Origin of the sequence: Fulvivirga ulvae (assembly GCF_021389975.1) — a bacterium.
Taxonomy (GTDB): Bacteria; Bacteroidota; Bacteroidia; order Cytophagales; family Cyclobacteriaceae; genus Fulvivirga; species Fulvivirga ulvae.
In genome coordinates this window covers 3,367,648-3,482,990 of sequence record NZ_CP089981.1, presented here as the reverse complement: position 1 = coordinate 3,482,990, position 115,343 = coordinate 3,367,648, and the positions used below count along the sequence as shown (strand labels likewise).

Sequence of the window (115,343 nt, the reverse complement as noted above, 5' to 3'; positions counted from 1 at the left end):
GGCGATTGTTACTCTCTCGCTTTTAGGCTGTTCATCAGGAAGTTCTTCACATACTGAAGCTACCGATTCCCTGAATAAGGAAGGTCAAAAAGCTGATACGCTCTCCATTAGCGAAGAAGCAAATGATGACACAAAAACTGAACCCACATCAGAAACTTTAAATTTAGAAATGAATGATTTCGAAAAATCAATGATTGAAGCGGTTGAAGAAGGCTTATATCTTGTACAAACAGAGCAGGGGTTTGATTACATAAAAGAAGACATCAACAAAGATGGATTTGATGATGCTGTGGCTTTATTAACTTTTGAATCAGATCCTGAGAATTATGATTTCGAAACTACTGTAATGATTTTAGTATTTCAAACCCTTCCTAAGGGAACACTTATACAATCAGGTGGAAGTTCTGAAAATTTAGGAGGAGAAAGCATCAAATATAAAGACTATAAAAAATTAGCCTGGAAAAACGAGACCATAACCTATACACACCAGTCTATGAGGAATCATATGGAGGTAGACATCAAAATAAAGGATGACTTTAGAGGGGCAACAGTTGATAAAGTTTCCATCTGCTATTATAACACCTCTGGTTGCAAAGATCTCTTTGTAGCATCAGAGCAGGATGCAGTTGACCTTCTTGAACTGAACAAAGAATTCTTAATTAACATTATTCGTGAATAAATTTGACCGGTTCAATCCGGATCTATTAAAGCATTCATGCATTCAATACACAGGACGAGCAATTTATCAACCGCACTAGCTTTTGTTGCTTTTATTTTAGGATGTTCATCAGGAAGCTCTTCCAATACCGAAGCAACTGATTCCTTAGAAAATGATACGCTAAATAAGGATACACTATCTGTTGCTGAAGAAGCAAATGATGACACAAAAACTGAACCCACATCAGAAACTTTGATTTTAGAAATGAATGATTTCGAAAAATCAATGATTGAAGCGGTTGAAGAAGGCTTATATCTTGTACAAACAGAGCAGGGGTTTGATTATATAAAAGCTGATATTGACAACGATAATATTGATGATGCTGTAGCTCTAATGACTTTTGAGTCAAACCCCAATAATTATGACTTTGAAACTACTGTAATGCTGATGATACTTACTGGTTTTGAAAGTGGCTCTCTGGCTCAATTTGGTTACTCTGGAAACCTCGGAGGCGAAAGTATCCGCTATAAAGAATTCAAAAAAATATCCTGGGAGAATGGGACTATAAACTACACGCACCAGTTCATGAGAAATTATATGGAGGTTGATATTAAAGTCGTAGGCTTTGAAAGAGCAATTGCTGATAAAGTTTCAGTATGTTACAATAACTCTCCTTGCAAAGACACTTTTGTAGCTTCTGAAAGTGACACATTGGAATTAATTGACCTAAACAAGGAACTTCTTAGTAATCACATGTAAAATGCTTATGAAGCAATAGGTGTCAATGGATCGATCATTCTAAAACTTAATGTTATACAGAAAATTCCGAAGCTACAGAAACAATTTTAGGGAAGATCGGAAAAAATGAACTATGTGTGCTGGTTTAGCCACAGGAAGCTAAATTGATGAAAGAACATATAATTTACGTGTTAGAGTACAATAAGGGTACTGATGAATATAACACAAGCTGGCAAACCTGGTAATGTATTTATATTTATGCCCTTCGACTTAACGAATGGTTTCCCCTTTGAAAAGAACTCTACCACCATAAGATCGATTAGTACGGACATATATGGCGTCTCCTACTTCATCAAGCGGCGCAATACCTCATAAGCCATGGTCATACCAAACATGGCCGGTATATAGGCAATGGTACCGTAAAATGATTTTTTGTAATTGGATCCATCTGTAAGCTTAAGTGAATGTGCAAGCTGGATTTCTTCAGAGTAGACTGTGAGCACACCTTTGCGTACCCCTTTTGACTTAAGGATCTTACGCAGTTGTTGAGCAAACTTGCATTCACGTGTTTTACTGATATCGGCAATTCTGATTTTAGTTGGATCCAGCTTACCACCCGCTCCCATGGAAGATATAAATGCGCATTTCAATCGCTTTAAGGTAAGTATAAAACTCAGCTTGGGACCAAAACTATCGATACAGTCCAAAGCGAAGTCGAACTGGCTGTCAGTGAGCAGTTTTGTCATGGCATCAGGCTGCATAAATTTATCATAGACCGTGATCTGAAGCTCGGGGTTAATATCCAAAAACCTATCCTTGAGCACATTTGCCTTTAGCATCCCTGCGGTAGAATCCAGCGCCTGTAACTGGCGGTTTTTGTTGGTAGGGTCAACAACGTCACCATCTATAATGGTAATTTTCCCTATCCCTGACCGTACGAGGGTTTCTGCAGCATAACTGCCCACGCCACCAAGCCCCACCACAAGAACATGTGCGCTTTGCAGTTTTTGCAGTGATTCTTCACCTATTAATAATTCGGTCCGTTCCAGCCAACTCATGATCAAAAAAATTATTTGCGTTGTTTACCAGTTGTTCTCTTAGTTTTTCCTCAGAAATCCCTAATGACTTCGAAGCCTGCAAATATATGTTTTCTATAGAAACATCAGGCATGCTATCTGTTTCAAGAAACAGCCTGTTGGCGGGTATTGCACGGAGTAGCTGGCTGAATTTTTCCGCGTTATGCAGTTGAGGCATGAGTGACAAAAAAAAACCGGCATCAGTCAGTTGCTTCGCCAGCGTGGCATTTCGACCGAAGCCATGGATGCACCACTTCCTGATTTCAGAGAACTCATTTTTAATTTGTAATAATTGATGATAAGCCCTCACGCAATGAATGATCACCGGGGCATTTAGATCATTGGCAACACGTAATTGACTACGGAGAATCTCCATCTGCAATTCCATTGGAGGACCCTTCAAGTTATCCAGCCCCATTTCACCCAATGCTATGCAATTGGCCTGATGATAATGTGCCTTTATTTCCTCAACTTCATCGATTGTGAGAGCGTTTTCTGTCCACCATGGATGTTTCCCAATAGTGTAAGGGCCAGACGGCGGCTCTTGCCCCATATGTATTGAAATGATTTCAACAATAGCCGGATTATCATAATTTCTTACTTTGTGGGTATGAAAATCCAGTATTATTGACTTACCTGCAGGTATTAGACCCATTACAATAAAGCAGCAATTGTTATAATAACATAACGCCGGGTACAGGGCGCATGTTCTAAAATAGTGGATTACACATACTTATTCCAAACCCGAAAGCTGAAATATACGTCCAATTTATCAGACATACGGAAGCCATCTAACACATTACATCACCAGCAACAATTTATGCAATCGCAACTGATCAAAAATATCTCAAAACATGTAAAGTTAAATCCCGATGAGGAAAATTTGTTTGATACCTTCTGGAGTGAAAAGGTTTTGAATAAAGGAGATTACCTTCTGAGAAACGGAGAGATTTGCAAAACTGATAATTACATAATATCAGGCTCAATAAAGGCCTTTTACGTAAATCTGGATAGTGGCAAGGAGGAAATCTTATACTTTGCCATAGACGATTGGTGGGCAACTGATATCAACAGCTTTCAAAAACAAACACCATCTATCTATAGCATCCAGACACTGGAAAAAACAAAACTTTTGCAGATACACTACCAGTCATTTCAAAAAATGCTGGCTTCTATTCCGAAACTGGAACGATATTTCAGAATTATTTTGGAAAGTTATATTGGAAGTTTGCAGCGCAGAATAATTTTTAACAATGGTTATACAGCGGAGCAAAGGTATCTGGAGTTTCTGAACCGTTACCCTGAAATTGCAAAGCGTGTCCCCCAATACCTGCTAGCCTCCTATCTTGGCATGTCACCTGAATTTTTAAGCCGTATCAAAAAAAATTAGAATCGCATTGAACCATGTCAATTTTTTTAACTATTGCTTGCCCGAGCTTTGCTTTTCAAATCAAAAAGCAGAGACAATGAAAAAAGTACTTATCATCAACGCAAGTGTAAGAAATGAGAGATCGCATAGCAGAAAGCTGACTGACTTATTCATTAAAAACTGGAAAGTAAAATATCCCGAAGACTCTTTTACATTCAGAGAGGTTGGTTTAAGCATAATCCCTCCTGTAGACCAGCACTGGATAGCCAGCGCATTTATCAAGCCGGAGGACAGAACAGAGGAAAATCAAAAAGGTGTAGAGCTAAGCAACGTTCTGGTAAAGGAACTAAAGGAAAATGATATCTATGTTCTTGGTACTCCCATGTACAACTGGTCCATTCCCAGTGGTTTAAAGGCCTACCTAGACCAGATAATGCGTATTAATGAAACCTGGAAATTCCGCTCCGGAAAGCCTGACGGTGATTATGTAGGCCTGCTTAATAAAAAAAAGCTGTTCATCTTATCAAGTCGGGGCGATACAGGATACGGCGAAAACGAGCACAATGAGCATATGAATTATCAGACAACATACTTAAAATTCATTTTTGGAATTATGGGAGTCACTGACACAACGATAATTTCTTTGGACAATGAAGAATTTGGTGGCGAAATATTTGAAAGGTCAAAGCAAAGCATTTATGAAAAAATCAGCCTTATAGCATAAGTACTACAGACCAGGCATTTGTGCGGTTCTCCAGCCCAGGTGAGTGTCTGGTCTATAATGCCCAATATATAATGCCCTGAAACATTTTTCAAATTATTACTAGCTAAAGAAAACGTTAACGTAGCTGGTGATGAAGTTTTCCTGGTTACTGATGCGTTCGGTAATCCATGCCAGGGAGATGATTATAGTAAGCACGGCAAACATGACTCTTATACCGCGGTAGAACCTCCATCGGCTTAATAGTAATACAGGAAAGAACAATAGCATGATGATCAGTTGCATGGATTCTATCCCCAGATTAAACCCCAGTATACTGATCAACTTTGACTCCCAGCCTAGCGCCATATCTGCAATGGATAAGGAGAATGCCAGTCCATGAATTAACCCAAAACCTGCAGCTATCCATGTTTCCTTCTTTGAAAACAATGGTCGCATACAATGAATAGCAGAGATCAGAATTGAGAATGCTACCAGTACTTCTATGTATTGAACTTTAAAACTCAGCAGGTTGAAGCTGCCAATCAGCAGTGTAACTGAGTGGCCAATGGTAAAAGCCAGGCTAATTTTCAAAAACCGGAACAGCGTATACCGAAGCCCTTGAAAGTCAGACCACCTACCATTAGTTATGAGCAATGGGGCTATGAGCAGAAGTGTGAGAAGAAATAAAATATGATCCAGCCCCTCGCGGATATGCTGCATTCCATAGGCAAACATTGATTTGAACCCATTCCACCTGCTACCCTGATCAAGGTTAACTTCAAGCGTAGGTACGGTATTGGTGCGCACATTTGTTTTAATCACTCCTAATTCCTGCTGTTTGGTAGAATTAATCCCGTTCCTCCAATCCTCATCTATACTTACCAATACCTTGTGTGTCACCAGCTGATGGACTATTATATCGTAACGAAGAGAGAACTGCCGTACATCCGAATTGGCGGGAGGTGTTAAAGAAAGATGGGCAACCAACTCTCTGTATGCTGCCTGAGCCGAGCCGGATTCACCGTCTATCTTCAAATCAGTGATGGTAACACGCCATAATTGCCCATCTGGCGATTGAAGGGAAACATGATCCAGTATGTAATTTTGCAGAGACGGCCCCAGTTCTGACAGCAGCCGTTCAGAATCTATAGTAAGGTCGTAAGGAACGGCCAGTTGCAGCTCAGCAACAGGTAATTGCAGCATCGCCTGAATATCCGACTCCCCAACGCGGAGTAATACCATGGAGTTGGGCATAGGATGGGATTTTGCTGACAGTGTCTCTATCAGCAAAATCCCTAATAGGGCTATCCTGTAAAAGATGTTCTTCAAGATCCGGCAGTTCTTAATTAAAAATTACCACCATAATCACGGGTATGGTCTCTGTATATAGTGTGGTAATGTATTCCTGACAACACCACTCCGTTTTGACAAATGAACTCGATCCAAACACTGGGTCCGTCAATTCTGACATAATCAGCATGGTTGGTCAGTGAGGCATTGCCTGAGTAGCCGATGTAAGTTTCGTCCAGCTCAGATTCGTAGATAGCCATCATGGCTTCGGCAGCCTCGTCTTCAATATCACCTACCCAGGCTTCAATTGCATCCAGAACCAATGCCTTTTGTGCAGTGGTCAGTCCACTTACTGCAAGGCCTACTTTAGTTTCTGGAAATTCACCGTCGCTACCAGGGCCTAATACTACATCACTGTATGTACCACTGATTTTGGCAGAGCTTAATTCACTGGTTGACAAGCCTGCAAGCATGGCTGCCATTACTTCCTGTTCATCATTGAGCGGTGCATAGCTGGTTCCGTCAGCAGTCCATTCCAGTGGTTCCACCCCCTGGTGAGAAGGGCTTGGTCCGACAATCACACCATCTTCAAAAGTGATGTTTTGAGCATAATGGTGCCCGCCAAACTGCAGCATCCAGGTACCTGAAGTGCTTGGCGTACCCAGGAAAGCTATAATGTACTCTCCTGATGAGTAGGTACCTCCTCCACCTTGATCACCAAGGTAGTCATCTGCTGCATTAACGGCCAGAAACTCATCGTATCCCTGGTTATCTTCCGAACCGGAAGCAGCCTCTATCACCGCTTTAGCCAGCACCAGTTGCGCAGCGCTAAGCTCACTAAATTCCAGTCCATTTCTTATGCTTACACCACCCGGCAGATTAGACCACTTCGCAGCATTGGCTGCCGTGAAATCCAACTGTACTGTGCTGGCTTGTGTAGAAGAAAGTGATGCAATGAAATTATTAGCTAAACACACTACTTTTTCACCCGCTGTAGTAGCATCATCACATGCTGTTGAAGACTCGGTGGTTACAGTAAAATCATCGTCAGAGGTTGCCGCCTCTCCATTTACCGTTACGGTAATCGTACCCGTGGTAGCACCGGCAGGCACCGCTACTGTAAGTTGTGTAGAAGCAGCTGCATCTACCTGGGCAGCAGTTCCATTAAATGAAACTGTATTATCAGAAGCAGTAGAACTGAAGTTGGTTCCCGTAATGGTCACAACGGTACCAACTGCTCCGCTGGTTGGAGAAAAACCCGATATGGTTACGGAAGATGCTTCAGAGACATCATCATCATCTCCACAGCTCGTTAGTAAGCCTATTGCGAAACAGCATACTACCCCCACAACAAGCGTAAAAATTCTTATTAACTTTTTCATAAGTTGATTGGTTTCTAATTATTGAATTCAGCAATGGGGACATCTAAGGTACTCTGCCTGTAGAGATATCACTGAATTTTTGAGATGAAGGGCATAAAAAATGCGATGAATGTAAGTACTAAGTGGCAGTGTCATCATTTAACGTATTTCTATCTTTGTAGAGTCTTTTAACTGATTCTGCTGGAAGCCAGCTACATACTTCTATTCATAAAAAACTTCTTTATGCTTCCCCTGAAGCAATTAATGCATTCGCTGACTTTATGCAGTACCTGTGTAACAATCAAGATAATAGGGACACCAAGACCTTTATAAGAAAACTCACCTCTTATTTGGAGCAAGGCGTGAAGATCCAGGACTAAGCAATAGCGGATTAGAAACCGATCAACAAAACTTGCTTAGGGTTATGATTAATGATTTTGATAAATACCAATAAAAAGCCTCGCATTCCAGCAAGGCTTTCATCTTCTGTCATTTTTTATCTATTTTTATCTTAATTGGTGTCCCTTCTGGTAAATTATAAACTTGCTTTGCAATATTCGCATTTGATGACAGGTATGTTGGAAAATACTGTTTGTAAAAGTTATGAACATTGCACTCTCCTCCTGCTACAAAAGGTAATTTTGGGTGCAGTCTTTGTCCGTACTCTATACTCTCACCTATATTATTCCAATCCTGAATAAAACCACGCCCTGTCAAATATTCTAAATCAGCCTGTAGAACATTAAGCCACTGTGCAAAATCTCCCGCTAGTTTCCCTTTCTCTCCTGTTTCTATATTAAATAAAATCACACTGTCATTTGTAAATGCATACTGATTCCCAAAAACCTCTTCACCAAAGAAAAACATGTTTTTAACCATGCTCCCAAACTCATGATTCATAATTCTATTAACGTAAAGAATATTGTGAAAAGAAGGTTCATTTACAGCACCATACAAATGAAGCGAACCCATGTAAAAATAGCCTCCATTTTTTTAGCTAAAAAATCGAAATAAGCTTTATCATTTGTATTCAGTTTAATTTTCTCCAGTACCTCTTTATCAACTGACGGTTGTTCAAATCCTGTGTCAAGATTATCTAAAAGTTGTTTCATTTTAATTCTTTACTTTTATTTCCACTTTGATTCCATCAGGGTAGCCTGATTTATCAACTCTCTCTATTTGGCTGATAGTGGCCGCTGTTGTTATTAATGATTTCAATTTTCACATCGTCATTAATATGTACTTCTCCTGCACCTTTAATCAGCATCACCAGAGCAAACTTCCATGTTTCTCTAATATTTTTCAATTCTTTGCAATAAAGCTGTACATAAGCTACGACCAGAGCCAGTTCGAAAGCTTTTTCGTAAAACAATGAAAGGCACAAGTGGATGTGGTTGTTGCACCAGTTTCATTGTTTTATACGCATGGACCAGAGGGGAGCTGGTGCCGATCTCCAATCGTTCTGCTATTTTCCTGATTAGCTTTTCGGTCTGGTTGTCGTTATACAGGTCTAGGTTATGCCGTAAGCTAAGGTGTTCTGCCTGTATTTTGAGGGTTACCGCATTCTGTCCAGCCCTTCAAGGCGGATGCCACCTAATACTGCTATGTCTAAAGGTGGGTGCTCATAAGTGATGTGGTCGGGATTGGTGGGATCAAGTTTGCTCATAATTTTTCTTTTCTCATACACTTTGGTGTACAAATATAACTTTCAGTGTTTCTTTCAAAACGTTATGAGTTTTTTTCCACACAAAAAGGTTGTTATATTAGCATTTACAGTACATATCTATAGGATTTCACACATTATGAGTTTAGATAAGAGGTTAACAGAGCTGAGGAAGCAAAATAAACTTTCACAAGATGCATCGGCTAAAAAGATAGGTGTACACCCTAATGTTATTGGACGGTATGAGCGTGGAGAGGCTAAGCCAACCATTGATGTGGCTACTAAAATGGCTGATGTGTTTGAGGTGTCCGTGGATTATCTGGTGGGCAAAACTGACCTGCTCATCGATCAAAATATTTTGAACCAGCTTATTACTATTCAGAAGCTCCCTACCGAGGAAAAAGAGCGCATATTATTTACCCTTGAAGCATTGTTAAGGGATGCCAGAACCAGAGCAGCTTACTCATAAAAAAGCCTCGCATTGCAAGGCTCATTTATTTCAGTTTAACATGGAAGCAACTCCCGTACTACTGGGGTTAGAGTATTCACTCTCCTTTGCCCACTGATCAAAATGCCTAAAAAAATTAGTTAAAGCTGTTCCTTCATCTTGGGAATAAAAAAGTATAATATCACACCAAGATTGATTCCCTGATACATCATACTTTTTTTCAACCCAGCTTTGAAAATCGTTCATAATATCCGCATCAATTACATTATCTGGATCCCTTAGATACCATCCATCAAGAAACGATTTGAGACAGGAAATAGAGTTTCTGCCTAAGTACATAGCTGGTCTTTTCTCAATGAGCTTTATAAGACTAAAAATTGAATTCATATCAAAACGTAGTTTCTGTTATTACATAACCTGTTGGCGAATGCAAGTCTTTAACCCAATCATTATAGCTTATCCCACTTGGATTAATATTGTCATAAACTTTACCGTTTAGGAGCACTGCTTTATATGTACCATTGGTTTTCACTATATCATCAGAGCATTGTACACATTGAAACAGCTCATGGTTTTTAGCGACACTGGATACTATTTCATCAATTTTACCGACATCGTCTAAATTATCCAGCCCCTTAATGGCCTTAATTGCATCATCCAGATAACCTACTCCTTTGGCTGCTGCTATAGGGCTAGGCTCAAAAGGTATAGCGTTTAATTCTTGGTCTTGCATGAGTGACCATGCTCCTTCTAACGCCATGCCAGCTAACCAACCTATAGCACTGATTGGTTCTTTTAAAGGCTCAGGAGCGGTCGCCATTGTATACCTGTTACCAAATAGTCTGGTCTTTCTTGCTTGAGGCATACAACAAGGCGTATCCCCGAAAGGATCATTATAATTAATAGGGTTATTGTAGCTATAGTTATATGGAGATAAACTTACTAATGAATCTGCTAATGGGTCAACTTGCATGAACCTACCAGTAGTATAGTCATAAGTTCTATACTTAGTCATATCCAGACTAAGGTCAAGGTCGGTGATTCTTTCGGTATTGAATTTCTTATCGCCAGTACCCTGATTAAAAAGGAACTTGTTTTCCTTTCCTGTTATCCTTTTGTAGGAGTTAAATTGCAGCCCGAAGGGATAGTAATTATCGCATTTTTTTCAGCAACAACTTTTTTCTCCTAGTGCACCTCAAAAAACACAACGGATTTTCCTAATGCCCCTGCCGGTAAAGCCTAGATTTCAACAAGTCCCTTCCTTCTCGTTTGAAGGTAGTTTAAAGATAAGAATATAGTTTATCTATTATCTTTGCTCAATAAAAAAAGCCAAGCTTTGAAGCTGCAAGGCTTCTTATTTCAATCTGTTTCAGTATCAATCTGTAAATTGTGTAATGATTAAACAATCCGGTAATTCCTGTTTTATAAACTCAACATCTTCATCGTACATGTAATTAAAAGCTACATTGATTCTTTTCAGCTTTTTTAATTGAACAATTTCTGGAGGAAGGCCTTTTAGTTCATTTTTCATCATTTGCAACCATTCCAACTCCTTTAGTTTTCCAATTTCACTAGGTATTTCTTTAATATGGTTATCTGTGAGATTTAAAACCTTCAGATTCTTAAACTGTAATATTTCAGAAGGAAAAACCTTCAGGTCTTTCTTCGTCAAGTGAAGAATTTCAACATCATCTTTATTCTTTAAAGCTTTTTTTAAGGAAGTGAAAACTTTATAGTTTGAATATGCTTTTGGGTAAATTATGCGCTGACTTTTGCAGCTTAGTGTCACTAATATTAAACCTGTTAAAAAGATCCTTAAATTCATCGTCTTATTTCATAAAACAACATCAACTACAATATAGCAACTAGGGAGTTTTCTGCGCAGCATCTTTACATCGCTCTCTGATAGATTATTATAGGCTAAAAGCAAACGTTCCAAGCGGGTTAAGTCAGTCATACTTGATGGCAAATTCGATAACTGATTTTTCATCAGATTAATATTTCGAAGATTCCGTAATGTAGTTAGTTCATTTGGCAAATGTTCTATTTTATTCTTCATGATAAATAATACTTCAAGGTTATCAAGTTCACCTATTCGATCGGGTATAACGTGAATATTATTATAGTTTAGATTCAAAACCTTTAAACCTTTGAATTCAAATATTTCATTAGGAAACTCTGTAAGCTCTTGATCAGATAAATCTAAAATAGTAACGTCCGATTTATCTCTAAGAGCCTTTTTTAAACTTTTATACACTTTATCATTTGCTGAAACGACCCCATAATCATATCCCGACTTACATTTCGAACAGCAGAAAATTATTAATAGTGAAATAAAAAGTGGTCTCATTTTCTTATTGAGTTAGTTAACCTTATTAATAAGCTTGGATCAGCATTAGTTCTTCTACGAATCTGATACGCTGGTGAAAGACTTGGATTTGTATGCCACGTCTTCAGCGCAGCACCATAACCGGCGGTACTACCTGTCCTAAATGCATTTACCCCAAATGCATTTGCAGACTTATCTGCCGTTGAAGTGTATAATGACTTCTTACTTTCAGACTTAATTTGACCAACAATCGCTTTAGCTTCAAACTCAGTGTTGGCAGTACCTGGTAATGGGTTGGTTTCGTTGCTTCGATTCAAGTCATCGTATTGAGCGGCATGAACAACTTCTTCAACTGCAAAATCGCCTAAAAATTCTGCTTGTGTTTTTTTTGACTCCCCTTCCATAATACCCCCAAAATTGAGGTTTATCACACCACCTTTCTCACCCGTAGCAAAATCATCAGCAGTGGCTGGATTTTGAAAGTTTGTAGTCTCTCCATCAGGGCCATCTATAATTGAGCTGAAATTTCCTTCAAAAGATGCTCCGGTATTTGATTTTTCATTAGTTGCCTTTATAACATATCTGTTATCAGATTTTTTTAACTGCTTATATAAATTCTTATAAGTGCTAGAACTATTATGCCTTCTCAACGCTCGTTTCGCAACTCTCTTTTCCCTACCTGAAATTCCCCCCCAATCAATCTCCATTCCTGTAGGGTCAGTAAATATTATTGGGTTATTGGCTACCCAACTGTACGAGCTATATGGTGCTCGGTATGCCTGTATAGGTACCCACGGGTATTTCCCCATATTTTCCCAGGGCAGCAACATCAGGCGGCGGAGGTATATTAACCTGAAATTTCTCTGACTGCGTCAAACCATTGTGGCCAATTAATAAAAAGAGCAAACATATAATACTAAAGTAAGTGCATACTCGTGCTGTCATTCTTTGCTATGGTTAAATAGTTGAATTTATATCATTGTAGGCAAGCCCATTTCGACATTTTATGAAAATTGAGGGCAAAATTAATTTTTTTTAAAAAAATTATACGCTTAATAGCATGTAATAAATATAGAATAAGTGCTACAATATGTATCTAGCAGTTTTTTGATGACCTCTTTATAAATAATACTCCACTTACCTTTTTTTATGGCCTGCTAAAATCAAAGTCATGCGACCATTTGGTTTGTGATAAACGGATAGAAAAGGTAATGACTAACAAAACATGATCTTTTCAGGTTACACAGGCATTTTTACCTCCTTTACAGACGAGGCTACTGGGTTTGAAATCAAAGGTGCGCACTCAAATTTCACAAGTCCAGCCTTCTTTCCCCTGAGCTCTTACACAGAAGTTAGTTCAAATTTAAACGAACGTTATGTTTCTCTTTATTATGTTTTGGATATGTTAAAATTGTTATCCGCCCCAACACGTTTTTATCTCCTTTCTTTACGATGCCTTTAATATTGCTTCATGTGTAGTTTTCATTAGGTAAGTACCTTGGAGATAAATTCTTACGGGATGAAAAACCAGAGTAATAACTACCTTCTGACACAAACTGCTGTAATGTTAATGCTACTGCCGCTTATGGTATTCGAAAAAGGTGCCATTACTCTTGTAATTAATCAAAACCACAGTACTCTTCTGGACAATTTCTTCCGTATTGTCACCTATGCCGGTGACGGGGTGGTATTTGCTATCTCAACAGTGCTGTTGCTTTTTGTTAGCTTTCGCCAGGCCTTGCTTTCAGCAGGCATTGGTATTGTGCATGCCCTTTCTATTCTGATCTTAAAAAGAGGCTTTTTTTCTGACTTGTCCAGACCAAAAAATTTCTTTCCTGATGACGTAGCCCTTCACTTTGTACCAGGCGTACATGTACATGGCCAAATGTCATTTCCCTCGGGCCACACTACTACTGCTTTCGCTATGGCCGTATTGCTCATATTGCTTTGCCCGCGCCATAAATACCTGCAATTTATTTTTCTCGTCTACGCTATGCTGGTCGGTTACTCACGTATGTACCTGCTACAGCATTTCTACATAGACGTGGCTTTCGGTGCTATTTTAGGAGCCTTCTCATCTTACATGTGCTGGTTTGTACTGAACCATATCCATCTGCCCGCATGGACTAATGCCCGGATCAGGATCAATATTACGATCAGTAAAAGTAAAACGGGTATACCGGTAACATCTAGTTCCTGATACCAAAGATCAATGTGGTGTGGTTCTCGAAGAGATCCTTCTGCTCAAACACCAGCTCAAGTCTTATATCCTGAAACAGAGGCTCTGCTTTATCGCGACGGCTGATAATCATCAGGTCTTCCCTGTTCTCTATCAGTTCGTTTAGCATGTCGAGGGACTCGATTTTCGGTATTTCCTGATCGTGGTAAAAAACAAACGAGGCATTCATGCGCTCCAGGTAGTATACCGGGTGGCCTTTCAGCAGCTTATGGCTTTTATAGACCGGGTTGCTCTCATCCATACGCGGGTAGATTATATAAATGAATAGTAAGAAAGTCAGCATAAATGTACCCGCGAGGGTGTAATACATCATCTTGAATTTCGACCTCAAGACTAAAATAAGGGCTATGATGACACCTATAGGGACAACAATCAGGTAAAAAGCAAGAGGAGCCAGTTGTGAAATCGACCCGTCCTGATCTATACCAAAATAAGCTGCGACCGGCATTGCTATGGCTATCACCAGTAAAATATATATGCCCGGCAGCAATCTTTTATGGGCTGGTATTTTCCTGTCCGTAGCTAAAGACAAATAATAACCCAGTAATACAGCCATGAAGGGTAAAGCCGGAGAAATATAGCTGGGCAATATAGTGCGTGAAAATGAAAAGAATGATAGTACTGCAATGCTCATACCCAAAGAAAGTGTAAGAAAAAAGTTGTGCTCACGGCTGCGCCAGGCAAGAGCGACAGCCTGAAATATAAAGACGCTAAATGGCAAAAGTGCAGCTATGGCAATTACAGGGGCTGCCAAAGGGAAACCACCGTGCCCTTCCATAGTTGATGTATACCGGCCAATGTTATGTTTAAAGAAAAATTCTTCTACCCATACACCATCAGTTGCCTGGAATATGGCATAGTACCAGGGAAAAATAATCAGCAGTATCACCAATGCACCCTGAAATGGCTTCCAGCTTATAATGTTCCTCCATGTTAAACTCTTACCAAAGTAAAGTGCCAGCAGAATACCCAGTGCCGGCAAAACCAGTGCTACCGGCCCTTTGGCGAGAAAAGCCAGCCCAAAGCAGGCATAGCCAAGATAGAGCTGATAAGGCTTTTTACTCTCATGGTACTGATAAAATAAAAATGAACCCAGCACCGTAAAGAATATAAGATATGGGTCAGGTACGGCAAGGTGAAATTGAACTGCCACCTGCAAGGATGCCAGGAGAACCAAACCCGCATAGAAAGCTGCATTTTCGCTGAGTGCTTTGCGCGAGAAGAGAAATACGGTAATTACTGTGAGTACCCCCATTAGGGATGAAAAAAACCTGGCGCTAAATGGAGATGCCTCTCCCTGTATATAGTACGCCATGATCATGAAATAATAGTGCAACGGAGGTTTATCCGTGCGTAGTTTCCCATTGAAAGTTGGTACTACCAGATCACTACGCTCAAACATTTCGCGGGCACATCCTGCATTTTTTGCCTCATCAAGTATGTAGATGGAGGTACCCCATATATTGGCAAAAAATATAAAAGCAGCGAGGCCGAGGATAATAACAAACTTGTTTGTCATACGATTGCACACTTAGACCGTAATATTATGAATTAATGGGAGGCCTTATTTTTCCTCAGTATGAAGTTATTGTAAAAAGATAATTGTAAAGACCCTGCATAAATATGATGGCACAGTTGAAACAGATCTTAAAAGGATAAAATCCTGCCCGTGGCTCTCGCTCATTAAATATAAATTAAGCAACTGCATTTATATTAACGATAATATAACCGTTTACAATAGCTTCTGATTTCACTGAAAACGAAATTTATGTTGGAAATAAGCCCGATATGAAACTCTCGCTGGTTATAACCTTACTCAATGAAGAGCACAACGTAGCACCTCTGCTAAGGCAGATAACGGATGCACTCACGGGTATGGAATACGAGATTATTTTTGTAGACGACGGGTCGACGGATAACACTGTAAAGCATATTAAGGATTGCGCTGACGACCATGTGAAGCTGGTTATATTAAACAAAAATTACGGCCAGACTACTGCCATTGCGGCTGGCATTGATTGCTCCGCAGGAGACTATATCGTTACTTTAGATGGTGACCTTCAAAATGATCCTGAAGATATCCCGATGATGCTTAATGAGCTTATTACCGGAAAATGGGATGTAGTAGCAGGCAATAGAAAAAACAGGAAAGACGGGATGCTGCTGAGAAAAATCCCCAGTAAGATGGCCAACGCCCTGATCAGAAAGCTTAGCGGTGTCCATATCAGTGATTATGGATGCACTTTGAAGGTGTTTCGCAGAGAGGTAGCTAAAAACCTTGATCTATACGGTGAGCTGCATCGGTTTATCCCTATTCTTGCCAAACTGAAGGGTGCCCGGATAACACAAATGGATGTAAAGCACCATCCCAGAATTTACGGTGAATCAAAGTACGGCCTGGGCAGAACTTTCAAAGTCATCAGCGACCTCATTCTGATCTTGTTTTATCAAAAATATTTCAGAAGGCCTATTCATTTATTCGGACCGCTAGGCATCGTGGCGCTGATAGCCGGTGGCGTTATCAACTTATACCTTCTGTTCCTTAAAATTCTTGGAGAAGATATCTGGGGCCGGCCTTTATTAATACTCGGAGTGGTATTACTGCTGGCAGGTATTCAATTTATAACTTTTGGTCTTATTGCAGAATTGATGATGAGGATATACTATGAATCCCAAAGCAAAAAAACATACAACATCAAAGACATCTTTATCGTGGAAAGTAAAAATACCCGGATACCTCAGGCTGTTGGTTAAAATTGTAGTTAGCGCCACAGCTATAGCCATAGTTTTCAGCAAAATAGACACCCATGATACACTGGCACTTATCCTTAAGGCCAACCCATTATGGCTGGCAGGCGCCTTATTGGCTTATAATTTATCTCAAGGCATAAGCACTACCCGGTTAAAGTACCTTTTGGAACGGATCGGCGTTCAGGATACCTTCGGGTTCCATATCCGCTTATATTACAAAGGCATGTTTTATAATTTGATACTACCTGGCGGAATAGGTGGTGATGCTTACAAGATTGTGGTATTGAAAAGTAAATTCAACAGAAGAACCCGAAGACTCTTTGAAGCCATACTGCTGGACCGGCTTTGTGGCCTGGCTGCCATCCTTATGCTTACAGCCATCATCATTTTACAAATCTACGAGGCCGATTTTTTAACGAAATTCGGCCTTGGGATAAGCACGGGCTTTTTTTATCCGGTGTTTTACCTTGTTGTTGCCATGGGTTTCAGAAAGTATAAAAGACGCTTCCTGAAGGCTAACTTATTGTCATTGGGTGTACAATTAACCCAGGCTTTGAGTGTCTTCCTGCTGATGCTGAGCCTGGGTATAGACACTAACTATCTGCACTATATCGGCATCTTCTTTATTTCTTCCATAGCCACTATTATTCCTGTAACTATCGGAGGACTCGGCATGCGCGAAATGGTCTTTTTCTATGCATCCGGGTATTTCTTTTTTAATGAAGCCAATGCCATAGCCCTGTCTCTTTTGTTCTTCATAATCACCGCAGCTTCGGCCCTGCCCGGAATGTTTATTGACCCAGACCGAACAACCAAACCGGCACCTAACGTAATGCAATTAAACTAGATTTTAATTGATTTATTGGCAAACACGGGAGGCTATTCTATGTAGGCGCTGATGAAGCCTTTAAGGGGGTTTTGGTTCCGCTTACAACATTACCGGCTACTGTACGATCAGGCTTTAGGAAGCATGAAAAGCCTTGATTCAATTCACATGACTAAAAACCCGGGATAGTTTATTAAAATTTCTCCTGTAATTTCTTCATTCCAATTGTTTAATCGTAATATTGCAATATAAGGATAAATCAATGGGAATTACTAAAACAGAGCTTTTTACCTCAGAACAAAATGACATCGCCCTGGTTGCCAAAGCTTTCGCCCACCCGGCTCGTGTAGCCATTATTCAATATTTGCTTAAGGCAAACACATGTATAAACGGGAACCTCGTCTGGGAATTAGGGCTTGCCCAGCCCACTATCAGTCAGCACTTAAAAGAACTAAAGGCCATTGGTATTCTACAGGGTACTATTGAGGGTGTTTCAGTAAGTTACTGTATTAACCCTGCACGTTGGGAGGAGGTTAAGAGCCTGTTTAACAACCTGTTCTCTCAATACACTTTAGCAGCAGACCATAATTGTTGTTAAAAAAATTAGACTTATAATTGTAATATTTCAATAGGTAACCATGAAATCCCCATCAAAGAAAAGTCCAAGAGATCGTTCGTGGCGGTCAACCTTCAGAAAAAAGACAGTTAAACCTAAGAGCGACGGCATTTCGGGGATGCTTCCAAATGTGATATGAGAAAGCTGATCCCTGCAATATCTGAGTTTTTAGGTCAATTGGATATTTCATCCATAACAGAGCATAGGAAGAGCGAATTGCAACCGCTGATTAATACCATACAGGAAAAAGTGGATAAGCATCAGGCTGTTAACCTCAACTTTATTTGTACGCACAATTCCCGACGGAGCCAGCTTTGCCAGGTATGGGCTGAGACTATCGCTTGGATTAAAGGAGTACCTATGGTCAGGGCGTATTCCGGCGGCACGGAGCCATCGGAGTTTCACCAAAACGCAATTAAGGCATTGGAAGACTGCGGGTTTCTCATCACCCGGAAAGAAGACCGGGCTGTTCCTGTTTATTTTTTCTTTTACTCGTACGAGGCAGAGGCCATTCCCTGCTTTTCAAAGATCTACAACGACCCTATCAATTGCCGAGCAGCATTTACCGCAGTTATGACCTGCTCTGATGCAGAAGAGAAATGCCCTCACATTGCAGAGGCTGAGTCACGGGTTTCGGTGATTTATGAAGATCCAAAACATGCTGACGGCACCTCGGAAGAGGCAACGGTATATGCACACCGGAACAAACAGATTGCTACGGAAATGTTGTATGTGTTCTCTATGATCAAAGCCTGATCAGCCTGCTTCAGCTTCCTTAAATTGAGTCACGCCTTTACATTATAGGTTTGATTTTTATAACTTTACACGATGAAGCCAGTGGAGAGCATTGAAGACTTTTACAGGGAAAAACTCAATTGGGTACCCGACAGCATACATACCGAAATTGGTCATTTCAACGTATTTAAGCTGGCGCCTTTTATAGGAAAGGAAGCCAGGCCCGTTCCGTACAGCAGGCGGGATTATTTCAAAATAAGCCTCATTGTGGGAAATAATAAAGTCCATTATGCTGACAAGGTAATTGAAATAAAGAAAAAGGCATTGTTATTTGCCAGTCCTCAGGTACCATACAACTGGGAGGAGATCGATAAAATCCAAAGCGGATATTTCTGCGTATTTACCGAATCCTTTTTTCATCAATTTGGAAATTTACGTCAATACGAAATTTTCCAACCTACCGGAACACCAATATTCGAACTGACCGATAAGCAGGCTGATGAAATCAGCGCTATTTATGAGCGGATGTTTGATGAGATCAATTCCGGATACACACATAAATATGATATATTGCGTACACTCGTTTTCGAACTACTGCATATTGCCATGAAAATGCAGCCCTCATCAAACTTTGAGAAGCAAGAGGGCAACGCCTCGCAAAGGATCACCAGCATTTTCCTTGAACTGCTGGAACGACAGTTTCCTATTGATGACACCCGCCAACGGCTGAGCCTCCGCTCCCCATCTGCTTTCGCAGATCAACTGGCAATACATGTAAACCATTTGAACAGGGCATTAAAAAAGACTATTGAGAAATCCACCTCCGAGATTATCTCGGAGCGTATTCTTCAGGAATCAAAGATCTTGCTAAGGCACAGTACCTGGAATATCTCCGAAATTGCTTATGCCTTAGGCTTTAACGAAGTGACTCACTTCAATAAGTTTTTCAAGCAGCACACGGAGATAACCCCTACCCGTTTTAGAAATGTTTGATTTTGATAAGTCCGGGTTTGCTTATTATAATTAAGCTTTAAAGCAGCAAGCGGATCTTTGTATCATAATTAAAAACAAAAAATTATGAGCACAAAGAAAGTATGGTTTGTTACCGGGGCATCAAAAGGCCTGGGGCTGGCACTGGTAAAAAAGCTTTTGGCAAATGGTTATCGTGTGGCTGCAACCAGCCGGTCTGTTGAATCATTGATACATGAGGCAGGCCCCGTGTCAGAAGAGTTCCTTCCGCTTGCCATGGACGTCACGAGCGACAACAATGTGAAAGAGGCCGTTGCCAAAACCGTTGATCACTTCGGAAGTATTGATGTGGTCGTCAATAATGCAGGCTTTGGCCTGGTCGGCACCCTGGAGGAACTAAGTGATGAAGAAGTCAGGGATAATTTTAATGTAAATGTATTTGGCCCGCTCAACGTTATCCGTCATGTTGCACCGCACATGCGTCATCAGAAATCAGGTCACATTTTCAACATCTCTTCTATTGGAGGTTACTCAGGTGGTTTTCCTGGCTTTGGCATTTACTGTTCTACAAAATTCGCCATGGCAGGGTTCTCAGAAGCGCTGGCAGAAGAGATGAAGGGGTTCAATGTACATGCCACGGTGGTTTATCCAGGTTATTTCCGGACAAATTTTTTATCTAAGGGTTCGATCAAAACATCTGCCAGTCCCATTGATGATTACAAATCAGCCAGAGAATCGGAAAAGGCACATTTAAACCAGATCGATGGAAATCAGTCAAATGATCCTGAGAAGGCGGCTGAAGCGCTGATCACGGTGAGTGAACAGGCTGATCCGGCAGTCCACTTGTTTTTAGGTGCAGATGCCAGTGAAATTGCCCATCAGAAAATAAAACTCATTGAAGAAGCACTGAGCAGCAACGAACAGCTTAGTAAATCAACGTTAATAGTGGCTGACCAGAAACAGTAAAAGCTGCCAATAACTGACAGCTTTTACAAAAAGAAAAATCAAACACAAAAACTAGTTCATCAAACCCGGCCAGGTTGTTTTGAGGTTATCGGTTTCCGGTAACCACTACAACCGAGTCGGGATATTTATCATATTCCAGGCACATATTGTTATCAAGAAAACAAGTATATACGGGTTTTTTCATGATTTCTTAAGATTTAGGTGGATTTGGAATTAATACCGGGGTTATCTAAAAGTCCTTTAATGTCAGCCACCTTATCCAGAATATAGGTTGGGTTGGCCTTAAGTAACTGCTCTCTGGTTTGCGCTCCTGATGTAACCCCGACGGTAATGCCGCATTTTGCATTTATACCCTCCTCTATATCAATTGCAGAGTCTCCTGCTTTTAGTACCTTCTTAGGATCTCGAATGTCCAGAAGTTGCATAGCTTTAAAGATCATATCAGCATGAGGCCGTCCCCTTACTACGTCATCGGCGGTAATCAGGGCATCGTAGTGCTCATCTAACTGCCAGTTAAGTTTGTCTATCAAAAGCTGAGCAACCCTGCGGCTATAACCGGTATTAAGGGCTACTTTTATGTGATTGGCCTTCAGGAATTGTAAAAACTCATTGGTTCCTTCTGTAGGCTGTACATCTAATTTTTCATATTCCTCGTCCAGCCTTTCCTTAAATTCTTCAAAAATAACTTCATAAGCCTCCCCTTTATCGGAGGGAAAGGCCTGAGCGATATCCTTTATAGCCTGAAATTTCTCCTTTCCTGCCCCCAGCTCAAGTACATCTTTCAGACTTACAGAGTAACCGTGTTGGTTGATAACCTTATGCAAGGTTTTGTATACAATATTATTCTCGTTTAAGGTAGTGCCTGCCATATCCAGCACCACTAATTCGATATTTGTCATTTATTAAATATTTAACAGTCGTAGTAAATTTTCCTTTGAGAAGCCCGCGCTGCCGGTCATGCCTTTGCCTCCTATACCTGTCACTATATGTACATTGGGAGATACATTATGCTGAAAGATGTCTCCATTTTTACATTGGGAGTAAAAGCCCAACCAGCGGTTTTTAATTTCATAGGTCGGCAGATCAACTATTTTTTTTGCTTCCGAGATCATGAAATCATCAATAGCAGAATTGATATCGAAGCCAAGATCATCCACTTTTGCAGCGTCGGCATATTCATGTGAGTCGCCCAGGATTACGGATCCATCAATGGCCTGCTTGAAGAGAATATGGACACCAAATTTTTTTTGGAATGTATCAGGGTCTTCCTTTTGCTTGACCTCCGTGTAAGACGGACATTCCTCGAAAGCCTCATACCTTCTGATGGTCCACCCCGTAAGTACTGATCCATTCAGTTTATAATTTGCCGGCTGGGGCCTGGTTTGAAGCATTTGCAGTTTTGAAACCACCAGATCGCTGTCATTGTAAATCTGAGGGTACAAACTCTTAAAGTCGTTGCCGTTGCATATGATCACCTTTTGGGCCGAGAATTTATTACCAGAGGCATCTTGTACTTTTACAGTTCCTGAAGTCTCCTCGGTAGACATGATGGTGGTGTTCGGAAAAAAATGTAGCCCAAGCTGCTCCTCCATGTATTTCCTTAGCCTGTGGATCATGGTTCTCGGCTCTACTGTAACCTCTTCCGGAAAGAAAAGCCCGCCGATACAATAGTCAGATCGCAAGCCGGCATATTTATTTAAGCACTCGTCTTTAGTGAGCAGTACAGAGCCATAGCTATTATCCTTATTGATTTGATGCAGCTCTTCGATTAGCTGTAACTCCTCCTGGTCTGAAGCGATATACACCGTACCATTTTCACGGATACTTATATCAAACTTTGATTGTATCGACTTGTATATATTTAAGCTTTCACGGCCGTAATTCTGCCACTTCAGGTTCATGCCCGAAGGCACCACCTGGCCGAAGTTCCTCACAGTTGCACCCATTGGCAGTGTATTTTTTTCAATGACACCTACTTTCAACCCTTTGTTAAGGGCATGATATGCATGAAAAGTCCCTAATATACCTCCACCGATCACCAGCAGATCAAAGTTTTTAATGTTCATAAATCAGATTCTTAGTTTTTTCAGTAATTCTTTCCCGGCTGCGAAAGAATAAAAATGACATAAGGGTGAATACTATTCCTGAGACTCCTACCAGGTTAACTGCATGAATAAAAAAGTTAAGCCACGACAGGTGCTGATGCCCAAAGTTTTTGTACAGCAGTATCAACATACTTCCCAGATACCCAAATGCATCAACCATATAGATCAGGTAGCCTACATTTCCTTTGATTTTAAAAGTAGCGATCAGCCTGTCGAAATAAAGTCCGTTAAACGGTACATAGCAGATATACATCCCAAAGCCGGATAAAATCATCCAGCCTACGGCAGGCAGTATATGTAGTTGAAAAAGCACCGTAGACAGCACCATGCAGGAACATCCGGCGACTAGTATGTAATTGTAGTATTTAAAGGCCGTCTTATTGGCTTTAACTGTTCCTACTAACCCCAGTATAATCAAAACAATTATGGCAATGGGGATTTCGGAAATAGAGTAAACAGAAGCGCTATCTTCAAACCCCAAGGCATCCCATATCTCCCTGGCAAAATTATCCCTGAAATCTCTTATGGCTGTTAAGGCAGTGTAGAATATGATAATCAGCGTAATGGGCAAGAAAAGGTCTTTGAATAGGAGTGCTCTTTCTTTGTGGTTTAATGGTAGCCTTTCCGACTTTTCAAAAATGTCCTCAGTAGTAGGAGGTGGCAGCTTTTCCAGGGCAAATGCAAACAAGATCAGGGGAAGAATAAATATCAGGCCAGTAAGCGATGGCATCCAGAATTCACTGACCGTGAAATCATCAATGAGCCATTTCCCGACCGACTTCACCACCCCCGATGAAACAATAAAGCTGGTACATAAAATTACACCAAGGAGTTCCGTCGATTTTCTGCCCTCGATATAGGAGAACACAATACCCCAGACCATTCCCAAAGGAAGCCCGTTAAGCAAAAGAAAAATAATATTGTAAGGTGCCGGTACAGAGGCAAATCCCAGTAAGGAAAGTTCGGCTAGCAGAATAAAAGTCAACAAGTACTTCATTCGGCTTGTTCGCTTTAGCTCAGAGATGATCCTGATGCCCAGGAATTTTGAAATTGTATATCCAATGACCTGGGCTATCACCAACAGGATCTTATAGTCAATACCCAGATAAGTGATCCCATCAAACGAGGCTACGGTAAACGGCTTGCGGAAGGCATACATGCAGAAGTATGTTCCGAAAGCTGCTATGGAGGCCTGCAAGATGAATCTGGTATTTTTCCCCGGTAGTTTCATATCACTAAACAGCTACTATTCGTTTGCAAGCGTTAATGAATATAAACAGGGGCTCGTTGAGCATCATCATTATTTTACAAATAATAAACTTAAAAACTCAAAACAGTTAAATATTTTACTATTTGTAAAATTATGAGTGTTAAATTATTTTTATTAAAATCATAATAGAATATTATGCAGATAAGCGGCCTCCACTAACAAGAAAAGAATTAGAGAAAACTGAATTCGGGCTGCAAACAAGACCGTGGATGACGATGATGCGCAAACTATACCAGAAAGCCCATTAAAGCACCCGCAATTAAAAGGTTGTTTTTTTTGGTTTAAAGCTACTGGCAGTATTAGAAGTAATAGTGGCGAAAGGCAAGCCAGGTCTCTCAGGAATCAGAATTTTCAGAGAAGAAGTATAAAACCAGCATAATACAGTCTTCAGCCGATCGGTTGACTGGCACGTGAGGGTATCTTCCATTGAAATATAGCGAATCGCCCTCCTTCACCAATACTTCCTCATTATCTATTAGATACTCACATTCCCCTTTCAGCACATATTTAAACTCCCATGCATCTGTAGTTACTTTTTCTCTGTTAGAGCCAGGTGACATTGTGAGTATAACAGCCTCAAAACCAACAGCATTCAAACTTCTACCAAATATTTGATAGTAAGTAAAGCCTTTAGCATCAACTTCTTTTTCTATAAACTGCTGTTGCTCCTTCTTTATATGAATGAACTTGGCTCCTGTCTTGTGTTCCACTCCTTCAAAGAAAGCGCTGGCATTAATACCCAATGCTTTAATAATTTCTAGCAGAACAGGCAAAGACGGGATCGTCCTCCCGTTTTCAATTCGCGAGATAAGCCCATTGCTCACATTGGCATTAGAAGCCAGGGAACTAATGGTGATTTTTTGTTCTTTACGAATGTTACGAATGCGCTTTCCAATACCAATTAAAAAATCATCCATTTAAGAAATTACATTGTTCAGGTTTAAGCAAAAGTAAAATTTCCTGACTCAAAAAATTTCTTTACGGAAGAAATATTGAAAGAGCCGCATACAAGCTTTGACAAACTTTTGATAGTTAATATGCATTGATAACCTCCGTGGGAACTGAGGCTATCAATGCTTAGCATAAAATTCACCCCGAAAACACTTTCTAAAATGAAAGATCTTCATGAATTTTTGTTGGAACAATTTCTAAAATTTCCGCTGTTACTATATTTTCCCTCACAAATGGATCAGCGTCCACTATACCCTGTAGTTCTGCTAAAGTTATATTTCTTGCCAGTATACTTCCTCCACGGTTGGGCATGATGCTTCCTGACAAAAAGAAAATATTGCTGCTAAATCCTTTTTCTAACCATTCCATATGTCCTTCCATATATTGGGTAGCAAGGCTTTTATTTTCTGAAAATTCAAGAACTACTACAAATATATTTTTTGTATTCATGACTTAATCAAGTTTGGATTGTGCGCCAAAAACGGATAATCGGTATAGCCCTTTTCATTCCCTCCATAAAAAGTCTCCTGATCAGGCGAATTTAATTCGGCATCCAGCAGAAAACGTGTTGGCAGATCTGGGTTAGCTATAAACAGTCTGCCATATGCAACCATGTCTGCCTCTTTGCTTTCTATTATTTCGTTACCGGTATCTCTTGAGTATCCACCATTTGCCATCAGGTGACCTTTATAAAACTTACCATAGTATTGAGCCACGTTGGTTATCATTTCAGTATTGTGATCTATGGGCATCATCGGGTTCATCAGGTGCAGGTAACCCAGGTTATAATTATTGAGTTTTTCGATTATGAATTGATAGGTACTTTTTGAAGCTGAATCTCCCACATCGTTAAATACTCCTGAGGGTGATAACCTTACACCTATTTTTGTACTGTCCCATATTTGGGATACCGCTTCGAGAATCTCAAAAAGCAATCTGCTTCTGTTTTCTACAACTCCACCGTATATGTCTGTACGGGTGTTACTCACATCGTCTATAAACTGGTTAATCAAATAACCATTGGCTGCATGTATTTCGATTCCGTCAAAGCCCGCAGTTTGTGCATTTTTAGCTGCTATTTTGAAATCCTCAACAATTTGAGTTATTTCATCCAACTCCAGCATTTTCGGCCTCACATAATCCTTATATCCTTCATAGGTGTATACTTGCCCATTTGGCTTTATGGCTGAAGGTGCTACCGGTTGCTTTCCACCCAAAAAATCAGGGTGTGAGATCCTCCCTACATGAAATAACTGCACAAAAATCATCCCTCCTCTTTCATGCACTTTATCAGTCACTTTTCTCCAACCATCTATTTGCTCCTTTGTATAAATACCGGGAGCGTTAACATATCCCACGCCGGAAGGAGAGACAGCGGTCGATTCGGTAATGATCAATCCAGCTTCTGCTCTTTGTGTATAATATTTAATATTCAATGATGATGGAACCCGGTCGATTGTTGAACGATTCCTGGTTAAGGGTGCCATTATGACCCGGTTTTTAAGTGTCAGATCTCCAATTTTGATTTCAGATAATAATTTCATTGTTAGTTGTTTTTTCCAACAATTTTAGATTGTACCATTAAGATTATCAAGTACTTACTATTTTGAATGGTACATACCTTTTTGTATGTTTTGCTTAAATGCAATACCTTAGGCTAAAAGATCAAAAAAAATAATTTTAATTAATTTATAATGGATTGTTCAAAAGAAAACTGCCCCATGACGTTGGCGGTCAACATGATCAGTGGAAAATGGAAATTGTTCATTCTTTATGCATTGAAGGATGGAGCAAAACGCTACAGCGAACTTCGCAGAATATGTGGAGGAGTAACGGAAAAGATGTTGACTAACCAGCTGCGAGAGCTTGAAAACGATGGTCTGATAAAGCGAAAGGTATACCCTCAGGTACCACCCAAAGTGGAATATTCATTTACTGAGTTCGGAAAGCGACTCAGTTTCATTTTTGATCCTCTGTATGATTGGGGCCTGGAGTATATAAAAGAATTTAGACCAGAGCAATTTCATTTGGTGGAAGAATATAAAAAAGAGAGTGGCTGAACCAGATACTATTTAAACAACCCATCGAACTATTGCTTCACTCTTTCCGGAGTATATAAAAAGGAATCCCAGCTTTTCGGCCATTTCAATGGCCATCTGGTTTTTAATGGTTGTTTTGCCTACGACTATTTTGATACGAAGTTTTTCTTGTACCGATTTCATTGTCAGGTTTAGGGCCGAAAACAGGTGGTCCCGATATTCGGGTAATACGGCACCACCAATATCAACTCTTGAAATGTCTTCACTGTAACCATGTAATGCGCAACTACCAATTATCATCTGTGGTTCATCAGCCAGCCTGATAGTCCAAATATTGTTATGGGCCCGCATCATCCGCAAGGTAAACTGCTGAGGTGACGCTACCCGCTCATACGCTGTGTCGTGATACCGATAGACCACTTCAAATTTTTTGAAGCAGTTGTAAAATTCATCAGCATCTTCAATACTTAGCGCTTGTAAAAGTATATCTGTGTTCCATAGTTTTTCCGGCAGCTTGATATCAGACATAACCGCCAATACTAATTTGACACCATATCAAACACGTAACCGCCATTTAAACCGGCCTGTCTTCCACCTGAGGGCTCCTTTGCCAGCGTGAATGAGGCTACCAGGCCTCCCTCATCATAGGCTAATCTCACTTCCACACCCTGGCAAACCACCTTTTCATAATTGCTGTTTTCAACAAATTCAAACTCGCCTATTGGAAATATCAATTCAGAATCTCCGTGTGTCTGAAATATTTTGCCCTGTGTAATTACCAACCTGAAATTTTCAAATCCTGCCAATTCAAAATCATCTTTTGTTACTTTGGCCGCTCTCCATTCACCCGTCAGCTCCTCCATAGCCTTTTTATCAGGAGAGGCGGCAGTGTCATCGTCATCACTACAGGCAGTAGATATTACTGCCATGAAAAGCAAAAGGTATATTTTAAAATGTAATTTATTCATATATAATAAGGTTTATTGGTTTGATAAAAAACCGGAGAAATAGTACCCGGCATTTTGCTGGCTAAACAACCCTCCGACCAGGTTAAGCTCCCCTCCAATGAATTCCGCTTTGAAAGTATCTGTTTCAAAATGAAATAAGATAGGATACATGTCACCATAAATCGCCCACCCGTTTTGACTTGCCTGCTGAAATGTAAATTTGAAAATGCCCTGGTCATCAAGTGTGTAGTCGTAGAGATATTGTGCCAGAAAGAGGCTGCCTCCCTGGGAAATAACCACCCGAAACTCCATAATCTCTTCTTTAGTATCAAATAGCAGGATGATATCTCTCAAAGTGAGAGCATACTCTCCCTCAAGCATGGAATTGGCAGCAAAATTATACGCCTCCATAAACTCTTGTGATTGCCCCTGAATAGGGCTCATTCCGCTTCCGGAAGGTATGGTGATGCCGGGGTATTCCTCTCCAAGCCGGGTATGCAGAGGTGGATCTACAGGAAGTATAAAGGGTTCAGTATATCCCTCAACTGCTCTGACTCCATTCATTTCAACAGTAAAAAGTTGGTTCTCATCGTCCCAAAGAAGTTGTTCTATGGTACTTCCAGCTATATTCAGTGGCTTTTTCAGCACGATACCCTCCGCCGAGAAGGTAAAATACGAATGGAACATTTCAACCCTGGCGCCATTTTCAGTTAAATATTGCGCGCCAAAAATCCTGAGTTTATCGTCTAAAACCACTGGCAGAAGCTGACCATCAGGCAATTCGACCTGCAGACCCCGATGGTTGGTATTAAGCTGCTTAGTACCTGCAATAACATTTAATATTTGTTTACCCAATATTTGACTTGCCTCTTCCTCCGTAGCAGGTAGTAAATAGAGGCCGGAGCTTCGCTGTATTCCTTGCAGCTTAATGCTGTCACCGGCCAACTCATCAAAAGCAAATTCAAAATCCGAGATCAGCCCCTCCCCGTCAATTCCTCCATTGATATCTCCGTCCGGATCTGCCGGTAGATGTATATAGGAATATGTGTCGAAACTCAGGGTGGCTCTTTGTAATGCCTTTAGTGTCCAGGTTCCTGTTCCGGGGGTTCCTGCAGTAGTTTCATCGAAATCAGAAACCATTACAACCGTTCCGTCTAAATTAAAATTGAAATAATAAAAATAGCTGCGTCCAGTTCCTGTCTTTAACCCGGCAAGCCAGCCATGAGGGGCGTTGACAAGCAATTGCTGATATTCGTCCAGTCTGCTCTGAAGCCTTTCATCCGGACGCTCTTCAAAAACCGTATCATACTCCTCGTCACACGCGATAAACAGGAATACCATGGCCATGCCAACTATTATGTTACAATATGATCTGTGTCTGTATTTCATCTTACAATGTTTTAGTTCCCTAATGTTGCGATAGCATATTTCTGAGGAGAATCGACAGGAAAAAGTCCTACATAAAGCTCTCCGTCACATGACTCCACCCAGTCAGTATTGAAAGTCCTGTTGGCAAAAAATGACAAGATCCCGGTGGCCTTAAGCTCTTCCTGTAAATAAACTCCGTTATCATCGCTTCCGGCATAGTACAAAGTGAGTGTACCGTTATCATTTCGTACGGCGGAAAACCGAAAATTGGCGGTGTAATATTCCCTTTCCGCGGAATTGACAGTATAATAAAAGAGTCTAAGGGTCAGCTCACCTTCAAAAGAATAGAGCAATTTAAAATTGTAATCAAGTGCATAGTTATTGTTGTGCAATACCTGATTATCATAATTGTAGCGCGCTACAAAATCAGCGGGTTGCGGCAATGTGCTAAAGTCATAGTTGAGTGTCTGATAGGTTTTGTCAAAGCCCCACACATCTGCAACAGGCTCAGGGGTTTCGCCTCCGCCTCCACCATTGCCCGGAGCAATCGCTTTAATGGATTCCTGAACTTTGGCCTGTAATGTATAAAAGTCGATATCGTAATTCTCAATAAAGTATTTAACTACTAATTGCTCTTTTTCTTTCAATATTTGCCTGGAAGCGGCCGTGGTTTCACACTCTATGATAGCTTCATACCCTTCTTTACCCTCAATCAGCATTATGGAGATCATCTCTACAAAATCCTCGTCAGGAGACGACATAGCATAGCTGGTGATGAACCCCCGTGCCCGTGCCTCTGCCAGGGAAACCATGTTCCAGTTGGCTGTATACTCTCCTGGTGTCAGCTCTTTATATTCGGCCGGATACATAATACTCTGATGGAGAATATGTGCAAACTCATGCTCTATGGTATGGATAAGTTGTTTGACGGAAAACTGGTCTGTCTTCAGGAAATCATTCACAACGTACAGTACCACCTTGCGTCCTCCTTCGGCCGTACCTAATTTGATAGTACCATCAAAATTATACTCAGGGCTTCCTACTAACATAAACTGTTTGGGACAGTACTCTTTAATAAACCCTGCCCCGGCCAGCTCTACATAGGGCTTTATCCAAACCTGGCTTGCCACCTCCATCACTTCCTGTACTTTAGAGGGAACCGGAGGCACCAATGTTTTATAAAGGTTAAGTTCCGAAGCATCCCAGCGGTACTTGACTTCTATATTATAAGGAGAGGTAAAGTTGCTGTATAACCAGTTATCCAACTCTGTGGGTTGATAGTCTTTGTCTGGGTCCACATAGTCCCCCGGACCGGATGCATCATTATAGGGGTCTTCACATGCCAGCAATAATAGCAGACTAGCGAAGAATATATTATAGATGTATTTCATGTCTTTTTAATTAGTATTTAGAATTTTAACATGGGCACATGCACCTGAGATTAAGTACTCATCTCGGATTAGGCTCCAGGCCACCAATAGAAATAGCTTCCTGCGGTATCTGCAATACTCTCCGCGGATCGCCCGGTTTAAGCTCCAGAACTTCTCCTGCATTGGTAGCATGCACTACCGGAATATCATGCCTGAGTATGTCAAACCATCTGAGTCCTTCATGCAGAAATTCTACCTGCCGAAAATGCAAAACAGCATCCACAATGTTGCTCTGATTAATATCATGGCCATAGAAATTGAATATTTTATTGAAGGTAAGCGCATGCAAATCAGGATCGTAATCATCTATACGTTTTGCTACCCAGGTATTAAGGTCAGCCATAGCATCGTGAAACTGATTTTTAAATGCATATGCTTCGGCCCTGCTCAAAAGCACCTCTTCCATTGTAAAAAGCGGGAATACCACATAGGGAAAGCCGGTATTGGCATTGGTGCCTATGCGTACGAAGTGCTCTCTAAACTTATTGACAAAATACACGCCTGAAGAGGTATAAAACGTAGATATGGCAAACTGCCCTCCTGTAGGATTGGGGAATATATCCTGATACCTCAACGCTCCCGTAGAATACCTCAGCCCATTAAATAAGCGTGCCCATTCAGAAGCTCCTTCTGCAAGAAGTACATTTGATCTTTCCGATGATCTTGTATAGGCCACAGCCAACTCCTGGGCGGATAGTGACTGATAGTCTGTGTTCCAAGGTCGCAGGTATTCTGCTCCGTCCCCAAAACTGAATATCTCATTGGAATGCTCAATTACTTTGTCATAATCTTTTTTGAAGAGATAGAAGCGTACGGCAAAAGCATGAGCGGCCGTCTTGGTAAAGTGAAATTTAGCTACGCCTGTAGCACCGCTGCCCGTTTCATACGCCTGATCATCAATCAGTGGCAACCCTTCCAGCAGGTCCTTTTCTATCATGCTGTAAACATGGGCCACTGTAGTCCGCTTGTATGTTTTGAGCGATTGTTTTTCGGGCTCTGTCACATAAGGTATACCAGGATCATATGTGGCACTTCCCTGGTTATACATTTTAGCAAAGAGATTCACAAGCATAAAGTGAGCGTAAGCCCTCGCCACCAGCGCCTCCCCTTTTTCGGCATTGTATAGCTCGGGCTCACTCTCGGTTTCTATAAATTCCAGCGCATGATTGGCAGCGGCTATAGCTGCATATGAGGCATTCCAGTAGTATTCAGGTGAATCCTGATGTGTGGTACTGGCATCTTTCCAAAAGTAGGCATCTGCATTGCGGAGGTCCTGGCCTGCAGCGGGGTTATCCTCCACATTATCCGACATAGCTTCGCAAAACAATGCATAGCCCGCCTCAGGGTAAGCGGACACCAGCAATTCTCCGATTTTGTCTTTAGAATCAAGCTTTGCCCTGTTATCGGGTACTTTCGACAGGTAATCGTTACACCCGGCCAGTACAAAAAGCATGAAGCAAAAAATAGGTAAGTACTTATTCATAACTATGTTTTTAATGGTCATAAACTAACTTTTAATGATGCTGTCCACTGCCGGGCTACAGGCATGGCCACCCCACCAGCTCCAAAAAACTCAGGGTCCTGACCATACAAGCGTTTATCAGCATAGAGCAACAGCAGGTTTGTGCCCGTCAGACTGATGGAGGCATCCTTCAGCCTCACCTGGGAAAGCAAATGCCGCGGCAGGTTATAAGTCAGCGATACGGTACGGAGCCGTACAAAAGAACCGTCCACCACCCTCGCGGAAGAGTAATTGTAGCTGTTATAAGGGTAAATCGCCCCTAACTGGTAGAGCTGAGCAAGCGTGGTAACATCGGGGATGGATGGCACATCGGTATATCGTTCATCTCCAGGTAGCATCCATCGGTCCAGAAACTCCCTGGACATAGCATCCAGGTCGGTGTAGGAGCTTCTGAATGCCGGATCAAGTCGTACTTTGTTTCCAGCCTGATAGGTAAGAAAGACATTTAGTGACAGATTCTTATACCTGAAGGTATTGGAAAATCCGCCGGTAATAGTCGGGTCTACAGGGCCTTCGTATTTAAGGTATTTTGTAGTAAGGCTCTGCATATAGACATCGGAACTAAGCTCCCCTTCATGATTAATGAAGAGCGGAATACCGGTTTTAGGGTCCAGTCCCTGGTAGTCTATGGAAAACAGTCCACGCACGGGATAGCCTTCCAGGGCGCCTCCTTCAGGAAAAATCAGGTTTATAATACGGGGCTCGTTTCTAAGATTTGTGATTTCGTTTTTATTGTAACTGAAAACGAAGTTACTGTTCCACCCCCAATGCTTTCTTTCGAAGATTGATGCCCCCAGGGACAAGTCCACACCATGAGACTCCATATCTGCGTAGTTGATGGCTTTATAGGCCTCACCGCCTATTCCAGAGGTTTTAATTACACTTATCAGGTCGAAGTGATCCCTGATATAATAGTCAAACGACAGGTTAATGCGCTCAAATGCTCCTACATTTAAGCCAATATTGGTTTCATATTGTTTTTCCCAAGTGAGATCAGTATTCTCCAGACTCTCAATTATAATCTGCGATTCTGTTTCGTTGAGGTAAGGTCTTCTTGTAGTACCGCTTCTAAATATTGGTGATGAATTGGTTGCATTCCCTATATTGGCTGTTAATCCGTAACCTACCTTCAGGGTCAGAAAGTCTATGGTCCGTATGTCATTCATGAAGGGTTCCGAATCGATATTCCAGGCCCCGCTTACATTCCAGGTAGGCAGCCAGCGGGCAGTACCTGACTCTCCGAGGCGGTTAGACCCATCATACCTTACTGTACTGTTAAACACATATTTGGTGTTGTATGAATAGGTGAGCCCCGCATAAAAGCTGGCATACCTCTCGTAAGTATTGGACATCCCGTAATAATTAAAATTTCCTTCAAGTAGTTGTTTAATAATCAGGTAGTCAGTATAAGGCACCCCTCCCTTTTCAAACTGGTATCCATATCCATTGTTAAATGAATTCTGGCGGTCCACCTGGCGTATTTCCTGACCGATCACCAGGTTGGTATTATGAATACTGTTAAAAGTATGGTTCCAGGCAAGCTGATTTTTGAAATAGTAGCTCACCATCTGGTCATCTGTACGATTATAAAAACCGCCTTCTGGCAATACCACCACAGGGTCTAAGTTGGGGTATTCTGGATTTACGTATAAAAATCTGTTGCCCTGGCGAATAACCTGCGAGCCGTCGGCGCGGTAAGCTTCAGCCATATTTGACCCTTCCATCACTTTGTGCTCAGAAGTTGTTTTCACATATCTGACCGCCCCTATCAGGTCATATTTAAGGCCCTCGGTAATACTGTAATTGATCTCCCCCTGTAGTTTCAGGTCCTGGACATTCAGGTCTATATAGTTCTTATCCAGCTCATTGATAATATTGAAAGGGGCATAGTTTCTGGTGAAATACTCCAGGTCGCCGTTTTCTTCATAGGCAGTCAGCGCCCGACTGGTATTCAGTGCATAGCTGAAAGGGTTGATATCAAAGTCTCTGTCATAGCTGCCCGAAACGGCATCGGTCTGTCGTGAAATAGTGCCGGGCACCCGTTGTTCCCTTACAGAACCTGTAGTGATAAAACCTACGTTTATTTTATCAGAAAGTTTAAACCTCGCACGTGCGTTAGCTGTATATCGTTGCACATTGTCAGCTATGGTCCAGCCATTGTCATTGTAATAGCTGGTAGAAAAGTAAAACTGCGATGACTCTGTACCACTGGAAAGTCCGAGGGAATGCTCCTGAACAAAAGAATTTCTAAACAATTCGTCAAACCAGTCAGTATTGGCACTTGCATACCGGCTGAGGAAGGCCTGCCGTGCTTCTTTAGTATTAGGAAGTACAAACTCATCTGAGCCTCCGTCAAAGCCTCCGTTAATCATGTCGTACATTTTTTTGTAAATACCCCCGTCGGAGCTCCTGGATATGTCGGCATGGTTTAAAAATCCTTTGCGCTCCATCTCTGCATATACCGACATCTGGTCTGACGAGTTCATAATGTTGTAGTCGTCGTAAGACGGTTTCATGTATGATGAAAAGTTACCTGTATAGGTGATCACGGGTTTTCCCGTACTACCTTTCTTGGTTGTAATAATAACTACACCATCCTTGGCACGAGCACCGTAAAGAGCTGTTGCGGAGGCATCTTTAAGAATATTAATATTTTCAATATCATCAGCATTGATACCTGCTACGGAGGAACCAATAAGTGTATTCGGGTCCCCGGTTGTAAGTTGATCAGTAGAAATGTTGACGATATCTTCCAGCACCACCCCGTCTACAACCCAAAGAGGCTTGTTATCGCCGGTGATTGAAGTAGCACCCCGTACTCGTATTTTTGGTGCGGTACCAAAAGTGCCTGATACATTCTGTACTGAAACCCCGGCTGCCCGGCCTTGCAGCATCCGGCCCACATCAATAGTACCATCGGTTTCAATTTCCTCCACACCCAGCTTTACTACCGATCCGGTAAAAAGCCTTTTGTCTATTTCCTGATATCCCGTAGACACTACCATTACTTCTTCAAGAGTGGTTATGTCCTCCTCCAGCGCCACATCAATTACCATACGGCCGTTTACACTTATCTCCAGTGGACTGTAGCCTATGAAAGTAAATATTAAAACAGCATCCTCTTCTACCCGCAAGCTATACCTTCCTTCTATATCGGTAATGGTTCCTTTATTGGTTCCTTGAATGGTGATGTTTACTCCCGGCAGCGCCTCTCCTTCGGCTGATGAAGTAACCACGCCGGTAACGGTTATAGGTTCGTTAAAATTCCTAGGTGAAATAACGATTAAATTACCCTCAAGGAATTTATAAGTAAGTGATGTTGAAGCAAGTAACTTTTTCAAAACCTGCTCCAGTGCTTCATCTCTGGCTGAGACGGATACTTTCTTGTCGAGGTCAGAAAAAGAATCGTTATAGAAAAATGAATAATTGCTTTCTCTCTCCAGCATGCTGAAGGCTTTGCGGAGGGTTACATTCTTCAATTCAATGTCGAGGTTTTGAGAGTGGCCTGAACTGGCCAAGGTAACACCTGCACTGATCAAAACAAAGAGCCAAATTTTCATAATCATAGATAATACTGACCAAACCAACATTTGGTCATATTTTAATTTTTTCATAGTATTATGTGGGATTGGTGTATAACAATAGATCGTAGTCGGACATAATAAATCCGATTATATTGGCCAGTCCTGAAGGACCGGAAGATGTTGCCTCATCTTTTGGTCCTTGCTTTTTCAGTCACCAGCTTATCCGTTACTGTATAGTTGCTTCACATGGTATTAGTTTTTAGTGGTTCTCCAGGGTATTGTATTTAGACCTGGTACGCTCGTTTATCTTTACTGTCACCTGTTTTTCCTTTATGTCAAACTCAATCGGTGAAGTCAATGCCAAAGCTTTCAGCACCTGTTCGAGGCTAAGCTGCCTTATCTTGCCCGTGTACCTGTAATTCCTGAGTTCATCGTCTTCAAAATGAATGGTAATGTCATAGAGGCGCTCAAGTTTGGTGGCAAAAGCCTCCAGAGATTCACTTCTTACGGAAAGCCAGCCATCTTTCCACGCGGTTTCCGCAGCAACGTCAATGCCTCCTTCCATCTCTACCATTTGCCTGGAAAGGTCCTCGTGTTTAATCAATGTCAGTCGTTGTCCAGGCTTGAGGAGGGCAGCTTTTATACCGTTACCGGTCCGGATATTGCTAATCTTCAGAGATCCGTGGACCAGGGTCGTCACCTGTTTCTGGTCATCGTCATACGCCCTCACATTGAAAGTTGTACCCAGCACGGCAATATCGTAGTGAGGGGTGATAACATTAAACGGAACCTCACTTTTCTCCACGTCAAAAAAAGCTTCTCCATGTAGCATTATACTGCGGTTTGACAAGCCGAAATTATTGTTGAAAGATATTTTACTTCCGGCATTCAGCCATATTACAGAGCTATCAGGCAAGGTAACATAGGTTTGAGAACCTATGGGAGCCTCTATGACTGTGATAGTCTCTCTGAATTCAAAAGAAAACCAACCAGAACTCTGCATCAGCATAAAGGAGGCTACTGCCAAAAGTAACAGCACAGCTGCATACTTCCAGATGACTGCATAGTTCCTGCGCTTGTTGATCTTTTTTGCAACCTTTTGCCAGTCTTTGTCAGTATCAATATAACTATATGGAAGTTTATCAAATTGCTCCCAGTAGACCTTTACCTGTTCGAAGTCTGCCCGAAGATTGGTATCATTTCTGAGCAACTCCTTCCATTTCTCTTGCTCAGATGCACTCAGGTCTCCTTTTAAAGCTCTTACAGCTAAATACCACTGTCTGTTATTTTCGTCTTTTTCAAGCATAGCCAGCTTTTATCTGTTGTTTCTGTAGTTATTGGTTGGTTACTACAACTCTTCTCACCCCTTCAAGCATTGCCCCACTACGGACCTGCAACAGGTAAAGACCTGCCTCCAGCTCGGAGACGTCAAAATCCAGAGTGTGTTTCTCTCCGCCAGCCAGTCTTCCTTCAAATATTAGCCTTACCGGCCTGCCAAGCGCATCGGTTAGCTCTACCTGAACATTTTTGGTGTTTTGTAGCTCCACATCAAAATGAGTAAGTCCTGAAGCTGGGTTTGGATATGGAAGAGAGAGCTTTGCGCCTCCTGTCCAGTCATCGATGCCGTTAACCAGGCCACGGAATTCAAAATCCATATTTATGATACCGGCAGCAGCATTGGGGTCGCCAGGGAAACCCTGACCTGATACACGGATATAGATTTCCTGCCCTGCTTCCACCGGGAAATCTGTAATCCTGGATTGAAGCTCAAGCCCGGGGTCAATATCATTGTTACACGCCAGCTGGTCTGAATTCCCATCCAGAAAAAGCAGTATGGTATTGAAGTTAGTATCGGATAGGTCTGCTGAAATGTAGCCATCGGTTGGCGCCACGAAATGCCACCAAACGGAGTTAGAGCCATCCTGCTCACCACCAGGCGCACAGTAGGCCAGGTGTTCATGCTCTGGCTCAAATGTGGCCCGAAGGTTATAAGAACCATAGCGGCCAGATTCAGGGGTTAATTCTATGGCATCAGCGTAGTTATCATTCGGGATGCTGTCGGGAACAACATGTGGTGATACTACCACTGTGTCTTTAATACCGGAATGTACCATCCCGTCAACGACTACTTCCTCAAGTGAGGCATCTGCCCTTGGATATGGATACTGAGGCTCTTCGCTGGTATCAAACGTGTAGGCCAGCCAAAAATAATTATCACCTACTGCCAACTCCTGATTGCCCGGAACTTCAAAGGTTTGGAAAGGATCGACAACTGACCCGTAGACATCCGCAAATACGGTATCTTCTCCATTTGAAATGAAAGGAACGTCGTAAGTAGTATAAAGTGTGGCCCTGGTTAATTGCAGATTATCTGAAGTGCCACTGGTGGTCAGTGTTACCTTTTCCAGGTTTGTGGTACCACCATCGCCCGCTACACGTATGTTAAACCCGAGCATAGGCGTATTCGCCGCTTTTCCTATTCTGATAGGAATTGAAAATTGCCACGAAACTTCGGCACTATAAAATTCGGCATCCTGCACCGGACGTACCCAAACATTGTCAAGGTACCAATCGTCGGTTTCATTGCCATTGTTTGAAGATGTTTCATGTACAAAGGCAATATAAATGGGTACATTGGCATAAGTAGCCAGATCGTACCACGTAGTCTCCAGATATACCGGAAATTCCGTTTCATTAAAAGTAGCGAGCGTGTCGGTAAATGCCAAAGGATCATTGGTACCTGTGGATATAAGTACATGATAGCTGGTGCCGTAATCAATACCTGTGTATGTCTGGGCGGCATCAAATATCAAAAAATCTCCGGGTTGCGGTGTGATCTGGGGTGTAATCAGCCAGTCCTCGTCTATCTTGCCCTCGAGAGCCCCTTCAAGGCCACTGAATGCCACTTTTGGACCAAACCAGCCATAAGTATCTACCCTCCAATGCGCTAGAGGATCCTGTCCTCCCTTCTGGTACCATGTCCAGCCATTGGGGAGCTCTCCTATTTCAGTGTTATCAAACCCCTCAAAAAAGGTAGCTTCCTGGCAAAATACTGTCAGGGGTAAGATGTAGAACCCAATGAATAACACCTTTATAAAGTTTGAGTAAAATTTGTGCATATAAGTCCTGTTTTTAAGAGTTGCAAATTATTCGCATGCATCATAAAGACAGGGAATACATCACGCCCCCCTAAAAGGATCAGAAAAAAATATCAGAGAGACAGGTGTATATGAAAAAAAGCAGTGCTTCTTTTAGCCGGCGTAAAGCTATGGTCATTTGAGCTTCTACGGTTTTTACAGATATGTTCATCCTGTCGGCTATTTCTTTATGTGAAAGTTCTTCCATCCGGCTGAGGATAAATATTTGCCGACAGCGGGAAGGTAGCTTGTCAATAGTGGCCATTAATTCTTCTTCCTGCTCTGCCAGCAGCATGTTTCTGAGGGCATTATCAATAGTGAAGTCCGGCTCAGTATAATGACGCAAACGTTTCTCCGCTACTTTTGTAGCTTCGATGTGATTAAGACACGCATTACGTACTCCTCTGTATAAATAAGTTTTCAAAGAACCATTTTTAATGGAAGGATTATTTGTCCAGAGACGAACGAAGAATTCCTGGGTGATCTCCCTGGCCTGCTCAATATCTTCAACGTACTTAACAGCAAATAGTGTTAACGGCCGGTAGTAGTAGCGGAAAATGCTTTCAAAAGCCTTTTCATTACCACTACGCATCTTTCTCAGGAGATATTCTTCAGAAAATTCTCGCAATAACAATTAACTATGTTTAAGAGGTATGATATTTAATAACGAGTTACTTAAGTAATGCTGACCTGATTCTAATACCTCGGTACAGCCATTATACCTGTAGACAGGAAAACCAATCTGCCCCCCTAAAAAATCAGTAAAAAAATTATTGCTGTTGAGAAACGGGAGCCTTATCCATTTGTGACACTGGATTTTGTTAATAGGTTGGAAAAGAAAAGGATAGAGTCTGTCACGTTTTTTCTACGGGGTCAGCTAAGCAGAAGCATACAGCTAATCTTACTCCATTTATGAAATGGATAAAATGGATGGTGCAGGATTATTTTAGGTGAAGGTCACAAAACCTTTATGCAGAAAGTAATAACCAACCTAAATAAAAAATTAGTGGTGATTAAGGTATGTCTTGCCTTAAGAGAACAATGCCAACCGTCCTACTATGCTCTAACGACTCGGTTTAATAAAAATCAGTGCGTTGATCATAAGAGCTATCAAAATCAATGCACCTATTTCCAGATCAGAAATCAGGTCACTGGTAGAGATAGACCTTTTTGAAATTTTCATTTGGCGTTTCCCTTCTTTAAGTTGTATCTCTGATAATTCGTCCAACTCCCGATTGAGCAGGCTATATTGTTGGTAAATTTCCTGTTTACCGGCTACAGAAGGTGACTGATTGAAATCCTGCTCTAACCTTAGCAACTGGCCAAGGTTTAATCGAAATGACTCAAAACTCCTGGTTTCCTGGGATGTTAGCCTGGTTTCGGCGTATTCATTGGTCCAGTAGTTGATAGAGTCGTTTAAATCATAATTTACTTTATCTTTAATTGCCAAATCAAGCATTTTCAGCTGCAAATTTTTTGAAAGCTTGTATATGTAATCCTGAGCCACCAAACGATCTTTATATATCGTTGTTAAAGACCTCTTTACAATCTCAAAATGATTATTATCTATTTTGTTAGTAGCTAATAGTAATAGAAAAAATACGGCTAAGCCTATTATTACTTTTATCTTTTGTGTGAGTGTGAATTTCAGTTTCATAGTTAGATATCGGTTATGTGTTAGGCAAATTGATCATCTCTATTTTATTTGAAAAATATATTTTTATATGTATTTGACGATGCTAATGCTATCTGCATACCTCTGGAAACTGTTGATAATGGATCTGTATCCATATGCACCCGAAGCCTTATATTATTTTCGAGAGTTTCCTTAAGCCCTCTGAGCAAGGCTCCCCCGCCGGTAAGGTATACCCCCTGAGAATAGATATCTCCTGATAATTCAGGAGGACAGGTTTCCAGAGTGCTGATCACGGCATCCACAATTCTGGCCATTGACTGGTTAAAAACCGCAACAAGCTCTTTGTAGTGAATTTTTATGCGCTTCGGAATACCCGTTAGATGGTCTTTGCCAACTACGGTACAACTTTCGTGTAACGGAACCACAGAGTGAGACACAGTTCCCAGTCGTAATTTCAGTTCTTCTGCTGTTTTTTCACTTACAGTTACTAAATGGCGTTTTTCCATATAAAGCCTTATATCGGCATTAAATGAATCACCTCCTACCCTCAATGCGGAGTAAGAAACTATTCCTGATAAAGAAATTAAAGCTATTTCGGTCAGTCCACCGCCTATATCTATTATAAACTTCCCTTCTGGCTCTGATATATTAAGTTGCATCCCAATTGCAGCGGCAAGGGGTTCAAAAACAAGCCAGTTTTTGCGAGCCTTAAACTGGCCTATAGCTACTCTTAAAGCTCTTCGCTCTACCTCAGTGGTACCATAGGGTACGGACGCAAGAATTTCATTATAACTGGTTAAAAATGATTTATCAGGATAAAGTGTTTTTACCAAAGCCTGGAGCATCTTGCTCGCAGCATCTAAATCTGCGATCACGCCTGATTTTAGAGGTCTGATAACTCTGAGCTTACCATTTACTTTGCCTTCCATATCAAGTGCTATCCGACCTACACCTCTGCATCCCTGGGTTTTAGGTTCCAGAGCTACTACTGACGGTGCTGTGAGAGAGCTTGATACTCCCAAAGTAAGCATGGTATTATTATTTCCAATATCTATTGTTATGTTGTTTGTATCTTTCTTCATGCTATAAATAAGGAGAGAGAACATAGCTGTTCTCTCTCCAGGCAACTACTTATTTGTCACTCTCAAAATCTTGATTATACTTTTGCCTTTGGGCAGGTTCCAAACCACCTGGTCACCTTGAGCATATCCTATCAATGCTGATCCCATGGGAGATAAAACTGACACCTTATTATCATTAATATCTCTTTCTGCAGGCTTTACAAGTATGATATCATTTTTCACGCCGAAGTCAGTCTCCACATCTATAACGCTATTCATCCTTACTACATCGCCAGGCATCTCACTATTACTTTTTACTACTGCTTCGGATAATTCCTGATTAAGGTTGAGACACCAATCTTCATTTAAGCATGCCTCCGAGGTCAGGTACCGGTTAAGCAGTCCTGTTATTAAGATGTACTCATTTTCTTCAAGGATTATATTTTCATATTTCATTTTCAAATAATTTACCACACTTATTGATGTTATATTTTTAGTTAATAAACAAAACCATCACTTCAGGGGATGTACAACTGATAATTATGGAAAAATGCCCCATTGCTTATAGGCTTTTTCGATACGTAAGACAGACTCTATATAAGCAGCAGTTCTCCAGTCTGTATTGTATTCCAACATTCTGGATTTTACTCTTGAGTAGGCATCTGTCAGTTTTACTTCCAATCCTTTAAGTACTTCCGTTATGGTCCAGGCTTCACTATTTCTGTTTTGCAGCCATTCGAAATAGCTGGCAATAACACCACCTGAATTGCACAGAATATCCGGAATTATTTCAATACCTCTGTCAATCAGTATCTGGTCTCCGGCAATATCAACAGGCCCGTTGGCGCCTTCTGCAATAACTTTAGCCTGGATATTGCTGGCATTGGATTCGGTAATCTGGTTGCCCATGGCAGCCGGGATACAGATGTCGCATGGTAATCCGAAAAAGAGATTGCCATTGATCTCAGCTGCTGCGGGGTAGTCCTTAATACTGTTTTTATTGTATTTACTATATGACAGCAACCTGTCCGGGTCTATTCCGTCCGGGTTATGTATACAGGCGCTGGCATCTTGCACTGCCGTGAGGATAGCGCCATTGTGCCTCATAAAGTGAGCTGTCCAAAAGCCTACTTTACCAAAGCCTTGCAGTATATATTTCATTCCTTTAAGAGCAACTCCTTTATCTCTGGCCCATTGTTTAAGGCATTCGACCACTCCGTACCCGGTGGCCCTGTCCCTGCCCTCCAGACCTCCTGCCTCTACAGGTTTTCCTGTTACCACATGTTGGTATTTAGATCTTTCATTAGGTGATTTTGTAGACATATAGGTATCAGCCATCCATGCCATCATTTGAGCTGTAGTGTTTACATCAGGTGCAGGAATATCATACTCCGGGCCGATATTATCTCCCAGAGCAAATGTGAACCTCCTTGTAATTTTCTCCAGATCAGACATACTGTATTTTGCCGGGTCTAGTTTTATTCCTCCTTTTGCTCCCCCGTACGGTAGCCCGGCCAGTGAAGTCTTCCAGGTCATCCAGGTAGCAAGTGCTTTTGCCGCATCCAGATCTATGGTTTCATGGTACCTTAATCCTCCTTTATAAGCACCAAGAGCATTATTGTGTTGAACACGGTAGCCGGTAAACACCTGTATTTCTCCACTGTCAAGTTTGACAGGAAAATGGACTACTATCTCGTTGGTGGGTACAGATAAAATCTTTCTGACACCACTATCCAGATTGATCAGCTCTGCCGCCTTGTTAAATTGGTGTTGTACATTGTCATATAAGCTGGTACCCAGCTTCAGTTGATTGATCATGATGTATATGAGTTTTATTGATAATGTTCACAATGAAATATCACCGCGTCATGACGGTACCAGGAGCAGGTTTCCAGCAGGTCACAGTTTTGACAAAGGCCTTTACTATCAAAGCGACGGGATGTAGCTTTATGTTGCGGGTTTTTGGCAGAAGAACAGACAGGATCAGCTATGTCAATAATAAACTCTGAACAATCCCATATGGGGCGAAAGCTTCTATGTTTTAAGCTGCAATTTTTCCGGAAAGCACATGTATAGCAAATATCCATCTTTACCTCAGGTTTGAGGTTGCCATTTACAAGATGCGTGCCTTATACTTAATTACCTAGCAATCAACACATTAAGTATAAAATTCGATAATTAATCAAAAGAAATAGCGGGGTGTTTTGCCCCGGCATGATACATTTCTCCCCTAAGATCAGTCAGGTGAATTTAATTTCAATCGCAAAGTTTTACGGTCAATACCTAATATTTCCGCAGCTTTGGTTTTATTATTGTTTACAGCTGTAAGTACCTTCAATATGTAGGATCTTTCCAATTCTTTTAATGTCATAAAACCGGCTTTGTACTCATGCTCTTCATTTGATATAGGTTGTGGCATTTTCAGGTATTCTGAAAGTTGCGCAACACCAATTTCTGTTTCGGACATGATAACAGCTCTTTGAATGACATTCTCCAATTCTCTAATATTTCCAGGCCAGCTATGACGTATCAGCAGTTCTTTTGCTTTGGCGGTTATATTCAATTTACTCTTTTGATATTCTTCTGAATACTTCTTTATAAAATGTTCGGCAAGTAAGGGTATATCTTCTTTTCGCTCTTTTAACGATGGTGTATGAATAGAGATGACATTTAATCTATAATAGAGATCCTCTCTGAATGACCCGCTTTTTGTCATTTTGTAAAGGTCATTGTTGGTAGCTGCAATTATGCGTACATCTATTTTCTGGGGCTTGTTTGACCCTATCATCGATATCTCCTTTTCCTGAATGACTCGAAGCAGGCTATTTTGAACTGAGAGAGGTGCATTTCCTATTTCATCCAGAAAAATGGTGCCTCCATCTGCAGCCTGAAAAAAGCCTGCACGTGTTTCATGAGCTCCGGTAAAAGCCCCTTTTACAAACCCGAAAAGTTCACTTTCCAGCAGGTTTTCCGGTATGGCTCCGCAGTTGACTGGTATAAATGGGGCTTTTGCAAATTTGCCATTATAATGGACAGCACGAGCCACCAGCTCCTTCCCTGTTCCGCTTTCACCGGTGATAAGTACAGTCGCCCTGTTATTCTTTACTTTGTGAATAAGGCTGAGTACCTCGGCCAGCGCATCGGAATTACCTATCAGGCCAGAGTGAGTCAGCTCATTAAGAACCTTTGCGGGCGGTTCGGTGCGTAAATTTTTATTTTCCTTAAATGCCTTCTCTACAGCTACTTTCAACTCCTGAGTGGTAAATGGCTTGATGAGGTACTCCATGGCACCTGACTTTACGGCTTCTACCGCTCCTGAAACCGATGGGAAGCCGGTGATTACCAGTGTAGGGATATCAGGAAAATGCTCAGAAGCATATTTTACCAATTCCATGCCGTCGATCCCTGGCATTTTAAGATCCGTAATCAAAAGGTCAATTTCAGAATTTTGTAAGATATCTATTGCGTCGGTTACATCTGTTGCCTGAAATGTACGGTATTTTAATGTAGAAAGCTGCCTGTGCAGTACTTCCAGTATGTCATAAGAATCGTCTACGATCAGTATGGTTTTATCTTTCATTTATCTGCTTACTATTGGAAGGGAAACAAAAAAAGTGGTTCCTTCTCCTTCCTCTGATTCGAAATCTATTTTCCCATGATGGCTTTTGACAATACCATGAACAACACTTAATCCTAAACCTGATCCTTCGCCGACGATTTTTGTAGAAAAAAAGGGTTCGAATATCCGATCCTTAATTCCTGAGGGTATTCCACTTCCATTATCCTTAAAGCTTACTACTAAATATTTACCGTCTACATGTGTACTAATCTCAATATGGCCTTTCGGTGGGGTAGCCTGGATAGCATTAATGATAAGGTTAAAAATAACCTGAGTGATCTGTACAGGATCGAGTTCGATCATCACTTCCTTATCTTCAGGTGCCGGTATAAACTCCAGGGTAATGCCAGCTTTTTGCAATGATGGGTTCAATAATTTAATTGCGTCTTCAAGTAAAGGGGTAATGGTCACCTGCTGCATTTGTCTGGGCATTTCACAGGCAAAAAACATTAGCTTTTTAACTACTTCCCGGGCATGCAGAGCCGCGTTTATAATTTTCTCTGTATCGCCTTTAATATTTTCTTCATTTTCTTGTATAAGTTCTGAAAATCCCAGAATACTCGTCAGAGGTGTATTAATTTCATGGGCTATACCTGCGGCTATCTGTCCTAAAATCGCCAGCCTGTCGTTATGCCGCACTTTCCTTTCTAATATCTCTTCTTTCTTTCTATGTTCAAATCTTTCTATAATATTGCTTATTTCATTGGCCAGTTTTTGAAGTAGCTGAGCTTCTTCGACCAGAAAATCCTTCACACTAAACTCAGCAGCAGGGTAGTGTATGCTTAACGTACCACGGCTCTGGCCATCCACTTCTATTTCTGTTTCCTGGCTCACCACTACTTCCGGTGATGTACCCGAGCAAAAGCTACCGTCTAAAAGCTGAATCTCTGCAACCGCATGTTGCGGGTATTTCCAAGCTTTGGGAATGGCCCTGACCACCGCATTCATAGTATCTGTATAACAATCTGAATGCCGTGTAACAATATTGGATATTTCATACAGGCATGTAAGCTCCTTGATCCTTTCATTCAGTATCTCAATGATATTCTCAGATTCCATAAGTCAAAAATACATGATTTTAGCTTAAAACCCGGATTCAGAGGCCTATACAGAAGCTTGCACCCTGCTCCGCTTTAATCGTAATAACTTGCTTACTAATACTTTATCACTATCACTAATGGTTAAAATCGTACCAATACATGATTATATATTGAATCTTCCGCTTCCGAATTCTGGGTAGTTTTAAATGATCACAAAATCTTTTAAATATGAAATATATAACTCTTTTTTTAACCATCATTTTACAGTGCTGTGTGGTTTTCATCTCTACTTCACAGGTAAAGGTCATAAAAGCGGGAGGAGTACTAAATGTATCTACCGGGGAAATGACTAAAGATCAGACTATAGTCATAGATGGCAGTACAATAATTGCAATTGGTAAAAATATAGATACGCCTAAGCATGCTGAGATTATTGACATGTCAGATAAATATGTCATGCCGGGACTGATGGACTGTCATACACACTTGTGCTGGGACATTGAAGATGATGGTTATGCTATGAGCATCATGACCCACACTACAGGCTATAGAGCCATACAGGGCGTGGTTAACGCAAAGGATATGCTAATGGCCGGTTTTACAACAGTAAGGGATGTTGGCAATTCTGGTAACTACATATGCACCGATCTGCGAATCGGAATTGAAAAAGGAATGATACCCGGGCCAACTGTCATCAACGCAGGCAGGCTGATTGCTCCATTTGGCGGACAACGTGGGGTGACCCCGGAAAAACCTGATATTACCCAGCCCGAATATTTCTTTGCCGATACGAGAGATGAGATAAAGAAGGCTATCCGCGAAAACATTCATTTTGGAGCTAAAGTTATAAAAATTGTTGTTGACGATCAGAAATACATCTATTCTGCTGATGATATTAAATTTATAGTTGAAGAAGCCGCAGAAGCGGGGCTTAAGGTGGCAGCTCACTGTGCCACTAAAAAAGGTGCTCACAATGCCATAGAAGCAGGCGTGGCCTCTATTGAGCATGGTTTTGAAATGGATCGTGAAACATTTATCAAAGCAAAAGAAAAGGGAATATATTTTGTAAGCACTACCTTTTCACTACCTGCTTTTCAGTCTATGTGGTATGATGATCCTGAAAAAATGTATGAAAAAGCTGTAAAAACTCTGAGAGAAGCCCGGGAAGCTGGGGTAAAAGTTGCTTTTGGCAGTGATGTGATAAGTACTTTGCCAGGCCATAACAGAGGCACCGCCACACTGACATTTATAGATAGCCATCTTGATGCAGGATATACTCCGCTGGAAATTATACAATCTATGACCATCCATGCAGCGAACCTGATAGGTATAGGCGAGCATTGTGGTTCTATATCCAAAGGTATGGTAGCAGATATTATTGTTGTCAGAGAAAATCCGCTTAAGAATATTCATACGCTGAAAGAGGTTGAGATGGTAATGAAAAATGGGATAGTATACAGGTAATTAAATACAAACCATAGTTATCTGTAGGTTTACACCTCAATGGTATTAATGAGAAGGGCGGGAAGGTGTATAAGGGTTATGGGTAAACAGACTGCGTCCACACCTGATTAAAACCATTCTTTTTTTAAAAATAAAAAGGATGTGCTTGAAAGTAAGCACATCCTTTTTCTATTTCAGGTACTAATTACTTAAAATTCACCTTTCTGGTAACAGAAAATTCGTTACCAGATACATTTAGCAAATACATACCATGCAACTGCTTGTCTAAAGTAATTTGGATTAATTTACTATAAGTCTCTTTTTCAACTGGCTTTTGATAAACCAATGTACCATCTATGCTGTAAATATTAACTACCAGATCACCGTCATAATCAGGAACCCTAATATTAATTTCTGTTCCTTCAACAGGGTTAGGGTAAACAGTAAAGTCATCTATGTACGCGGATTGACGTCCTAAAGAAGTGAACCCTATATTTAGAGTATAATCTTCCGTTTCAGAAAAATGTATTGCTCCACATGGAGTTGGCGCTTGTCCATGTGCCGCTCTGACCCGTAGTACCACACTACCCGCTGAAACCCCGGAAGGAACTGATATAGTGCGCTCATAGTTACCTGTACCACTTACGCTATACACTTCTTCTCCGCTATCTGTAAAATCTCCGTCACGGTTCCAGTCTACCCATCCTTTAACTCGTGTGCCTGCCCACTTTGTATGAGGGGTTACCGTTAAAGTGAGAGACGTCCCTACAGAAGTACTCAGCGTGGTATAATCAGTATAGCCTCCAGCATCGTAACTGCTATTGTTTGAAATACTGCCCGCTGATACCGTCTTGATATACTGCCCGGATGGATTTCCTGCACTGGCAACGCAGTACTCCGGCACGGTCTGCCCAGGTGTAGTGGCGCTGCTCGTATTCGAATACGCTGAGTAACCTGCTCCGTTTTTAGCACGCACGCGGTAGCTGTAGCTCGTGCTGGCGGAAAGGCCGGTATCTTCGTATGAATTTACATTGGCTCCGGTGGTATTCACCACTGAATAGCTGCCGCCATTAACACTCCTCTCTATCTCAAAACCGGTCTCCGTAGAAGCGTTATCCGTCCACTCAAGGCTTATGGATGTAGCCGACGAAACTGATGCGGAAAGGCCGGAGGGAGCACTCGGACTGGTTGCGGTTCCTGTACTGATATCCGCCGTATAGTCTTCAACCTCTCCATCTGCAAAATTCTCACATGCTGACGGCGCTCCGTTATACTTCATGCTGACACGCATTCTTGATGGCCCCTCAATTGCATTGGTGGGTACGGTAAGTACACCTGTAACTGTAGTGGCAGAGGTGCTGCCTGCATCAAAAGCAAGCTCTCCCGAATCTGTAAAGTCTCCGTCGCCATTGAAGTCAACCCAAACCCGGAAATATTCTGCATAGGAATCACCGGAAAACCCGGGAACCAATGTAACCGCATTACTTCCTATGCTCAGTGGCACAACTTTATCTGTAAAATCACTGTAGTTGGTAGCTCCTGATGTATGCGTAAAGTCATTGACCGATACACTGGCAATATACTCATAGGTTGACCTGTCTGAGCCTGAACTACAGTATTCGTTTGTAGCAGTACTCACCGTAATATAGTCTGTCATCAGAAGGGTATCAGCCCCCGCCGTATTCGACACAATCAGCTGTACATCGTATGACCCTGCTGTATTGTAGGTCACCACGGGGTTTTGTGCCGTGCTGGTAGAAGGAGTGCCTCCCTCAAAAAACCAGCTCCAGGCGGCAGGCTCATTTGAAGACCCATCTGTAAAGGATACACTGGCACCGGTGGTGACGTTAACCGAGGAAGCCTGAAAGCTGGCAACCGGAATATCCGCTGGTGTATTATCCCCGCCAAGCACTACTACGGAGTAATCCTCCACTTCTCCCAGATATGTATCATCTCCACAAGCTACCATTTTATCTTCATTTCCGTAAGCAAGTCGCAAACGCATGGTGGTCACTCCGTTGCTTGCGTTTTGAGGCACTTGTATTGTAGAAGTGTATGGGCCCTCACCCATTAATCCATATATACTTTCTCCGTTGTCATCAAAATCCCCGTCCCTATTCCAGTCAATCCATGCTCCTACAACATTTAGTTCCCAATGGTCATTCCTTGTGAATATTTTAAGGGTTTCGCTCTCCCCTGCCCGAAGCTCTGTAACATATGAAGTAAAATCACCATATCCTTCATGCAGAGATGTACTTTCAATAGCTCCGAATTGTATGCCAGATATATAATTATAATCCTCCTGCCCGCTACCTGGGCAGTATGTATTGGTGTTTTTATTATAAACCTTTATAAAATCGGTCTTCTGACTGGTGCTGCTGCTTGTTTCATTAGAAGCAGTTAGGGATACATCGTAAGTTCCCTGCGAATTATAAACTATACCGGGCCGGCTATCATCATTTACAAACTGAGGGTCTCCTCCTTCAAATGTCCATGATAGTGATTTAACATATCCGTTGGATTTATTTTCAAAGTTAACACTGCCCCCCACTATGGTTATATTTCGATCAACTGCAAAATCCGGCACGGGTGTATCGGATACATTACTGTCGCGCAAAGGTCCGGTTATGATAAAATCAGCGGTAGGTATGCCTGCCCCGTATGAGAGGTTCTCAAAGTGCCCTATTGAATATGTAAAGTTATTTAGCAATTGGTTACTTCTTATAGTATTGAGCAGCTCGTCCAAAGCCTGGTTTATTTGCTTTGCAGCCTGTTCATTATTGGAAGCATTTTGCTGACCGCTAATGCTGCCTGTAACTCTGAACCTGCGGTTCAATGCTGAGGCATCTATACTTACAGTTACCTGATTATTACCTGTTAATGTGGTGAATTCGTTCTTTATATCATTAATCTGCCCTATAGCCAGGTAATCATCATCCAACCAATTGGTCTCAGGTTCCCATCCCGTCACTTCATCATTAGCCACACTGGATAAAAAAGTATTAAACTGATTGCCCCCCGATGAGCGCAGGTTATTTACCAGATTGTCGAACCCGGAGATGTCGTCATTTCTGGTGAGGTCAAAGAAAGTCTTCAGTTTGTCAAAATCATTCAGGTACAGGTTATACCACACCATATTTCCATAGTAGTAGTGATTAAAATTCCCACTGGTATAACTCGAATTGAATACATCACTCAGTGACGGCCATGAACCGTTGCTATTTTTAACAACATTTACATTAGAAGCTAGCAGCTTTATGCCCTCCGTATCGGTAGAACCGGCAAAAAACTCAGCCATACCTTCTTCATACCATACCATTCTGCTATTATTATAAATGGGGTTTTCTGCCCAATAGCCTTGTATCAAATATCTTCCCTGCAAATAATGTACATATTCATGCCGGAAAAGGGCCTCCAGAGACAAACTACTCTCCACACCCACAGTTCTGTCCCATGTATAGAATGTAGCTCCTCTTTCAATATACATACCTCCATTATTGGTAGGTATACCGTAAAGATAAGTGGCATAGTCCTCGTAATCCTTCTTAGAGCCAAAAACAACCATGGTAAGTGTATCATTGATATCTCCTGCTACCGGCTCAGAGGTCTGTATCATTCTATAGAACTGGCTTTGTGTTTGCTTAGCTGCATGATACAGTTCCTGAACCTCTTCTTCAATTAATGGTGTTTTAACTACCATTTTCCCATCATCAAATTTGTAGAGATTTGGGAATAGCATATTTTCCAGTTCTATTCTAAGATCATCAATGTTCTCACACAGGCTATAAGCAGCGCAGTTTCCATATTTATTTATGGCCTCTACGGCTTTTAACCATGACGGCGACAGTCGGTTATTATTAATGGCTATTTGAGCCAGGTAATACTCAACATCATCTATCAATAATGGGGACTGAGCTGACCTGGACATTTCCAGAACGGCATTACCAACCATAAATGCAAACTCCTCATTATTTTTCAATTCGGTATTGTTGGCGACACTGTATAAGCGTGAAAACAAAGTATTATCACCATTAACAGCCTGGATATAAGCATCATCCTGCATGCCTCTGAACATCAAAAAGAAAACTCGGTTATATGCCCTGGCATAGCTCCTGTGCAGGGCAACCGGCACCTGTTTCCATGTATTGGCTATAGCCAGGTCGTAAAATACGCGTTTTACTACTGACAATACAGATGCCTTATGCCTCAGGCCGGGAAAATCCAGGATTATAAGGTACTCATCTAATATATCAAGTGCGTCAGCAGTGTATTTCCATAAATTAGGATTATTGGTAAGAGATTCTCCTGCCAGGATTAATCTGTTTATAGAACTGGTGTTCATGTTTACACGATCGTTGTAAAAGTCCTGATAAGACGCTGCGTGTAAATAATACAACAGTCCGTACATGCCACTGCTTTTTGTTCCGTCATAATTTACTGACTGATTATATACCTGACTTGCTACTGCATATATATTGTTATTTGAAAATGTGCTCGGTGCATAATATGTGTCAATTGTAAACAATGCGTTAAAACACTCGGATGTCGTTCCTTGTTTTAACGCTGCTATTAAAGCTGATGTAGACATAGAGGCCCACTCAGCCGCAGATGTGCTACAGGATTCCGCCCTGGCAGCTTTGTGATTATCATGAGATTCATGGTGAGGTTCTGCGACCCCGTAAACCTGTGATTTTTGCATCCGCGAGCAATGCAATTCATTTATATTCGGATCTAACGGTTTCTCAACCTGACCAAATACTGTATAGTTTAATATAGCAAAAGCTACTATTGCTATTCTTTTAAGTATAGTCATTTTTTGAAATTTTGATGTTGAAGTATGGTGGCAACGAATTACTCGCTACCACCAATTTTGAAACACAGAGATTATCGTTGAAAATATAGTTTGTTTACAGTCGAAGCTCCCTGATTAGTAAACCTGATGAAGAAAAAACCTTCAAGGTTATCACCCGGACGAATTGCTAATTTGCCACTATGATCCTTTTCAGGTAAATTTTCTTTATAAACTACATTCCCCTTTATATCATAAATAATAACTTCAAGCTCACCCTCATAGGCGGGGTGAACGAACTGGACCTGATTATTCTTTATTGGATTAGGAAATACTTTATAAGACTCACCCATCATTGAAGAAGATGAGGCATAACCAACATTTAAAGTATAATCTTCCGTTTCAGAAAAATGTATTGCTCCACATGGAGTTGGTGCTTGTCCGTAGGCTGTTCTGACCCGTAGTACCACACTACCCGCTGAAACCCCGGAAGGAACTGATATAGTGCGCTCGTAGTTACCTGTACCACTTACACTGTACACTTCTTCTCCGCTATCTGTAAAATCTCCGTCACGGTTCCAGTCTACCCATCCTTTAACTCGTGTGCCTGCCCACTTCGTATGAGGGGTTACTGTTAAAGTGAGGGACGTCCCTACAGAAGTACTCAGCGTGGTATAATCAGTATAGCCTCCAGCATCGTAACTGCTATTGTTTGAAATACTGCCCGCTGATACCGACTTGATGTACTGCCCGGATGGATTTCCTGCACTGGCAACGCAGTACTCCGGCACGGTCTGCCCAGGTGTAGTGGCGCTGCTCGTATTCGAATACGCTGAGTAACCCGCTCCGTTTTTAGCACGCACGCGGTAGCTGTAGCTCGTGCTGGCGGCAAGGCCGGTATCTTCGTATGAATTTACATTGGCTCCGGTGGTATTCACCACTGAATAGCTGCCGCCATTAACACTCCTCTCTATCTCAAAACTGGTCTCCGTAGAAGCGTTATCCGTCCACTCAAGGCTTATGGATGTAGCCGACGAAACTGATGCGGAAAGGCCGGAGGGAGCACTCGGACTGGTTGCAGTTCCTGTACTGATATCCGCCGTATAGTCTTCAACCTCTCCATCTGCAAAATTCTCACATGCTGACGGCGCTCCGTTATACTTCATGCTGACACGCATTCTTGATGGCCCCTCAATTGCATTGGTGGGTACGGTAAGTACACCTGTAACTGTAGTGGCAGAGGTGCTGCCTGCATCAAAAGCAAGCTCTCCCGAATCTGTAAAGTCTCCGTCGCCATTGAAGTCAACCCAAACCCGGAAATATTCTGCATAGGAATCACCGGAAAACCCGGGAACCAATGTAACCGCATTACTTCCTATGCTCAGTGGCACAACTTTATCTGTAAAATCACTGTAGTTGGTAGCTCCTGATGTATGCGTAAAGTCATTGACCGATACACTGGCAATATACTCATAGGTTGACCTGTCTGAGCCTGAACTACAGTATTCGTTTGTAGCAGTACTCACCGTAATATAGTCTGTCATCAGAAGGGTATCAGCCCCCGCCGTATTCGACACAATCAGCTGTACATCGTATGACCCTGCTGTATTGTAGGTCACCACGGGGTTTTGTGCCGTGCTGGTAGAAGGAGTGCCTCCCTCAAAAAACCAGCTCCAGGCGGCAGGCTCATTTGAAGACCCATCTGTAAAGGATACACTGGCACCGGTGGTAACGTTAACCGAGGAAGCCTGAAAGCTGGCTGTTGGCGCAGAGATAGTACCGGCAGATTTAGCACCGGCAAGTATGGTACCTCCTGGCTTGGTATAATATGCGTAATCATGGAGGGTAAACGATGTACCGTTTGAGTTAACCGAAACCCTAAACCAACCATGCAAGAGCTTACCTTCGGGGTTAGAAAACCGAAAACCAATATACCCGGATTTTCCATCCCAGTTTGTATAATTGGAAGTTCTTAAATTGTGTTCATCCGGATAAGGTCCGCCGGGTATCCAGTTACTGGAACTACTTATAGCAGTGTTTACAGGAAGTAAGGAAATGTTTCGTAACGATCCCTCGCTGATCAAAGCTTTCTCGTAAGTTTCCAGACGCAGATTACCGTTATCATACCAACACCCAAATTCACCATTACCGTAATTCAGGGTGAAATAGGTCCACGTAGCACTTGCATTGGCAGTAATATCATTAATATCCTGATATATAACTTTATAAGGATCTTTAAAATCCAGAGAAAAATTATTATAAACCGGATTTATTACCGAGGATGTACCTCCTGCCAGTGCAGGGTCAAGGAACTCTATTTTAATATTGGAGACATCATGTTGATTTGAGTGCAACACGGCGCTTCCGGTGAAGGATAATGTGGCAGAACCTGAGTTTTGCACATTAATTTTTGCCGATAATCCGGAAGGTACGTTTGTAACACTAAAATGTGTGCCTTCAGTCAATACACCAGTAGTGGCAAACTGAGCTCCATTTTCAGCTGTAATAATCACACTACCTTCAATACCTCCACTATTCAGGTCGTTTTCCTTTAAGTTCGATGAAGAATAAAGCAGTCTTGGCTGCGGATTGGAGCCTACGCCTGTGGCTATCAGGTTAGCTTCCTGCCATAGCGGTTTCCTTGCATTATGGTTAAGCGCTGCAACCATTCGGGCTACCTGCCCCTGTGTAAACATTTTATAGCAATTGGAGTAATCCATGTAATTTTCTCCATTGGGTATGCCGGCACCCGGACATTTTTCCGTAGTAGTATTACAAGTTCCTGAATTAGAAGTTGTAGCAGGCGTATCTGCGACATTATCTCCAGGCGAACTGCACCCGTTATCAAAGGTATGTGCAAGGTTGAGCCAATGGCCAAATTCATGAGTTAAAACAGAAGCAAACTCTTTATCTGTATTGCCATACAGATACCTGCCATTGTAAACTACCCGGGCCAGGTTGTTGTTAGACATCCAGGAGTCAGGATACCAGGCTACACCAGAATTATTATAGGTATTGTCATCATACAGGTCCAGCATAATGTATACATTCATATACATATAGTTATCCCATGCGAATTGCTGTATCTCGCTGTCATAACCACCTCCATTTCCAAATCCAGATCTTACCGGATAATAGTTTATACCTGTGGTGGGGTTACCGTTCGGATCTAGCTGAGCTAACTTAAACTCAATATCGAGTGTGCTCTTGATACCCGAGAATAAAGGACTTACTGTAGTATAATCATCATTAAGCCCATTAAAGTCTTCGTTCACTTTTTGCAGGGCGGTTATTACCGTATTGTTGTCCACTGTCTGTCCGGAAAAGTTAGTCCCGAATACATGAAAAACAACAGGTACAATGTACTGGCTGGATTGAACTTTTTGAGACTGGAGCTTGCTGACACTACTCTCAAACTTTCTGGCTTCCTGTAGTGATTCCGGATGTTGCTCATAAAGTTCTTTCATCAAAGCATCACTTCTGCATAATGCAGGATTGTGATCTTGTGCATAAACACTCATCAATGGTATGAGCATGAACAAAAGTAAAATAGTTTTCTTCATAAGTTATTGGTTTTTGAATTGTTAAAAACCTATACCAAAGTGCAGACAATACCCTTCCATTATACCTTAAATAAAGTATGACAGAGCGCAAGCTAAATATTAGTGGGGGTTACAAGTCAGACAGTAATAGTCTTATTAGAGGTTGTTTGATGAGGCATTATGTGGTTTTTGGTTATAGATTGAACTGATACCAAGGTAGGACAAATATTAAAGTATCATTGATACTTTTTTACCACATAATTATCAATGATTAACAAGTTGTTAATTTTATGTTAATTGTCTGAAAAAATCTTATCAAAAAAATAATTTCAGGCAAACAATTATACCCTCTCATAATGAAGTAGATGATTATGTTCGCTTCTATTTCGATAGATTTTATTACTGTAAAACAGACGAATATAGTAGTGGGTAATTTCTGGCCAAAACAAAAAAGGTAATCAACTGATTACCTTTTTCAATACCTGTCGGGCAATAATTGATATTATCCCAAATTACAGTCAAGGGTTAATATAGCCCATAGGCCCACTTAATGGCCTGTTTATCACCTGCGGACCAGCCTGCGGAATTGGATTGCCACAAACCTCCGGGCACACCGGAATTCATTACAGAAGACCCATCGCTATAAGGTGTCCCCTGAATGTGGTATCCTCCACCCTGATCAGTATGTCTGTACCCCAGGGTATGTCCCAGCTCATGAACCATCAGGCCCACCTTATCACCATAACTTTGATTGTGCGGTTGGTAGGTATTGATCCACATCCATGATCCTACGTTGCCATTACCAGTGGGCAGTGAGGCTACGGCCCATCCGTATTCACGGCTATCATAGTACCCTGACACAATGATGTCAGCGTTACTTCGGGAGTTGGTGATGGCTATATTGATATTAGGGCTTATGTTACTCCAATGCTGTGCGGCATAGTATAAAGGGCCTCCATATAGATATTCAGGAAAAGAAGACTCCTTATATATCCTGATGTCCCGGGTATGAGAATAATAGGTTTGCACCCCGTGCCAACGTTGTTCTTCATTTATATTATTTCGCAAAAGGTTATCAGCCATATCTTTATGATACATAATATCGCTGCCCCTTACACGGTAAAAGTCGTCTTTGATATAGATGTCACTGGCCTCATGACCATCCTGAGTGATCAGTTCTACCATTTTTGTATCCAGCTTTTGCGATGGTTCAACCGTTAGCAGGCTTTCTTCATCCTGGCAAGAAATAGTTACCATCAGGCCTGCTATAAAACAGAAGCATTTGATAAAATAATTGTTTGTTTTCATAATTGTTGGGTTTAGATTGAAATTACCAACAATATATAGCTACTGCCATGAAGATGCTTTGCCTATATTTTCTGGTTATTATACGTTTTTACCATGTTATTATCCGGGGAAATACATCAATAGTTAGTTGATTATGCTAGCTCTAAGTGGATCGTTTTAAACTTTGAGGAGCTCGTTAATAACAAATTCACACCTATCTTTGACTGGTGCTTTAGGCACCTCCAGTGTGCAGTACCCATATGCATGGTATGTTTCTACCATCAGTTTATGTGTTAAAACTGCCTCCTCCCAGTCCTGCCTTCTTTCCCCGTCGCTGGTAAATATCTCCTGCCAGGGTGGTAACACAAATACTTTGTTGTTGTACCTCCATTTATTTGCGTATTGAACCATATCGTTATTAATCACGGATTGAATTAATGTCGAATAGCAGATGGAATCCAGAAAACCTCTATCAAAAAATGTAAGCGTATGATCCCTCACATTTTCATCCGCTTCTGAATAACTTTTGACGGATCGTACAAACATGATGTCTTTAAATAGCTCCCTATTTTTCCAGGGCAGGGCATTACCGTTGTTGCCCTTTTGATCTTTTATTAATTCGCGTGCTATTTCAGGTATCGTTCGATAACCTTTTCTTTGCAGCTCGCGAAGCAGGGTTGTTTTTCCTGCTCCGGGCCCGCCTGTTATCACTATAAAATTGTTATTTCGTTTATGTGAAATCATATTTTTTTCCTGTTTAAACATTCTCCCTGAGCCACTACCTCGATTTGACAGGTAAAATACCCAAGGTTGGGTATTGACATAGACATTTTACAGGCCTAGTTTAACGATCATTATCTCCATCTCTCTACAGTATCAGCTATTAAACCCCAAAGAATATGAAAACGATAGTCGCCATACTAATACTCGGTACTCTCGGATCATCCTGCTACCTCCACATTAAATTTTCTGAAATGCAGGCTGAACTGATATCTTCAAAAACCAAATCTTATATTTTGGAAAAGGAGATAACATCTCTGAGAGAAGAAATTAAAAATAAAACTTACTTTGATTTTAATAACAATGAGTTAGTTGTAGATAAAGTTATCAGTAAATCTCTTGAAATAAGGGATAATAATGAACGAACAAGGTATCTGATTAAATCAGGGGCGGATTCAGAAATATTTGAGCGATATTATGATAATGCCATGGTCGAAAGGCTTCAACTAGGTATAACGAGCAATGGCACCTCAAGGGTCCGGCTTTTTGATGAACTGGGAAACAAACGCATTTCAAGTTCAGTTTTGCGAACAGATACTGAAAATTCCTTTGTTGCTACTACTCATTATTTCCCTGATGAAGATCCTGCACACTCTACGACAGTTACCAATGAATACGCAATAACCAATGTATATGATTTACACGGGAAAATAAGATTACGCTCAGGAACTATTAATGGTTTTGGCTTTAACGGGTTCTATGATAATGCCGGTAAAATCAGACTTGAATTAAATACCAGCCCTGATTCCAATGCCAATATTCTGTTCTCCGATAGCAACAAAAATCAAAGGATGAGGCTAGCCCAAATGAGTACAGGGGAGACCGGTATCTATCTTTTAGATAATTACGGAAAATATCGCCAGGGATTTGGGATCAACACCAATGATGTCGCTTTTATTGAATCTGTTAATTCAAATAACAAAGTGATGTTCGGGTCTCATACTTATTCAAATGGCAAAAATAAAACATACATATACAAAAGTCCCGGCAAAAACCTGTGGGATCTTTGGTCGGATGTTCTGACTGCAAGAGCTTCATTGCGCCTCCTGAAATAAGATTGTTTATCTACCTGGAAGGGTCATATTTATTAAACTAAATGAGGACATCAGGATATGAAAGGAACCTCTTCTAAAAAATTTATGAACGAGAAGTCAGCTCTTATTCCTGATCTCAATTCTTGTTAAGCCTCCTTGATGCACTTCTTATAGGGCCTATAAACCATTTAAATGTTCGGGAAAACCTCCCTTCATCAGGATACTTCCTCTGGGAAGTCATATTATTAACAATTATAGCTACCGATAAAAGTATAATTACACCTGATAAAACAGGATAAACAAGATATGCATACCCTAATGCTTTTATTTTCTCCGAACCTGTAACAGCTATTAGGGCAGTGGCCCCTCCCGGAGGGTGTAAAGTTTTGGTATACTGCATGGCCATTATTGAAAGAGAAACGGCTAATGGCGCAGTCAGCCAAATAATATCCGGCATGATTTTAAGAACTGATACGCCTATGAAAGCGCTGATGACATGCCCTCCTATCAGGTTCCTTGGTTGAGCCAACGGGCTTTGAATAACACCATAAATTAAAACACTGGTGGCTCCAAATGACCCTATCAAAAACAGATTGTCATAGTGGGATAAGTAAACACTTTGCATAAATGCAATAATGCCAATACCCAAGAAAGAGCCCAGGAATGTCCAAAATTTCTCTCTATAATCTATAAGTGTCTCTTTATAAACGATATACCTGCCTATCCGGTATGTACGCTTTATCTGTTTCTTCATCAGGAGTCCTAATTTAACCTGCAAATCTTATTAAAAACTAAGGACAAAGTAAATAAAGTACATTTTAAATCTTTTAAAGTATTTTTAATTTACTATTAAGAAGCAATGTATATTAACCACATTTGACACTTGCGCTTCTTCGTCCATAATGTACTGTTGAGAAAATTTATCCGGCCTATGCAGAAAAAAGAAATGAGGTTGCAGGCTTTCTTTAATAATTATTCCAGGTAGTCGGCTTTAGTGCCTGATCCAGGTATGATCATAGAGTTTAGGCTTATTTTATGAGGTTAATTATTAATGTGAAACAATTTTCAATCCTACAATTGATGCAATTAATGTTGAAATAAAAAATAGTCTCCAAAATGTAGCCGGCTCTTTAAAAATCAAAATACCAACTATTACCGATCCCACGGCTCCAATACCTGTCCAAACCGCGTAAGCTGTCCCGATGGGAAGTTCCTGAGTAACTTTCACAAGAAGTAACATACTCACAGTCAAACATATAAGAAAGCCTAAATACCAATAGATTGCTTCAAGCCCTGTAGCCTCTTTGGCTTTGCCCAGGCAAGCTGCAAAAGAAACCTCAAAAATGCCGGCAATAACTAATAATATCCAATTCATTTATTACTTAGTTTCTTTGTACAATTATTGATTACGGGCCTAAATGTAAACACTTAAGTAAGGTTTACAAAGGTTTATAGATTCATAGGATTTAAATTTACGGCAATTTAGGAAAGTAAAAGCCTCTGGTTTGCTGGTTAGCATGTGACATGAAACCCCTGGGAAGGAGGCTTCATGACCAAAACATTTACCAGGGTATTTCACCCGTTTCCGGATTAGTTTCTTCACTGAAAAATTGACCTGAAGGTCCATCCTGACTAATCAATACATATTTGATGATTCTGCTGGCAGCTACCTCCACATCTCCTCCATTGTAAGACGTGAATCCTGTGCTTGTATAACCGGGGCAAACGGCATTTACCTTAAAGGCCGTATCGCGTAATTCATAAGCAAGGTGAATTGTATACATATTTAAGGCCGCCTTTGATGCACCATATACTGCATATTTGGCAAAGTTATAAGCTGGCCAGTTGATATCACTTTGTAAGGAAAGAGACCCTACACTAGAACTTACATTCACGATTCTGGGCTCAGGTGAATTTCGCAACAAATCAATAAATGCCTGCGTAACTCTTGCCACTCCAAATACATTGGTGTCAAACGTAAGCATAAACTGATCAGAAATTGCCTCGAGCGCGGTATAAGGACTGTTACCACTGATACCTGCATTATTAATAAGTACATCCAATGTAGATACTTTTTCGCCAATTTCTGCACGGGCCTCTCTCACTGAGTCCTCCCTGGTAACATCCAGTTGTATTACCTCTACATGGTCTAGTCCTTCCGATTTCAATTTTTCAACAGCTGCCTCGCCATTTTTCAGGTGCCGGCTTCCAATGAATACATAAAATCCTCTTTGCAGTAAGTGCTTTGCTGTTTCATACCCTATGCCTCTGTTGGCTCCGGTGATCAGTGCTTTTTTCATTTTGTTTTCTTTTGTTTTAAATTCATCAAGCAAAGATCGTTTGGTTGATACTAAGGCAGTTTACCAAATGTTAAAATAGGTTAACGGATATTCCTTCTTATTCTGCTTAAGGATTGCTGCGTAACTCCTAAATAAGAGGCAATATACGTCAACGGAACCCGGTTAATAAGTGCTGGATAATTTGCCATAAACTCTAAATAACGCGTAGTGGCGTCTTGTGATATTACCGGTGCTTTCCTGGATTTTTGATACATACATCTTTGCACCATCTTGTTTTTAATATTGTCCCAGTCCAGTATGGTTAGCGAAAGCTCATCCCAATTTTGCCTTGAAAATACGATAAGCTTACAGTCGGTGCAGGCTTGTAAATATTCGGAGGAAGAGATATTCGATTCGAAATTAACATAGTCAACCACCAGGTTATTTTCGCTAATGAAACAGCGTGTAATTTCCTCTCCCCGGTTATTATAATAGCAACCGCGAATTACCCCTTCTACAATAAAGCCAACTTGTTTTGGAATTTTTCCTGCCTTGGAAAAGAATTCATCCTTATGAAGGGTCAATTCCCTTGCCTGGTTTTTTACCAGGTTAATTTGCTGCCTGTTTAAGTTACCAAATTGTAAAATGTACTCAATCAATTCATTCATACCGGCAAGTGTATTAAAGTTTAAACATGACAGATTTATCAATTGGTAAAAAGTAGTGCGGAATATGCTAAAGTTGTACAAAGATTATTTAAAGCGCAAGTCATAAACACTTGCGCCAATACAGAGTGAGCGTACTATGCCACCTTGCCTGCTGATTTAGTTTTCTCCACACTCTTCATAAACGATTTGATTTTTTCCATAATTATATCCCCATCTTCTTCCAGTGCAAAATGTCCTGTATCGAATATGTTGTAGTCAATATTTCTGACATCTTGTTTGAATGCTTCGGCACCACTTTCAGGGAAAAACTCATCATTCTTTCCCCAGACAATGAGCAAAGGAGGCTGATGTTCCCTCAAATATTTTTGCCATTTGGGGTAAAGTTTCAGGTTGTTTTGATAATCATAAAATAAATCCAGGTTAACCTTATGCGCATGAGGTTTGGACAGATTCAAAAAATCCAGATTCCAGGTATCGGGATTAACATGCTCCGGATTTCTGGTTCCATGCGTATATTGCCATTTGAGACCGTCTTGTGTGAAAGTGGGTAATAAAGCCTTTTCTGTCTCTACGTTTCGGTTTTTCCATAGTGCTCTTACTTCCTTCCATGCTTTGCCCAATCCCTGCTCATAAGCATTGCCGTTTTGATTGATTATAGCTGTAATTCTATCCGGGTAGGCTGTGGCAATTCTAAAACCAACAGGAGCGCCATAGTCCTGTATCATTATGGCATAAGAGGTGAGCCCCTTGTACTCAAGAAATGAGTTTATTGTTCGGGCTAAATTATCAAAAGTATACTCATACTCATCGGGTGAAGGTAAATCACTGTTGCCAAACCCCGGGTAGTCCGGCGCTATAAGGTAAAAATCATCTGACAACTGATTCAATACTTTTCTATACTGATGAGAGGAAGAAGGAAAACCATGCAATAACACAATACAAGGATTGTTGGGATTTCCTGCTTCACGATAGGCAATATTAATACCACCTATTTCAACGGTTTTAAACTTTGTGTTCATATCTGATAGTTTAGTGTGAGCTCTATTTTACCGAACATTCGGTAAAATAAAATTAAAAATTTTTTAACTGGATAAATAATTTCTTTTTATAAGCTGTAGAGAATTCTCAAAGATACTTTCATCATTCATCACCTGGCTTAGGATGAGGCTGCCCTGGATCTCTATCAACGTTTGAACGGCCATTTCTCTCGCTACTTCGGGAGTTAGTGCCAATGATAGCCCTAAATCTATAAATGCACTTATCCATCCCTTCATACCGTTGCTAAGGCTTTGTTGAAAAAGCTCCAGACCCATTTGCATTGAAAAAGCCCTAAAAATACAGGTCTCCTTTCCACCACCATAGAGTTTTCTGATATTCACCAGGCCTTTTTCAAGTCTTTCTTCAGGTAAAACGGACAAATCCGTTAGAGCAACGAAAATATGATCTTGAACCCATTTCTCCATATGATCGAGAACCGACTCCGCCATTTCCTGTTTTCCATTAGGAAAGCGGTGATACAAACTGGCCTTTTTTAATCCTGTTTCGTCTGACAGCTCTTTTAAACTCGCTCCCTCATACCCTCTGGCTCTGAAAACTGAGGTCAGGGCAGCTAATAAATCCTGATCTAATATCTTTGGTGGCCTCATGATGCAATGATGGCATTAATTTGGTTAATTACCAAACGTTCGTTAAAATACTTTTAATTTCCACACCCCTCAGTAGTTGAGAGGCCAGGCTTTACTTATGTTAAAGGTTTAGTGTATTTTGATTTATTGGAAGCAACCGCGAATCTTCCAAAGCAGCAGTCCGATGACCTGCGGTCTTCATATAATCTTTACTTTGTGATAATGCTATAAATCTTTCTACAGATTCATGCTCAACAAGAAGTACGGCATCCCAACATTCATTTTCAGGTCCGATGAGAAAATTTCTGCTGCTACCATAAAATAATATTTTGCTTCCAGCTTTGGTTAGCTCTGGCATGGTATACTTAAGGTATAAACCGTAAGCTTCCTCACCTGAAACTTCATTAGCAGGCCGCAGGTTTTCAAGATTTGAATAATCAGCCTTTGATTTATACTTTAGCAAATTCAACATTACCACTTTTCCTTTTCCATTAAAGTCTTGGTAAAACTTCTTACCAGATTCTGGTTCTGCATCTAAGTACTTTTTCATATTAATCAATTTTTATTTGTAACCCGAGCCTGTTTTTTTAACAAGAAGCATCCGCTTAACAAAACTATTCCCTTTATTAAAAGCCTTATTATCAACCAAGTACTCACAGCATGCCGACACAGATCGTTTTTCAGCGTATACAGGCACTTTAATATAGCGAATTCACCCTATAATTACATTCAGATTTATCAATTGCATCAGTGCAGGAAGCATAAAAATATTATAAGCCATGACCATCCAACCTTTATCAAGGAAAGAATAAAATTACTGTCCGGCATACTTTAGCAACAGGCTTTTAAACTTTTGAATATCCAGCGGTTTGATAAGATATTCATGAAACCCTGCTTGTTCAGCTTTCAGCAGTTGTTCCTTGTTTCCCCATCCAGAATGTGCAAAAAATATTGTATTCACAGCCTTATCGCTTGAAGATAATTGTTTACACAAATCAAACCCGCTCATATCCGGAAGGCCAATATCAAGGATGGCCAGGTCCGGCTGGTACTCGGGAAATAACTTTATGGCTTGTTCTCCGCTGGAGGCTACTTCAATTTTGAATCCTGATGATTCCAGTAGTATTTGCAAAGTTGCTGTTACATCTTCATTATCATCTACAATCAACGCCTTAGTTCTTTCATTAATGGTGTCAATGTTATTACTTTCATTTTGTTTGTGACTCACATGGTGAGCTATTGGAAGTAAAACCACAAACTCACTGCCTTTTCCAATTCCGTTGCTGCGGGCTAATATCTCACCTTTATGAAGGGATACCAGTTTTTTCACAAGCGTCAGTCCAATACCCAACCCACCTTTTGCATTGGAAGAGTGGGCATCCATCTGTGTGAACATATCAAATATGGAGTTGATCTTATCGGCAGGAATACCAAGGCCATTATCTTTGATACTAACTAACACCTCATTATTTTTTTGCTTTACAGTTACAGATATTTCACCGTTATGATCCGTGTATTTAGCAGCATTGTTAATAATATTTACAAAGATTTGCGACAAGCGTGTAGGATCACCCATAGTGTAGATCGCTTCATCGGGCAGGTTTAGTTGGACCTGATGCCCTTTTTCTTTTATGATTTGCTCACAGGTCTCTACGGCATCCGTAACAACCCTTTGAATCTCCAGCTGTTTTTTTTCGAGCTGTACTTTATCCTGCGTTATTCTTGAAACATCCATCAGGTCATTGATCATAGTTGTCATATGGTCAGCCTGTCGCTTTATCATTCCTATAATTTTCTTTTGTCTGTCATCATATTCGTCTCCTTCCAGTAGTGCGATGCCGGCTGTAATAGGTGTCAGAGGGTTTCGAAGCTCATGTGCCAGTGTCGCTAAAAATTCATTCTTATATTTGTTTTCCAGCTCCAGGTCATATATATCCTTTAGCATTCTGCCCTGGGTTTCCAACGCATATGACATAAACACTTTATTGAAACGCTCTGCCACGACGATATCGCGGTGGTCCCACTCTTTACTCTTATCCTTGATTACTTTTTCATGTACCTTGAAGGAGCTTCTGGGCATAAGTCTTTCTCTCTTAGACCCGGTAGCTCTTTTCTCATCAGGGCTCCCCGCCCACCGCTGTACTTGTCGGTGCTCTTTTCTGAACCAACCGGTGAAATAGTTTCTATGCTCAACCAAAGGCATAAATAATACCCCTCTGATATCATTCAAGCTGTCCTTATCATCAACCATTTTTATAATGTTTGTCGCATCAAACGGGTGATTGTCTTTTTTCCGGGTATTAATAAACAGATCACGTACCAGATTCAGGTCGGGACAAGTGCCGATAACAATGGTTTCCATCTCGGTATGAAATATAAAGCCATCAGCATCCATAATATTCAGAACCTCCTGTTCATTTTCTTTAAAAACATCGACAATATGATTCTGCGTATCGGTTTTATCCAGAAGTTCTTTGATAGCTATATCCGTTTGTTCCTTTCTTTGTATATATAACTCTTCTTCTTTTGCATAAAGATGCCAACTAAAAAGCTGACTGATATTTTCACATTCCAGCCGAACGTCCTGAGGGACATAACGCACTTTCCTGCTATGGCACGAAATCATCCCCCACAGCTTATCATGGGTTACGAGGCTCATTGAGAGGGACGCCTTCAGGCCTTGGTTTCGAATATATTGTCGGTGAATCGGAGATAAACTTCTTAAAATTGAAAATGTTAGATCAAGGGGCTGGCGTCCACTTTCCTCCGCAGAAGGTATCAAGGGAGATGGGTCCAGATTTACATTAGGGGTAAGCCGTACCCAATTCTTTTTGTATAACTCCCGGGCCTGAGCTGGAATGTCAGAAGCCGGGTAATACAATCCCAGATAAGATTCTATATCATCTTCCTTGGCTTCCGCGATAACATGACCTGAGGCGTCCTCATTAAATTTATATAGTACCACACGTTCCATATTTGTTATATACTTGATGGTGTCTACTATTTCCTGGGCCATCATACCAAGACTCTTGTATGTTTTGAATCTTGGTGCAATTCGTGTAGCATAAAGTTTTGAAAAATGGGCAGCAGAATATGTTTCCCTAAACTGGGCGGCAGGCTCCAATTCTATAACAAACAGATCGCCGCTGTCATAAACTACAGTATTAAACGTTTTTTCGCAGCCGTCCTTAATGCACTCTTCTTTAAACCCTATCCTTAAAGGGAGCCGGGTGTTCTGGTTTTTAGCACGCTTATAGGTCTCTTTAAGAAAAGCCAGTTCCTCTTTATCTTCGAGAAGGTCAAAGAAATGACTCCCAATAATATTATTATGATCCTTTAGCAGGTTTTCTACATTCTTGCTTACAATTTTAATTTGTCCATAATCTCCATCCAAGGCAAACAAATAACCGTAACCTTGTATTGACTCAGGAATATGTATTGGTTCATCTTCGCATTTTTCGAAGTTAAGTTTATCAATATCTAGCGTCATCGGATCAAATAATTAAGATGGTTTGATTTACTCAAATATAACTATACTAATAATTGTTACCATAATTAATCTGACAAACTCCGGAAATTAGTACGTGGCTCATGCTATACCCACCAGCTTCTGTTGATCAGTATCTGGTCTCTGTAATTAAGGCTTTAAGTGTCAGCTAAGTTATACATATCTTTTCTTAACGACTTTATTATGGTCTCAAAAAACCCAAAAGCACTGATTGCACCGTCCACTACTGTGTGTTCGTTATGCCTACCTTCCTTTTCGAGCAGCTCTAAGAAAGCTTTCCAGGCAACCCCGGTTAAAGAACCATGACCATGAATAAACTTACCACAGCGCTTTTCGTCGAATGCAGATATCTTCATCATGTTTCTAAGAATGACCTGCCCTCCTAACCCGGAGCCCTCACTCACATATGCTGCGCCAAGCAACTGAGGTTCACTCCAGCCTTCAAAATAATTGCCGACAAGCGGTTTTTCAGGCAAAAACTTCAGGAAACTTAAGTCCTGATAAAGTTTATCACTTTTGTTTCTATCAAAATTATTCCACTCTGGCTGCTTTGCAAAGTCAGTATTGGTAACTACAGGTTCGTAAGCTTGGTGAAAATGAAAATTTGCCCGAAGAAAGAATCCATACCAATTCATATCGAAGCTTTTTGCATTTGCAAAAAGGAGATTTTCTGTTTTGGCATGTAACGAACCAGTAGCTTTTCTAAGTTTCTCAATGAGCATTGGCACTAAACTTAAATATAAGGATACTTATAAATAGCAAAATTGAAATTTTTCGAATAGAAATTGCCCTTGACCAGCAATTTATTAATTTTTATTTACGCACCATTCAGACTTACAATAAAACAACATGTTTTTTCCTCTGAAAAATTTAATAAAAATCCATCAGAGATGCCCAGCTCACTGCGAAGCCTTCATCAGGTTTACATCATAGTATTGTAATTAACGCCAATACTTAGGTGGAACACTGCATGCTACCTAGATGATTTGCAAGCACTTTCACCTTTGGTCATGGACTCACGAACCTAAATTTAAAACAGAAAAGCCGATAATCTCACGATAATCGGCTTTTCGTAGCCCCTCGCGGACAAATATCGAACCTTTTACTGGCAGATTTGAACGCAATCGAGGTTTTTGAAAAGTTGGCCAGTAAGATTTTAACCTAACATTTGACAATATGAAACGGTTGGGTTTTCGGAGCGCGTTCCTGTCCACAGACGTGTAAGCTGAAGCGAGAACCAAAACCCTCACAAACCACTGAACCCCAACTGTTTTATATTGTGCGTTAGGCAAAGTTATTGTTTCATCAATTCTAATATTATTGGCAATCCTATTTCTTTGGCTGTCTTAAATGCACCATTACCAATATTTTTCAAATATGTTTTTAGTGAGGATTCGTCTTTTATTTCAGAAGCTTTAATTGCATTTAGAATTAATTCTAAGTCTTCCTTATTTGAAATATTATTCTGGGTTTCTAATTCCTCGTATAATTTATTCAGTTCTTTTAATGTGTTATGATATTCCTGCTCAGATAATTTTCTTTCGTTAGTAGGAAAATTTATCGTTAATTGAACTTGTTTTGTGAATTTTAAATCTATTGATGTTTTAAATTCTTCTCTTTTGGTCTTACTTAATTTATCTCTATAATCTTTCTGAGGTATTGCCAAAACATGTACCTTTATCTTTTTATGCGATTCTCGGACTAGTGATTTGTCGATATATGTTATTAATTCTGTTTTAAGCACTCTCCTATCATTTAAAAGTGTGCCTGGAAAATATTTGATTAATTGAGTATCACCGTATGATTCCTCGACCCCTTTTGGTAAATCAATATCAGCAATTTCATTATAAAATCTGATTTGACCTCTTCTAACTTGTTTCGGATTAACGCAAAATTGAACTTCTAACTCCTTAATCCTGTCTTTAAGTTCCATGTTATGGGCAAAATGTCTATGGTCAATATGAATATTCATAGTATGCACATAAACAAAGAAATTCTCAATATTGAAGTTTGTTAAAGCTGTCAAATTAAGAGCTTTAGTCTTTAGGTAGCTTAATTCTAGTGGGTCTAATATTTGTTTGAATTGTACCTTTATTCCAAAAAATTTCTCAAGATTGGTCATTATGTTTTAATTACTCTACATATCTGAGTTGGGGTGAAAATCTTTTCCTTTTCATAAAAACAGTTCAAATTTAAGTGGTTATCTACTTTTAAACTGTCCTATTTTCAGGGGTGATTACACCTGCTCTCTGGAAATAGTCCATCTGGATTTAGATGGAAGACTTGAGTTTCTATGATAGGACACAACCATATAAGCCGTATCTTTTTCCTCCAATTTTATTTCTGTGTCTAATTCTATTTCCATGGTTCTAGTAATGGCATATAATATCTATATAACAGTGTGCTTGTTATTTCACATATAGCTATTCATGCACTATGATCTGAACAATAAATACTTAATGATCACAAAGCGTTTACAAACGACAAAATCGGGTGTAACAAGCGCTTTAATTTAATCAATTCGCTCAAAATCTCTTTCAAAAATTTCCCAACTGCACAATCTACTTTCCGAAAGAAATATATACGCTTCCGAGCGAAATTTAAAGCTAATCAATGTATAATAACTTTGTCAATACCCAACCTTGGGTATATTGATAGAAAAAGTTAATAAAATTTAGGCAACCCATACGAGGAAATCAAACCTCTTAATTAGCTGTATTTCAGTTTATTATGAAATAGTGCAGAATCACCACTGTTTTAGAAGGGAAATTATCGAAGTGGAAGAAATGAATAACACACTGATTATCAATAACATAAAATTAAAAAACCGATTATCATGCGATAATCGGCTCTTCGTAGCCCCGACAGGAATCGAACCTGTATCTAAAGTTTAGGAAACTTCTATTCTATCCATTGAACTACGGGGCCATAGTTTTGGGGATGCAAATATAGATAAAAATTGAAAATGGAAATAATATTTATGCTCTTATAAGTCTTCCCCATGCTCCTGCCCCAGGTAATACTCGTCTTTCAGGTAGTTCGGGAATATTTGGTAATGTCTTTTCTTGACTTTCTTCGATATAAGATCTTTCAGGCCATCAAGGTTTATTCCTTTATGGGCAGACACAAATACTTTTCCATCATCCTGCTCCATATGTATGGAGTGTATCTTTTCTACCGGTTCCTCGTCTTCATTCTCCAAAAGGTCAATTTTGTTGAATACATAAATTGTAGGTTTGTCAGATGCATCAATTTCACGAAGGGTTTCCTTCACCACTCTTATGTGATCTTCATAAGCCGGGTGTGAAACATCAACTACATGCAGCAATACGTCAGCCTCTCTTACCTCCGCTAAGGTGGACTTGAAAGATTCAATCAGGTGATGTGGTAATTTCCTTATAAAACCTACCGTGTCTGACAGCAAAAAGGGTATGTGATGGATCACAACCTTTCGAACTGTTGCATCTACAGTGGCAAAGAGCTTATCTTCGGCCTTCACATCGCTTTTGGACAGTATCCGCATCAGGGTTGACTTGCCCACGTTGGTATACCCGACCAAAGCCACTCTCACTATATTGCTCCTGGACTTCCGCTGTACGGCATTCTGCTTTTCGATCTTTTCCAGTTTCTTCTTAAGTACCGAAATCTGGTTTCTGATCATCCTTCTATCTGTTTCTATTTCCTTTTCACCCGCACCTCCACGAGTACCGGTGCCTCCACGCTGTCTTTCCAGGTGAGTCCACATTCTGGTCAGCCTGGGCATCAGGTATTGGTACCTGGCCAATTCTACCTGCGTTTTGGCCTGGGCTGTCTGGGCTCTGTTAAGAAAGATATCAAGGATGAGCAAACTGCGGTCATAAATCTGGCAGTTTAAATCTTTCTCAAGATTTCTTAGTTGCGAAGGAGAAAGGTCATCATCAAAAATCACCAGGTCAATATCGTTCGCAACCACAAACGCATGAACTTCCTCAAGTTTACCCTTACCTATAAAGGTACGCTTGTCCGGCTGTTCCAGTTTTTGTGTGAATATTTTTTCAGTTGTTATATTAGCTGTCAATGCCAGAAATGCCAGCTCGTCAAGGTGTTCGTCTACAATCCTGTCATCCTCGCCTTTTTTGGCAACACTAACCAGTACTCCTTTGTTGCTTTTATCGTCCATATATAATATATTAATACTATTTAGAGATTTTTATGTTTCATTTACCAATCAACCGACAAAATATAATGTAAAGTTCATATGACAACATGCCAAATTTATGGTTACATTTGTATGTTTATGCAGAATAAATAATTGGGAAATAATGATAATTAAGCAAAGCTATGAAATACCAGTAGTATTACTTATTATCAGTGGAAAGAATAATAGTTGGCAGTTATGAAAGTGGCAATAGTTTTAAACACCTCCTGGAATGTCTATAATTTCAGGATGGGCCTGATCAAGGCTCTTCGTGAAAACAACCACGAGGTGATCGTTATAGCTCCGGAGGACGAATACTCCAAAAGGATCAGGGATACAGGTTGTGACTTTCATAAAGTCAAAATGGACAGTCGGGGTGCCAATCCTATCAAAGATTTTGCCCTGATATTTGAGCTCTACGGTATCTATAAGCGAACAAAACCCGATGTCATTCTCCATTATACAATTAAACCCAACATTTATGGCACGCTGGCTGCCAGCCTTTTGAAGATCCCAACTATAAACAACGTCTGCGGGTTGGGAACAGTCTTTTTACAGAAAGGCCTGGTTTCTAAAATTGCATTATTCATGTACAAAGTGGCCTTTCGCTTTCCCAGAAAGGTGTTCTTCCAAAACAATCATGACTACGAGCTTTTTATTAACGAAAAGCTGGTAAAAAAGGGGATAAGCGATATACTGCCCGGATCAGGTATAAACCTTTCGCAATTCCCCCCGCTACCTTTTAAAAGAAACAAGCGTTTTACATTCTTACTTATCTCGAGGCTTATCCACGATAAAGGAGTGATCGAATATATTGATGCCATAAAACAGCTTAAAACCCAGGGTGTTGATGCCCAGTTTCAGATCCTTGGCGCCAAGGATCCCAAACACAAAAGAGGCATTAAACTGGAGATCATTGACGAATGGATCAACAGTAATATCGTTGAATACCTTGGCACAACCGATGATGTAAGAAGGTTTATCAGGAATGCGGACTGTGTGGTATTGCCATCTTACCGCGAAGGTACCCCCAGGACTCTGCTTGAAGCCGCAAGCTCAGCCAAACCTATTGTGGCTACTGATGTTCCCGGGTGCAATAACGTGGTTCAGGATAACTACAATGGCTTTTTATGCAAGCTAAAAAGTTCTGAAGACCTTGCTGATAAAATGCAGGCCATGATGAATCTGGATGATCAAAAAATTGAGCTTTTCGGAAAAAATAGTCGCGTAAAGATAGAGAATGAGTTTAGTGAAGAAATTGTCATCTCCCGCTACCTCGATTCGCTAAAAGAATTAAACATATAAAAACTTTACTTCGTTAGCAGAGAGTCTTACTTTAGCGCTAAAAAAATTTTCCATATGACTATTAAAGAGACTGGTTTTCAAGGACTGGTTGAAATTTTTCCCAGGATATTTGAAGACGATCGAGGATTCTTTTTCGAAGCTTACAGCAAACAGGTTTTTAAAGAGCACGGCATCAACTATGATTTTGTTCAGGATAATCAATCCTTTTCAAAAAAAGGTGTCATCAGAGGGCTGCATATGCAACTCGCCCCATTTGCCCAGGCCAAGTTTGTGAAGGTCATAACAGGAAAGGTTTTGGATGTAGTGGTGGATATGAGACCGGGATCAGAAACACACGGCAAGGTTTACTACTGTACACTGGACAGCCGGCTCAATAATAGCTTAATGATACCTGAGGGGTTTGCCCATGGTTTTGCCGCGCTGGAAGATTCGGTATTCAACTATAAATGTAGTAATATATACAATAAAGCTTCGGAAACAGGTATATTGTATAATGATGAAACTTTAAATATCAATTGGGGCATTGAAAATCCTATAGTTTCAGAAAAGGATCTTCAGCTACCTACATACGCAGAATTTGTAGCCAGAAATGAAGCTGTCCATTAAGGACAAAAGCTGCTTGAGGCTTATTTTAATGGCTCAAGCTCCTTATAAAAACTGTTCATTAACTTGCAAACTTTGAAAAATAACTATCTCTACCTCGTAAGTATATGTCTGCTTTTTTCAGCCTGTGGCTCCTACAAGCAAAATATAATGTTTAAAAAAGGTGATAATCCGGATATATCAAAAATAGAAGAGGCAAAACAGCAGGCAGAGAGCAATTATATTATCAATACCAACGACTATCTGGATATACAGGTGTTCACCAAAAGCGGGGAAAAACTCATTGATCCTGATTTTGCACTTTCAGCAGGAGAAACCCGACTCAATGAACAAAATGCCAGACCCAGGCTTCAATACCTTGTAAAGCAGGATGGTTTTGTAAAGTTACCCATGGTGGGCGAAGTAAAGCTGATGGGAATGACGATCAAAGAGGCTGAGGAGGTATTACAGGAAAAATATGCAACTTTTTATAAGGATCCGTTTGTTAATCTCAGGTACCTCAACAAACGCGTAATAGTACTGGGAGCAATTGGCGGCCATGTAATTCCCCTGGAAAGCGAAAACATAAGGATAACCGAAGTGTTGGCCCTTTCCGAAGGAATAGACAATAATGCCAAAGTTCAGAATATCAGGCTGCTCAGAGATGACGAAGCTTACTTCATCGATCTGAGTACCATAGAAGGCTACAGGCAGTCTAATATGATAGTAAGGTCAGGAGATATTATTTACGTAGAGCCGATAAGAAGGCCATTTACTGAATTTATGAGAGAAAATGGACCTGTAGTATCAGCTTTGAGCAGCGTTGTATCGCTAATTGCTGTTTTAATAAGCATTAACTAGTTTGGAAAATAAGACTTTAAACCACTCTGAAATAAATAAACCTACAGAAGGTATAGACTTTGAAAAAGCACTTACCGTGCTTAGAAAAAGTATACTCTGGGTGCTGATTATTTTTATAGTAACCAACCTCGGTGCCTATCTTTACATAAGATGGACCAAACCTCTTTATGAATCGGAGTCAGAACTAAAACTGGATGTTAAGTCCGATGCTACGGAACTGGGGCTTACCGGCCTCACTGAAAACAAAAACCTTAATATTATTTCAGGTGAAATAGAGCTTCTCAAATCGAAGCTTTTCTTCAATAAAGTAATTGAAACAGTAGACTTAAGTATCAGCTATTACACAGCTGGCAAGGTTTTAAATGACGAAAAATTCGAAGCGTCACCCTTTATTGTTGACTACACCTTAAAAAACCATTCTCTGCTTGACCGCCAGATCTATGTGACGATACTGGACAATACCAGGTACTCCATAAGCTTTTTTGATGATGCCAATTCCAACACCAGGACTTACAAATTCGGTGAGCCTGTCAATACACCTGACATCGAATTCATCATCTACCTCACAGAATTTTTTGCACCTCAGGGAGATCGCAACTTCTTTTTTATCATAAACAGTGAAAGAGCACAGATCAATTATCTGAGCAGGAATTTAACGGTTGAACCCCTCAATCTGAACGCCAACACGATACGTATTGCATTTAAAGACCATAATCCGCTAAAAGCGAGAGACCTTGTAAATGCCATTGACACACTCTACCTGAACTACACCGAAGAAGAAAAAAACCAGGAGAACAAACAAAAAATTGAGTGGCTCAACAGTGAACTAAAACAAATCGAGAAGCAGCTTGAAGGCTATGAAGATTATTTCGAAAATTTCACCATAAAAAACCGGACCAACGATCTGGATGAAGACCTGCGCAAAACCATCATTGCCATTAATGCGCTTGACTCTCAGCGGTATGAACTCACTAAAAAGGTTGAGGCTACAGAACAGATACAAAACGAATTAAAAAAGGGTGAACTCAACTCCTTAAACTATTCCCTTGGTGTATATCCCAAATATATTTCAGATATGCTTACCGAGCTGACAGACCTTCTTAGCGAAAGGGAACGGTTAAGACTGTCATACAATGAATCTACCTACGCCTTTAAAAAGAAAGATCAGGAGATTGGTAACCTCACCGATAACCTTCAGATACAGCTCAAAACATTGACTGACAGGTATACCTCTGAAATCCAGGACCTGATGATCAGGAAAAGGAAACTGGAAGACAGCTTTGTGGAACTGCCGGGAAAAAGCACAGAATTCAATAAAAACCAGAGGTTTTTTAATCTCTACGAAGAGTTCTACTTATCACTGATGCAGAGTAAGGCGCAGTTTCAGATTGCAGAAGCCGGAACTACTACTGATTTTAAAATACTTTCATCTGCTACTCTGCCCCAGGAGCCTATTTCCCCTAATGCATTGATAATTTATGGTATAGGATTGGTCGCCGGCTTTTTTCTGAGTTTCGTTTTTGTGAGCATACGCTACCTTCTTCATAACAAAATAAGCACCGTGCATGAGATAGAAAGGCTATGTGGCGCTCCTATTTTGGGCTCTATTCCTAATACTTCCGAAAAAATTGGAATGACCCAGCTGGTCATTGATAAAAAACCAAAGTCTGCGGTAAGTGAGGCCCTGCGATCCATACGCACCAACATTGAATTTATGGTTTCGGGTGGGAAAGACCGTGTGATATCTGTTACCTCTACTATAGGAGGAGAAGGGAAAACTTTCGTTGCGGTAAACCTCGGAGCTATTATAGCACTTTCTAAAAAGAAAGTACTTCTGCTTGACCTGGACATGAGAAAGCCAAGAGTCCATCTGGCTTTTCAGGATAAATACACGGGTAAAGGGGTGAGCACTATATTGATCAACAAACACTCCATAGAAGAGTGTATCCAGAAAACCACAGTAGAAAACCTCGATTATATTCCGGCAGGACCTACACCTCCCAACCCTTCAGAATTGTTGCTGAACGGGGAGTATGACAGCCTTATCAATAAGCTGAAATATGATTACGACATCATCATACTGGACACACCTCCCGTTGGATTGGTTACGGATGGTATTTTGGCCATGAAAAAGGCTGATCTGGCCATCTACATTGTAAGGGCACATTATTCAAGAAAAATATTCTTAAACACCCTAAACAGGCTCACCAGTGTAAATCAATTTAAAAATATTGCTGTTGTTTTAAATGCTACGTCTAATATTGGGGCAAATGGCTACGGCTATGGTTATTATGAAGAAAAATCTGAATCAGATAATAATTTTATAAAAAGACTGTTAGGCAAACGTGTTTAATTTTTTCAAAAAAAAATCGGCAAAACCGGTTGACCGCTTACGCACTGATGTTCACTCCCACCTGCTGCCCGACCTGGACGATGGTGTAGAAACCTACGAAGAAGCACTAAAGATAGTGAAGGGCTTCAGTGACTTAGGTTATCAGAAACTTATCACTACACCGCATATTATGCGTGATTTTTACAACAATAGTGAAGACGACATCAGGCTTAAAATCATTGAACTCAATTCACTCATTAACCAAAAAGGACTAAGTATAGAAGTGGTGCCGGGAGCCGAATATTACCTGGACGAAACACTGCTGGAAAACATAAAAAACAGCAACAAGGAATTTCTCACTTTTGGCGACAATTACATGCTTTTTGAGACTTCATTTATGAATGAACCATTTTATCTTAAAGAGTTCATTTTTGAAGCTAAATCAAGGGGGATTAACCCGATAATGGCACATCCTGAAAGATATACTTATATTCACGGTAATTTTGACGTTGCGACCGACCTCATTGACCGAGGCGTATTGTTTCAGGTTAATATTAACTCCTTCATTGGGTACTACTCAAAAGAAGTTAAGAAAACCGCGGAAAAACTGGTGGATGCAGGCTATGTTCACCTGCTGGGTAGTGACTGTCACAACCAGAAGCATTTCGATGTTTTGCAGAAATCAAGAACCGAAAAGTATTATTATAAAGCCTTACTGTTACCTTTAATCAATTATACACTCTAAGATATGATCCTGGTTACCGGAGCTAATGGATTTCTGGGTAGTTACATCTGCAGGAAGTTGCTAAAAGAGCAGTTACCTTTTATTGCTATGGTACGCCCATCCAGTGACCTCAGCCTGTTAGAGGATATACTTGGTAAAATAACACTGCACAAAGGCGATATACTTGATACTGAGAGTTTTTCCGGCGTGCTGGATGAGTCAGATATCATTATCCATTGTGCGGCAATCGTATCATACAACCAAAAAGACCGCCAGAAAATGAATGAGGTAAATATACTGGGCACCCGTAACCTCGTTAATCTGACACTGGCATCTTCTGACAAGTACTTTATTCATGTAAGCTCCGTGGCCGCACTGGGCAGAAATACGCATGCCGGCCAGGTAGATGAAACCAACAAGTGGGAGAACTCTAAATGGAATACTAATTACGGAGAATCAAAATACCAGGCCGAGCTTGAGGTTTGGCGAGCTATTATGGAGGGTCTTAGTGCTGTAATTATAAACCCATCAGTGATCCTAGGTCCGGGTGACTGGAATAAGAGCAGCGCAAAGCTTTTCAAATATGTCTGGAATGAAAAGCCATTCTATACAAGTGGTGTTTTGAACTATGTAGATGTTCGTGATGTTGCTGATATTGTGTTTAAATTATTGAACAAAAGAGTTTCGGGCGAGCGCTACATTGTTAATGCTGATAATATCCCTATCAAGGATTTCTTTGAGAAAATCGCTAAAGTATTTAATAAAAAAGCACCCCGGATAAAGGCCAATACGTTTCTATTGAAATTGGCTCGTATTTTACAGGGTATCAAATCGTTATTCACTGATTCAGCTCCTGTAATAACCCGGGAAACGGCCCGAATAGGCAATAGCAAAATATACTTCGACAATAGTAAGATCAAGAGCGAACTAAATCATAACTTTGTGCCACTTTCGAATACTATTAACTGGACTTGCGAGTTCTACTTAAAAGAAAACCTTACTGAAAATTAAGTAACTTTCTTATTTAACTTTAGGGTTAAATTAACTAAATTGTTTAAACTGTTGAGGTGATTGAATGGCTGAGAATTTTAAGAGAAAAGAAGAAAACGAACTGATCAAAAGGTTCGAAGATCACATTAAGAATAAGGCAAGTTACTTTTTTGAACTTGATAGTTTTGAGCAGATCATTGGCTTCTACATTGAGCGGGGGCAGTATAAAAAAGCACTCAACGCAGCTAATCTGGCCGCAGAGCAGTACCCCTTCTCTATAGAACTACTTGTAACCAAAGCACAGGTACTTAGTAACCTTGAAGAATATGAAGAGGCTTTGGAGCTACTTCAAAAGGCAGAATCTTTCCAGCCTAATGACTCGGAGATACACCTGCTCAAGGGTTCCATTTTTTCTCTCCAGGGCAACTATGTTTCAGCTATTGATACCTACGTGGAATCCCTTCCTTTTGCAGAAGAAAAAGACGAAGTATATTATAGCATAGGCCTGGCGTACCAAAGCATGGAAGACTATGAGAAAGCCATTGATGCCTACAAAAGCGCCATTGCCGAAAACATTTTTCACGATGGTGCACTGTACGAGCTGGCTTACTGCCTGGATATTACGGGCGAACTCGAGAGCAGCATCTCCTATTACAACCAATTTATAGATGCAGACCCTTACTCTCAGGCTGCCTGGTATAACCTAGGTATAGTCTATAACAAACTTGGCCGCTATGAAGAAGCGATCAAAGCCTATGACTATGCCATAGTAATAGAAGATAATTTCTCCTCCGCCTACTTTAACATGGGCAACACCTATGCCCAAATGGAACGATATCCCGAGGCACTGGATGCATACAAAAAAACCATAGATATTGAAGGTCCCAGCCCGGAAGTCTATTGTCAGATAGCTACGGTTTATGAGAAAATGCAGCAATACGATCTGGGTCTCAAGTATTTCCAGAAAGCAACCAAACTGGACAGCCTGTATGACGAAGCCTGGTTTGGTGCCGGCAAATGTCTTAACATGCAGCAAAAATGGTATCAGTCCCTCCATTTCTACAACAAAGCACTTAAGCTGGACCATGAAAACCCGGATTACTGGAAAGCTGTAGCTGAGACCGAATATAAAATCGGAAACATCGTTTCCAGTATAGATGCCTATGAAGAAGCCAGCATGTTAACTCCTGAGGATAAGGAAATTTGGCTTGACTGGTCATACATTTATTATGAACAGGGAGAATACGAAAAAGCTATAGACTTGATTATCAGTGGATTAGCAGATAATCCCGATGACGCAGATTTTTTCTACAGGCTTACTGCCTACCTCATAACTGCAGGCAAATACAAAGAAGCCTTTAATTATTTGGAAAATGCGTTAATTTTGGACTTTGATAAACATGAAGTCCTCTTTGAGTTTTTCCCACAACTTGAAACTCAGAAGGCTCTATACAAAATCATTGATCAATTTAGAAAAGAGAATTCCTAATGAATTATACTTTAAACAACATTCCTGAGCGAACTACAAAGCCCAGGCAATATGGTTTTACTATGGCTATGGATAAAGGCCTTAGCATACGTGAAGTTGAAGATTTTTTAAGCATATGCGAAGGTTATGTAGACATTGTTAAGCTGGGTTGGGCAACTTCTTATGTCACTCCCAACCTAAAAGAAAAAATAAAAGTATATCATGATGCCGGTATTCCGGTCTATTTCGGAGGTACATTATTCGAATCTTTCATAGTGAGGGATCAGTTTGACGACTACAGAAAAGTTTTAGACAAGTATAATTTACAGTACGCTGAGGTTTCTGACGGATCAATTGAACTGGACCATGATAAAAAGTGTGACCTGATTAACAAATTGTCTGAACAAGTAACCGTTTTATCCGAGGTAGGCTCGAAAGACGAAGAAAAGATCATTCCTCCTTATCAATGGATAAAGTTGATGCAGGCCGAGCTTGATGCCGGGGCATGGAAAGTAATCGGGGAGGCACGTGAAGGTGGTAATGTAGGGCTATTCCGCTCTACCGGAGAAGTCCGATCAGGACTTGTACAGGAAATCTTAACAAAGATTCCATTCGAAAAAATTATTTGGGAAGCTCCCCAAAAAGCACAGCAAGTCTGGTTTATAAAACTCCTTGGTGCAAATGTTAACCTCGGAAATATAGCTCCCAATGAAGTTATTCCATTGGAAACAATACGCTTGGGATTAAGAGGCGATACTTTTAACCATTTTCTTTCGTTAAACGAAAAAAGCTGAGCGTACTAAATGAATAAATTGAAGGAAACCCTGCTCATTTACCTCAAAGGTGTGGGCATGGGTGGCGCCGATGTGGTGCCAGGTGTATCCGGAGGGACCATTGCCTTTATTACCGGCATATACGAAAGGCTACTCGACTCAATAAAGGCATTTGATCTCGAAGCTTTCAGGCTGTTATTTACCCTTCAGATCATTCCATTTTGGAAAAAGATCAATGGAAAATTCCTGTTGCCCCTATTTCTTGGGATCATCACCAGCTTTCTTACACTTGCCAAGCTCATCATTTACCTTCTGGCAAACCACCCTATCCCTCTGTGGTCCTTTTTCTTTGGACTTATTATCATCTCCGCTATACTGGTACTAAGGGCGATCAACCGGTGGACGGTCGGGGTTATTGTAGCCATAATCGCTGGCGTGGCCATTGCGTATTTCATTACAGAGGCTACACCTGCCGAAACACCTGACGAACCTTGGTTCATCTTCATTTCCGGTGCAATAGCCATTTGTGCAATGATACTACCGGGCATTTCAGGATCGTTTATTCTGCTTATACTGGGCAAGTATGAGTATATGATGACGGCGCTGAGCACTCTCGATATTTTCACTGTGGTAATTTTTGCCCTTGGCTGCGTAGTAGGTCTTCTATCATTTGTAAGAGCCATCTCATGGTTGTTAAAAAACTATCATAATCTGGCTATCGGGCTTCTTTCAGGTTTCATGATCGGGAGCCTGAACAAGGTTTGGCCGTGGAAAATACCGGTTAAATTCAGAGTTAACAGCCATGGAGAGCAGGTCGCCTATATTACAAGAAATGTATTTCCGGGAGAATACTATAAGGAACTGGGAGAATATCCCCAGGTATTAGTTGCCATTTTATTTATGGCTCTGGGGGTTTTTATTGTTGTTGCCATCGAGAAAATAGCTAACTACAAGACTAAAACACCGCTATAAAATGAGTTTGTATGGCTTAATCGGCAAGAAACTATCTCACTCATTCTCAAAAAAATACTTTACTGAAAAATTTGAGAATGAAGGTCTCCATACCTGTAAATATGAGCTTTTTGAACTAGACTCCATCGCTGAGCTTAGTAAACTGGTACACAGTAAAGCCGACATTGTAGGGCTAAATGTTACTATTCCTTATAAAGAAGTAGTCATACCCATGCTTGATGAAGTTCATGAAAAAGCCCGTGAAATAGGGGCTGTCAATGTCATTAAAGTCAGAGATGGTAAATTAATAGGGTTTAACTCCGATTACTTCGGCTTTAAAGAGTCACTTGTTAACTGGGTTGGAGCGTCAAAGCTTCATGCACTGGTACTCGGCACAGGAGGGGCTTCAAAGGCGGTAATTGCAGCTTTAAAAGACCTGGCTATTCCTTATCAGGTAGTATCACGTAAAGCAACAAGACAAACCCTTAGCTACTCTTCTCTAAAAGAAACCCCTCAAGTACTAAACAGCCATCGGCTTATTATAAACACCACTCCTTTGGGAATGCTCCCTCAGATTGACTCCGCTCCCGACCTTGACTATTCTCTGATTTCAAATAATCATTACCTCTATGACCTCGTTTATAATCCGGAAGTCACCCGTTTCCTTAAGATGGGACAGGAACATGGAGCAATGATCAAAAATGGCATTGAAATGCTCCATTTGCAGGCTGAAATGTCATGGAAAATCTGGAATTAAACGCCATTTTCCTGTAAGTTTTTCTTCAAAAAAGAAAGATATTATAGCTACTCCTTTGAGTTACAGTGCAAAATTACTTCACTCTCCACCAACATCCCATCTTTCATTAATTGAATTAAATATCTATTATACAATGGTTTACAATTCATTGCCTTCCTATTAAAAACGTTTTTTTTATAGGATCATGGATATAAAGTTACGAAGTAATGTATAGAGCCAAACCTCATAGAGAAATGGGCATTTAGGTACTATCTTTAAAGAATTTATCGAAGCTAAATACTATTAAAGTAATGAAAGAACTACTTAAATTAACTAAAAGCGGATCTAAAGTGCCGTATTTGACTTTTTCACTCGCCGATAATAACACCTTGATGTTTAACTGGAATGGCTTTTTAGATGTGGAGAATATCATTAAGGCTCATGAAGAATCTCTCGAATTGATCAAAAAACATAATGTCTCACACCTGATTGAAGATGTCAGAAAATTCTCTGGTCCATTTTCAAAAGCCAACGATTGGTTTATTAAAACATATGCACCTGCAATCATCAAAATGGGAGTGACAAAAACTGCCGTAATATTAAACGAAAACGTATTCACTCAACTGTCTGTAAACGACCTGAAGGAAAACCCTGAATTTAAAAAAATGGGACTTTTATATAAGGTCTTTAACTCAGAGCATGATGCCAATGAGTGGTTACACCAGGGCACAAAACAATCCGTCTGATACCAAAGCTTCCCCGTTCTCTCTGTGATATTTGCGCGTTTCAACGTGTTTTACAGAGAGAACTTATATTTCCTCGAAAAAACTTACATAATCTATCTATCTGGTTTTATGATATTTATCATAAACTATATCCCATAAACTCCCTCTAATAAGCTACCAGGATTATTAAGAATTTTATAAGTGATAAATTATTACCTATGTAGTTGAACCTTAATTATTTCATTTCAGTTGTACCGCTATTCTTATAAATTTCATACTAAAAAAAGATATGATAGGTGCAAATGTAAACGGAATAAAAGTCGAAGACCTTTTTCAGTGCTACGACAAGTACAATTTTTTATATCAGGAGAAAAAAGAGAAAATGCGGTATCTCTATCCCATGATAAAGGCCAACTGGAGCATGGCACTAGATATGCCATGGGAGTACTTTTTGTTGCTTACATACAACCGTCCTGAAAAAGACCTGTTTGCTTCAGTATCAGCATGGAGAAGCACATCTCGCAGCTATCTCATTCAGCATATGGTTTCTAATCAACCTGAAAATACACGTTTGATTCTACTTCATTTTCTGGAGCTTCTCAAGGAAGATATTATGGTAAATAATGCAATTCAGGTTTACTACCAACCTAAGACCCGATTTGCCAATAACATGTTTTCATATCTGGAAGCTGAGGCAGGATCATTGCACAGCCATCTGCACACATTTAGTTTCCTAAGTTATCCACTCAAACCCATTCAATTAACAAATTCTTCAATTCATATTGAAGAGTTAAATGTAGATAACAAGGCCGATATACTACATTTTGTAAATTCAGAACGCGGTAAGTTTTACTCCTGGGTACAAGACCTGGACACGGATGACTTCAACCTTTCAAATCTTGACGAGCATTATAAAAAATACGGCCTGTCAAGAAGCCGAAAAGTCCTGGCGTTTAAAGATAACAAAAACAACATACTCGGTGTTACTTTGATTAATAAAGCTTCGGCCGGCTTAAATTTCAGCCTTTTAGAAAACTCAACCGAAATAATCCTTGACTCAAAACAGCCGGAATGGACGCTAAATGAAGTGTTGAATTCTATGCTCTACCACTTAAGTAATGAATATTTGAGGGCAGACATTAACCAAATTCCTTTGCTGATAGACCCTGAGTATGAAGAACTCGTCATTGCTTATGGCGGGTCCACCATGAGAACATATAACTTCTTTACCTGTGATAATACTGTTCTGGACAAGTGGTGCCTTTACCTTGTCAATGAACTAGAAGCGGTTCATCAACACTTATTAATGAAAAATGAACAATCAAAGGTTTCTTAAAACGGAACCATTACCCCATAAATCAATTATAAATGAATACACCTAACGTAAAACAAGTAAAATACTTTATGGACGACCCTCGTGAAGCTGGCCGTTTGGATGCCAAAGTGAACACGGATGAATTCATCGAAGATTTTATATTACCATATTTAAAAACGGATACCAAAGCACGAATAGCAGATATAGGCTGCGGTGCTGGCGCCATTGCTTCTTCTATAGCCAAAAAATTTAAAAATGCATCTGTTAAAGGCATTGACCTAAGCGAAGAACGACTGGCAAATGCCCGAAAAAAATGCGAGCACATTCACAATGCCGATTTCTCCATGGGAAGTATTTATGAACTTCCCCTGCAAGATAATTCTACTGACTTTCTTTACACCAGATTTTTACTTGAGTACCTCAAGGAGCCTGTTGAAGGCATAAAGGAAATGTATCGTGCATGCAAAAAAAATGGGCTGGTAATGCTACAGGATCTTGATGGTCAACTGCTTTTCCACTATCCGGAAACTATTGAAAACCTGGACAAGGTATTAGACGGATTATCAAAAACAGGTTTTGATCCTATGATAGGAAGAAAGCTTCTCCATTACGGGCTTTTGGCTGGTTTTGAACTGGAGCACATTGACATCCGCCCGTACCATTTCATTGTGGGTAAAATCGATGAGAAGAATGACTACCTCTGGGACTTAAAAATGGAAATTGCGCTGCCAAAATTTGAAGAGATATTGGGCAGCAAACAGCTTGCGCAAAAATTTAAAGATGATTTTATGCAATTCCTGCGAGACCCACAGACCATGATGTACTCAAACCTGTGCACTATTTATTTAAGGAAATAATCAATTAAAACACTATATAGAACGCCCTTGCCTGCTGGGTAAGGGCGTATTTTTACCTTTCGTCTAAAGAAGATCCTGGCTGCTGTCTTTTTCCTTCAAACCCTTACCCTTTTCTATCCGTTAATCTCTAGATTTGAATAGGATCACAGGAACTCATTATGAAATTCAAGATAAGCAGTGAATATACTCCAACCGGCGATCAGCCAAAAGCAATTGATGAACTGACAGCAGGACTTGAATCAGGCGAACAATTCCAGACACTTCTGGGAGCAACCGGCACTGGTAAAACCTTCACCATGGCCAATGTAATAGCCAACGTAAACAGGCCTACCCTCGTGCTATGTCATAACAAAACGCTGGCTGCCCAGTTATACGGTGAGTTCAAAAGGTTTTTTCCTGAAAATGCAGTAGAGTATTTTATCTCATACTACGACTACTACCAGCCCGAGGCATTTATTCCTTCTTCTAACCTTTATATAGAAAAAGACCTTTCTATTAATGAAGAAATTGAAAAACTGCGACTGAGTACGACCTCCTCCCTGCTTACCGGCCGGCGTGATATTATCGTAGTGGCTTCAGTATCTTGTATCTATGGTATTGGTAATCCTGAAGAATTTGGCAGGAATGTAATAAAACTAAAAGTGGGTGAAACCATAGCCAGAAATAAACTGCTCTTTGCCCTTGTCGATATCCTGTACAGCAGAACGGAAGCAGAATTTAAAAGAGGTAATTTCCGTGTAAAGGGAGATACCGTAGATATATTTGTTGCATATGGTGATTTTGCTTACCGTATTATTTTCTGGGGCGATGAAATCGAGTCAATACAAATGATTGATCCAGAATCGGGAAAAACTATTTCTGAAGAAACAATCATTTCTATTTTTCCTGCCAATTTGTTCGTTACCGGTAAGGATCTCCTCCACGCTGCCATACATGAAATTCAGGATGACCTTGTAGCACAGGTAAATCACTTCGAAACAGAACTCCGGCACCTTGAGGCCAAGCGGGTTAAGGAGCGCACTGAATTTGACATTGAAATGATGCGTGAGCTGGGCTATTGCTCTGGTATCGAGAACTATTCGCGTTACTTTGACCGCAGAAAGCCCGGCGCCAGACCGTTCTGTCTGCTCGATTATTTCCCGGACGATTATTTAATGATCATTGATGAGAGCCATGTAACTGTACCTCAGGTACGGGCCATGTGGGGTGGAGATCGCTCAAGGAAAGTAAACCTTGTTGATTTTGGCTTTCGCCTGCCCGCCGCACTCGATAACAGGCCGCTCACATTTAATGAGTTTGAGTCCATGCTTAACCAGGTGGTATATGTTAGTGCCACTCCTTCGGAATACGAACTTAGGAAATCAGAAGGGGTAGTTGTTGAGCAGATCATCAGGCCCACGGGGCTTCTCGACCCTATCATAGAAGTAAGGCCAAGCCTTAATCAGATAGATGACCTGCTGGAAGAAATTGATGAAAGAATAAAAAGGGAAGAACGTGTGCTGGTAACCACACTTACCAAACGTATGGCAGAAGAACTCACGAAGTTTCTGGAGCGCGCGGGTGTTAAGTGCCGTTACATTCATAGTGAGGTGGATACCCTCGACAGGGTTGAGATCCTGAGAGAGCTGCGACTGGGCGTGTTTGATGTACTCGTTGGAGTAAATCTCCTCAGAGAGGGTCTTGACTTACCTGAGGTATCCCTCGTGGCGATTCTGGATGCGGATAAAGAAGGTTTCTTACGTAATCAACGTTCGCTGATACAAACTATAGGCCGCGCTGCACGAAATGTGAACGGAATGGTGATCATGTACGCCGACAGCATCACAGTGTCCATGAGGACCTCAATAGATGAAACCAACAGAAGACGAAGCATACAGATGGCTTATAATGAGAAACACAACATTACTCCTACTACCATATTGCGTTCTAAAGAGTCAATCCTTCAGCAAACTGGCGTTGCAGATAAAAAGAAAGGTGGCAAGAAGTACTATACAGGTGAAGAAGCTCCGTCAGTGGCGGCTGATCCGGTTGTGGCTTACATGGGCAAAGATGAACTGGAGAAGCTTATCAACAAAACACAAAAGGCCATGGAAAAAGCTGCCAAGGAGCTAAACTTCATGGAAGCTGCAAAGTTACGCGACGAAATGACTGAACTGAAAAAGTTACAGGAAGAAAGACAACAGTAACATGTACAATTTCCTTACATTATTAAACTGAAAGCCGCGAATTATCGTTATTACAAAAACATTTTTAGCAACAGGCATATGAGTAAGCGGCAGTTCTTTTTCGGTATTTTTCTTTCATCAGTCTTTGGAGCACTTATTTCCAGTGCCATTATTTTCACTTACTTATCGGGCAACAATACATCTTTTCAATCCTATAAATCCATATCAGAACGCCAGCAGCAGGTATCTAATGCCAGCCTTATTTCGGACACCTCCATAATTGTTCCCAAAGGACTCAACTTCATACATGCCGCCAACAAAGTAGTGCCGGGCGTGGTACATATCAGGGCACTATATGCCACCGGCCAATATAGCATCAACCCTCTGGAAGGAGTTTTCAGAGGCCCCGCTCAGTCATCCGGTTCCGGGGTTATAATTTCAGATGACGGATACCTGGCTACTAATAATCATGTAATCGAAAACGCCAGTCAAATAGAAGTGGTGCTTAATGATAACCGTACATACCCTGCCAAAATAATTGGCACGGACCCTACCACCGATCTGGCTTTGCTTAAAATAAATGAAACAGATCTTAACTATGTAAAATATGGTGATTCTGACAAAATCCTGCCGGGAGAATGGGTATTAGCCATTGGCAACCCTTTTGACCTCAACTCCACAGTTACTGCCGGCATAGTCAGTGCAAAGGCTAGAAATATTGGTATTCTCAGAGATAAAAATAATCTTCAGATTGAATCATTTATACAAACCGATGCTGCCGTAAACCCTGGGAACAGTGGAGGTGCTTTGGTCAATCTCAATGGTGAACTGATCGGCATTAATACAGCAATTGCCACTCCTACCGGCAGCTATTCAGGTTACTCTTTTGCAGTGCCGGTAAGCCTGGTGCGAAAGGTAATGGACGACCTGCTGGAATACGGAAAAGTACAAAGAGGGTTGTTGGGCATTAGAATTGGAGATATGAATGCCTCCATTGCAGATGCGGAAGGTATCAATGTAGTGAGTGGCGTATTTATAAGCTATGTCAACAAAAACAGCTCTGCTGAAGATGCAGGCTTACAGCCCGGAGACGTTATCACGGCAATAAATGAATCGGAGGTTTCCAATGTTTCCGAACTTCAGGAGCTGGTAGCCCGCAACCGGCCCGGAGACGAAATACAGGTGACTTACATACGAGGTGGTATCAAAAGCAAAGTAGCTGCCATACTCAAAAACACCGAAGGAAGCACTGAACTGGTAGCAGACCGCTATGAACATGAACTCGAAGGGGCCATATTGGAAAATCTTAGTATTGAAGAGTTGAGCGAATATGATATTGAGGGTGGCGTAAGGCTAAAATCCATAAAAAAAGGGAAATGGAAAGAAGCCGGTTTTGCAGAAGGCTTTATCGTCACCAAAATTGACAAAATGGTGGTGAGTGATATCAGAGACCTCAACCAAATCATGGAAAACAAGAGCGGTGGTATCCTTGTAGAAGGCATCTATCCTGACGGAGAAAAGGGTGTATTTGGTGTTGACTGGTAATATCATTTCCATTATACGCCCACTGTCGTAAACAAAGGCATAACCTCAAATTATATTTCTCAATCGATTGTTTTTTCACAAAGGAGCGCCTATCCTTTCCCACATTTCTTTAGCTTTGCACTTTAAATAAAAAATCAAATCATGAATAACGATAACTTTGGTATAAGTGAAGCGCTAAAGGCGTTAGGAATTCAAACGGAAAATTCAGGTTCTTCAACTGGTACGAAGTGGTTGGGTTCGAAAGGTGAGCTTATTGAATCTTATTCCCCTGTAGATGGAAAACTGATAGGCAAAGTAAGTACTACTACAGAAGAGCAATACGAAGAAATAGTAAAAACAGCCGAAAATGCATTCAAATCATGGAGGCTGATACCTGCCCCAAAAAGAGGTGAAGTGGTGAGGCAGATCGGCGAAGAGCTCCGTAAGTATAAGGAAGCCCTGGGTAAACTGGTATCTTATGAAATGGGAAAATCATATCAGGAAGGTCTTGGTGAAGTTCAGGAGATGATCGATATCTGTGATTTCGCCGTAGGTTTATCGCGTCAGCTTCATGGTTTAACCATGCACTCGGAGAGGCCAAGCCACCGTATGTATGAGCAGTATCACCCACTGGGCATTGTAGGTATTATCTCTGCCTTCAATTTCCCTGTAGCTGTATGGTCATGGAACACCATGCTGGCATGGGTTTGCGGCGATGTATGTATATGGAAGCCCTCAGAAAAAACCCCGTTGTGCAGCATTGCCTGCCAGAACATTATAACCAAAGTATTTGAAGCCAATAATGTACCGGAGGGCGTGTCATGCGTTGTCAACGGAGATTACAAAATTGGCCAGCTTATGTCTAATGATAAAAGGATACCTCTGGTATCTGCTACAGGTTCAATAAGAATGGGTAAAAAAGTAGGTGAAGCTGTAGGGGCAAGACTAGGCAAGTCACTTCTGGAATTGGGCGGCAATAATGCCATAATAATGACAGAAAATGCAGACCTGGAAATAGCCATCACCGGAGCGTTGTTTGGGGCCGTAGGTACCTGTGGCCAGCGTTGTACCTCTACCAGAAGGCTGATTATCCACGATAGCATTTATGAAGATGTAAAAAACAAGCTCACCAACGCTTATAAGCAACTGAGGATAGGTAATCCGCTTGATGAGAAGAACCATGTAGGGCCACTCATAGATAAAGATGCCGTCAGGATGTATGAACAGGCTTTGGAGGCAGTAAAAGCTCAGGGTGGCAGTATCGTACTGGAAGGTGGCGTACTCAGCGGAGAAGGGTATGAATCGGGTTGTTATGTAAAACCGGTTATAGCCGAAGCTTCAAATGACCTGCAAATAGTCCAGGAAGAAACCTTCGCTCCTATTCTGTATCTCATGAAATACAGCACCATTGATGAAGCCATTGATATGCAAAATGGGGTTGTTCAGGGACTTTCATCAGCCATCATGACCACCAATATGAGAGAAGCCGAAAGGTTCCTTTCTCACCAGGGTTCAGATTGTGGCATAGCCAATGTAAATATTGGTACCTCAGGAGCAGAAATTGGTGGTGCTTTTGGTGGTGAAAAAGAAACCGGAGGCGGACGTGAGTCTGGTTCTGATGCCTGGAAAGTTTACATGAGAAGGCAGACAAATACCATTAATTATAGCACAGAACTCCCTCTTGCTCAGGGAATAAAGTTCGATTTTTAATATTCAACACTGCTCACCCCATGCACAAAATATGGGGTGGGCATGCTTACTCCCAACGCTATCACGCTGCCTTGGTGGCCTCTTTAAGTGTTAGAAATAATTTTGTAATTACTCGCTTATAGTTTATATTTAGCTTAGATAATCGTTAAAACATATGTCAGACAACCAAAAGAAATATATTTCTGTAATGTTAATCGATGATAATGAGATAGATAACCTCATTAATCAGAAAATGATTGAAGCAGCAGATATATCAAAGTACATTTATACACACACCGGTGCTAAAAGTGCTATAGAATTTCTTAAGAATATTGAGAAGGTTGAAGAGATATCTGACAAAGTTTTACCTGATGTTATTTTCCTCGATATCGATATGCCGTTGATGGATGGCTTCCAGTTTCTCGATGAATTTGAGAAGCTTTCGGAAAGCACCCGAAACAAGTGCAAGATCGTGATGCTTACCTCCTCAATCAACCCTCAGGATGTGAATAAATCAAAAAAGTATAGCTACGTTAAGCAATACATTAACAAACCACTTTCTCAGGAGAACCTGGAAAAACTCAGTATTTAAAAAATACTTTGCTTTACAATCTGTAGTCCGTTGCCCTACATAAGAGTCAATGGACTTTTTAATCCTCACCAAAGGAAAAACGGCAGCAGAGATCATCTTTGAATATTGAATTGAGCAAGCTTAATTCTTACAAATGGACGTCAGCGATATGGATCACGCGCAAACCTATGGAGTAAATGGATTGGGAAGTACAATAAGTAATGTGAAGCTTGCCACTGAAAATCAGTAAACCGCGTTTATTGTTATAGTATATAAGTTTGCCAACTGCTTTTGCCGATTGCTATTAACAACTGCCTGTCAGTAAAGAGGTGAAAATTTGGGATCTCCCCAGAAATTCCGCTTGATCCAGCGATATGGCGGCATAAAAGCTTAGTAGTTTCGCCAACCTAACAACCCTCACTGGTAACGTTCCTTTATGTCACCTAAAAGAACTACAATCGTGGCTCACTAAACTTCCCAAAATTTGGTAAAGCTTATCTGTTCAGTGTCACCGACGGAAGACAATGTGTCAAAACAGAGATAATATCCCTTTCAGACCATACTGCCTTGGTTTTATTCAATCTCATCTAAAAGAATATTTAACCGATAGCATCTCCTCGTCCATGTAAGGGCATAATTTTCGTGCCCACATCCCCAAGGGCAAAAGACCTGCCTTCCTTATTTGAGCAAAGGGCAGAGGCCTCTGTTACGCTTTAGAAGTCAGGCGTTCAACAAACTCTTCATCGAGTTTTAGCATCAATGTAGGTGAGAAATAGTTGGTTTCCAACTTTTTAATCTTGGCAACCATACCTCTGATCTTCTCCGCTTTGTTCTTTTTAATATCGCTTATAGATACCTTTAAAATTTTAGAAAGCAACAGTATATGCTCACAACTATCTTTGCCAAGTAGCCTTATCTGTCTTTGAATACTGTTGATCAACTGATTAAAGAGATCAAAATCATTGAGAAGGCAATACTGAAGTGCCAGAAGTATCTTGATTTCCAACTGCATATGAGGAAGCTTTTTAAGGCTTACTTCATTCAGCAGGTTATTGATCCACTTACCGGCCTCATCATACTTATTTACATAATAACATGATAGCGCCCGGTACATAGCGTAGGTTACATAAGTAGGTGCGTCGAGCTTGTCTATTTCGAAATCATGAAAAAGACCTTCATTTTCTTCATAAATCTCCCTGGTGGTGTTCATTCTTATATGGCGCTGCATTTTCGTGACCAAAAATTGCGCAGGGTAAGTATACAAGGTATAGCTGGTAAGCAGGTTACTTGCGGCATCGTTAACTTCCTCGTAGTATTTCTCCGCCTTCCTGTATACTTTGTAGTGATTATAATATTCAAGCTTCAAAAACTCAAATACCAGGTTGAGATGGTAGTATATAGAATCCATCTGGTACTGGCCGAAAATCTTCTGAACATTATCAAGAATATCCTCAATAGGCTCCAGGTCATCGTCCATAGTATCCTGATGATCCACAAATAGCCGGTGAAAAATAGCCATACAGCTATAGTATACGTATAAGCGGTGAGACTCATACAATGCACTTACATTATAAGTTTCCCTCAAGAGTAAGGTAAGACCCAGCTTATCCGTATCATCGCCCGACAGCGCATAATACCCGTATTTCTTAAAGTACTCCGCCAGCAAGTCTTCCGCCTTGTCTACAGCCAGCATATAGGCCACATGTCTGTTGTATAACTGAGAATAGTTGAAGTAATCGGGAGAGTTGATGTGCAACTTTTTTAATGACTTATATACAATCGTCAACTCGTTTGATAAATCATAGTCAAGCAGCTCTTTTTCAAGCTTTTTAAGTGTAGCTATAGCAATGGCCTTCTTCTTGGTAAAAATAATCTCATTGATGTTCGCAACCTTCTTCAGAATATCCGTCCGGGGGCTCTCCATCTGCTGGATTAAGTATTCTTCAATCTTTTGGTTAAGCCTTGACCGAAGGGTATAATAAGCATTGGTATTAACATCCAGCTCCTGCATAATCTTGGTATCAGAAAGCTGCCTTTCCCTCATAGCTTTAATAAGATAAGCTGATTTATCCGCATTGCTTTCTAATAGTGAATCATGTATTGCCTGAAAATCCCTGTTGGATAATTGCTTGATAATATTTTTCAGCTTAGCCATATATTCTAGTTACTCCGAAATTTTAAAAATTATGAAAATTGCTTTTAAAAAGTAAAAGGCTATGGTCAAAGTAGCCTCACGATCGGAAAAGATACTAAATATATCCTATAGATTCACACTAAAGCACAAGTTATTTCGCCGCCCGATTTGCATTTAAGGCATGATTACACATGATAATCAGCTAGTTGTGAAATAAATTTATAGAAATTTTAATATTACTAACTTCTTCGATCCAAGGCAGTTTTCATGATTTTAAACTGTTAATCATCCACTTTTACCGCCTGTTAAGCATCTGTTAAAGATAAAAACAAAATCTTTATTACAAAAGGAAGTATGCATGAAGAGTGGTTTGGCCAAACGCGCTTATTCTATCATAGGATATGCGCTGCTACAAGTATGGCAGAATATTAGAAGTAAAAGCAAGTGTAATTATACCACTTCCACAACCCAGTTAGTCTTGGTACTGTCATCATTAATCATGATCCCAATATTCAATTCTAAACGTGTAGTTAAGTATAAAGCACAATATGCGCCATTTCGGTAATAACGACTATCTGAGAGGAATCTTATCAGGCTGAAAAAACACTTTGTAACAAAAGAGCCACATGAAAATGTGGCTCTTTTGTTTTCTTAAGAAATTTCCTACTCTTATCTCAGATCTATAATCTCTACACCAGGGTATTTTGTCGCGTCAAACGTAAATACAGAATCTTTTGGTGATATATTACCATTAAAGTTCTTAATAGTGTATTTGTACTTGTTACCAGACTTATCAAACATGGTCCAGCTTTTAAGGCTATGATCTTTCTTTGTTATAAAGAGCCTGATCTTGAAAAACTGAGCGTCTTTATCGTTAGGGACAAGGTCAATTACCGATACAGCAGTACCATTGTCGGTTTCATCACCCACAAACAAGTATTTATAACCATGTTTATAGGCATCATATATCTTGGAAGGCGAAATCTCATCTTCATCAGGGTTATAAGTATCAATATTTACCTCGTTTACATCAGGAAGGTACGTCCACACCGTTGTGCCGTTGTTTATCACTACCTGATCATCCATTTCAAGTTTGTACATTTCACCCTTCACCGTGATTTTGCCACCAAACTCATCATTGATACCATCAACCTCATTAATGAGAGCTGAGGTTATATCAGCAGTATACGCAGGGATCTTCTTGTATTTGGCGCTCATTGCATCCAAAACTTCTTTTGCCTGTGGGTCGTTCTGTGCGAAAGTTACAAGCCCTCCAAGCAAAAATATCATTAAAAAAGTGATGTTTTTCATTCGATTGTTATTTACTCTATTGAAAATATAGTTTGCAAAGTTAGTTAATTCAGATCATTCAATAATTGTTCCAAACTATATTCGTCAGGAATCAACACTTCTCTTGCCTTGCTTCCTTCAAACGGCCCTACTATACCTGCTGCCTCCAGTTGATCTATAAGCCTGCCGGCACGGTTATAGCCCAATTTCAATTTTCTCTGGATCAGAGATGTACTCCCCTGCTGGTGCATGACAATAAGCCTGGCCGCATCATCGAAAAGTGCATCACGATCTGACAGGTCTACTTCCCCTACCCCGGAGCTATCATCATCTCCTTCAAACTCGGGCAGCATATAGGCTGACTCATAGCCTCTCTGCGCTCCGATATACTCACAAATACTTTCCACCTCATGCGTATCTACAAATGCGCACTGCAAACGAATAATGTCGGAGCCCAATGACAGTAACATGTCTCCCTGTCCGATCAACTGATCTGCCCCACCTGTATCAAGAATAGTTCTGGAATCGATCTTTGATGTTACCCGGAATGATAGCCTTGCTGGAAAATTAGCTTTAATAATACCTGTAATTACATTTACTGAAGGTCTTTGAGTAGCTACTACCAGGTGAATGCCTATGGCCCTTGCCAACTGTGCAAGCCTGGCTATCGGCGTCTCTACCTCCTTGCCTGCTGTCATCATTAAATCTGCGAGCTCATCAATTACGAGAACAATATATGGAAGAAATCGGTGCCCCTTTTCAGGATTCAGTTTTCTGTTAATAAATTTAGCATTGTATTCCTTAAGGTTCCGAGCACCACCCTCTTTAAGAAGATCATAACGGTTATCCATTTCAATACACAAAGAGTTCAATGTGTGCACCACCTTCTTGGTATCGGTGATTATAGCTTCAGCACTATTAGGCAGCATAGCCAGAAAGTGTCTCTCTATTTTATTAAAAAGTGTTAGTTCCACTTTTTTAGGGTCAACAAGCACAAATTTGAGTTGAGACGGATGCTTTTTGTACAGAAGTGAAGTCAGAAGCACGTTGAGCCCGACTGACTTACCTTGCCCGGTAGCTCCGGCCATCAGGAGGTGAGGCATTTTGGCCAGGTCAATCACGTGTACTTCGTTTGAAATGGTCTTACCCAAAGCAACAGGCAGCTCCTTGTCGCTTCGCATAAACTTCTCAGTCGACAGTACTGATTTTATACCAACCATCTCTCTGTTCTTATTTGGCACCTCGATACCTATAGTACCCTTACCCGGAATAGGTGCGATAATCCTGATTCCCAAAGCAGCAAGGCTGAGAGCTATATCATCTTCAAGGTTTTTGATCTTGGAGATTTTCACCCCGGCCTCGGGCACTATTTCATACAGTGTAACGGTAGGGCCTATGGTAGCTTTGATACTGGAGATACCAATCTTAAAATTGACCAGTGTCTCGATGATCTTGTCCTTGTTCTGTTCCAGTTCCTCTTTGGTTACCTGCACCTTCCCGGAATCAAAATCATCCAGCAGATCAATCGTTGGATATTTATAAGAGCTCAGGTCAAGCGTTGGGTCATAATTCTGTTGTGTGGAAACCTTCTCCTCTTCTTCGGTGTCCTGTTCCACTGAGAACAGCGGTTCATCAGCAGGTTCCTCTTTTTCGGGGATAGTTACATCAAGCTCAAATTCCGGCTTTCTCACCTCATCCCTGGGCTTTTGTTCTAATACGATCTCCTTTTTATTGTTGTTATTCTCTTTCGGAGGCGTTATGATTTCCTGCTCACTTACAGGCCAGTTATCCTCTTGATCCGGGTAGCCTTCAATACTTTCATCATCAGTCAATGCTCCTTTGGCTTCTGCAACTTCCTTCTCTAGCCCCTCTACGCCCTCCTTTACCTTACCTTTGAAGTCCAGGATTGTAGTTACATTGAAGAAATAAATAATAAAAGCCAACAAGGAAAATATGAGCAAGAGAAGTGTACCCCAGCCAATGAGTCCTTCAAGTATGATAGAAAGCTGATAGCCAATACCGCCGCTAAGGAAACCCCACTCAGAAACCCCCTCTGAGCTAAATACAAGGTACCCAAGTAAAATACTTAACCAAAGTGTAAAAAAGAGACAAAAGGCAAAAGTAGAGTATATGGATATGATCTCCTTTTTAAAAACTATCCTGTAGCCAATTAAAAACAGTAATGGGGGTGTGAAGAATGCTGCCAGGCCAAACCATCTGAATATAAAGTAATGGGAAATAAATGCCCCGTAAAGCCCAAGCCAGTTATCAGCTTCACGCCCTGATTGCAGCATACCTGTCTGGCCTATCGCCTCAACCACACTTTGATCAGCCTTACCTGTAAAAAGGTATGAAATGAACGCTGTAAACAAAAACAGCGAGCTGATCAAAAGGAAGAAGCCAAAAGTAAGCTGGAATCTTTTATCCTTCAAAAAACCAAAGTTAATCTTCAGCTTCTTCTTACTCTTTTCCTTTTTGGATTGCTTAAAAGTGTTTGATTTATAAGTATTCTTGGCCATGTTTTAAAAAAGACAAATCTAACAAAAAAATAACGCCCCGACCAATGCAAAAAATGTATTCGGTGCACAGGATTTTCAAAATCACAAGAGCGCTGAAACTATAGATTATATATTAAAATTAATAAAATCCGGAGTATTTGAACGACCGGATAAGGGAATTATTTAGAGTAGCCTTTCTTTTTGTATTTCAGCTTGTTACTCTTTAATATTTCACTGTCTCAACAAAGCTTTGTTGATCTTTTTAATAAGCGCAGGACCTTCGTAAATAAACCCGGTATAGACCTGGATAAGCGAAGCGCCCGCCTGTAGTTTTTCGATAGCATCATCGGGAGACATAATACCTCCGACTGATATGATAGGAAAGTCTTTGCCAAGCTTGCTTCGCAGAAACCTCAGTATCTGGGTGGACCTTTCGCGAAGTGGCCTGCCACTCAGCCCTCCCGCACCAATAGTCTCTATTTTCTCCTTTGAGGTATTCAGTCCTGCTCGGGAAATGGTAGTATTAGTGGCAATCAGCCCATCAAGCTGTACCTCCTTTACAATATCAACAATATCCTGAAGCTGGCTATCTGTCAGGTCGGGAGCAATTTTTAAGAGGATCGGCTTCTTTTTTTCTTTTTGGTTGTTCAGTGTCATCAATCCGCTCAGGAGTTGTGTAAGTGGTTCCTTGTCCTGAAGTGCCCGAAGATTGGGGGTATTGGGTGAGCTTACATTCACCACAAAGTAGTCAACCTCGGGAAATAGTGTTTCAAAGCAATATTTATAATCATCAAAGGCATTTTCATTGGGAGTAACTTTATTCTTACCGATGTTGCCACCAATAATCACTGAAGACTTCCTGTTTTTCAATCTCCCAAGAGCCTCTTCCACCCCACCATTATTAAAGCCCATCCGGTTGATGATGGCCTGATCAGCAGGGAGCCTGAATAGCCTCGGCTTATCATTGCCTGGTTGTGCCTTTGGTGTTACCGTGCCTATCTCTATAAACCCAAAACCAAAGCAATCCAATTCATCGATCAATTTCGCATCTTTATCAAAGCCTGCGGCCAGGCCTACCGGGTTTTTGAAGGTAAGCCCGAAATAGTGTCTCTCCAGGGCTTTATCTTCAACACTATAAAGTTTACGCCATAGCGCTTTCATACCGGCTACCTTGCCAACCGACTTAAGCATGTCGAAGGTAAAATGGTGTATTTTTTCTGGGTCAAAATTAAAAAACAGGGGGCGTAAAAGAAATTTATACACGGCGATCAATTGATTGGGAAATTTTCTGCAAAGATATAGTTTTTTTCTTCTTTAGAGGCCTTAACATTACAGTCTTATCAGGGTAATAAGATCAATCCGAAAACGCCTTTTCTGTCAATTCAGGTAAATGTCTTAATCCTCCACTTTTAATTCAAAGAAATTCCAGTTATCTTGAATTACAGGTCAACACAGAATATGAATAAACAAAAGAAAAATAAAGACAATAAAACACCGGTTAAAAGTAATAAGTCAGCGAATACCCATCCGCAAAACAGCAGTCCTGTATGCTACGCCAATACGGATGAAGTTAGGGAAGAATACAAATGACTTGAAGCACTTCCAGTCCGGTTATGATCTGTTTAACCGTACATCCAGCCTGTCTATAATGAATTCCTTCTCTGTCATGGAAAGGTCTTTGGCTCTCTCTTTGATCAGGGCATTTACCTCCGCCATTACTTCTATCTGCTGCACGTCAAAACCATGCTCTTCTATTTTCAGCAGGTTATCATAAGGCCCCCGGTTAGAAATAAGCTTCACAAAAATAGGGGCGGTTTCTACAGCTATAAAAAGTAGTATCACAAAAAGATTGGCCCAGTATATAGCTTCACTCTGGCTTGTAAGACGGTCAAGGGCTTCCATACGAGCCGCAGGGCCATCCAGGCTTTGCCGCTCCATGGCTAACATTTCTCCTTTCAACACTTCATCTATCTTTTGCTGCCGGGTAAGCTTCTGCGCTATCAGTTCATTATTCTTTGCCTTTAGCTCTGACAGCTCCGCATCCACCCTGTCTGCATTTTCCTTTTTTATTTTATACACGGGACCGGGGTTGCGTTTGCCTGTACCTCCGGTTCCATCCGCTTCCTCCCTGGCTATCCGCCGCAGCTCATCTCTGGTAGCTGTCTTATCTGCTATTTCCGCTTTCAAAGCCGTTATCTCATCGGACAACTGCTGCCTGTCCGTCTCAAACCTGCTTTTCACCTCCCCTTCCTGTCGCGAAAACAACTGTTGTTCCATTACTGTCAGCTCACTTTTAATCTCATTTTCAAAGATCTTCATCTCCAATGGCTTGGCAATAACGAGCGAAATCAACAACGCCAGCAAAATCCTCGGAGTCGCCATCAGCAGCTCCTTCCACCAGCGCCCTTCCTTCCTCATACTAGACACAATGTATCTATCCAGGTTAAAGATCATCAAGCCCCAAACCACTCCAAAAAGTGCCGACCACCACACATTGCCCATCACCGTATAAAGAGCATAACCACCCGCAAGAGCAGCAAAAATACCTGTAAAGAATATGGTAGCTCCAATGCCAACATACTTGGTGGAATCCGTAGGGCACCGCTTTAGCAAAGCAAGGTTAGCCCCTGAGCACCGCCAGAAAAATACTTTAAGTTTTTCCATGAAGATAAAACGCTGTTGAGAGTATATTATTTCGAAACGCCTTCAACATATATGCCAACGCATAAAACCAAGCCCCACACCACAGAACTACGTCGAGGACATGTAAAGTGTACTATTTTGAACATCGAAGTGTACGGTTTTCTGGTTGCTGAGGGTTGGTTTACTTCGTAGAGTTATTTGCCTGCTGCCTCTTGCCGGTTGCCTACTGATCTACCGATTACCTCTAAAACTCAGCTTCTCGGATGAAACTCCTGTATTACCTGCCGCAAGTAGTCTCGGTCGAGGTGGGTGTATATTTCCGTGGTAGTAATGGACTCGTGGCCGAGCATTTCCTGTACAGCACGCAGGTCGGCACCACCTTCTATGAGGTGGGTGGCAAAAGAATGACGGAAGGTATGGGGGCTTACGGTTTTCTTCATGCCGACTTTCTTCACCAGATTTTTAATGATCGTGAACACCATTACACGTGTGAGCTTTTTCCCCCTCCTGTTGAGGAAGGCATAGTTTTCATGACCAGACGCAATGTTGAGGTGTACCCTGACATCATCAATGTATATTTTCAGGTATTTCAGGGCATCCCTTCCCACTGGCACCAGCCGTTCCTTGTTACCTTTACCTATGATCCTTAAAAAACCAATATCCGTGTAAATATTTGACAGCCTCAGGTCTATAAGCTCGGAAACGCGCAGTCCGGAGCTGTAGAGCACTTCAAGCATAGCCCTGTTTCGCTGCCCTTCGGGCGTGGAATGGTCTAATGCTTCAAAAAGCTGCTCTATCTCGTGGTAGCTTAGCGTGTCAGGCAGCTTCCTGCCAAGCTTTGGCCCTTCGATCAACGCTGTAGGGTTATTATCAATAAGCTCATCAAACATCAGGTACTTGTAAAAGGCTTTGACCCCGGACAACACGCGAGCCTGGCTATGCGCTGTCATCCCCAGCTCGTTGATATATTCAAGAAAGTTCTGCAGGTGCACAACTTTAATATTTAAGGGGCCAACTTCTAAATTGGACAAGTCCACAAACTGTTTTAGCTTTACGATATCATGAACATAGGCTTCGATGGAGTTCTCGGAAAGTGACCTTTCAAGCTTGAGGTAGTTCTTAAATTGGTTGATACAGGTGTCCCAGTTCATGATTCAATTTTCGACATAAAGGTGCATTATTTTTTTCAGAATGAGCATAGGCCTTATGCTTCACTCCTAAAATATCATCAAAAATATCAAAGGAGAATAATGGCCTAGGCCAATTTAAACAACAGAGATAAAATACTGAAAGCTAATTATACTCAATGAAAATCATCATTATCAACGGCCCTAATCTCAATCTGCTAGGCAAAAGGGAACCTGAAGTCTACGGACACCAAAGCTTTGAAGTTTTTTTCAACCAGCTAAAATCGAACTTCAATGATATAGATGTTGAATATTTCCAATCTAACATAGAAGGTGAAATTGTTGGTAAAATTCAGGAGACGGGGTTTAGTTATCAAGGTATTATTCTCAATGCCGGTGCTTATACGCACACTTCGGTGGCCATATCCGACGCTATAGCGGCTGTTACTACTCCGGTTATCGAAGTTCATATCTCGAACATTTATGCTCGTGAGGAGTTTAGACATAAAAGCATTATCAGCAAAGAGTGTATAGGTATGATCTCAGGCCTTGGACTTGAAGGGTACCTGCTGGCACTAACTTACCTGATCAATAAAGGCAACAGCAATGATTAGTTTTTACCCCGGACCTTCCAGAGTAGACGAAAATATTCCGGAATATGTACAGGATGCTTATAAGCAGGGGATTCTTAGCCTTAACCACCGGAGCAAGGCTTTTATGCAAATCTGTGAAGAAACTATTGATTTGCTGAAATCAAGGCTTCACATTCCGGAAGATTATGTGGTGCTTTTCACTTCGTCTGCCACTGAGTGTTGGGAAATTATTGCCCAGTCGTTAATCGATGTTAACAGTTATCATTTTTACAACGGTGCCTTTGGTAAAAAATGGTTTGACTATACCAGGAAATTAAAGTACCAGGCTATCGGCTACCAGTTTGACCCCGAACAGGAACTAAAAACCGGAGAGATGGATCTCTCCTCTGAAACCGGAGTGATATGCATTACACAAAATGAAACATCCAACGGCACGCAAGTCAACATACCCCGTATAGCTAAACTGAGAAAGAAGTATCCCGATCATCTGATAGCTGTTGATGCAACATCTTCTATGGCCGGCATATACCTGGACTTCAGCCAGGCAGACATTTGGTACGCCTCTGTACAGAAATGCTTTGGTCTGCCGGCCGGCCTCGCGATAATGATATGCTCCCCTTCAGCCATTGAGCGTTCAGGAAAACTCCGCGAGAGTCGCCATTACAACAGCCTCAACTTCATTCTTGAAAATATTAAAAAGTTTCAAACCCCTTACACCCCAAACGTACTGGGCATCTATTTGCTTATGCGTGTTATGGAAAACAGGAAGCCTATAGGCAAGATCGAAAAAAAGCTTAGGAAGAGGTTGCGAAATTATGAAGCCATTTTCTCCGAAAGTGAACATTTTTCTCTGCATATAAGTAATAAGAATGTAAGATCAGAAACGGTGATCGTACTCGAAGGAACAGCAGAAGATGTACAGGCAATTAAGAAAAAAGCCGAGGAAGAAGAAATAACTCTTGGCAATGGCTATGGTGAACTAAAAGACTCCACTTTTAGGATCGCTAACTTTCCGAGCCTGAAAAAAGAAGAGGTGAAAGCTTTACAAAAATTCTTAAAAAAGAATATATTACAATAGATATCTCCTGTTCATACATCTATTTTATTATAGCTTTGCAACATGTTTAATTTCAAGGACATCTTCTCCGTTACACTCATTCTTTTCTCTGTCATAGACATCCTGGGATCAGTGCCTTTTGTGATTAACCTTCGCAAAAAGGAAGGCAAAATACACTCAGGCAGAGCCACAATAATCTCAGGGATGTTGATGATAGCTTTCCTATTCCTGGGACAGTCCATCCTAAAGCTATTCGGACTTGATATAGGTTCTTTCGCAGTAGCCGGTGCTATTATCATGTTTGTACTGGCTATGGAAATGATACTCGGCATCACTCTGTTTCGCGATGAGGGTGGTAGCAATGGCGCAGGATCGATCGTACCCCTTGCTTTTCCGCTTATTGCTGGCGCAGGTACGCTTACTACCATTCTCTCTATCAGGGCGGTATACGAAACACCTAATATACTGGTAGGAATCGTTATCAATCTCATTTTTGTTTTTATAGTGTTGAAATCGACCAACTGGCTGGAAAAAAAGCTGGGGAAATCAGGTTTCGCCATCTTAAGGCGCGTATTTGGTATAATATTATTGGCTATAGCTGTTAAAATTTTCAAAGAAAACATACTTATTTAATGATCACCATCTACACAGACGGTGCTGCTAAAGGCAATCCCGGCCCGGGAGGCTATGGTACTGTGTTAATGGCCAGAGTCGATGGCAAAGCCTATCGCAAAGAGCTGTCAGAAGGATTTAGAAACACTACTAACAACAGAATGGAGCTATTGGCAGTGATCAAAGGGCTCGAAGCACTGAAAAAAGCGGGAACGCCGGTAACGATCTATTCTGACTCCAAATATGTAGTAGACGCCGTAGAAAAGGGCTGGATATGGGGATGGCAGAAGAAAGGGTTTAAAAACAAGGCCAATGTCGATCTCTGGCAGCGGTTCATTCCACTGTATAAAAAACACAAAGTAAAGTTTATCTGGGTAAAAGGCCATGCGGGCAACATCGAAAACGAAAGATGTGATGAGCTGGCTGTAAGTGCAGCTGAAGGCGCCAACCTTAAAGTCGATACCGGATACGAGAACCAGTAGGGATTATTCCTGGCTTTTTGGCTTGCGGGTCTACAACCTCACCCCGCAACAGCCGATCGGCAGGTTCTCTCTGGACTGAATACCCTCTTCGACACTCAAGAGGGGATTTTGATGTTGCTAAAACCTCAACTCCTCCTCCCACGACCTGTCACCTGACAGGTCATCTGCCGTCTGTTTTATACCGGAAACTTAACAGAACTAAACAGCGGCTTTACTAAACTTCCGAAAGTTTCGTAAAGCTTAACTGTTCAGAAGCATTGACAGTGGTAATACTGCCAAACCGTATAAACTCCACCCATTCAGGACTTGCTTCTTCCTTGATTAAGTAACAAAAGGCTAAACCTTTTGCTGATAGCACCCTCAGATAGAGAAATCATCTCCCTTTTGGCTGCGCAATTATGCTATATGATGGAATTAACTTCTTCATGGTGTATTAAGGAGAGGGATTGAATGAGGTTATAAAAGTGCATCGACAAAATAATAGGTCATCATCAGGCAGGCGCAAAGCTTCAGAAGTGTCCCTAACAGAAATCCCACAAACGAGCCCACGGCTGCCTTAAATGCCTGTTTAGAATTTTTACCTGCTATAAGCTCACCGATTAGTGCTCCCAGAAGGGGTCCCAGTATAATGCCAAACGGAGCAAAGAACAACCCCACGACCAAACCTATGAATGTTCCCCAAACACCATACTTACTTCCACCAAAATGCTTGGTGCCATAGGCAGGAATAAAATAATCGATCAGCACTACGCCAATGGTGATGGTAGTCCAGAATAAAAGAAAATTAGTGGTAAAGGGTGGTTCTTGCTGAAATTGAAGAAAAAGCAGGCCTACCAGGCTTAATGGCGGCCCGGGGAGCACCGGCAGTATTGAGCCAATGATCCCCATCAGCATGAGTATTGCTCCTATAATAATAAAAATCACATCCATTGAGTTGATAAATTAACTCAAAAGCCTGTAACCTGAAAAGTATCCCCCATATAAAAATTAACAAGAGCACTTCTGTATATCAAAAAAATAAGTCACACGGACGTGGTGTCTTCACTTAATTCCAAACACTCTCAACGCCCGGTGTGACTTAATTAGTCTGATATTTTCTGATCAGCCTAATACTACACTATTACTTTATTTACTGGTCATTATCTGATTCGTCCTCGGCTAACTGTGTAAAGTCGTCGTCAGCGGCATCCTCAAACTCGTCATGGTCCCAATACATTCTGAACTCAAGATCCTCTTCGGCAACATCGGCCAATCTTCTGTCCCTGTTTATGGCATGTTCAAGTTCTTTGTACATCGTCTGCTCACTGTTTGTTCTCGCAGCAGCTACTGCTGTCAGATAATGGGCAATAGCATACTCCGTATTGGCCTTTGCATAATCCTGGAAATCTTTCAGGGCACCTTCATTGTCTCCGGTCATCAGCCTTGCCAGTCCTCGGTTGTACTCTACGCCTTCGACATTCTTCACTTTGTTCAGATACTCAGCGGCTTTTTCGTAGTTACCCATTCGGGCATGGTACACGCCAAGGTTATAATTGACACCTTCACTATCCTGTATTTTGGCCGATTGTGTAAGGTATTCTTTCGCTTTATGATATTCACCAGTAGTCAGATAAAATGCACCAAGGTTATTTTGCGTAACAAAATTAGTTGGCTCTGCTTCATAAGCCCGGGTCAGGATACCTTCAGTTTCTTTTAGTTTTTCTTCAATATCCTTCATCTTAACTTTAACCTTAACTTTTTCAGGATCCGTGGTATCCTCTTCCTTGAATTTATATTTAAACTTGAATTTGTCTTCGTCCATATCAAATTCAGTATCCACATCTACTTTGTCCCTGTCAAAGCCAACACCGGCCAGTGCATCATCACCACCTATAATGTCAATTTTATGTAAATCAACCGCAGTTAAGGCACCGAGGTCACTATATACACGTGTATCGGAAGGGTAAACTGTCATGTAGCTAGTCAGAAGCGTTAGTTTGCCCTGCTCGGCATCGTTTTGTACATAAGCCTGTAGATACTCTTCCTGATTAAATATATCTTTTAGCGAAGAGTGCGGTATTTCTCCTTTATTTACTTTGTTGGTGACTGAGTCGATCTGTGCGGCGCTGTAACCTTGCCTTGTAGCATTTTCCGAAGCTACCACTATGGTTGCCCGCCTGAGCGGACGCATAAATTTCTCTACATCATCATAATTACCTATGGTTTTGTAGAGTTTGTCTTCGGCATCCTTTAAAGATTGTGTTGTGGAAACGATATTGAGTATCTCTGTTTTCTTCTTCTGATCAACATCTGACTGTCTTACCAGTTGTATCAGGCCTTTCCAGTCTTCCGTGGTAGACTCAACCTCAATAGATTGTGGGTTTATATATTGTCCATAGCCCTCACTCTTCAAAGCACTTACCAGCCAGTCTTTAGCAACTACTGATCGCTCTTCGGCAAGCCTCCTGTTATTATCTACAGGCCCCTCAGGTGATGCAAAACCCCTGATCGTAATCTGTGCCTCCGGGTTTGCTTTAAGGTATTCACCAATTACATTGATCTGATCCCGCGATTGATCCTCAGGGAATTTTGCCACATCAATAGGAAAATTAATTTGCGCTACAACTTTTCGTGGGGTAGATCTGGCAGGTGTATAGTCAAATTTCATGTATTCATACTGCCCGTTGGTAGAAAACAGCGTTCCGGTAGTTATGCAGCATTTTCCCAGTTCATCTACATCGCTGAATTCTTTCTCTTTTTTACCTTGCTTGTACGCATACTCACTTTCGATCTCAAGATCATTACCTATCATATCCTCCACAAAATAGACGCTTCCATTTACAGTAACTGTAAATCCGTTCTTATTAGGATCAGTACCAAGATCATTTGTTGAAATTTTAATTGGCTCAAACTGGGTGCCACCCAACTCTGGCCGGATGATAAAAGTACCTTCATTCTTAAACACCTTATCCTTAGGCATGGTGATGGTTGCGGTGAATTTTACACTGTCACCATGTACCTCCAAGGGGCTAGGCGTAACCTCTATGTGAGGATCCTGGGCTCTAACAACAAATGACAACATAACCATTGCCAAAATAGTAGCCATTATGTTAAAATGTCTCATAGCAATAAATATTTAAAGTTTATAGTTTACAAATTCCTCTACTCTCCCTAACATTACTGCAAGGACTATTCCTGCAACCTTAATTAGCCATGTTACATGCTTTCAGGCTATTTTCATAAAATCAAATCAACACTTTTGTGGAGTGTTGTTCCCGATCTATCTTCGCAGCACATCAAAACAATGCATATGGCAAGGATCAAACTTAACTTTCCTGATAAGGTGCTGTTCACAACGGAACTTTCCATCAGGGTAAATGACTTAAACTATGGCGGACATGTAGGCAATGACAGTATCCTGACTCTGATGCATGAAGCACGGTTCCGTTTTTTGAGATCGATGGGTTATAAAGATGAGCTTACTCTGGATAACCATGTTGGGATAATTGTAAGCGATGTAGCCATAGTTTATAAGTCAGAGTCATTTTTTGGAGATAGCTTAACTATTGAAGTCGCTACTGACGACTTTAGCAAATATGGCTTCGATATGTATTACGGTATTAAAAATAAACAAACAGGTAGACAAGTGGCCGTAGGAAAAACCGGGATAGTTTGCATGGACTACAAGCAACGGAAAATAGCAACCATTCCAGAGGCATTGCTAAACGCCCTGCAGGCATGATCTTTTGTCAGTGTCAGTCACATTTTACTTATCTTTGCATTTATGATAGAGCAAGCGGAGAAAAGAGATATTCGGCAACTTAGCCTGGAACAGCTAACGGAATACTTCGTACAAATCGGAGATAAAGCTTTCAGAGCCAGACAGGTATACGAGTGGCTATGGAAAAAGTCTGCCAAAGATTTTGATCAGATGACCAATATATCGCTGTCGACCAGAGAGAAATTAAAATCAGAATTTACGATCAACCATATTGCGGTTGACCAGATGCAGCGCAGTGGCGATGGTACCATCAAAAATGCCGTAAAGCTTTACGATGGCATGATCGTAGAGTCAGTATTGATCCCTACAGAAAAGAGGATTACTGCTTGTATTTCATCACAGGTAGGTTGCAGCCTCGACTGTAATTTCTGCGCAACCGCAAGGCTAAAACGCATGCGTAACCTGAATGCCGACGAAATATACGATCAGGTAGTAGCAATCAAAGACCAAAGCGAACAGTTTTTCAACAGACCGCTGACCAATATTGTGTTTATGGGCATGGGCGAGCCGCTTTTGAACTATGCCAACGTCATCGAATCCATCGAAAAGATCACCAAACCAGAAGGACTGGGAATGTCCCCCAGACGGATAACTTTATCCACCGTGGGCATACCTAAAATGATCAAAAAACTCGCTGATGATGAGGTAAAGTTCAATCTTGCCGTCTCCCTGCACTCTGCAATCAATGATACACGCTCAGCAGTAATGCCTATCAATGAAAAAAGTCCACTTGAAGAGCTTGGTGATGCACTCAAATACTGGTACTACAAAACCAAAAGCAAGGTGACTTATGAGTATGTAGTATGGAGAGGTATCAACGACAAGGAAAAAGATGTGGATGCGCTTGTAAAGTTCTGCAAGATTATCCCTTCTAAAGTAAACCTGATCGAATACAACCCCATCGACGATGGTGAATTTCAGCAAGCCTCAGAAGATGCGCTAAACTTATACGTAAGCAAGCTTGAAGCCGCCGGCATTGTAGCCAAAGTCAGAAGAAGTCGTGGTAAGGACATCGACGCAGCCTGCGGACAATTGGCTAATAAGAGTTAATAGTCTAGTCAGCAATCGGCAAAAAGCAGTAGCACTTTGGGAGTTTCAGTGTTCAGTGAACGGTGGGAGTAATCTCAGTATTCGGATTCCAAAATTAATATCTGTACTCTTCAGAGATCACTCCCTCCTGCCGTCATCGGCAGGACGGTCCTTAATGTAATGGTATTTTTAATACCGGGTCAAACTTCAGTCCAAAAACTATTTCTTACTGGCGTTAAAAAGCTTCTGCTTTTCCTCCTTGGTTAAGCTTTCATATCCCCGTTCAGATATCTTGTCGAGTATTTCATCTATTTCATCCTGCGATGCCTTTGATGATGACTGGCGCGATGATGAAGAGCCTGACTTTGACTTGGAAGATGGCCCCTTTTTGTAGCTGACTTTTATATTGGGTTGTCTTACAAAAAAGCTCTTGAAAAACCTGATAACAGCAAGCACCCATGCACCCCAGTCATTACCTTTTTGTAATTGCTTGATAAATATATATCCTATCAGCGCGCCTCCAAGGTGAGCAATATTACCTCCTGCATTAGTGCCTACCGAACCCAAAAACGACAATACAATATAGAATGCTGCAATATACTTTATCCTGACCGGTCCAAGAAACAACAGGAAAAACGTGTAGTTGGGTATTAATGTAGCGGCTGCAACCACCACCGCATATACTGCTGCTGACGCCCCTACCATACCACTCAACATATGCGCCTGATTGGCATAGAAAGGCACCAGATTATATACAAGCAGGTAGGCCACACCACCAGCCAGCGCCCCCAATACATACAAACTTATTACTTTGTCACTCCCAAGATACTCTATGATCAGCCTCGCAAACCAGTAGAATACCAGCATATTAAACAAGATGTGAAATATGCCGCTTAAACTGTGCGAAAAAGAATAAGTAATGATTGTCCAGGGCCTGGTTATAAACTCTGAAAAAACAGGTGGTATGCTAAATTGATTGTATACGAAAGCAAATACCCCTTCAAAATCCAGTATCGAGGAGAATACATTAAGTACCGCCAAAAACAGAAAAACTACCACATTGATGATAATCAGTTGCGTATGAGCACTGTTTGGCCTGCTAAAGGCATTCTTAAAATCGCTTAAAAATCCACCACCATTCATAACTACTAATAAAATTTATCGCGGCTTTGCTGCCAGATCTTGATCATAATAAAGGCGAATATCATACCCCCCAGGTGAGCAAAATGGGCTACATTATCACCACTCTCTCTATTTAAACCCGAATATAATGCTATACCTCCTAAAATCAATACTAAATATTTTGCTTTAATCGGAATCGGAGGTATAAGCAGCATAAGCTGTGTATTAGGAAAAAGGAGCCCAAAAGCCATTAATATTCCATATATAGCTCCAGATGCCCCTAGCATGCTGCTTCCATTGAGCAAACTCTGATAGGTTCCCTTAACAATTTCTTTACTTTGATTGATGTAGTAAGGATCTTCCGGGTTCTTCGAAAAATCATTGGCGAAGTCATACACTTTGCTGTTGAAATATTGATCATGTTCATCTGCAAATCTTGAGAAATGATCCGGAGTTGGTTCAATAACATAAGAAGTAACATCACTTTCCAGCTGGCTGGTTCTCCAATATTCGATGCCACTATATAGTACACCTGCACCAATACCAGTGACCATATAAAAGATCAGGAATCTTTTTGGTCCCCAGAACTGCTCTAACAGCGGCCCAAGAAAGACTAATCCCAGCATATTGAACAGGATATGCCCAAACCCTCCATGAGCAAACATGTAGGTAAAATATTGATATGGCTTAAAGTTGTCAGATTCAATGATCCATAGTGATATCAGGCCGGTAAAATCCATACCCCGTAACACATATTGCAGTATAAACACCACAATATTGATAATCAGCAGATTTTTAACTACCGGAGTTAATCTTAACATAGTTACTTATTAAAAAAGTTGTCTATTTTATTCAATTCCAAAATATAAAAAGTCACCTGACCATTAGGTGCATAGTTGGGACTGTCGCAGGCAAACAGCTGGTCAATCAAACCTGACATCTCCTCTTCGCTTAGTCTTAATCCATGTTTTAGAGCAGTACGTTTTGCCAAAGCCCTCGCAAGATTTTCCTTTCTTGGGATAGATAGTTCCGATTTATTTCTTTTAAACTGCTCTATGAGCCCTTCAAATACCTCTTTCTCATTGACCGTCCCTATTTCGGCAGGCATTCCTTTTATAATAATATCATTTTTACCAAAAGGTTCGACCAAAAAGCCTAAAGCTTTCAGCTCCTCTTCCATTTCCATTACGAGTGAGTGGTCGCCAGGGTTTAGCGAAAGTGTCTGGGGAAATAAAGTTTGCTGCGAGGCCCCTTTGCTGCTTCTCAGGCAACCCATATATTTTTCAAATAGTATTCGTTCGTGTGCTGCCTGTTGGTCAACAATCATCATTCCTGACTTCACCTGTGTAATAATATACCTTTGGTGAAGTTGGAAAATTGACTTTTTATGATCCGTTGACATTACCTCACTTTCACTTTTTGTATTGAGGTTGCTTTCAAAGGTCAGCGTCATACTACCCTCCGGATCCTCACGCTCTACATCGCTTGTCAGGCTTCCTTTGCCGGGATGTTCATGAAACAGTTTTTCCCAGTGCTCCTGATTCGATTTTTGGGGGTTATTGCTGCCAGCACTTTTAAATTGGCTATAATTCTTATCCTTAATGGTTTCACGCCTAAAGTCCATTTTTGAGCCAAGATTGATATCTGCAGAAAAATCAAGGGCCGGTGTTATGTTATGTGTCGCCAGAGCCTGCTTTGCAGCAGCTCTTACGATGGCATACACTGTACGTTCATCATCAAACTTTATCTCTGTCTTGGTAGGGTGTACGTTCACATCAACATGAATAGGGTCTATATCTATAAAAAGCACATAAAAAGGATAGCTTCCCTCTGCAAGTAACCCTTCAAAGGCATTCATTACGGCATGGTTAAGGTAATTGCTCCTTACAAATCGCTTATTGACAAAGAAAAACTGCTCACCCCTGGTCTTTTTGGCAAACTCTGGCTTGCCGATGTAGCCATGGATAGATATTTCGGCAGCTTCCTCATGACAAGAGGCTAGCTGCTCCTTATAATTTTTCCCGAAAAGATTAACAATCCGTTGGCTGAGTTTACCTGCAGGTAAATTGTAGGCTTCCAGGTCATTCTGGTAAAGCGAAAAGCTTACTTCGGGGTTGGCCAATGCTACCCTCTGAAACTCATCGGTGATGTGCTTCATCTCCACACCGTTGGACTTCAGGAAATTCCTGCGGGCAGGTACGTTGTAAAATAAGTTTTTTATACAAATTGAAGTTCCCTGCTCACATGCTGCCGGTTCTTGTTTTTTCACTTCTGACGCTTCTACATAAAGCAAAGTGCCCAACTCAGCGTCAGGCTGGCGGGTTTTGATCTCCAACTGTGAGACTGCGGCCATAGACGCCAGTGCCTCTCCCCTGAAACCCATCGTTCTGATGGAAAAAAGATCTTCTGTCTTGCTTATTTTTGATGTAGCATGGCGCTCCAGACTCATTCTCGCATCAGTTTCGGACATCCCCTTCCCGTTGTCCATAACCTGCATGAGTGTTTTACCGGCTTCTTTTATAATGACTTTAATATCAGTAGCACCTGCATCAATTGAGTTTTCTAAAAGTTCCTTAATGGCAGATGCCGGACGTTGTACTACCTCACCCGCCGCGATCTGGTTTGCTAAGGAATCAGGAAGTAAACGGATAATATCTGGCATGTACGGCTTTGACTTATATGATGTGTTTTACTTTAAGATACAATAATACGGAAGAAACCAGAAGAAAGATATACAATGCCAGATTTCCGAAATACAAATACCCTGCGCCTCCACCAACAAGCAGCATGATAATTATGGCCTGCGTTAACCCAGCCGTGCTTTTTGTCTTACTTCGGCCATGCCTAAAAGAACCAACAATTCGTGAATTATAGAAGTTTTCATCGGACACATCCTCCCCATTCTCCAGCATCAATTCCTTTTTGATCCTTGAAGTCCTCTGTTCAATTTCTTCTTTTACCGGATCATAATATCGTGGCGCTATATTAAATTTTTGATTTCTGGGTGTTTTAAAAAATGAGGGAATTTTCATCTTGATGTTTTGTTTTTAAACCATAACCCGATATTACAGAATGGGCACACGTTTGTGGTTTATTTTTTTATCTTAGTAGGGCACAAAATTAATTTTTTATTCGTTGGTATCATAAAGGTAACGGCTGCATGATTAAAAAAGTTTTTAGCGCCACTTTATTCATTTTTTCGACTATAACATACTCATTTTCACAAAACCAGGAGCAGGAAAGGTGGGTTGATAGTGTATTTAACGTATTGGATCTCGAACAGAGGATCGGGCAACTTTTCATGATGCCTGTATACTCCGGAGGCAATGAAAAACACTTTCAGATCGTAGAGCGCCAAATTGAAAAAAACCATATTGGAGGGCTTATATTTATGCAGGGTAGCCCTACCCGTCAGATAGACCTCACGAACAGGTTCCAGACCTCTTCCTCTGTACCTTTACTTATTGCTATGGACATGGAGTGGGGAGCCGGCATGCGCCTCGACAGTACTATTAATTTCCCTAAGCAGATGGCACTTGGTGCCATTGAAAATGATAGCCTGGTATACGCCATGGGTGCTGAAATAGCACGTGAAATGAAAATACTCGGCGTACATATGAATTTTGCTCCCGTAGCTGATATCAATACTAATCCGGAAAATCTTGTCATAGGTGTACGGTCTTTCGGCAGCAATAAAAAACAAGTTACCAGCAAAGCCATCGCCTACATGAAAGGCCTTCAGGAAAATGGTGTGCTCTCCTGCGCCAAACACTTTCCCGGACACGGTGACACCCGACAGGACTCTCACCTGACTCTCCCGCTGATTGACCATAACAAAAAAAGACTTGATACGCTGGAGCTATACCCGTTCAAAAAACTCATTTATGCAGGTACTTCAGCAATAATGACTGCCCACGTACAGATACCAGCCATTGATAGCAAAAAAAACACCCCAGCTACCTTATCTCCAAAAGTGATCCACGACATACTCAGAAAGGAGCTGAAGTATGAGGGGCTGATCATAACAGATGCATTGAATATGAAGGCCGTTTCTGACCATTATAGTAACGGAGAAGCCGAGCTGTTGGCTTTGCAGGCTGGCAATGATATACTGCTCTTCTCCGAAAATGTACCGGAAGCCATAAAGCTGATCAAAAAGAACCTCTTAAAGAAAAAAATCAATAAGCAGCAATTCGAAGAAAGTGTAAAAAGGATTTTAAGGGCTAAGTTCAAAGCGGGACTCAACCAATGGGATAGTTTAAACAATGAAAACATTAACCTCAAATTAAACAGGCCCGGAACGGAGCTTCTTAAACATAAGCTGGTAGAAAAATCTATAACCGTACTAAACAATCCTGACAGCCTGCTGCCTATCAGCACGCTTGATAACAAAACCTTTGCTTCTCTCAGTATAGGCCCTTCTGGTGAGTTTACTAAATACCTGGATAAGTATGCTTTCTTTAGTCATTATGTAAAAGAAGGAGGAGATAATGATCTACTGTACAGGCAGCTCAGAAATTATGATGTAGTAGTAGTAGGACTTTTTGACCTTGACAAAACCCAGGGTATCAATGGTGTAACCCAGGAGATGTTGCAACTTTTTGACAGGCTCAATAATGAAACAAAACTTATATTTTCCCTTTTTGACAGCCCGTATAACCTGAAGGGACTCGACAGATTTGACCATCTTATCTGTGCTTTTGATAATAGTGAACATACTCAAAAACTAGTCCCTTCAGCTATTTTTGGCGGCATAGCTACCAACGGACGAATCCCGGTAAACATTTCTAAAAATATAAATTTTGGCCAGGGTGCAGATACCCCATCGTTGAGCAGACTCACCTTTTCAACACCGGAAGGAGCATCGATGGATAGCCGGGTACTACAAAAAATAGATGATATTGCTCACGAAGCCATCACAGACAAGGCCACGCCGGGATGCCAGGTAATGGTAGTAAGAAATGGGAAAATAGTGTTTGATAAGTCATATGGCTATTACACCTACGACAGTATTAAGCCGGTAGACGATTATACCATTTATGATATAGCCTCTATTACGAAGGTACTCTCCACCATGCAGGCTGTTATGTTTTTAGAAGAAAGAGGAGTTATAGATCTGGACAAAAAAATATCTGTGTACCTTCCTGAGTTGCGCGGCACGAATAAGGAACACATGATCATAAGAGATATACTGACCCACCAGGCTGGTCTGTGGCCCTACCTCCCCTTCTGGAAAAGAACCCTGGAAGATTCATTCTTAGCCGGCGGGCTATACAAAGGTTATCCAGAATCAGGCTTTAATTACCAGGTATCTGAAGGTTTATTTACGACGGAAGCCATGCAGGACAGTGTATGGCAATGGGTAAAAAACTCAAAACTGAGAGATAAAATAAACAAGCGCCCTTATGACTATAAGTACAGCGATATGGGCTACTATCTGCTCAAAAAGATGATTGAAAAAATGATAAATCAGCCCATGAATGAGTTTTTACAACAAAACTTCTACGACCCTATGGGCCTAACCACCTTAAGTTATTTGCCTTTGTGTAATTTCCCCCTTTCTCGTATAGCTCCAACAGAAAGAGATGATTATTTTCGCAACACTCTGGTATATGGAATGGTTCATGATCAGGGTGCTGCACTATGTGGTGGGGTTGCAGGTCATGCCGGGCTGTTCAGCAGTGCCATTGATCTGGCGAAGATGATGCAAATGCACCTTCAGGATGGCACATATGGAGGCGTAAGGTTTTTTCAGCCGGGAACTATTGAAAGATTTACGCAAAAGCAATATGAAACTAACAGAAGAGGGATTGGGTGGGACAAACCCGCTGTGGGCGATTGGAATGGCCCTACATCTGAATTCTCTTCTCCAAAAACCTTTGGTCATACCGGTTTTACCGGCACGGCAGT

At 40.9% G+C, this 115,343-nt stretch carries 102 protein-coding genes and 1 tRNA gene (2 of these 103 only partly in view); 40 read left to right on the top strand and 63 right to left on the bottom strand.

Annotation, left to right across the window (positions count from 1 at the left end):
* Both LVD17_RS14720 and LVD17_RS14715 read left to right on the top strand, forming a co-directional pair.
* Positions 1-679: the 3' portion of a hypothetical protein gene (locus LVD17_RS14720; protein ID WP_233767904.1), read on the top strand. Its footprint begins 41 nt before the window's first position; only the last 679 of its 720 coding nucleotides appear in the window; the start codon falls outside the window, past its left edge; its stop codon occupies positions 677-679.
* A 36-nt stretch (positions 680-715) separates the two neighbouring features.
* Positions 716-1,417, top strand: a complete 702-nt coding sequence (locus LVD17_RS14715; RefSeq protein ID WP_233767902.1) for a hypothetical protein — start codon at positions 716-718, stop codon at positions 1,415-1,417.
* 323 nt (positions 1,418-1,740) lie between these two features.
* On the opposite strand, the gene LVD17_RS14710 is transcribed toward LVD17_RS14715, so the two are convergent.
* Together LVD17_RS14710 and LVD17_RS14705 are read right to left on the bottom strand one after the other, a co-directional pair.
* Positions 1,741-2,454, bottom strand: a complete 714-nt coding sequence (locus tag LVD17_RS14710) for a tRNA threonylcarbamoyladenosine dehydratase (RefSeq protein ID WP_233767901.1) — start codon at positions 2,452-2,454, stop codon at positions 1,741-1,743.
* Positions 2,417-3,127 carry a TatD family hydrolase gene (locus LVD17_RS14705; RefSeq protein WP_233767900.1) on the bottom strand — a complete coding sequence of 237 codons (711 nt, stop codon included), beginning with the start codon at positions 3,125-3,127 and terminating at the stop codon, positions 2,417-2,419. Before LVD17_RS14705 ends, LVD17_RS14710 begins: the two co-directional genes overlap by 38 nt.
* Before the next feature lie 63 nt (positions 3,128-3,190).
* On the opposite strand from LVD17_RS14705, the gene LVD17_RS14700 reads away from it, so the two are divergent.
* Together LVD17_RS14700 and LVD17_RS14695 are read left to right on the top strand one after the other, a co-directional pair.
* The gene (locus tag LVD17_RS14700; RefSeq protein WP_233767899.1) at positions 3,191-3,862 is read left to right on the top strand and encodes a Crp/Fnr family transcriptional regulator; all 672 of its coding nucleotides are present in this window, start codon (positions 3,191-3,193) and stop codon (positions 3,860-3,862) included.
* Between the two features lie 76 nt (positions 3,863-3,938).
* A complete protein-coding gene (locus LVD17_RS14695; protein WP_233767897.1) occupies positions 3,939-4,565 on the top strand; it encodes an FMN-dependent NADH-azoreductase in 627 nt (208 codons plus the stop codon).
* Between the two features lie 99 nt (positions 4,566-4,664).
* On the opposite strand, the gene LVD17_RS14690 is transcribed toward LVD17_RS14695, so the two are convergent.
* From LVD17_RS14690 to LVD17_RS14670, 5 genes are all read right to left on the bottom strand, one after another.
* On the bottom strand, positions 4,665-5,873 hold the full coding sequence (locus LVD17_RS14690; RefSeq protein ID WP_233767895.1) for a HupE/UreJ family protein: 1,209 nt from the start codon (positions 5,871-5,873) through the stop codon (positions 4,665-4,667).
* 17 nt (positions 5,874-5,890) lie between these two features.
* Positions 5,891-7,216: a DUF3500 domain-containing protein gene (locus tag LVD17_RS14685; RefSeq protein WP_233767893.1), complete on the bottom strand. Its 1,326-nt coding sequence runs from the start codon at positions 7,214-7,216 to the stop codon at positions 5,891-5,893.
* 468 nt (positions 7,217-7,684) lie between these two features.
* Positions 7,685-8,095, bottom strand: a complete 411-nt coding sequence (locus LVD17_RS14680) for a hypothetical protein (RefSeq protein ID WP_233767891.1) — start codon at positions 8,093-8,095, stop codon at positions 7,685-7,687.
* 41 nt (positions 8,096-8,136) lie between these two features.
* Positions 8,137-8,307 carry a hypothetical protein gene (locus LVD17_RS14675; RefSeq protein ID WP_233767890.1) on the bottom strand — a complete coding sequence of 57 codons (171 nt, stop codon included), beginning with the start codon at positions 8,305-8,307 and terminating at the stop codon, positions 8,137-8,139.
* Between the two features lie 53 nt (positions 8,308-8,360).
* Positions 8,361-8,567: a hypothetical protein gene (locus LVD17_RS14670; RefSeq protein WP_233767888.1), complete on the bottom strand. Its 207-nt coding sequence runs from the start codon at positions 8,565-8,567 to the stop codon at positions 8,361-8,363.
* A 430-nt stretch (positions 8,568-8,997) separates the two neighbouring features.
* On the opposite strand from LVD17_RS14670, the gene LVD17_RS14665 reads away from it, so the two are divergent.
* Entirely contained in the window at positions 8,998-9,327 is a 330-nt protein-coding gene (locus tag LVD17_RS14665; RefSeq protein WP_233767886.1) for a helix-turn-helix domain-containing protein, read from the top strand.
* Positions 9,328-9,357: 30 nt separating this feature from the next.
* Here LVD17_RS14665 and LVD17_RS14660 read toward each other — a convergent pair whose 3' ends face one another.
* The 5 genes from LVD17_RS14660 to LVD17_RS14640 form a co-directional block, all read right to left on the bottom strand.
* Positions 9,358-9,693 carry a hypothetical protein gene (locus LVD17_RS14660; RefSeq protein ID WP_233767885.1) on the bottom strand — a complete coding sequence of 112 codons (336 nt, stop codon included), beginning with the start codon at positions 9,691-9,693 and terminating at the stop codon, positions 9,358-9,360.
* Position 9,694: 1 nt separating this feature from the next.
* On the bottom strand, positions 9,695-10,417 hold the full coding sequence (locus tag LVD17_RS14655) for an RHS repeat-associated core domain-containing protein (RefSeq protein WP_255702593.1): 723 nt from the start codon (positions 10,415-10,417) through the stop codon (positions 9,695-9,697).
* A gap of 264 nt (positions 10,418-10,681) precedes the next feature.
* Positions 10,682-11,131, bottom strand: a complete 450-nt coding sequence (locus tag LVD17_RS14650) for a leucine-rich repeat domain-containing protein (RefSeq protein ID WP_233767884.1) — start codon at positions 11,129-11,131, stop codon at positions 10,682-10,684.
* A gap of 9 nt (positions 11,132-11,140) precedes the next feature.
* Positions 11,141-11,656, bottom strand: a complete 516-nt coding sequence (locus LVD17_RS14645; RefSeq protein ID WP_233767883.1) for a leucine-rich repeat domain-containing protein — start codon at positions 11,654-11,656, stop codon at positions 11,141-11,143.
* A complete protein-coding gene (locus tag LVD17_RS14640) occupies positions 11,653-12,342 on the bottom strand; it encodes a hypothetical protein (RefSeq protein WP_233767882.1) in 690 nt (229 codons plus the stop codon). The genes LVD17_RS14645 and LVD17_RS14640 overlap by 4 nt, the downstream gene beginning before the upstream one ends.
* 812 nt (positions 12,343-13,154) lie before the next feature.
* On the opposite strand from LVD17_RS14640, the gene LVD17_RS14635 reads away from it, so the two are divergent.
* Positions 13,155-13,835 carry a phosphatase PAP2 family protein gene (locus LVD17_RS14635; protein WP_233767881.1) on the top strand — a complete coding sequence of 227 codons (681 nt, stop codon included), beginning with the start codon at positions 13,155-13,157 and terminating at the stop codon, positions 13,833-13,835.
* On the opposite strand, the gene LVD17_RS14630 is transcribed toward LVD17_RS14635, so the two are convergent.
* Positions 13,825-15,393 carry an ArnT family glycosyltransferase gene (locus tag LVD17_RS14630; RefSeq protein ID WP_233767880.1) on the bottom strand — a complete coding sequence of 523 codons (1,569 nt, stop codon included), beginning with the start codon at positions 15,391-15,393 and terminating at the stop codon, positions 13,825-13,827. The two genes, LVD17_RS14635 and LVD17_RS14630, sit on opposite strands and share 11 nt — an antisense overlap.
* Positions 15,394-15,662: 269 nt before the next feature.
* Here LVD17_RS14630 and LVD17_RS14625 point away from each other — a divergent pair, with 269 nt between their 5' ends.
* From LVD17_RS14625 to LVD17_RS14600, 6 genes are all read left to right on the top strand, one after another.
* Complete coding sequence (locus tag LVD17_RS14625; RefSeq protein WP_233767879.1) at positions 15,663-16,628, top strand: glycosyltransferase family 2 protein; 966 nt, start codon at positions 15,663-15,665, stop codon at positions 16,626-16,628.
* Positions 16,621-17,472 carry a lysylphosphatidylglycerol synthase transmembrane domain-containing protein gene (locus LVD17_RS14620; RefSeq protein ID WP_233767877.1) on the top strand — a complete coding sequence of 284 codons (852 nt, stop codon included), beginning with the start codon at positions 16,621-16,623 and terminating at the stop codon, positions 17,470-17,472. Before LVD17_RS14625 ends, LVD17_RS14620 begins: the two co-directional genes overlap by 8 nt.
* A gap of 241 nt (positions 17,473-17,713) precedes the next feature.
* A complete protein-coding gene (locus LVD17_RS14615; RefSeq protein ID WP_233767876.1) occupies positions 17,714-18,049 on the top strand; it encodes an ArsR/SmtB family transcription factor in 336 nt (111 codons plus the stop codon).
* A 153-nt stretch (positions 18,050-18,202) separates the two neighbouring features.
* A complete protein-coding gene (locus LVD17_RS14610; protein ID WP_233767875.1) occupies positions 18,203-18,823 on the top strand; it encodes a low molecular weight phosphatase family protein in 621 nt (206 codons plus the stop codon).
* 72 nt (positions 18,824-18,895) lie between these two features.
* Positions 18,896-19,795, top strand: a complete 900-nt coding sequence (locus LVD17_RS14605) for a helix-turn-helix domain-containing protein (RefSeq protein ID WP_233767874.1) — start codon at positions 18,896-18,898, stop codon at positions 19,793-19,795.
* Positions 19,796-19,879: 84 nt separating this feature from the next.
* Positions 19,880-20,737 carry an SDR family oxidoreductase gene (locus LVD17_RS14600; RefSeq protein ID WP_233767873.1) on the top strand — a complete coding sequence of 286 codons (858 nt, stop codon included), beginning with the start codon at positions 19,880-19,882 and terminating at the stop codon, positions 20,735-20,737.
* 197 nt (positions 20,738-20,934) lie between these two features.
* On the opposite strand, the gene LVD17_RS14595 is transcribed toward LVD17_RS14600, so the two are convergent.
* The 6 genes from LVD17_RS14595 to LVD17_RS14570 all read right to left on the bottom strand — a co-directional run bounded on the left by LVD17_RS14595 (position 20,935) and on the right by LVD17_RS14570 (position 26,607).
* Positions 20,935-21,636, bottom strand: coding sequence for a phosphonatase-like hydrolase (locus LVD17_RS14595; RefSeq protein ID WP_233767871.1), 702 nt, complete (start codon positions 21,634-21,636; stop codon positions 20,935-20,937).
* A gap of 3 nt (positions 21,637-21,639) precedes the next feature.
* Positions 21,640-22,803, bottom strand: a complete 1,164-nt coding sequence (locus tag LVD17_RS14590; RefSeq protein ID WP_233767869.1) for a TIGR03364 family FAD-dependent oxidoreductase — start codon at positions 22,801-22,803, stop codon at positions 21,640-21,642.
* On the bottom strand, positions 22,793-24,073 hold the full coding sequence (locus LVD17_RS14585) for a DUF5690 family protein (protein ID WP_233767867.1): 1,281 nt from the start codon (positions 24,071-24,073) through the stop codon (positions 22,793-22,795). Before LVD17_RS14585 ends, LVD17_RS14590 begins: the two co-directional genes overlap by 11 nt.
* Positions 24,074-24,447: 374 nt before the next feature.
* Positions 24,448-25,029 (bottom strand): helix-turn-helix domain-containing protein, encoded by a 582-nt coding sequence (locus tag LVD17_RS14580; RefSeq protein WP_233767865.1) that lies wholly within the window; start codon positions 25,027-25,029, stop codon positions 24,448-24,450.
* Between the two features lie 190 nt (positions 25,030-25,219).
* Positions 25,220-25,513, bottom strand: a complete 294-nt coding sequence (locus tag LVD17_RS14575) for a YciI family protein (protein ID WP_233767863.1) — start codon at positions 25,511-25,513, stop codon at positions 25,220-25,222.
* Complete coding sequence (locus tag LVD17_RS14570; protein ID WP_233767861.1) at positions 25,510-26,607, bottom strand: alkene reductase; 1,098 nt, start codon at positions 26,605-26,607, stop codon at positions 25,510-25,512. Before LVD17_RS14570 ends, LVD17_RS14575 begins: the two co-directional genes overlap by 4 nt.
* 150 nt (positions 26,608-26,757) lie before the next feature.
* Here LVD17_RS14570 and LVD17_RS14565 point away from each other — a divergent pair, with 150 nt between their 5' ends.
* Positions 26,758-27,123, top strand: a complete 366-nt coding sequence (locus LVD17_RS14565; RefSeq protein ID WP_233767859.1) for a winged helix-turn-helix transcriptional regulator — start codon at positions 26,758-26,760, stop codon at positions 27,121-27,123.
* 12 nt (positions 27,124-27,135) lie between these two features.
* Here LVD17_RS14565 and LVD17_RS14560 read toward each other — a convergent pair whose 3' ends face one another.
* The 15 genes from LVD17_RS14560 to LVD17_RS14490 all read right to left on the bottom strand — a co-directional run bounded on the left by LVD17_RS14560 (position 27,136) and on the right by LVD17_RS14490 (position 46,405).
* Positions 27,136-27,630 (bottom strand): GNAT family N-acetyltransferase, encoded by a 495-nt coding sequence (locus tag LVD17_RS14560; protein WP_233767858.1) that lies wholly within the window; start codon positions 27,628-27,630, stop codon positions 27,136-27,138.
* 11 nt (positions 27,631-27,641) lie between these two features.
* Entirely contained in the window at positions 27,642-28,070 is a 429-nt protein-coding gene (locus LVD17_RS14555; protein WP_233767857.1) for a hypothetical protein, read from the bottom strand.
* 12 nt (positions 28,071-28,082) lie between these two features.
* On the bottom strand, positions 28,083-29,438 hold the full coding sequence (locus LVD17_RS14550; protein WP_233767856.1) for a DUF4302 domain-containing protein: 1,356 nt from the start codon (positions 29,436-29,438) through the stop codon (positions 28,083-28,085).
* Between the two features lie 11 nt (positions 29,439-29,449).
* Positions 29,450-30,808 carry a zinc-binding metallopeptidase gene (locus LVD17_RS14545; RefSeq protein WP_233767855.1) on the bottom strand — a complete coding sequence of 453 codons (1,359 nt, stop codon included), beginning with the start codon at positions 30,806-30,808 and terminating at the stop codon, positions 29,450-29,452.
* A gap of 58 nt (positions 30,809-30,866) precedes the next feature.
* A complete protein-coding gene (locus LVD17_RS14540) occupies positions 30,867-32,330 on the bottom strand; it encodes a RagB/SusD family nutrient uptake outer membrane protein (RefSeq protein WP_233767853.1) in 1,464 nt (487 codons plus the stop codon).
* A 17-nt stretch (positions 32,331-32,347) separates the two neighbouring features.
* Positions 32,348-35,983: a SusC/RagA family TonB-linked outer membrane protein gene (locus LVD17_RS14535; RefSeq protein WP_233767851.1), complete on the bottom strand. Its 3,636-nt coding sequence runs from the start codon at positions 35,981-35,983 to the stop codon at positions 32,348-32,350.
* A gap of 169 nt (positions 35,984-36,152) precedes the next feature.
* On the bottom strand, positions 36,153-37,199 hold the full coding sequence (locus LVD17_RS14530) for a FecR family protein (RefSeq protein ID WP_233767849.1): 1,047 nt from the start codon (positions 37,197-37,199) through the stop codon (positions 36,153-36,155).
* Between the two features lie 28 nt (positions 37,200-37,227).
* Positions 37,228-39,012 (bottom strand): T9SS-dependent choice-of-anchor J family protein, encoded by a 1,785-nt coding sequence (locus tag LVD17_RS14525; protein WP_233767848.1) that lies wholly within the window; start codon positions 39,010-39,012, stop codon positions 37,228-37,230.
* Between the two features lie 79 nt (positions 39,013-39,091).
* Entirely contained in the window at positions 39,092-39,658 is a 567-nt protein-coding gene (locus tag LVD17_RS14520) for an RNA polymerase sigma-70 factor (protein WP_233767846.1), read from the bottom strand.
* 435 nt (positions 39,659-40,093) lie between these two features.
* The gene (locus LVD17_RS14515) at positions 40,094-40,687 is read right to left on the bottom strand and encodes an MCP four helix bundle domain-containing protein (protein ID WP_233767845.1); all 594 of its coding nucleotides are present in this window, start codon (positions 40,685-40,687) and stop codon (positions 40,094-40,096) included.
* A 44-nt stretch (positions 40,688-40,731) separates the two neighbouring features.
* A complete protein-coding gene (locus LVD17_RS14510) occupies positions 40,732-41,748 on the bottom strand; it encodes a rod shape-determining protein (RefSeq protein ID WP_233767843.1) in 1,017 nt (338 codons plus the stop codon).
* Positions 41,749-41,793: 45 nt separating this feature from the next.
* Positions 41,794-42,183, bottom strand: coding sequence for a GreA/GreB family elongation factor (locus LVD17_RS14505; RefSeq protein ID WP_233767841.1), 390 nt, complete (start codon positions 42,181-42,183; stop codon positions 41,794-41,796).
* 84 nt (positions 42,184-42,267) lie between these two features.
* Entirely contained in the window at positions 42,268-43,545 is a 1,278-nt protein-coding gene (locus LVD17_RS14500) for a Glu/Leu/Phe/Val family dehydrogenase (protein WP_233767839.1), read from the bottom strand.
* Positions 43,546-43,963: 418 nt separating this feature from the next.
* Positions 43,964-45,307 (bottom strand): sigma-54-dependent transcriptional regulator, encoded by a 1,344-nt coding sequence (locus tag LVD17_RS14495; RefSeq protein ID WP_233767838.1) that lies wholly within the window; start codon positions 45,305-45,307, stop codon positions 43,964-43,966.
* Complete coding sequence (locus LVD17_RS14490) at positions 45,308-46,405, bottom strand: sensor histidine kinase (protein WP_233767837.1); 1,098 nt, start codon at positions 46,403-46,405, stop codon at positions 45,308-45,310.
* Between the two features lie 209 nt (positions 46,406-46,614).
* Between LVD17_RS14490 and LVD17_RS14485 the strand changes: the two genes are divergently transcribed.
* Complete coding sequence (locus LVD17_RS14485; RefSeq protein WP_233767835.1) at positions 46,615-47,850, top strand: amidohydrolase family protein; 1,236 nt, start codon at positions 46,615-46,617, stop codon at positions 47,848-47,850.
* A 184-nt stretch (positions 47,851-48,034) separates the two neighbouring features.
* Here LVD17_RS14485 and LVD17_RS14480 read toward each other — a convergent pair whose 3' ends face one another.
* From LVD17_RS14480 to LVD17_RS14465, 4 genes are all read right to left on the bottom strand, one after another.
* Positions 48,035-52,642, bottom strand: coding sequence for a GEVED domain-containing protein (locus LVD17_RS14480; protein WP_233767834.1), 4,608 nt, complete (start codon positions 52,640-52,642; stop codon positions 48,035-48,037).
* A 71-nt stretch (positions 52,643-52,713) separates the two neighbouring features.
* Positions 52,714-56,181 carry a M43 family zinc metalloprotease gene (locus LVD17_RS14475; RefSeq protein ID WP_233767833.1) on the bottom strand — a complete coding sequence of 1,156 codons (3,468 nt, stop codon included), beginning with the start codon at positions 56,179-56,181 and terminating at the stop codon, positions 52,714-52,716.
* Between the two features lie 504 nt (positions 56,182-56,685).
* Entirely contained in the window at positions 56,686-57,468 is a 783-nt protein-coding gene (locus LVD17_RS14470) for a zinc metalloprotease (protein ID WP_233767832.1), read from the bottom strand.
* Between the two features lie 156 nt (positions 57,469-57,624).
* A complete protein-coding gene (locus tag LVD17_RS14465; RefSeq protein ID WP_233767830.1) occupies positions 57,625-58,191 on the bottom strand; it encodes an AAA family ATPase in 567 nt (188 codons plus the stop codon).
* Positions 58,192-58,346: 155 nt separating this feature from the next.
* Here LVD17_RS14465 and LVD17_RS14460 point away from each other — a divergent pair, with 155 nt between their 5' ends.
* Positions 58,347-59,282: a hypothetical protein gene (locus LVD17_RS14460; protein ID WP_233767829.1), complete on the top strand. Its 936-nt coding sequence runs from the start codon at positions 58,347-58,349 to the stop codon at positions 59,280-59,282.
* 115 nt (positions 59,283-59,397) lie between these two features.
* On the opposite strand, the gene LVD17_RS14455 is transcribed toward LVD17_RS14460, so the two are convergent.
* The 13 genes from LVD17_RS14455 to hflX all read right to left on the bottom strand — a co-directional run bounded on the left by LVD17_RS14455 (position 59,398) and on the right by hflX (position 71,500).
* Positions 59,398-60,015 (bottom strand): HPP family protein, encoded by a 618-nt coding sequence (locus LVD17_RS14455; RefSeq protein ID WP_306416005.1) that lies wholly within the window; start codon positions 60,013-60,015, stop codon positions 59,398-59,400.
* 294 nt (positions 60,016-60,309) lie between these two features.
* Positions 60,310-60,636 carry a DMT family transporter gene (locus tag LVD17_RS14450; RefSeq protein WP_233767828.1) on the bottom strand — a complete coding sequence of 109 codons (327 nt, stop codon included), beginning with the start codon at positions 60,634-60,636 and terminating at the stop codon, positions 60,310-60,312.
* 187 nt (positions 60,637-60,823) lie between these two features.
* The gene (locus LVD17_RS14445; RefSeq protein WP_233767827.1) at positions 60,824-61,561 is read right to left on the bottom strand and encodes an SDR family NAD(P)-dependent oxidoreductase; all 738 of its coding nucleotides are present in this window, start codon (positions 61,559-61,561) and stop codon (positions 60,824-60,826) included.
* Positions 61,562-61,641: 80 nt separating this feature from the next.
* A complete protein-coding gene (locus tag LVD17_RS14440) occupies positions 61,642-62,208 on the bottom strand; it encodes a Crp/Fnr family transcriptional regulator (RefSeq protein WP_233767826.1) in 567 nt (188 codons plus the stop codon).
* A 134-nt stretch (positions 62,209-62,342) separates the two neighbouring features.
* A complete protein-coding gene (locus LVD17_RS14435) occupies positions 62,343-63,227 on the bottom strand; it encodes an alpha/beta fold hydrolase (protein ID WP_233767825.1) in 885 nt (294 codons plus the stop codon).
* Positions 63,228-63,290: 63 nt separating this feature from the next.
* Positions 63,291-63,854 carry a TetR/AcrR family transcriptional regulator gene (locus LVD17_RS14430; protein ID WP_233767824.1) on the bottom strand — a complete coding sequence of 188 codons (564 nt, stop codon included), beginning with the start codon at positions 63,852-63,854 and terminating at the stop codon, positions 63,291-63,293.
* A gap of 100 nt (positions 63,855-63,954) precedes the next feature.
* The gene (locus LVD17_RS14425) at positions 63,955-64,383 is read right to left on the bottom strand and encodes a DUF1330 domain-containing protein (RefSeq protein ID WP_233767823.1); all 429 of its coding nucleotides are present in this window, start codon (positions 64,381-64,383) and stop codon (positions 63,955-63,957) included.
* A 264-nt stretch (positions 64,384-64,647) separates the two neighbouring features.
* Positions 64,648-67,323 (bottom strand): ATP-binding protein, encoded by a 2,676-nt coding sequence (locus tag LVD17_RS14420; RefSeq protein ID WP_233767822.1) that lies wholly within the window; start codon positions 67,321-67,323, stop codon positions 64,648-64,650.
* 155 nt (positions 67,324-67,478) lie between these two features.
* Positions 67,479-68,063: a biliverdin-producing heme oxygenase gene (locus LVD17_RS14415; protein WP_233767821.1), complete on the bottom strand. Its 585-nt coding sequence runs from the start codon at positions 68,061-68,063 to the stop codon at positions 67,479-67,481.
* 572 nt (positions 68,064-68,635) lie between these two features.
* Positions 68,636-69,463, bottom strand: coding sequence for a hypothetical protein (locus LVD17_RS14410; protein WP_233767819.1), 828 nt, complete (start codon positions 69,461-69,463; stop codon positions 68,636-68,638).
* A 114-nt stretch (positions 69,464-69,577) separates the two neighbouring features.
* Positions 69,578-69,706: a hypothetical protein gene (locus LVD17_RS28490; protein ID WP_255702590.1), complete on the bottom strand. Its 129-nt coding sequence runs from the start codon at positions 69,704-69,706 to the stop codon at positions 69,578-69,580.
* Positions 69,707-70,197: 491 nt separating this feature from the next.
* Positions 70,198-70,269 (bottom strand) — tRNA-Arg (locus LVD17_RS14405).
* 58 nt (positions 70,270-70,327) lie between these two features.
* The gene (hflX, locus tag LVD17_RS14400) at positions 70,328-71,500 is read right to left on the bottom strand and encodes a GTPase HflX (RefSeq protein ID WP_233767818.1); all 1,173 of its coding nucleotides are present in this window, start codon (positions 71,498-71,500) and stop codon (positions 70,328-70,330) included.
* A 216-nt stretch (positions 71,501-71,716) separates the two neighbouring features.
* Between hflX and LVD17_RS14395 the strand changes: the two genes are divergently transcribed.
* The 17 genes from LVD17_RS14395 (at position 71,717) to LVD17_RS14315 (ending at position 91,107) form a co-directional block, all read left to right on the top strand.
* Complete coding sequence (locus tag LVD17_RS14395) at positions 71,717-72,823, top strand: glycosyltransferase family 4 protein (RefSeq protein WP_233767817.1); 1,107 nt, start codon at positions 71,717-71,719, stop codon at positions 72,821-72,823.
* 54 nt (positions 72,824-72,877) lie between these two features.
* On the top strand, positions 72,878-73,429 hold the full coding sequence (gene rfbC, locus LVD17_RS14390) for a dTDP-4-dehydrorhamnose 3,5-epimerase (RefSeq protein ID WP_233767816.1): 552 nt from the start codon (positions 72,878-72,880) through the stop codon (positions 73,427-73,429).
* Positions 73,430-73,501: 72 nt separating this feature from the next.
* Entirely contained in the window at positions 73,502-74,266 is a 765-nt protein-coding gene (locus tag LVD17_RS14385; RefSeq protein ID WP_233767815.1) for a polysaccharide biosynthesis/export family protein, read from the top strand.
* 1 nt (position 74,267) lies between these two features.
* Positions 74,268-76,619, top strand: a complete 2,352-nt coding sequence (locus tag LVD17_RS14380) for a GumC family protein (protein ID WP_233767813.1) — start codon at positions 74,268-74,270, stop codon at positions 76,617-76,619.
* Complete coding sequence (locus tag LVD17_RS14375) at positions 76,612-77,343, top strand: tyrosine-protein phosphatase (RefSeq protein ID WP_233767812.1); 732 nt, start codon at positions 76,612-76,614, stop codon at positions 77,341-77,343. The genes LVD17_RS14380 and LVD17_RS14375 overlap by 8 nt, the downstream gene beginning before the upstream one ends.
* Positions 77,344-77,346: 3 nt before the next feature.
* Positions 77,347-78,333 (top strand): NAD-dependent epimerase/dehydratase family protein, encoded by a 987-nt coding sequence (locus tag LVD17_RS14370; protein ID WP_233767811.1) that lies wholly within the window; start codon positions 77,347-77,349, stop codon positions 78,331-78,333.
* Between the two features lie 64 nt (positions 78,334-78,397).
* On the top strand, positions 78,398-79,801 hold the full coding sequence (locus LVD17_RS14365; protein ID WP_233767810.1) for a tetratricopeptide repeat protein: 1,404 nt from the start codon (positions 78,398-78,400) through the stop codon (positions 79,799-79,801).
* Positions 79,801-80,574 (top strand): phosphosulfolactate synthase, encoded by a 774-nt coding sequence (locus LVD17_RS14360; protein WP_233767808.1) that lies wholly within the window; start codon positions 79,801-79,803, stop codon positions 80,572-80,574. Before LVD17_RS14365 ends, LVD17_RS14360 begins: the two co-directional genes overlap by 1 nt.
* 9 nt (positions 80,575-80,583) lie before the next feature.
* The gene (locus LVD17_RS14355; RefSeq protein WP_233767806.1) at positions 80,584-81,525 is read left to right on the top strand and encodes a DUF368 domain-containing protein; all 942 of its coding nucleotides are present in this window, start codon (positions 80,584-80,586) and stop codon (positions 81,523-81,525) included.
* A gap of 1 nt (position 81,526) precedes the next feature.
* Positions 81,527-82,261 carry a shikimate dehydrogenase family protein gene (locus LVD17_RS14350; RefSeq protein WP_233767804.1) on the top strand — a complete coding sequence of 245 codons (735 nt, stop codon included), beginning with the start codon at positions 81,527-81,529 and terminating at the stop codon, positions 82,259-82,261.
* A gap of 290 nt (positions 82,262-82,551) precedes the next feature.
* Positions 82,552-82,986 carry a hypothetical protein gene (locus tag LVD17_RS14345; protein WP_233767803.1) on the top strand — a complete coding sequence of 145 codons (435 nt, stop codon included), beginning with the start codon at positions 82,552-82,554 and terminating at the stop codon, positions 82,984-82,986.
* A gap of 268 nt (positions 82,987-83,254) precedes the next feature.
* Entirely contained in the window at positions 83,255-84,301 is a 1,047-nt protein-coding gene (locus LVD17_RS14340) for a hypothetical protein (protein ID WP_233767802.1), read from the top strand.
* 32 nt (positions 84,302-84,333) lie between these two features.
* A complete protein-coding gene (locus tag LVD17_RS14335; protein ID WP_233767799.1) occupies positions 84,334-85,137 on the top strand; it encodes a class I SAM-dependent methyltransferase in 804 nt (267 codons plus the stop codon).
* A gap of 158 nt (positions 85,138-85,295) precedes the next feature.
* A complete protein-coding gene (gene uvrB, locus LVD17_RS14330) occupies positions 85,296-87,323 on the top strand; it encodes an excinuclease ABC subunit UvrB (RefSeq protein WP_233767798.1) in 2,028 nt (675 codons plus the stop codon).
* A 78-nt stretch (positions 87,324-87,401) separates the two neighbouring features.
* Positions 87,402-88,847 (top strand): S1C family serine protease, encoded by a 1,446-nt coding sequence (locus tag LVD17_RS14325; RefSeq protein WP_233767796.1) that lies wholly within the window; start codon positions 87,402-87,404, stop codon positions 88,845-88,847.
* Positions 88,848-88,988: 141 nt separating this feature from the next.
* Positions 88,989-90,536, top strand: a complete 1,548-nt coding sequence (gene amaB / locus LVD17_RS14320; protein ID WP_233767795.1) for an L-piperidine-6-carboxylate dehydrogenase — start codon at positions 88,989-88,991, stop codon at positions 90,534-90,536.
* A 154-nt stretch (positions 90,537-90,690) separates the two neighbouring features.
* Positions 90,691-91,107, top strand: a complete 417-nt coding sequence (locus LVD17_RS14315; RefSeq protein ID WP_233767793.1) for a response regulator — start codon at positions 90,691-90,693, stop codon at positions 91,105-91,107.
* Between the two features lie 685 nt (positions 91,108-91,792).
* Here the strand turns inward: LVD17_RS14315 and LVD17_RS14310 are convergent.
* The 4 genes from LVD17_RS14310 to LVD17_RS14295 all read right to left on the bottom strand — a co-directional run bounded on the left by LVD17_RS14310 (position 91,793) and on the right by LVD17_RS14295 (position 98,271).
* Positions 91,793-93,241 carry a hypothetical protein gene (locus LVD17_RS14310; protein WP_233767792.1) on the bottom strand — a complete coding sequence of 483 codons (1,449 nt, stop codon included), beginning with the start codon at positions 93,239-93,241 and terminating at the stop codon, positions 91,793-91,795.
* A gap of 648 nt (positions 93,242-93,889) precedes the next feature.
* Positions 93,890-94,531: an outer membrane lipoprotein periplasmic chaperone LolA1 gene (lolA1, locus tag LVD17_RS14305; RefSeq protein WP_233767790.1), complete on the bottom strand. Its 642-nt coding sequence runs from the start codon at positions 94,529-94,531 to the stop codon at positions 93,890-93,892.
* A 44-nt stretch (positions 94,532-94,575) separates the two neighbouring features.
* The gene (locus LVD17_RS14300; RefSeq protein WP_233767789.1) at positions 94,576-97,029 is read right to left on the bottom strand and encodes an FtsK/SpoIIIE family DNA translocase; all 2,454 of its coding nucleotides are present in this window, start codon (positions 97,027-97,029) and stop codon (positions 94,576-94,578) included.
* Between the two features lie 210 nt (positions 97,030-97,239).
* Positions 97,240-98,271, bottom strand: coding sequence for a quinone-dependent dihydroorotate dehydrogenase (locus LVD17_RS14295; RefSeq protein WP_233767787.1), 1,032 nt, complete (start codon positions 98,269-98,271; stop codon positions 97,240-97,242).
* Between the two features lie 195 nt (positions 98,272-98,466).
* Between LVD17_RS14295 and LVD17_RS28485 the strand changes: the two genes are divergently transcribed.
* On the top strand, positions 98,467-98,598 hold the full coding sequence (locus tag LVD17_RS28485; protein WP_255702589.1) for a hypothetical protein: 132 nt from the start codon (positions 98,467-98,469) through the stop codon (positions 98,596-98,598).
* Positions 98,599-98,619: 21 nt separating this feature from the next.
* Here the strand turns inward: LVD17_RS28485 and LVD17_RS14290 are convergent, their stop codons facing one another.
* Together LVD17_RS14290 and xerD are read right to left on the bottom strand one after the other, a co-directional pair.
* The gene (locus LVD17_RS14290) at positions 98,620-99,672 is read right to left on the bottom strand and encodes a DUF4407 domain-containing protein (RefSeq protein WP_233767785.1); all 1,053 of its coding nucleotides are present in this window, start codon (positions 99,670-99,672) and stop codon (positions 98,620-98,622) included.
* Positions 99,673-99,902: 230 nt separating this feature from the next.
* Positions 99,903-100,802 (bottom strand): site-specific tyrosine recombinase XerD, encoded by a 900-nt coding sequence (xerD, locus tag LVD17_RS14285; RefSeq protein ID WP_233767783.1) that lies wholly within the window; start codon positions 100,800-100,802, stop codon positions 99,903-99,905.
* Between the two features lie 155 nt (positions 100,803-100,957).
* Here xerD and aroQ point away from each other — a divergent pair, with 155 nt between their 5' ends.
* The 4 genes from aroQ to rnhA are packed head-to-tail and all read left to right on the top strand — an operon-like array spanning position 100,958 to position 103,522.
* Positions 100,958-101,392 (top strand): type II 3-dehydroquinate dehydratase, encoded by a 435-nt coding sequence (aroQ, locus tag LVD17_RS14280; RefSeq protein WP_233767782.1) that lies wholly within the window; start codon positions 100,958-100,960, stop codon positions 101,390-101,392.
* Positions 101,385-102,449, top strand: coding sequence for an aminotransferase class V-fold PLP-dependent enzyme (locus LVD17_RS14275; protein WP_233767780.1), 1,065 nt, complete (start codon positions 101,385-101,387; stop codon positions 102,447-102,449). Before aroQ ends, LVD17_RS14275 begins: the two co-directional genes overlap by 8 nt.
* A gap of 42 nt (positions 102,450-102,491) precedes the next feature.
* Positions 102,492-103,061: a MarC family protein gene (locus LVD17_RS14270; protein ID WP_233767778.1), complete on the top strand. Its 570-nt coding sequence runs from the start codon at positions 102,492-102,494 to the stop codon at positions 103,059-103,061.
* Positions 103,061-103,522, top strand: a complete 462-nt coding sequence (gene rnhA, locus LVD17_RS14265) for a ribonuclease HI (RefSeq protein ID WP_233767777.1) — start codon at positions 103,061-103,063, stop codon at positions 103,520-103,522. The genes LVD17_RS14270 and rnhA overlap by 1 nt, the downstream gene beginning before the upstream one ends.
* Positions 103,523-103,978: 456 nt before the next feature.
* Here the strand turns inward: rnhA and LVD17_RS14260 are convergent, their stop codons facing one another.
* Positions 103,979-104,452 (bottom strand): DUF456 domain-containing protein, encoded by a 474-nt coding sequence (locus tag LVD17_RS14260; protein ID WP_233767775.1) that lies wholly within the window; start codon positions 104,450-104,452, stop codon positions 103,979-103,981.
* Positions 104,453-104,651: 199 nt separating this feature from the next.
* Positions 104,652-106,625, bottom strand: coding sequence for a hypothetical protein (locus tag LVD17_RS14255; RefSeq protein ID WP_233767773.1), 1,974 nt, complete (start codon positions 106,623-106,625; stop codon positions 104,652-104,654).
* A gap of 186 nt (positions 106,626-106,811) precedes the next feature.
* Here LVD17_RS14255 and LVD17_RS14250 point away from each other — a divergent pair, with 186 nt between their 5' ends.
* Together LVD17_RS14250 and rlmN are read left to right on the top strand one after the other, a co-directional pair.
* The gene (locus tag LVD17_RS14250; protein WP_233767771.1) at positions 106,812-107,243 is read left to right on the top strand and encodes an acyl-CoA thioesterase; all 432 of its coding nucleotides are present in this window, start codon (positions 106,812-106,814) and stop codon (positions 107,241-107,243) included.
* Positions 107,244-107,285: 42 nt separating this feature from the next.
* Positions 107,286-108,332, top strand: coding sequence for a dual-specificity RNA methyltransferase RlmN (gene rlmN, locus LVD17_RS14245; protein ID WP_370688825.1), 1,047 nt, complete (start codon positions 107,286-107,288; stop codon positions 108,330-108,332).
* 198 nt (positions 108,333-108,530) lie between these two features.
* Here rlmN and LVD17_RS14240 read toward each other — a convergent pair whose 3' ends face one another.
* From LVD17_RS14240 to LVD17_RS14225, 4 genes are read right to left on the bottom strand one after another with little or no spacing between them, the layout of a single operon-like run.
* The gene (locus LVD17_RS14240) at positions 108,531-109,454 is read right to left on the bottom strand and encodes a rhomboid family intramembrane serine protease (protein ID WP_233767769.1); all 924 of its coding nucleotides are present in this window, start codon (positions 109,452-109,454) and stop codon (positions 108,531-108,533) included.
* Positions 109,455-109,459: 5 nt separating this feature from the next.
* The gene (locus LVD17_RS14235; protein ID WP_233767768.1) at positions 109,460-110,254 is read right to left on the bottom strand and encodes a rhomboid family intramembrane serine protease; all 795 of its coding nucleotides are present in this window, start codon (positions 110,252-110,254) and stop codon (positions 109,460-109,462) included.
* 2 nt (positions 110,255-110,256) lie between these two features.
* On the bottom strand, positions 110,257-112,095 hold the full coding sequence (mutL, locus tag LVD17_RS14230) for a DNA mismatch repair endonuclease MutL (RefSeq protein ID WP_233767766.1): 1,839 nt from the start codon (positions 112,093-112,095) through the stop codon (positions 110,257-110,259).
* 13 nt (positions 112,096-112,108) lie between these two features.
* Complete coding sequence (locus LVD17_RS14225) at positions 112,109-112,465, bottom strand: hypothetical protein (RefSeq protein ID WP_233767764.1); 357 nt, start codon at positions 112,463-112,465, stop codon at positions 112,109-112,111.
* Between the two features lie 128 nt (positions 112,466-112,593).
* On the opposite strand from LVD17_RS14225, the gene LVD17_RS14220 reads away from it, so the two are divergent.
* Positions 112,594-115,343, top strand: partial view of a serine hydrolase domain-containing protein gene (locus LVD17_RS14220; protein WP_233767762.1) — the 5' portion only. 163 nt of this gene lie beyond the right edge of the window; 2,750 of the gene's 2,913 nt are visible here — the first part of the coding sequence; it begins with the start codon at positions 112,594-112,596; its stop codon lies off the right edge, out of view.

What these genes read in the sequence shown, in the direction of transcription:
- LVD17_RS14715 (WP_233767902.1), top strand. Translation starts at nt 716, where the DNA reads ATGCATTCAATACACAGGACGAGCAATTTATCAACCGCACTAGCTTTT.
- LVD17_RS14710 (WP_233767901.1), bottom strand. Translation starts at nt 2,454, where the DNA reads ATGAGTTGGCTGGAACGGACCGAATTATTAATAGGTGAAGAATCACTG.
- LVD17_RS14705 (WP_233767900.1), bottom strand. Translation starts at nt 3,127, where the DNA reads ATGGGTCTAATACCTGCAGGTAAGTCAATAATACTGGATTTTCATACC.
- LVD17_RS14695 (WP_233767897.1), top strand. Translation starts at nt 3,939, where the DNA reads ATGAAAAAAGTACTTATCATCAACGCAAGTGTAAGAAATGAGAGATCG.
- LVD17_RS14685 (WP_233767893.1), bottom strand. Translation starts at nt 7,216, where the DNA reads ATGAAAAAGTTAATAAGAATTTTTACGCTTGTTGTGGGGGTAGTATGC.
- LVD17_RS14680 (WP_233767891.1), bottom strand. Translation starts at nt 8,095, where the DNA reads ATGAATCATGAGTTTGGGAGCATGGTTAAAAACATGTTTTTCTTTGGT.
- LVD17_RS14675 (WP_233767890.1), bottom strand. Translation starts at nt 8,307, where the DNA reads ATGAAACAACTTTTAGATAATCTTGACACAGGATTTGAACAACCGTCA.
- LVD17_RS14665 (WP_233767886.1), top strand. Translation starts at nt 8,998, where the DNA reads ATGAGTTTAGATAAGAGGTTAACAGAGCTGAGGAAGCAAAATAAACTT.
- LVD17_RS14660 (WP_233767885.1), bottom strand. Translation starts at nt 9,693, where the DNA reads ATGAATTCAATTTTTAGTCTTATAAAGCTCATTGAGAAAAGACCAGCT.
- LVD17_RS14650 (WP_233767884.1), bottom strand. Translation starts at nt 11,131, where the DNA reads ATGAATTTAAGGATCTTTTTAACAGGTTTAATATTAGTGACACTAAGC.
- LVD17_RS14645 (WP_233767883.1), bottom strand. Translation starts at nt 11,656, where the DNA reads ATGAGACCACTTTTTATTTCACTATTAATAATTTTCTGCTGTTCGAAA.
- LVD17_RS14640 (WP_233767882.1), bottom strand. Translation starts at nt 12,342, where the DNA reads ATGGAGATTGATTGGGGGGGAATTTCAGGTAGGGAAAAGAGAGTTGCG.
- LVD17_RS14635 (WP_233767881.1), top strand. Translation starts at nt 13,155, where the DNA reads ATGAAAAACCAGAGTAATAACTACCTTCTGACACAAACTGCTGTAATG.
- LVD17_RS14630 (WP_233767880.1), bottom strand. Translation starts at nt 15,393, where the DNA reads ATGACAAACAAGTTTGTTATTATCCTCGGCCTCGCTGCTTTTATATTT.
- LVD17_RS14625 (WP_233767879.1), top strand. Translation starts at nt 15,663, where the DNA reads ATGAAACTCTCGCTGGTTATAACCTTACTCAATGAAGAGCACAACGTA.
- LVD17_RS14615 (WP_233767876.1), top strand. Translation starts at nt 17,714, where the DNA reads ATGGGAATTACTAAAACAGAGCTTTTTACCTCAGAACAAAATGACATC.
- LVD17_RS14610 (WP_233767875.1), top strand. Translation starts at nt 18,203, where the DNA reads ATGAGAAAGCTGATCCCTGCAATATCTGAGTTTTTAGGTCAATTGGAT.
- LVD17_RS14605 (WP_233767874.1), top strand. Translation starts at nt 18,896, where the DNA reads ATGAAGCCAGTGGAGAGCATTGAAGACTTTTACAGGGAAAAACTCAAT.
- LVD17_RS14600 (WP_233767873.1), top strand. Translation starts at nt 19,880, where the DNA reads ATGAGCACAAAGAAAGTATGGTTTGTTACCGGGGCATCAAAAGGCCTG.
- LVD17_RS14595 (WP_233767871.1), bottom strand. Translation starts at nt 21,636, where the DNA reads ATGACAAATATCGAATTAGTGGTGCTGGATATGGCAGGCACTACCTTA.
- LVD17_RS14590 (WP_233767869.1), bottom strand. Translation starts at nt 22,803, where the DNA reads ATGAACATTAAAAACTTTGATCTGCTGGTGATCGGTGGAGGTATATTA.
- LVD17_RS14585 (WP_233767867.1), bottom strand. Translation starts at nt 24,073, where the DNA reads ATGAAACTACCGGGGAAAAATACCAGATTCATCTTGCAGGCCTCCATA.
- LVD17_RS14580 (WP_233767865.1), bottom strand. Translation starts at nt 25,029, where the DNA reads ATGGATGATTTTTTAATTGGTATTGGAAAGCGCATTCGTAACATTCGT.
- LVD17_RS14575 (WP_233767863.1), bottom strand. Translation starts at nt 25,513, where the DNA reads ATGAATACAAAAAATATATTTGTAGTAGTTCTTGAATTTTCAGAAAAT.
- LVD17_RS14570 (WP_233767861.1), bottom strand. Translation starts at nt 26,607, where the DNA reads ATGAAATTATTATCTGAAATCAAAATTGGAGATCTGACACTTAAAAAC.
- LVD17_RS14565 (WP_233767859.1), top strand. Translation starts at nt 26,758, where the DNA reads ATGGATTGTTCAAAAGAAAACTGCCCCATGACGTTGGCGGTCAACATG.
- LVD17_RS14560 (WP_233767858.1), bottom strand. Translation starts at nt 27,630, where the DNA reads ATGTCTGATATCAAGCTGCCGGAAAAACTATGGAACACAGATATACTT.
- LVD17_RS14555 (WP_233767857.1), bottom strand. Translation starts at nt 28,070, where the DNA reads ATGAATAAATTACATTTTAAAATATACCTTTTGCTTTTCATGGCAGTA.
- LVD17_RS14550 (WP_233767856.1), bottom strand. Translation starts at nt 29,438, where the DNA reads ATGAAATACAGACACAGATCATATTGTAACATAATAGTTGGCATGGCC.
- LVD17_RS14545 (WP_233767855.1), bottom strand. Translation starts at nt 30,808, where the DNA reads ATGAAATACATCTATAATATATTCTTCGCTAGTCTGCTATTATTGCTG.
- LVD17_RS14540 (WP_233767853.1), bottom strand. Translation starts at nt 32,330, where the DNA reads ATGAATAAGTACTTACCTATTTTTTGCTTCATGCTTTTTGTACTGGCC.
- LVD17_RS14535 (WP_233767851.1), bottom strand. Translation starts at nt 35,983, where the DNA reads ATGAAAAAATTAAAATATGACCAAATGTTGGTTTGGTCAGTATTATCT.
- LVD17_RS14530 (WP_233767849.1), bottom strand. Translation starts at nt 37,199, where the DNA reads ATGCTTGAAAAAGACGAAAATAACAGACAGTGGTATTTAGCTGTAAGA.
- LVD17_RS14525 (WP_233767848.1), bottom strand. Translation starts at nt 39,012, where the DNA reads ATGCACAAATTTTACTCAAACTTTATAAAGGTGTTATTCATTGGGTTC.
- LVD17_RS14515 (WP_233767845.1), bottom strand. Translation starts at nt 40,687, where the DNA reads ATGAAACTGAAATTCACACTCACACAAAAGATAAAAGTAATAATAGGC.
- LVD17_RS14510 (WP_233767843.1), bottom strand. Translation starts at nt 41,748, where the DNA reads ATGAAGAAAGATACAAACAACATAACAATAGATATTGGAAATAATAAT.
- LVD17_RS14505 (WP_233767841.1), bottom strand. Translation starts at nt 42,183, where the DNA reads ATGAAATATGAAAATATAATCCTTGAAGAAAATGAGTACATCTTAATA.
- LVD17_RS14500 (WP_233767839.1), bottom strand. Translation starts at nt 43,545, where the DNA reads ATGATCAATCAACTGAAGCTGGGTACCAGCTTATATGACAATGTACAA.
- LVD17_RS14495 (WP_233767838.1), bottom strand. Translation starts at nt 45,307, where the DNA reads ATGAAAGATAAAACCATACTGATCGTAGACGATTCTTATGACATACTG.
- LVD17_RS14490 (WP_233767837.1), bottom strand. Translation starts at nt 46,405, where the DNA reads ATGGAATCTGAGAATATCATTGAGATACTGAATGAAAGGATCAAGGAG.
- LVD17_RS14485 (WP_233767835.1), top strand. Translation starts at nt 46,615, where the DNA reads ATGAAATATATAACTCTTTTTTTAACCATCATTTTACAGTGCTGTGTG.
- LVD17_RS14480 (WP_233767834.1), bottom strand. Translation starts at nt 52,642, where the DNA reads ATGACTATACTTAAAAGAATAGCAATAGTAGCTTTTGCTATATTAAAC.
- LVD17_RS14475 (WP_233767833.1), bottom strand. Translation starts at nt 56,181, where the DNA reads ATGAAGAAAACTATTTTACTTTTGTTCATGCTCATACCATTGATGAGT.
- LVD17_RS14470 (WP_233767832.1), bottom strand. Translation starts at nt 57,468, where the DNA reads ATGAAAACAAACAATTATTTTATCAAATGCTTCTGTTTTATAGCAGGC.
- LVD17_RS14465 (WP_233767830.1), bottom strand. Translation starts at nt 58,191, where the DNA reads ATGATTTCACATAAACGAAATAACAATTTTATAGTGATAACAGGCGGG.
- LVD17_RS14460 (WP_233767829.1), top strand. Translation starts at nt 58,347, where the DNA reads ATGAAAACGATAGTCGCCATACTAATACTCGGTACTCTCGGATCATCC.
- LVD17_RS14455 (WP_306416005.1), bottom strand. Translation starts at nt 60,015, where the DNA reads ATGAAGAAACAGATAAAGCGTACATACCGGATAGGCAGGTATATCGTT.
- LVD17_RS14450 (WP_233767828.1), bottom strand. Translation starts at nt 60,636, where the DNA reads ATGAATTGGATATTATTAGTTATTGCCGGCATTTTTGAGGTTTCTTTT.
- LVD17_RS14445 (WP_233767827.1), bottom strand. Translation starts at nt 61,561, where the DNA reads ATGAAAAAAGCACTGATCACCGGAGCCAACAGAGGCATAGGGTATGAA.
- LVD17_RS14440 (WP_233767826.1), bottom strand. Translation starts at nt 62,208, where the DNA reads ATGAATGAATTGATTGAGTACATTTTACAATTTGGTAACTTAAACAGG.
- LVD17_RS14435 (WP_233767825.1), bottom strand. Translation starts at nt 63,227, where the DNA reads ATGAACACAAAGTTTAAAACCGTTGAAATAGGTGGTATTAATATTGCC.
- LVD17_RS14430 (WP_233767824.1), bottom strand. Translation starts at nt 63,854, where the DNA reads ATGAGGCCACCAAAGATATTAGATCAGGATTTATTAGCTGCCCTGACC.
- LVD17_RS14425 (WP_233767823.1), bottom strand. Translation starts at nt 64,383, where the DNA reads ATGAAAAAGTACTTAGATGCAGAACCAGAATCTGGTAAGAAGTTTTAC.
- LVD17_RS14420 (WP_233767822.1), bottom strand. Translation starts at nt 67,323, where the DNA reads ATGACGCTAGATATTGATAAACTTAACTTCGAAAAATGCGAAGATGAA.
- LVD17_RS14415 (WP_233767821.1), bottom strand. Translation starts at nt 68,063, where the DNA reads ATGCTCATTGAGAAACTTAGAAAAGCTACTGGTTCGTTACATGCCAAA.
- LVD17_RS14410 (WP_233767819.1), bottom strand. Translation starts at nt 69,463, where the DNA reads ATGACCAATCTTGAGAAATTTTTTGGAATAAAGGTACAATTCAAACAA.
- LVD17_RS28490 (WP_255702590.1), bottom strand. Translation starts at nt 69,706, where the DNA reads ATGGAAATAGAATTAGACACAGAAATAAAATTGGAGGAAAAAGATACG.
- hflX (WP_233767818.1), bottom strand. Translation starts at nt 71,500, where the DNA reads ATGGACGATAAAAGCAACAAAGGAGTACTGGTTAGTGTTGCCAAAAAA.
- LVD17_RS14395 (WP_233767817.1), top strand. Translation starts at nt 71,717, where the DNA reads ATGAAAGTGGCAATAGTTTTAAACACCTCCTGGAATGTCTATAATTTC.
- rfbC (WP_233767816.1), top strand. Translation starts at nt 72,878, where the DNA reads ATGACTATTAAAGAGACTGGTTTTCAAGGACTGGTTGAAATTTTTCCC.
- LVD17_RS14370 (WP_233767811.1), top strand. Translation starts at nt 77,347, where the DNA reads ATGATCCTGGTTACCGGAGCTAATGGATTTCTGGGTAGTTACATCTGC.
- LVD17_RS14365 (WP_233767810.1), top strand. Translation starts at nt 78,398, where the DNA reads ATGGCTGAGAATTTTAAGAGAAAAGAAGAAAACGAACTGATCAAAAGG.
- LVD17_RS14360 (WP_233767808.1), top strand. Translation starts at nt 79,801, where the DNA reads ATGAATTATACTTTAAACAACATTCCTGAGCGAACTACAAAGCCCAGG.
- LVD17_RS14355 (WP_233767806.1), top strand. Translation starts at nt 80,584, where the DNA reads ATGAATAAATTGAAGGAAACCCTGCTCATTTACCTCAAAGGTGTGGGC.
- LVD17_RS14350 (WP_233767804.1), top strand. Translation starts at nt 81,527, where the DNA reads ATGAGTTTGTATGGCTTAATCGGCAAGAAACTATCTCACTCATTCTCA.
- LVD17_RS14345 (WP_233767803.1), top strand. Translation starts at nt 82,552, where the DNA reads ATGAAAGAACTACTTAAATTAACTAAAAGCGGATCTAAAGTGCCGTAT.
- LVD17_RS14340 (WP_233767802.1), top strand. Translation starts at nt 83,255, where the DNA reads ATGATAGGTGCAAATGTAAACGGAATAAAAGTCGAAGACCTTTTTCAG.
- LVD17_RS14335 (WP_233767799.1), top strand. Translation starts at nt 84,334, where the DNA reads ATGAATACACCTAACGTAAAACAAGTAAAATACTTTATGGACGACCCT.
- uvrB (WP_233767798.1), top strand. Translation starts at nt 85,296, where the DNA reads ATGAAATTCAAGATAAGCAGTGAATATACTCCAACCGGCGATCAGCCA.
- LVD17_RS14325 (WP_233767796.1), top strand. Translation starts at nt 87,402, where the DNA reads ATGAGTAAGCGGCAGTTCTTTTTCGGTATTTTTCTTTCATCAGTCTTT.
- amaB (WP_233767795.1), top strand. Translation starts at nt 88,989, where the DNA reads ATGAATAACGATAACTTTGGTATAAGTGAAGCGCTAAAGGCGTTAGGA.
- LVD17_RS14315 (WP_233767793.1), top strand. Translation starts at nt 90,691, where the DNA reads ATGTCAGACAACCAAAAGAAATATATTTCTGTAATGTTAATCGATGAT.
- LVD17_RS14310 (WP_233767792.1), bottom strand. Translation starts at nt 93,241, where the DNA reads ATGGCTAAGCTGAAAAATATTATCAAGCAATTATCCAACAGGGATTTT.
- lolA1 (WP_233767790.1), bottom strand. Translation starts at nt 94,531, where the DNA reads ATGAAAAACATCACTTTTTTAATGATATTTTTGCTTGGAGGGCTTGTA.
- LVD17_RS14300 (WP_233767789.1), bottom strand. Translation starts at nt 97,029, where the DNA reads ATGGCCAAGAATACTTATAAATCAAACACTTTTAAGCAATCCAAAAAG.
- LVD17_RS28485 (WP_255702589.1), top strand. Translation starts at nt 98,467, where the DNA reads ATGAATAAACAAAAGAAAAATAAAGACAATAAAACACCGGTTAAAAGT.
- LVD17_RS14290 (WP_233767785.1), bottom strand. Translation starts at nt 99,672, where the DNA reads ATGGAAAAACTTAAAGTATTTTTCTGGCGGTGCTCAGGGGCTAACCTT.
- xerD (WP_233767783.1), bottom strand. Translation starts at nt 100,802, where the DNA reads ATGAACTGGGACACCTGTATCAACCAATTTAAGAACTACCTCAAGCTT.
- aroQ (WP_233767782.1), top strand. Translation starts at nt 100,958, where the DNA reads ATGAAAATCATCATTATCAACGGCCCTAATCTCAATCTGCTAGGCAAA.
- LVD17_RS14275 (WP_233767780.1), top strand. Translation starts at nt 101,385, where the DNA reads ATGATTAGTTTTTACCCCGGACCTTCCAGAGTAGACGAAAATATTCCG.
- LVD17_RS14270 (WP_233767778.1), top strand. Translation starts at nt 102,492, where the DNA reads ATGTTTAATTTCAAGGACATCTTCTCCGTTACACTCATTCTTTTCTCT.
- rnhA (WP_233767777.1), top strand. Translation starts at nt 103,061, where the DNA reads ATGATCACCATCTACACAGACGGTGCTGCTAAAGGCAATCCCGGCCCG.
- LVD17_RS14260 (WP_233767775.1), bottom strand. Translation starts at nt 104,452, where the DNA reads ATGGATGTGATTTTTATTATTATAGGAGCAATACTCATGCTGATGGGG.
- LVD17_RS14255 (WP_233767773.1), bottom strand. Translation starts at nt 106,625, where the DNA reads ATGAGACATTTTAACATAATGGCTACTATTTTGGCAATGGTTATGTTG.
- LVD17_RS14250 (WP_233767771.1), top strand. Translation starts at nt 106,812, where the DNA reads ATGGCAAGGATCAAACTTAACTTTCCTGATAAGGTGCTGTTCACAACG.
- rlmN (WP_370688825.1), top strand. Translation starts at nt 107,286, where the DNA reads ATGATAGAGCAAGCGGAGAAAAGAGATATTCGGCAACTTAGCCTGGAA.
- LVD17_RS14240 (WP_233767769.1), bottom strand. Translation starts at nt 109,454, where the DNA reads ATGAATGGTGGTGGATTTTTAAGCGATTTTAAGAATGCCTTTAGCAGG.
- LVD17_RS14235 (WP_233767768.1), bottom strand. Translation starts at nt 110,254, where the DNA reads ATGTTAAGATTAACTCCGGTAGTTAAAAATCTGCTGATTATCAATATT.
- mutL (WP_233767766.1), bottom strand. Translation starts at nt 112,095, where the DNA reads ATGCCAGATATTATCCGTTTACTTCCTGATTCCTTAGCAAACCAGATC.
- LVD17_RS14225 (WP_233767764.1), bottom strand. Translation starts at nt 112,465, where the DNA reads ATGAAAATTCCCTCATTTTTTAAAACACCCAGAAATCAAAAATTTAAT.